Below are 115,343 nucleotides of genomic sequence, written 5' to 3' on the forward strand. Positions count from 1 at the left end.
TGACCTGAACAACGGCATCCAGATTACCGACGCCATCCGGATGGAGGTATCGGTCAGTGCCGACAGCCTTGACCTGAGTCTGATCCCGGAGGATTTCAGCGCCGCCCTGCAACCGGTGGTGAACGCCCTGGAAGCCGATAATGCCTTCACCGACAACAATCCCCGGCCCCGGGCAGTGGTGTCTGCCAGTGACGCGGCAGAGCACTTTGCCCGCTCCACCAGCCCGCGGCAGGTGGTGGAGACCGCCAGCGGTGAGGTGCGCGGTTTCGAGTCCAGTGCTGATACCTGGCAGTTCCTCGGCATACCCTATGCCCAGCCCCCGGTTGGTGACCTTCGCTGGCGCCCGCCCCAGCCCCTGGAACCCTGGGAAGGGGTGCGTGAGGCGGTGTCCTGGAGCGACCAGTCGGCCCAGAATCCCGCCCTGCAGCAGTTCGGGGAAGGGGGCATGAGCGAGGACTCCCTCTACCTGAACGTCACCACCCCCAAGGAAGCCGACGGGCTGCCGGTGATGGTGTGGTTCCATGGCGGTGGTTTTACCTCCCTGACCGGCAACACCAAACCCTTCAACAACCCGGAGGCCCTGGTGACCAGGGGGGTGGTACAGGTGTCGGTGAACCATCGCCTGGGGCCCTTTGGCTATATCGCGCATCCGGACCTGACAGCGGAAAGCGGTTATGGCGGCTCCGGAAATTACGGCCAGATGGACCTGGTGGCCGCTCTGGAGTGGGTACAGGCCAATATTGAGGCGTTCGGGGGCAACCCGGACAACGTCACCATCTTCGGGGAGTCCGGTGGTGGCCGTAAGGTACTGTCATTGATGGCTTCGCCGCAGGGCGCAGGGTTGTTCCACCGGGCCATCAGCCAGAGCGGGACCCTCTATCCTGATACCCGTAGCCTGGAAGACGCCGAGGCCATCGGCGATCAGCTACAGGCCAACCTGGGCGCCTTATCACTGGCGGAAATGCGCGACGCAAGCTGGAGTGAAGTGGTGGCCGCGTCTGCGGAACTGCAGCCCTATACCAACGTCGATAACCACTACCAGCCCTATACCGAGAGGGCGAGCTTCGAGAACGGCAACCAGAACGACGTGCCGTTCATGTTCTCCATCAACACCAACGACACCCCGGATCCGACGGCCACCGCCATCGATGTCTTCCCGTGGATGGCGCCACTGAATACCTCCAACATGTACGCCACCCTGTTCAGCCACCAGCCCGCCGGCTGGCGGGCCCGGGGCGTGGAGGCCTACCACGCGGCGGAGCTGGCCTATGTGTTCAACATGCCCCAGAGCGTGGTCACCCATTACCTGCTGGGCCTGGTGATTGATCCGGCCACCGGTGAGTCCCTGGACATCGGAGACATTAACGGTAACGGAGTATCCGGCTCCGACGGCGATCCGGCGGACATCCTGGTCTCCGCCGGGTTCGATGAGACCGATGCGGTGGTGATCGACCGGATGCTCACCATCTGGACCAACTTCGCCAAGACCGGCGATCCCGGCATACCGGGCGAGATCGAGTACCCGGTTTACGACGCTGCCACCGAGTCCTATGTGGACATCGGCGTGGAGGCGGAAGTGAACAGCGGCCTGGGGGAGGTGCTTGACGATGAATAAGACCAGAAACCGTATCGCGGGGCCAATGATGAACGTTCCAACCAGGACCTGGGCGTGGCGGACCTTCCTGATGACCGTGGTGGTGTCGCCAATAGCCATTACTGGCTGTGGTGGCGGTGGTGGTAGTTCTTCGGACGACGCCCGTACCGGCACCTTCGTGGACAGCCCGGTGGCCGGGCTGGATTATACCGGCCCGGATACGCCCTCCGGGCGTACCAACGACAACGGCGAATTCCAGTACCAGCCGGGGGAGACCATCACCTTCGCCATCGGCGAACTGGAACTGGGGTCGACTGAAGGGGCAGAGGTAGTGACGCCCCTGACGATCACCGCCGGTGCCGGGTCTGCCGACGATCCGGGGGTCACCAACCGGCTGGTCCTGTTGCAGAGCCTGGACGCCGACGGCGACCTGAACAACGGCATCCAGATCACTGAAGCTATCCGCGATCAGGTATCGACTGATGCAGGCGTGATTGACTTTGGCCAGGCGCCGGAGGATTTCCGCACCAGCCTGGAGCCAGTCCTGAGCGCGATTGAGGACAGCGGTGCCTTCACCGACCTGGACCCCCGTCCGCGGGAGGCCCGTGAAGTGGCGGATGCGACGCAGCATTTCCAGCGCGGTCGTAGTGACGGCGTTACCGTGGCCACCACAGGGGGTGACCTGCGAGGCTTTGAGTCCAGCGAGAACACCTGGCAGTTTCTCGGGGTGCCTTACGGGAAACCTCCGGTCGGGGATCTTCGCTGGCGTCCGCCAGAGCCGGCGGAGCCCTGGGATGGTATCCGTCAGGCGACGTCCTGGGCGGACCAGTCGGCCCAGAACCCGACCCTGGAATCCGTGAATGAGGGTGGTATGAGCGAAGATTCCCTCTACCTGAACGTCACCACGCCGAAAGATGCCGAGAATCTGCCGGTGATGGTCTGGTTCCATGGTGGGTCTTTCTCGATCCTCTCCGGTAATTCCATGCAGTACAACAACCCGGACAGCCTGCCCACCAGGGGCGTGGTCCTGGTGACCGTTAACCATCGCCTGGGGCCGTTTGGCTATATCGCCCACCCCCTGCTGACCGAGGAAAGTGGCTATGAGGGCTCCGGAAACTACGGCCAGATGGACCTGGTGCTGGCATTGCAGTGGGTTCAGGACAACATCGAGGCCTTTGGTGGCAACCCCGACAACGTCACCATCTTCGGCCAGTCCGGCGGTGGCGGCAAGGTGTACTCCCTGATGAACTCGCCCCAGGCGACGGGGCTGTTCCACAAGGCCATCGTGCAGAGCGGTTTTGCCCCGATGGATGAGGACAGAACCGCCGAAGATTCACTGGCGGAATCCGAGGCCATTGGAACCGCGTTGTTTGAGCGGCTCGGGGTAAGCACGCTGGAAGAGGCGCGGGCCCTGTCCTGGACCGAGATTACCCAGGCGGACCTGGCCAATAATATCCCTCGACAGACCTACCGGCCCAACGTGGACAACGATTACCAGACCAGGACCTACTACCAGAACGTGCAGGAGGGTATGCCCAGCGATGTGCCTTTGATGGCCGGCGCCACCAATGGTGATTACGATAGCCTGCGTGCGGCCCTGCCGATCTGGCTGGACCAGCGTTCCGCCGACTACCAGTCCGACCAGTTCGTCTATGTGTTCAGCCGGGTGCCCGATGGCTGGGACGAACTGGGGCTGCGAAGCTGCCACGGTTGTGAGTTGCCCTATGTCTTCCATTATCCGGCTGGCATGGTCCAGAACTATTTGTTGGGCCTGGTGCTGACCCCGGACGGGGCACAGCCGGACATCGGCGATCTCAATGGAAACGGGGTGTCAGGCACGGAAGGGGACGCGGCGGATGTCTTTGCGTCGATGCAATACGGTGCGGATGATGTGGCGATTTCCGATCTGACCATGACATTCTGGACGAACTTCGCCAAGAGCGGTGACCCAAGCACGGGTAGTCTGGCGTGGCCAGCCTATACCGGTTTCAATGATGCCTTTATGCACATTGGGCCTGCGAGCGACGCGGTCGCCGAAACCGGTCTGGAGTCGGCGCTGGAATGATGGATGGCCGGGGCCCGGGGCTTTAGCCGGGCCCCTGTGCCGGGCGGTTGACGTTACCAGCCGCCTTTATCCTCCTTGCGGTCCTGTTCCTCGTTCTCTGCCTTCTGCTTCTTGATCCTGGCCATCTTCTCTTTCGAGATGGGCATGTTGGCGCTGTCCCTGAGCATCAGCAGGCCGCCGACAACCAGTGCCAGGGCGAGCAGGAGGAATATCCAGCCGATCATGGGCATATACCGGGTTCCTGATTATCCGTTACGTGTGCATTTATGGTGAACCAGGTTGGGGGGATATGCCAGTATCGGGAGAGGTCGATCGGGAAGGGAAGGACTGATGATTGGACGGCTCCCTGTTATCTCAGGGAGATAGTCAGGCGTCGCAAATCCGGCGGCCGGTCCGGCTAACCGGACCGGCCAGGCTGGCGATCAGTTGGCGTCGACGGTCAGCCCGAGCATTTTGGTGGCGTCGGCGGTGGCGCCCATCATCAGCATCATGCTGATCTGGGTCAGCTCTTCCATGCTGAGGGGCTCTTCCGGCTCGATGGTTATCGAGAGCTGCTTGGGGTCCTCGATAAAGGCACGGATCTCTCCGACCACTTCGGAATCGCCAAGCTGCTGTTCCATACCAGCCAGGATCTGGGCCTTGAACTGGTCCGCGGTAACACCGTTTTCCCTGGCAACCGCTTCCATCATCAGTTCCACCTCACCGTCATTCTCGTAGCGAAGTTGGGTGCGGTTGAAGCGAACACTCTGAAGCTCGGCCTGGATGGCCTGTTGCTGGGCAGGGGTGAAGTCAGTGCTACCGCTGTTTTGTTTATAGGCAGCCTGCAACGCTTCCCAGCCACCGGAGACATCCGACAGGGTCATCTCATGGTTCAGGCTGCTCAGGCCCTCGGTGGACCAGGTCAGGTTGGAGGCCAGCTCGTCCTTGCCGTTGTTAACGTCGTAGCCGAAATGGAAATCCATGGGATGCTCGCGGTAGTCCACCTCGGCAAAGCTGGACATTTCGGTCAGCAGCTTCTCGTTAACGATTAGCAGATTCTTAACGGACAGGCTGAAGTTGTCTGGCAGACGCTCGTTTTCCGTATAGCCCTCCATGACAACAGTAATGTTATCTGCCTTGAAAAGATCGCCTTCCGACTTGCTGCTGATCAGCACACCGTTGAGGGTGGCGGAGCTGGAGAACAGGGAGGAATCGACACTGTCGTAGGTGATGACAGCATCGCCATCGCTTTCCTCTTCAATGGTTTCGATCGCTTCCACGACCTTGGCTTCCGCCTGGGAATTGATGAACCAGGATGCGGCGAAGTAGAGGGCGGCCAGGATCACGATGATCGCAATGGCGATTTTCCCTTTGTTGCTTCCTGACGGGGTTGTGACTGCATCACTCATTGAAACGGTACCTCCTTGATTATTGAGGGGGAGAAGGTTGCAGAAAGTTCATGTGGTGTCAATTAAAAGCCGAATTTCAGATGTAAATTCGATCTGACAGTATCCGGGGATAACATGGTGATCAGAGGTGGTCGGCAGGGGCTGGCGTACCGGGTCGGTTTCCGGAGAAACAGGCGGGATACTGAAAATGGCCCATGAATGGCTGGACCGGTCAGCCCTGGGGCTCCTCCACCGTCGGTGTCGACAGGGCCAGGGCACAGAACCGTTCCATTTCCCCGGCCCAGGATTCCATCCGGGCCACGTCCAGATGCATATGGAGGGCGTAGCGCCGGCCGCCCCACACCGCCAGGTGAAGGGCCTCCACGGTTTCGGCGGATGGCCTGGGGGCGAGGTCATGGCAGGCCGCCAGCGTCCGGTGCCAGATGTCCAGCAGCTCGTCGTAGGCCCGTTGCTGGTGCCTGGGGTCCGCCACAACCGGCTCAAGCCGCATCATGTCCGGAGAGAACCAGGTCCGGTCCGATTCCAGTCCCGCCAGGTGGCGGATCAGCCCGTGCAGCCTCTGCCGCCAGCCCAGGTTGTCCGGGGTGATCACCCGCTCCTCGATCTGCTGAAGCAGTTCTTCGATGCAGTGGCGGACATAGCCGGAGTGCAGCGCCTCCTTGCTGGGGAAATAATCGTAGAGAGTGCCCACCGCGATACCGGTCTCCAGGGCCACCTTGCGGGTGGTGAGCTGGTCCCAGCCGTCGCGCTGCCAAATCCGAACATAGGCATCGTAAATGGCCTGTACCGTGAACCGGGCACGGGCCTGTCTCGGCCGCTTGAGCGGCTTGTTGCGGGGGCTGTCGATAGCCTGGGGCTTGCTCATGGGGATTCCGAACCACCTGTCCTCGGGCGCTGGATACAATGATCCTGAAACAGAACGTTGGCAACCCGGTGGCATCAACAGCCACCCGGAAACATCCATAGTAACCCTTTTACGAGGATCAGGCGCATGACAGACATCACTCGACTGGTGACTGACCAAGAGTCACTGGGCACCTCAAAAGTTATTAACGAGCAGGTTCCGCCGCTGGCGGATGGCCAGGCCCTGATGCGTATTCACCGTCTGGCGGTGACCACCAACAATATTACCTACGCCGCCTTTGGCCACACGCCCCACCTGCGCTACTGGGATTACTATCCGGTGGCGGAGCAGGGCTGGGGGCAGATGCCCGCCTGGGGTTTCGCCGAGGTGGTAGAGTCCACCGTGGAAGGGGTGGAACCGGGAGAGCGTTTCTATGGCTTCTGGCCCATCGCCACCCATGTGGTGGTGGACCCCGTCCGTGTCAGCCAGCGGGGCTTCTACGATGGCCGCGACTATCGCCTGGATCTGGTATCGGCTTACAACCAGTACCAGCGGGTGCATACCGACGCGGCGTATCGTCCGGAGAACGAAGACTACCAGATGCTGCTGCGGCCACTGTTCATCACCTCGTTCATGCTGGCCGACTACCTGGAGGATAACGGGTTCTTCGGGGCCCGCCGGGTAGTGATTTCCAGTGCTTCCAGCAAGACCGCCTACGGCACCGTGTTCTGTCTTCAGCAACGCGACGACCTGGACGTGGTGGGACTGACGTCAGCGTCCAACAGGACCTTCGTGGAAGGTCTGGGCTGTTACGATCAGGTGGTGGACTATGACGGCATCACCGGGCTTGATCCGTCGGTGCCCACGCTATACGTGGACTTCTCGGGCAATGACGGGGTCAGGGCGACGATCCATCACCACCTGGCGGAACAACTGGTCCATAACTGTTATGCCGGTTCCGCCCACAATCACGAACATATCAATGAGGCGGAATGGACGCTTCCAGGGCCTGCGCCCCGGCGTTACTTCGCCCCGGACCAGATTCGCAAACGTAATGCCGACTGGGGACCGGCCGAGGTGACGCGCCGGTTCAACGAGGCCCAACTGGCCTTTATCGACCGTGTACAGCAGCCCGATTCGCCCTGGATCACGGTTGAGGAACACCAGGGTCTGGAGGCTACGCAGACACTGATCCGGTCACTGGTGGATGGTCGCGTCGATCCGGTCAAGGGCCATGTTGTCGTCCTGTAGGTGCCGGTAGGGGAAGGCCCTGCCTGGGCAGGGCCTTCGAGAGGCAACGTCAGTTAAAGATGTTCTGGTGGATAACGCTTTCGCTCTCATTCACCAGGTTCTTGCTGACGCTCTGGATCACCGATTTTTCCAGGGGACCGTTGAGCTTCTGGCGGATAACGCCCAGGAAGTGAGGGCTGGCCACCAGGATCAGGTCGCTGAAGCGGCCTTCCTGTCGGGCCTTGTCCAGGGTCTGGACCAGTTCCCCGGCAAATGCGGCTTCCTCCTGGACGGTGGCGCTGGCTTCCGACATGGCGTGGCCCTGCGCCAGGGATTCCCGGGAGCGTCCGGGCTGGTCCGATACCAGTTCGCTTTCCTTGAGCCGACTCTCGGGGTGCTCCAGTCGGGTAATTTCGGTAGGCATGGCCGTGCGGGCCGTGGTAGCAAGGATTCGTGCATGGGCACTGTCGGCGACCAGAATCCAGATCTTTTCCATTGCATCCTCCACGTCGTTGGTGGGTGAGTTCGGCTCATGACGTGAGTATGGATCAAATCAGCACTATTTGTGATGTTACGAGAAATAGTCTGCTTCCGATACCGTTGGCTGGACTCCGTATTCGGTCACCAGGTGAAGGCCCTCAGTAAAGGGCACGGCTTCGAATAGCTCGCCGGAATGCGCTACCTGCCGGACCCGTTTGCGTGAGTCACCGAGTACGTATACCGGTTTCCCGGCAGCCAGCAGGGTCCTGGCTATCCGCCCGCTGCCAACCTTGTTGACGAAACAGTGGTCATCGTATTGATCCACCCCAAGCCAGGCGGCATCCAGGGATGGGACCAGGCTGGCGATACTTTCGTCGTTCACCAGATCGCAGGCGATTCCGCGATCCGTCAGAAAACGGTGTTGGGTAGCGCCCTCGTCACCGGGCAGGGAACGGGTTTGGCAGAAGCATATGGTCGGCGCGGCCTGGTGCGCCTGCTCGATGGCGGACAGCAACATACCGCTGTGGCTGTGCAACAGGACCCGGGCACCATTCCAGTCGCCCAGGGAAAGCAGTTGGCGGGCCACCCGGGCGGGGATGTCCGACCACCGGTGGACATAGTCGTCCAGCCTGGCCTGGAAATCGTCGCCTGGTTCGGTCCCCAGGGTGTCCAGTAGGTGATGAACCACTACCATGGAACAGTCGATGTTCCTCAGTTCCTTAAGCGCCCATCGCCGCTGGGCCCGGGACGGCGTGTTGTCCCCCCGGTCACCCAGGGCGTCAATGATCCACTGCACGAGGGTGGATGAGCCGTGTTCCCGGTCTGTGATGATGGTATTGATGCGTTCGGTAAAACGATCCATGCAATTCGCCTGGGTTTATCGGAGCTGGGTAGTAAAGGGGGTATTCAGAGGCCCCTGAACCAAGATTACTTCAGTATCAGCCATCGGAGTTCCGGAAATGTTGGCAGGTTCCTGTTTCAGTCGGGTGATTTCGCTATACTTTCGTTAATCTGCAGGCCATGTCGGACGGTGTATGGCGTGGCTGAATATTGATGAGGTGTGGATGCGTTTTTCCGGTAAAGTCCTGACCACCGGTGCCATTTTCTGTCTGTCCCTGATCCTGCCCTGGTCGTCGGCCACGGCGGATTCCGTGCGTCGTATCGTCCACTCGGATGGACGGGTGGAATTCACCAATGCCCCATCGGGCCAGTCGGCCCGGGCCAGTACCGGTAGCGAGACGGTGTACAAGTTCACTGATGAGAACGGTGTGGTCACCTTCAGCGAGGCGAGGCCCGACGGTGCCAAGTACGACGTCATCCGCTTCGAGTGCTATGCCTGCAAGCCAGATTCCACGGTCGACTGGCACCGGACGCCGCTGTTTGCGGGCCGTTACCAGGAAGAGATCGAACAGACCGCGCGGGAATTCGAGGTGGACCCGGCGCTGGTGCAGGCGGTCATCCATGCCGAGAGTGCCTTCAATCCCCAGGCGGTCTCCTCTAAGGGAGCCCAGGGGTTGATGCAATTGATGCCGGCCACGGCCCGGGATGTGGGGGTCAGTGACGCCCTGGATGCGGAGCAGAACATCCGCGGCGGGGTTCACTACCTGGCCCGGATGATTGCCCAGCACGATGGCGACATCAAGCTGGCCACGGCGGCCTACAACGCCGGCCCGGGGGCAGTCAGACGTCATGGTGGCATTCCCCCCTATGCCGAGACCCGCGCCTATGTGAAACGGGTTGGTATCCTGCACGAGCGCTACAGGCTGGCCTCCAACTAATGTCCTATCTACCGGTGCGGTTGGCTCGGTAGAGTAACGAATTACCCGGTTGGGGCACTGGCCCTGAACAGCAGGTCGAATACCTGTGGAAGTGGGCCGTCCCCCTCATCAAACGCTCCCTGGCCGGGGCGCTCTCCCCAGAATGCGCGATAACCATAGGCCCCCAGGGTATCGCACACCGTCCGGTAGCTGTTGGGTGTCCTGTCGGAATCCGGTCCGCGCACCTCGCACCAGATCACGGGCCTGTGGCCCTGGCCCAGGTAGCCGGTCATGCCACGGACCACGGCCCCCTCGAACCCTTCCACATCGATCTTGATCATCCCTATGCCTGCTCCCTGGTCGGGCAGTTCCGACAACAGCGCGTCCAGCCGTCGTACCCGGACATCGATGGTGGCCTGGTACAGGGACGGTTTGCGCTCTTCCCCGGCCGGTTGATTGCCGGGAGCCTCGGACACCAGGGAGTTGCCCCCGGGGTTGGACTCGGACACAAAGAACCGGGCGATGCTTTCAGCGTCACCCACCGCCACCGCAAACACAGTGGGGTAGAGCTCCGGATGCCGCTTCAGGAAGTCGCCGTGGCCGGGCTCCGCTTCCACTAACACGGGATCGAAACCCGCCTCCCGGGCAAGCAGGCTGTACAGGCCCAGGTTGCTGCCCACATCCAGGAAGGTGCCTGGCGGGCCCCGGCGGCTTGCCACGTCGATAATCACCCGGTTCAGGGGGCTGGCGCGGTAATGCCGTAACAGGTTGCCGTAGTAGCAACTGAGCAGGCGCTGGTTGCAGGCACTGAGGTCAACCAGGAACTGGCGGCCATCACTGGTGCTGATCTTTTCCATCTGTGCGCCCGGAGGTGGCGGGTAGAGCCGGTCCATGACGGACAGGCCCAGGTCACGGCGACGTCCGGTGATCTTCATATCAAAAGGCAACAGGCCAAGAATGTTTCGCAGGGCCCTCTTGCTGGCAGGTTCGAGGATGCTGGGCATGGCTGGGATCTCCTCCCTAGGTGAGCGGTACTCCTTGGGTACGGCCTGACTTTTACCCCAGATAAGCTAGCGCAGGGTGGTTGTACAGGAAATGTTCAATTTGTACCCATATACGGTGGGATGCGGTGCTTGCAGCCTGGGCTAGACTTTTCCATATTGGGGCCGTTTACGCACACCAGGAGGAATCATGAGCGCGAATGCCGACCAGAATGTACGACCGGACTACGACGACCTGCTCAAACAGATTGCCGACTACGTACTGGACCATGCGATCGACAGCGACGAAGCCTGGACCACGGCCCGCCACTGCCTGATGGATACACTCGGGTGTGGGCTGCTGGCCCTTAGGTATCCGGAGTGCACCAAGCACCTGGGACCGCTGGTGCCGGGTACGGTGGTCCCCCAGGGTGCCCGGGTGCCGGGTACCTCGTTCGAACTGGACCCGGTCAAGGCGGCCTGGGATATCGGTTGTATCGTGCGCTGGCTCGACTACAACGACACCTGGCTGGCGGCGGAGTGGGGGCATCCATCGGACAACCTGGGGGGAATTTTGGCGGTGGCCGACCACCTGTCTCGCAGGCGAGTGGCCAACGGCCAGCCGCCGCTGACCATGAAAACGGTACTGGAGGCCATGATCAAGGCCCACGAGATCCAGGGCATATTGGCGCTGGAGAATTCCTTCAACCGGGTGGGCCTGGATCATGTGGTACTGGTCAAGGTGGCGTCCACTGCGGTGACCGCCTGGCTGATGGGCGCCAGCCGCGATCAGTTGCTGTCGGCCCTGTCCCATGCCTGGGTCGATGGGCAGTCACTGCGTACCTACCGCCATGCCCCCAACGCCGGCTCCCGCAAGTCCTGGGCGGCCGGGGATGCCACGTCCCGGGCGGTGCGGCTGGCGGACATTGCCATGCGGGGCGAGATGGGCATTCCTGGCGTGCTGACGGCACCGCAATGGGGCTTCTACGACGTGCTGTTCAGCAAGACCAACCGCGACCAGGCCCTGAAGCCGGAAGACCAGCGCCGGTTCACCCTGCCACAGCCCTTTGCCAGCTATGTGATGGAGAACATCCTGTTCAAGATTTCCTTCCCGGCGGAATTCCATGCCCAGACCGCCGCCGAGGCGGCGGTCATTCTCCACCCCCAGGTGAAGGATCGGCTGGACGATATCGACCGGGTCGAACTGACCACCCATGAGTCCGCCATCCGCATCATCTCCAAGCAGGGTCAATTGGCCAACGCCGCCGACCGGGACCACTGCCTGCAGTATATGACGGCAGTGCCGCTGATCTTCGGCGAGTTGACGGCGGATCACTACGAAGATGGATTCCACGAGGCCCATCCGGAGATCGACCGGATCCGGGATCGCATGGTGGTCGTTGAGGATGAACGATACAGCCGCGAGTACCTGGAGCCGGACAAGCGTTCCATCGCCAATGCCATCCAGGTGTTCTTCAAGGACGGCAGCAGCACCGAACGGGTGGCCGTTGAGTATCCCATTGGTCATCGCCGTCGGCGGGAGGAGGGCATCCCCCTGCTGGAGGAGAAATTCCGTAGCAACCTGGCAACCCGGTTCCCGGGGCAAACCTGCCGGCGTATTGACACCCTGTGCGGCGACCAGCCGTCACTGGAGCAGACCCCGGTACCGGCGTTCATGGACCTGTTCGTGATCTGAGGGACGTGGCCCCCGGTACCAATCCGGCGCTTAAGCCTGTGCTGCTTCCGCCGATGTGTCGATGCGGTACTTGTCGGTCAGGTTGTACAGGGTGGGGCGAGTAATTCCCAGCAGGCGGGAGGCCTGGGCCATATTGAAGCCGGTGGTCTTGAGGGCCTGCATGATGGCATTGCGCTCGGCGGTTTCCCGCACCTGGCGGAGATTGAGCTGGTTGTCTCCCGGCTCGGTATCACCGTTCAGTTCCAGGTCGCCGGCGGTGATCCGCTTGCCTTCGGCCATGATGGTGGCCCGTTTGACCTTGTTGATCATTTCGCGGACGTTGCCGGGCCAGGGATAGCCGTTGATGGCCCGCACCGCATCGTCGCTGAACGACAGGGTGGGGCGGTCCATCTGGCGGGACAGGCTTTGCAGCAGGGAGCGGGCGATCAGCAGCGGGTCGCCCTGACGGTCACGCAGGGCGGGCACCTCCAGGGTGATTTCACTGATCCGATAGTACAGGTCTTCCCGGAACTCGCCAGCGTCGATTAACTGCCTGACGTCGCGGTGGGTGGCGCAGACCACCCGTACATCCACTTCCACTGGCTTGACGCTGCCCACCCGGTCCACCGAACGTTCCTGCAGGAAACGCAACAGCTTGGCTTGCAGGGCCATAGGCATATCACCGATCTCGTCCAGAAACAGGGTGCCGCCGTTGGCGCTTTCAATCTTGCCCTTCTTGCTCTGGGTGGCGCCGGTAAAGGCCCCTTTCTCATAGCCGAACAGCTCGCTTTCCAGCAGGTTCTCGGGAATGGCCGCGCAGTTGATGGCGGCGAAGGGCTGCTCGGCCCGGTGGCTGAGGTCATGGAGGGCCCGTGCCAGCAGTTCCTTGCCGGTGCCGGTCTCTCCGGAAATCAGGGTGGTGACGTCCGTGGGAGCGACCTTTTCCAGGGTCCGGCAGACCGTCAGCATCTGTGGGCTGGCGGCGACAATACCCTTGATATTGGCGCCGTTCTGGCGGCTGGCCAGTTCCCGGTTTTCCCTTTCAAGTTCGGCAAGGCGGAAGGCGCGGTTGACCACGAAGGCGAGGATGTCTGGGTCCAGGGGTTTCTGGTAGAAGTCGGACGCGCCCATGCCAATGGCCTTGACGGCGTTCTCCTTGTCCTCGCGACCCGTCACCACGATAACTTTGACCATGGGCGACAGCCGCAGGATATCATCGAGCAGGGCAAAGCCTTCCGAGGCACCGCCGGGGTCCGGGGGCAGGCCCAGGTCCAGTGTGACAACCTGGGGTTCATTGCGGCGGAGGCTGGCCAGTGCCGATGCCCGGTCCGCGGCGACATCCACCTCCAGGTCACTGCTGAAACACCAGCGCATCTGGCTCTGGAGGCCCGGGTCATCTTCTACGATCAGTAAGCGTTTGGTCACAACAGAATAAATCCTTTTCGTTGTTGGGAAAATTCTCCAGACCGGACACCGCGTCTCTTTCAGTTTCGGCCGAAATCAGGAGGAATGCAATCCTCCAGCCCGCCCGGGTAGGGTTTCGGGCTCGTCGGGGAGGGCGGCGGGCGGCTCCCCGGAGGCGACTTCGCGGGTCGGCTGGGTGGCGATCTTCACCGTTGGCAGCAGTACCGAGAAGCATGATCCCATGCCCGGTTCGCTGGTGACATCGATATTACCGCCAATCTGGCGGACGTATTCCCGTGCCTGATAGGCACCGATGCCCATGCCGGTCAGCCCCTTGGTGCTTTCGAACGGCTTGAAGAGCTGCATGCGGATAAACTCCTCACTCATGCCGGTGCCGCTGTCCTGGATGAATAATACCACATGGTCCGCGGAGGCCTTGAGGGTCAGTGTCACCTCTCCGTCTGGAGGTGTGGCGTCCTGGGCGTTCTGGATGAGATGGCCCAGTACGCTCCATAACTGGTCGTGGTCTGCCCGAACCATCACCGTATCGGGCGCTCCGGTGACCCTGGGGCGCGGCTGGTTGCGAGCGTAGTGTGACGCCAGCTCGTTAATCATCTGCTGCAGGTTAAGCGGTGCCTGGGCACCCTGTTCCGAGGCGGGCTTGCGGATATGGTCCACCAGGTTCGACATCTTCTGTACCGCATGCTCCGTGGTACTGATCATGTCATCGATGAACGCCGGGTTGTCCCGATGGTGGTTGGCATTGCGTACCAGCAGCGACAGTTGCGCGATCAGGGTCTTCAGGTCATGGACCATGAAGGCGGAGGCCTTGCTCACCGCCTCGAACTGCATGGCCCTGGAGAGCCGGTTCTGGGCGTCGGCCTGGGCCAGCAGGTTACAGGTCTGGCGGGCCACCACCCGCACCAGGTCAAAGTTCTCCCAGTTCAGCTCAACCCGGGCGTTGGAGCGGCCCACCAGGGTAATGCCGTAGAGTTCATTGCCCAGGTACATGGGAATCAGCAGCCAGCCCCGGTCGAACTTGAGGATGGGGTCCGGTATCTCCAGCAGGTTATAGCGCACCGGGTCGTTACGGTACTCTTCCAGATCGATGATCCACTCCCGGTCGCCGAAGAACTGGGCCAGCTCGCAGTCGCCGTCGATACTGGTGAAGCGGGGCTGGTGGAGGTTGACGGTGCTCTGGAGCATGAAATTGCCGTCCTCGTCCCGGACCCAGAGTGCGCCGGAGGAGCTTTCCACCAGCCCGGCCAGGATCCGCACGATGCGCTCCGGTAGCGGCGGATCGTCGCTGAGGTTGGCCAGCTCCCGGGTCATCTTCAGCCATTCCTCCCGGTAGTCGTACTTGTAGTCGAAGAAGTTCTGGCTGATAAACACCATCAGGCGGGCCCGGAACCGCCGTGAGGTCAGCAGCAACGCCAGGAACGACAGGGCCGCGGTGATGAACAGCATCTGCAGGGCGTCGCCCCATTCGCCACCCAGTACCCGGACGTAGTAGCCACCGGCAGCCGCAAACAGCAGGTAGATACCGGCAAACACCAGGGCGCTCACGTGGAACATGGCGTTGCGGGAGAGCTGGAACTCCACCGGCTGTTTGCGGGTGTTCATCATGGTGATGCCCAGCAGCGGGACAATCACTGTGTTAACCGCTCCCCTGGCGTCCCAGAAGCCGCTGGAAACCTGGCCAAACAGCAGGGCATCGGTATACATGAAGAAGTCATAGGCGAACAGCGTCAGGATGCCGATGCACAGGTAACGGATGCTGGAACGGCTGGACTGCACGGAGTTGCGCCAGATCTGTTCCACCAGGCAGATGCCCAGCAGGGACAGGGAAATCTGGCCCACGATCTTGAGCTTGCCGCTGACCAGCGGGATATTGAGCAGGGACTCCAGCGCCGCCAGGGTGAACAGCACGAAGATCACCGAGAAGGTCAGGAAGCCCAGCAGTCGCCGGGTCTGGTGGGCCTCCATCCGGTGGCGGTCGGCGGAACGCAGCAGGGCCAGAAGGACGATGACCCAGCCGGCGTCCCGCAGCAGTTCCAGCAGGTAGCGGATGATAAAGGACGGTTCGCCCCAGAGTTGCTGGGTGACCAGCGAGCTCGCCCAGAAGAAGGACAGTATGGCCGCCAGCAGCAGCACCCGGTCCGATGTACGGCGGAGGTAACGGGTCACGATCAGCCCGCCCAGCAGCAGGAAGGCCAGGGAGGCGGCAGCGTAGCTGATCAGTCCGAATTCATTGAACATCGACGGCACATCCTGTGATCTTGGTGGCCCCCGGCTTCAGGGCCCCTACACCGGGTGTTTGTTCTCCCGATAATAATGGAATATATCATCCAGGGTGCGTTTTGGGCGAAAACCGAACTCCTTTGAAAAATGCCGACCGTCGATGATGACCGGGTACTTGAAGAAATCCATCAGGTAGGGGGGGAACCGTTTCAGGTTCAGCAGCCGAAGTATGGTGCGTGGCAGGATCGGCGGAATCGACGGAATGGGTACCTGCTGGCAGCCGCAAAGCTCCAGTGCCCGCTGGTAGGCGACCCAGTCGTCGGGTGCCACGTTGTAGATGCCTTTCTTTTTCCGGTGCCAGGCCCGCACGATGGCGTCGGCCATGTCGTCGATATGGATAAACTGCATCATGGGCGAGAAACCGGCCAGCACCGGCGCCCGTTCCCCGGACAGCAGGGTACTGATGGCGTTGCGCACGCCGGGGCCGACGATGTTGCAGGGCCGCAGGATGGTGATGTTCAGGTCCGGGTAGCGCCACAGGTAGATGTTGGCCAGGTTCTCCAGTTCCACTGAATCCACCAGGTCCATGGTCAGGCCGGCGGCCTTGAGGGGGGCTTCCTCGTCAATCAGCGCCGGGTTGAAAGGCATGGCGCCGTATACATGGTAGGTGGACAGGATCATGAGCCGGCCAACCCTGTACTTGTGGCTGAGATCCATCAGCTTGTGGGTGCCCAGCACATTGGCGTTGTAGCGTTGCAGGCGGGTTTCCTGGCTCGACATGATGCGGCCCAGGTGGATAACGCCATCAAAGTGGAAGCGCCGGAACAGGTCCTCGAAAACCCGCTTGTTGAAATCGATGCAGTAGCTGGGGATGTCGTCCCCCAGCCAGACCTGTTCCCGGAAATCCACCGCCACGATGTCGCAGGTCTCGCGGAGCTGGCTGATCACTTCCTGGGCGAGGGTGCCGGCGGCGCCGGTCACCAGGATCTGTGGCCGTTTGCTGGATGGCATCAGAATATCCTTCTCCGCTGGTTCAGTCCCCTCTTGATCATCTCGCCGACGGCGGCCTTGACCAGTTCCACCCGTGCCGTGACCTGCTCCTCGGGAATGTCGTCGTTGTCGAAGAACATGGGCTCCCCGACGCAAATGTGCACCTTGGCCGGAAGCACTATCGGCGCCGCCAGGGGAAAATAGGGCAGGCCCAGCAGTCTGGCCAGGGGCTTGATGTTGGCCAGGGCGGGAATGGTTTCCTCGCAACCGACAACCCCGACGGGCACCACCGTGGCATTGTATTTCATGGCCAGGTGCATGAAACCGTTGCCGAAGCGCTTGAGCTGGTACCGGTCACGGTAGAGTTTGCCGGAGCCCCGGATACCCTCCGGAAAGACGATCACCGCCTCGTCGTTGGCCAGGATCTTGGCGCAGTTCACCGGGTCCCCCAGCACGGCGCCGAACTGGTTCAGCAGGTTGCCGAGGTAGGGAACCGTGGGGAAGAAGCGTTCAATCATCGCCCGGGGAATGCGCGGTCTGTCCTTGCGGGAGGCCAGTGCGAAACCGATCAGCAGACCGTCGATGGGCAACTGGCCACTGTGGTTGGCGATGATCAGTACCGGGCCCTCCGCCGGAATCCGGTCAATGCCATCCACCTCCACCCGGAAGTACTTTTCGTAGATTTCCCGGGTGATGGCGTAACCGATCTTGAGGGTGTCGTTGTTGTAGCCCCATGGATCATACCCCAATGACCCAATGGGTTTACCGATCCGGTCGATCTGCTCGTCCAGTTGGCTGGAAACAAGACGGCGCTTGAGAAACTCTGCCAGGCTCATCGGTCATCCTTTCCTGTTCTATTCCCGCAGTATAGGCAATGGGTTCCGGTCGTCAGCCCGCAGGCCGATGTTTTCGACGATTACCTGACCGGCGTCAGCTCCTGGCCAGGGTCATCATCAGGGTATCGCCGGTTCCGGGGGGCACCTGTCGCCCGTCATCGGCGGCGTTGGCGGTTTCCACACACAGCATGCCGGTCCAGGCATCGTCCGGAAAATCCGACAGCCGGCCCGCCTTTTCCGGCCCCGGGTTCCAGACCACGGTGGACTCGCTGCCCTTCGCTGTCAGCCGGTAGCGGTGGGGCGGCGAATGGATATCCAGATCCGGTGCGCCCTGATAGATCCGGTCCGTTTCCCCGTCAAAGGTTACCCTGCCTGTCTGGGATCTCCGCTGCCAGCCATCCAGTGTGTCCAGGTAATGGCAGCCGTCAAACCCATAGAGGTGAGTGCCCCGGATGTCGTCCGTCGGCAGGTATGTGTGCAATGCCTGGGTGATGCTCAGGGGCTCCCGGCCGGTGTTGAGGGTTGTCAGTTGCAGCGACAGGGTATCCGGGCGGAAACAGAAGGTCAGGGTGGCCCGGGCCTGGCCTGTCCAGGGAAATCCGGTGGTGGCATCCAGGGTAAGCGTGATGGCGACCTGATCGCCGGACTCTTCGATGGCGTCCACTGACCACGGGGCGGTGCGGGCAAAACCGTGGGCCTTCCCCGTTTGTACACGTTCCTTCACGGTATCCGGATTGCGGTCCGGGTCGCCGAACCAGGGCCAGCACACAGGAATGCCGCCACGGACGGCGACGCCTGGCTGGAAGCGGGCCGTGGGGCTCATCCACAGCCAGTTGCTGTCACCGGTCGGGGCGAAATGCACCAGGTGGCCCCCCTGGAGCGCCAGGGTGGCCTCAAATCCGGGGTGGTGAACATGGAGGGCGTTGAGGCCGCCCAGTGTTGTCCGTTGGGTGTAGCGGGTCTGTGTCCAGTCGACCATGGGTATCCTGTGGTAATTGCCTACCGGAAATTGTAGGCAGGGGCTTCCGGTTCTCTGCAGAAGTTCTAGAATGCACGTTTTTACCTGCGGGGAAAACTCCCTATGACCATTGTTTCCATCCTCCAGTCAGACGCCGACGCTGCTTCCCCGGAATCCGCGTCCACATGCCCCGATGAAGGCTGGCTGGATACCATCGCCGGCCAGCTGTCGGAATGGGGGTGGCTGACACTGGACGTATCGCCACAACTGGGGCCAGGCCTGCTGACCGGACTGCGCCGTGAGGTGAATATCCTGGAGAAGACAGCTGCCATGGAGCGTGCCGGTGTTGGGCGTGGCGCGGACTTTACCCAGGATCGTTCGGTCCGCCGTGATCGTATTGCCTGGCTCGATGGCGAAACCGCCGACCAGCAGCGCCTGTTCAACTTCCTGGAGGACATCCGGGTGGGGCTGAACCGTCGGCTGTTCCTGGGGCTGCAGCGTTTTGAGGCTCACTATGCCAGCTACCAGCCCGGGGATTTCTATCGTCGCCACCTGGATAGTTTCCGTGGCCGTGCCTCCCGGGTGGTCAGCCTGGTGCTGTACCTCAACCAGGGCTGGGATTCCGGCGATGGCGGTGAGCTGCAGGTGTTCAACCGGGAGAACCCGGGGGAAATCTGTGGTCGTGTATCGCCGGAGGCGGGCAGGGTGGCCATCTTCATGAGTGAAGAGGTGCCCCATGAGGTGTTGCCGGCGAGTCGTCCCAGGCACAGTATCGCGTGCTGGTTCCGCCAGGACGTGGTACCAGTCCCCCTGACGGGTGTTTGATTGGATAGCTCTGACCGGATAGAAACAGGTGACTTATGGGGATTGATACCATCCCCACCTGCTGCTACTATGCGCGCCGCGCTCGGGTAATCCGGGCCATCGTTATGGTGGTCCTGCTGGTGCCCCCGCAACGATAAACCGTGAACCCGGTCAGGCCCGGAAGGGAGCAGCCGCAGCGGTGGATTCGTGTGCCGGGGTGTCGCTGGTGGGGCCACCCCCAGTTTCTTCCCGCTTTTCTAATCAGCCTTCACGCCGTCAACGTCCTGTTGCCCGCTGACCTTCACAGGGTCGCCATCAGCCGGTGCGCTGAATACCACCACCTTATTCCGCCCCTGTTCCTTGGCCCGATAGAGTGCTGCATCGGCTTCCCGGATGATATCGCCCCACTCGATCCGTCGGTTGGCGGAAAAGATCGGCGCCAGTCCGGCGGTCAGGGTATGGCGGATAAAGTGGCCGTCATACTGGGTGGGATACTGCTCAAAGGCCTGGCGGATGCGTTCGGCAATGCGCAGGGCCTGGCGCTCTTCCCGCACCTGGACCAGCATGGCGAATTCCTCTCCTCCGTAGCGAAGGCATGTGTCCCCGGGGCGGCAGTGGGTGCGCAGCAGGCGCCCGAATGCCCGCAGGACGCAGTCGCCGGCATCGTGGCCGTACTGGTCGTTCAGCTCCTTGAAATGATCCAGGTCGATCATGATCAGATAGACAGGGTCTCCGGTTTGCCGGAACCGGGCCTGGTAGTGTTCCAGCGCCTGGGGGAAAACTCGCCGGTTGTTGAGCCCGGTCAGGGCGTCCTGCCGGGCCAGGGTGAGCGCCTGTCGCCGGTCCCTGTCCCAGGCAATCAGGCGTTCCCCCAGGGCGACCAGCAGCAGGCAGGATTCCAGTACCGCACTGATCTGGGTGAACACGAGTGGGTCCATGCCCCAGTTGAACAGCGGAGTGCCGGCACTGAGCACGCTGATCAGGAGTCCGATGCCGTACACGGCCCAGGCAAGGGCGTACCAGCGGGCGTAGCGCTGACCACGACGCCAGGCCAGGTAACCGATCATCGGCAATAATGCCAGTAACGCCAGCGACGCGAAGGACAGTGCCAGAACCGGCTCATATACCCCCAGGAGCCGGAGGCCGATGCCTGCCGCCATGATTACCTGGAGAATGATTGCGCCCCGGTTGAACAGTGGGAACTTGTCCCTTGCCTTTAGGAAATGCCGGGAGAACTGCAGGGCAGTGATTGATGTGGCCAGGAACAGGACATGAAAGCCCTCGTTATGCAGGAATACCGACGAGGGCCACAGATACTGGTAGGCAAAGCCGTTCAGCGCTGCCCACATCAGCGTGCTGAAGGTGAGGAACAGGGCGTAGTGGAGGTAGACCACCTGACGAAGCAGGGCCGCGCCCAGCAGGGCGATCAACAGCAGGGTCCCCATGACGCCGAAGAAGACGCCGTAGGCCATGTACTCTCCACGGCTCCGTTCCGCGAAGTGGGACGTTTCGGACAGGTGAATATTCAGGCTGACGGAATCAGCCTTGTTCGGGGCGTAGGCCATCTTTACGTACAGGTCGGTGTATCCGCCGGCTGCGGTTGCATGGGGGAAAGCCAGGGTGCGATAGGCCAGGGGGCGGTCATCGAACGGAACCCGGTCGCTGAGGGAGACCTTCCTGAGGATGTCATCGCCGTCCGAGTAATAAAGGGTGATGTGGTCCAGGTAGCTGGTTTCGTGATGCAGCACCCAGGGTATGCTGTCGGTACCCCCGGTATTGTCCAGTCGGAATCGCACCCAGAACGTTTTGCCGGTAATGCCCTGGTTGACGCTGGCGGCGGTAAGGGGCTGGAAATCCTTGTCCTGAACGTCCTCCAGGGTGCTGTCTGAAGTCGTGCTCAGATACTCCGCCGGTGCCCGGATCAGCTCGTGTTGCAACCCGCTGATATCTAGGGCGGGAATGGATGCTCCCGCGGGCACTGCCAGGGTAAGGAGCGCGATCAGTGCAACGATGGTCAGGGGAGGGGCAAATGTTCGCAAGGGCGGGACCATACTGGACGACAATCTCAGGACGCAATTCAAGCATAGAGCAATGGCGGCCCGGTAGGAATAGCTTGCCTGGTAACTGCATGTTACCGGTTGTGAGCCGGTTTCCGAAGACGATATTTTTCACCTTCTTATGATACCGGGTCCGTGCTAAGGTTAGCGCCATTAACCAGCCGTAGTTGATGGATCATGAGTTACCAGGTACTAGCCCGCAAATGGCGCCCCCGCACGTTCAGCGACATGGTCGGTCAGGAGCATGTGCTCCAGGCCCTGGTCCATGCCCTGGAACACAATCGCCTGCATCACGCCTACCTGTTTACCGGAACCCGTGGCGTGGGCAAGACCACCATTGGTCGCCTGCTGGCCCGTTGCCTGAACTGTGAGACTGGCATTACCGCCAACCCCTGTGGCGAATGCAGCAGTTGCCAGGAAATCCTCGACGGCCGTTTTGTCGACCTGATCGAAATCGACGCCGCCTCCCGCACCGGGGTGGATGACATGCGGGAACTGACCGACAACGTCCAGTATTCCCCCACCCGCGGACGCTACAAGGTGTACCTCATTGACGAGGTGCACATGCTCACCAACCAGTCCTTCAACGCCTTCCTGAAGACGCTGGAGGAACCCCCGGAACACGTCAAGTTCCTGCTGGCCACCACCGATCCGCAGAAGCTGCCGGTGACCGTGCTGTCCCGGTGCCTGCAGTTCAACCTCAAGCGCATGACGCCGGAGCATATCGTTAGCCACCTGCGTTACATCCTGGGTGAGGAAACGGTGCCCTTCGAGGAACCGGCGTTGTGGCAGCTTGCCCGGGCGGCGGACGGCAGCATGCGGGATGCCCTGAGCCTGACCGACCAGGCCATCGCCTTCGGTAACCAGAAACTGGCGGCCAGTGATGTCAGCAGCATGCTCGGCACCATCGACCAGCGGGATGTGGAGAAACTGGTGGATGCCCTGGTCAGCAGTAACGGGCCCGAGCTGCTGGCGGAGATCGACCGGATCTCGGACTTCGCGCCGGATTTCAGCGCCATCCTGGCGGACCTGCTGTCCCTGTTTCACCGCATCACCATGGAACAGGTGGTGCCCGGCAGCGCCGACAACGCCATGGGCGATGCCCACCGGGTTCAGGAACTGGCCCGCCAGTTGAGCGCCGAGGATGCCCAGTTGTTCTACCAGGCGGCCCTGGTGGGGCGGAAGGATCTTGAGATTACGCCGGATGCGCGCATGGGCTTCGAGATGACCCTGCTGCGTATGCTGGCTTTCCGGCCGGGGGCCGACCGTCGCGACCCGCCGCTGGTGGGTAGTGGTACGCCAGACCGGAACCGTGCCCGGGAGGGATCCACCGACGGTGGTTCGGGCGATCGGGAATCCGGTGAAGAACCCGCCCCTGCGGCAGTGGAAGCCGGGGCGCACCGCTCCGCGTCGGAGACATCGGTTGCCCCCACCCCGGAACCATCAGCGCCTACACCACAGCCGGAACCCGAGATTGCGGCACCAGCGGGTACGGAGACGCCAACCGGTGCCGAAGCAGGGGAGAGTCACGGACAGACCCGGGTGGATAACCCTCAGCCGGCGCCTGTTGACAATCCGGGATCTGCCCCCATGGACAGTCCCGGGCAGGACGCTCCGTCCCGGTCAACGGACGAGGTGATGGAGGCTGCGCCGGCGGATAATCCGTCGCCACAACAGCCGCAGCCGGTGCAGGAATCGGCACCATCGCCAATGGCCGAAGCCCCGTTGGAAGACGACAGCCTGATGGCCATGGCAGACCAGATGGCCGCCGGTGCCGAAGCGATGGATGACGTGCCCTGGGATACGCCGGAGGCGGAGCCGACGCCCGCCATGGACGAGCCGGAAACCACACCGGAGCCGGCCACGCCTGCGCCGGAACCGCAGGCACCGGTACCCTCGGAGCCGGCTGAACTGCTCAATGCGGAGGGGTTTGTCTGGTCCCGGGATTTCCGGCAGCTCGGTATCGTGGGCATGCCCGGCAACCTGGCCAGCCAGGCCTCCTGTGAGCGGGATGGTGATCGCTTCCTGCTGACTATGGATGAGGGGCACTACCGGCTGCTCACCGATCGCCACCGGGAAAAGATCCTGGAGGGGCTGCGCGGGGCCTTTGGCGATGGGGTCACGCTGGAAGTCGTCCAGGGTGATGCCGGCGACCAGACGCCCATTGGCTGGGAAACCCGGGAGAAGGTCCGGCGTCAGCAACAGGCCGAGCAGGCCATTGACCAGGATCCGAACGTGAACGCCATTGTGGAACGGTTTGAGGGGCGGGTCGTCAAAGAGAGTATCCGGCCCCTTCAGAAGTCAGCCGGCTAGGTGCTATTAAGAGGCTCCCCAGGCACACAACATTGTGAGGTAGACGACATGATGAATGGTATGGGCGATATGATGAAAAAGGCCCAGCAGATGCAGGAAGAAATGCAGAAGGCCCAGGAGGAAGCGGCCAAGTCGGAAGTGACGGGTGAGGCCGGAGCCGGGCTGGTCAAGGTGATCATGAACGGTCGCCACGATGTCCGCAAGGTGGATATTGACGATTCCCTGCTGTCGGAAGACAAGGAAGTGCTGGAAGACCTGCTGGCGGCCGCGATCAACGACGCGGTAAGACGCGTGGAGGCAGACCAGAAGGAGCGCATGTCCGGGTTGATGTCGGGCATGGGGCTGCCGTCGAACTTCAAGATGCCGTTCTGACGGCCGATAGTTAACTGACGGCGCTCTGAGAAGGGCGCTGACTGATCCAACATTGTCATTGCAGGAGTACGGATGGCTTTCAGCCCACTGGTGGATGAACTGGTTGAATCCCTGAGATGTCTGCCGGGGGTAGGGCAAAAGACCGCCCAGCGCATGGCCTTTCACCTACTGGAAAAGGGGCGTGCCGGTGGCGAACGGCTATCGGAAGCCCTGTCCTCGGCCATGACCGGGGTGCGCCGCTGTGAAAGCTGCCAGAATTTCTCCGACACTCCCATCTGTCCCATCTGCGAAAACCCCGAACGTCGCGGTGGCACCATCTGTGTGGTGGAAAGCCCCTCGGACTTGCTGGCCATTGAGCAGGCCGGTGACTACCAGGGCGGTTATTTCGTGCTGATGGGGCACCTGTCGCCTATTGATGGCATCGGCCCCGAGGACATCGGTGTGGAACGGCTGCTGCGTCGGGTGCGGGAGGAGGGCGTTACGGAGCTGATCCTGGCCACCAACCCGACCGTGGAAGGTGAGGCCACCGCCCATTACATTGCCGACCGCCTGGATGGCTCCGGTGTGCTGACCACGCGGCTGGCCCATGGCATCCCCGTTGGCGGGGAACTGGGTTATGTGGACGGCTTTACCCTGACCCATGCCTTCCGTGGCCGCAAGCCACTGGCGGAATGATCCATGGCTGACCGGGAGTTTACATGAACCAGGCCCTGCCGACCGTGCCGCCGATACCCGACGTGTCCCGCTGGCTCACCACTGTTGACGAGCTGGACGCCTGGCTGTCCGGGCACCGGGACCAGCCCCTCGCGCTGGATACCGAATTCGAGCGGGTATCCACCTTCTTTCCCATCCCCGGACTGGTGCAACTGGGTGCTGGCGGCTCCCTGAAGCTGGTGGATCCGTCCGTGGCCGAACAGTGCACCCGTTTCCGGGAAACCCTGGCGGACAGTGAGCGCCCCAAACTGCTGTACGCCATGGGCGAAGACCTGGAGCTTTTCCGGCACTGGCTGGACCTGGAGCCCCGGGGCCTGCTGGATCTGCAGCTTGGGTCGGCACTGGCGGGTGCGGGCTTCTCTGTGGGCTATGCCCGCCTGGTGGAATCCCTGTTTGGTGAAGCCCTGGACAAGTCCGCCACCCGTTCCGACTGGCTGGCCCGGCCGCTGACCCCGGCGCAGGAGGAGTACGCCCTGGACGATGTGCGTTTCCTGGAGCCACTGTACCGGTGGGTCACCGAAAGACTGGCAGAGCGGGGCCTGGAGAGCGCCCTGGCGGAGGAGTCCGACCGCTTCGCCGCGGACCTGCTGGCTCAGTCGGAACCCGCCGATGCCTACCTCAAACTGAAAGGGGGCTGGCAGCTCCCACCGGAAAAGCAGCAGGTGCTCCGGGCGCTGGTGGTATGGCGTGAGCAGGAATGTCGCCGCCGTGACCGGCCCCGGAACCGGGTGCTGGCGGACCCCGCGCTGATCGGTATTGCCGACCGACTGCCGGACAATGCCGGTGCCCTGGCCGCGGTCGACGGCGTGCCCCCGGTGGTGGTGCGCCGCTTCGGCGACCAGCTCCTGGCAGTGGTCCGGGAGGCGAGACAGTCCGGTGAGGTGCCCGGGGTACTGATCGACCGACCGCTGACACGGCCCCAGCAGGACCTCTACCGTCGCATAAAGAAAAGTATGGTCCGTGCCGCCGAACAGGCAGATGTACCGGTGGAATTGCTGGCCCCCCGCAAGCGCCTGGAGGCCCTGTTGCGGGAGGGGAACCCGGCCAAAGGCGACCTGGGATTTTTCGATGCGGGATGGCGGGCCCAGGTGCTGGCCAGTGAGCGTGCCGGCATCGTGGCGTTACTTGAACAACAGGAAAACTATGACTGACAAGACCTTTGTGTCCGTCTTTCGCAGCAGTGCGAGGGAGGATACCTATCTTTACGTAAAGCGGGGGCAGGACTGGAACGAACTGCCTGAATCGCTACGGGAAATTTTCGGACAGCCGGTCCACGCTCTGGACCTGGTGCTGACCCCGGATCGCAAACTGGCCCGCACCACCGGCCGGGAGGTGCTGGAGGCCATCCGGGACAAGAACTACTATCTGCAGCTTCCGGAGAAAGCGGACAGCTATATCGTGGCGTTCAAGGAAAAACTCAGGGACTTCGGTGCGTGATTGCGGAAATTCCCTTCTGGCAGCGTAAACGCCTCGAGGACATGACGCCCTCGGAATGGGAATCCCTGTGCGACGGCTGCGGCAAGTGCTGCCTGGAGAAGCTGGAGGATGACGAGACCGGCGACGTGTATTATACCGACCTGGCCTGCAGCCAGATGGACACCGCCACCTGCCAGTGCCGGAGCTACCAGAATCGCCAGCAGGTGGTTCCCGGGTGCACGGTGCTGACGCCGGACAACATTCACCAGTTCCACTGGTTGCCAACCACCTGTGCCTACCGGACCCTTGCCGAGGACCGTCCGTTGCCGGACTGGCACCCGCTGCGCTCCGGCGACCCGGACACGGTCCACGAGGCCGGCGTCTCGGTCGCCCACCGGGTGATGCCGGCCAGCGAAGTGCCCGAGCAGGACTGGGAAGAACACATAATTCATTGGGTATTGTAAAGGATCCACTAAGACCTATGACTGACTCTCTGCCTATCGCCGCGCTGGATACCGACTCCCAGACCGCCTACGCTTTGTTCTGGAGCATCTATGCGGCAGGCTTCGCCCTGTTCTACTGGGCCATGGCCAGGCTGATCCGCTGGCTGCCCCTGTACGGTGTCCGCACCTTTGTGAAGGCGGCCCTGATCGTGCTCATCGCCACCCCGGTCCAGTCCGCCATGGTGGACGGCTGGTGGGTGCCGGCCTGGCTCTATGGAGGCTACGAGACCTTCCTGGGGGACCCGTCGGAAGCGGCTCGTGCCTTCTTTAACATGGGAGCCGCCGCCATGGTCATGCTGCTGGTGTGGATACTGGACCTGGTGCGGTACCGGTTCACCCGTCGCTGAACCGGGCCTGATAGCGTTTCCAGGCCATCGTCTCCCGCGGTTTCGTGGTGTGCCGTGCGGTGAATTCGCTGACCTACTGTGCCACTGAGAGCCTTGAGAGCAAGGCGCGGTGGCGAAGGTTTGGTGGTTCCAAATCGAGCCGGCGCAACACGGCTATCAAGGCTCTCAGTGGCTCCCGAAGGGCGCGACGCTGGGGCTTCTGGCCGGTGTTGCCAGCCCTTGATGTGGAACCACCACACCGGCGGACTGGCGCCTTGGCCAGAAGCCCCAGCGTCACGCAGTAGGTCAGCGAATTCACCGCACGGCACACTAGCCCGATAACAACAAGAGGACCTGTTCATGGCGATGCGAAAGCTGCTTTTCACGTTGATTTTCCTGTCGACGTTGACGCTTTCACCCGTACAGGCCCAGGAAGGGCAAACCCCGCCCGCCCGTGATGTGCGGGTGGTGGTGGATATTTCCGGCAGCATGAAGGTTAACGACCCGGACAACCTCCGGCGCCCCGCCGTCAGGCTGATTGCCCGGCTGCTTCCCGAAGGCACCCAGGTGGGGCTGTGGACCTTTGGCCGGATGGTCAACATGCTGGTGCCCCACGATGCCCTGGACGACGAACTGCGGAACACGCTGGTGTCGGACTCCGACAAGATCAATTCCGTGGCCCAACGTACCAATATTGGCGGCGCTATCGAGGAGGCCGCCGACAACTGGTACGCCCCGGACCGCTCCCTGACCAATACCCACCTCATCCTGCTCAGTGATGGCAAGGTGGATATCTCCCCGAACCAGGCCAGCAACGACCGGGAGCGTAACCGCATCCTGGAGGAACTGGTGCCGGCCCTGGCGGAGCAGGGGCTCACCATCCATACCATCGCCCTTTCCGGAGAGGCCGATCTGGACCTGCTGGGTGCGATCGCCGATATGACTGGGGGCGTCGCCCGGGTGGCGGACTCGGCGGACGAACTTAGCCGACTCTTCGCCGACACCATGGGGCAGGCGGTTCCGGCCAACGAAGTGCCACTGGAGGACAAGGGCTTCACGGTGGATGGCGGCGTCGAGGAGTTCACCGCCCTGATCTTCAGTGCCACACCGGCGGGCCAGCGGGAACTCGCGCTGGTAAACCCCGAAGGCGAGCGCTATGGGCCTGACGTTGAAGAGGAAACCGTGCGCTGGGCCCGGGAGGCGGGTTATGACCTGATCACCGTAACCCGACCCGAAGCCGGGGACTGGCAGATGGAAGGTACCCCGGGGGAGGGTAGCCGCGTTACCGTGGTGAGCGACCTGCGGCTGGAGGTGGAACCCATACCGGCCCGCTTCCGGTTGGGGGAAGAGGTAGACCTCCGGGCCTTCTTTACCGAGGAAGGGGAACGGATCACCGACCCGGATTTCCTGGGCGTGATTACGGTCACCCTCAGCATGACCACGGAGGACGGTCGTCAGGGCAGTCGCGTACTCAATGAAGGCCAGCCGCCGGCGGATGGCATCTACCAGGACACCATAGCCAGACTGCCCGAGCCGGGGCAATATCTGCTGGAACTGGAGGCCGATGGCAGTACTTTCTCCCGTAAGTTCCGCAAGACCCTGGTGCTGGAAGCTCCGGAAGGGGCAGGCCCTGTCCCGGCGGATGGGGACAGCGTGCCGCTGGCCCCCGAAACCGGGGACGATGCCGACCAGGCAGGGACAGACTCCGCGTACCAGCCGGAATCGGACGGCCCCATCGATCTGTCCCAGCTCGAGGAACCGGCGCCTGAACCTCCGGCGGAGCCCGAACCCACGCCCCAACCGGAAGAGCCGTCCGAGACCGATGCCTCGCCACAGGCGTCGGACGCGGAGCCATCACTGACTGACCGCCTGCTGGCCTGGTGGCCCTGGGCCGCCGGGGGGCTGGGGGCGTTGGTCCTGGCTGGTGGAATCCTCCTGCTGCTGAAGCGCCGCCGTGGGGCCGGTGACGAAGACGCCTTGGCCGGCGCAGCCGACGATGCTCCGGAAGACGTTGGGCCGGACGCGACCGACGACTCGGACATGACCTCGTCGGAACAGGCCGCTGCAGTTGACGACAACCTGTCAGGGGAAGTGGAAGAAGACGCCGTTGATCCTGACCAGGAAGAGGCACCCGGGGACGCGCTTGTTGACGATTCCACAGAGGATTCGGCCGCCAGTGACTCCAGGGATGGTCAGGAGGAAGTCCCCGAACCAGCCGCTGTCGATGATGGCGATGCCGGGGAACCCGAGGCACCGAAGGAGGGGGAAGGCAGCCCCCGGCCGGAACCTGAGGCTGAGCAAACCGAGCCAGCCACCGAACCGCAGGGCGAGGAGCCCCCCACCGCAACCGTGCCGGAGGACGCCGATTCGCCGGAGGACGAACCAGCGGAGGACGACGACGAGGAGTTCGGGCTGGAGGATTTCGACCTCTCGGACATCGACGACCTGCCTGATCTGGAGACGGATGAGGACGAAAACGAGCGCGAGAAACCGTCCGAAGAGGACAAGAAGCCGAAAGAGTAACGCCGCTGGCGCTTATCACTGACGGGTAAAAAAATTATACTCTTGCACCATTACCGATTACCGGGGTGTGATCTGGTTGTTTTCTACCATGATCCCCGGCGCACATTTACCCGTTACATCGAACACAGGATCCAATGTCATGAAGTTCACCGGTACCGATAAATACGTCGCAACAGAAGATCTGCAAATGGCGGTTAACGCCGCCGTCGCCCTGCAACGCCCACTGCTGATCAAGGGCGAGCCCGGTACCGGCAAGACCCTGCTGGCGGAAGAAATGGCCGAGGGACTTGGCCTGAGGCTGATCCCGTGGCACATCAAGTCCACCACCAAGGCCCAGCAGGGGCTCTATGAGTACGACGCCGTCTCCCGCCTGAGGGACTCCCAGCTTGGCGATGAAAAGGTCAAGGACATCCGCAACTACATCGTCAAGGGCAAGCTTTGGGAGGCTTTCGAGGCGGACGAGCAGGTGGTGCTGCTGATCGACGAGATCGACAAGGCGGACATCGAGTTCCCCAACGACCTGCTGCTGGAACTGGACCGCATGGAGTTCTTCGTCTACGAAACCCAGCAGTTCGTCAAGGCCAAACAGCGTCCTATCGTGGTGATCACCAGTAACAACGAGAAGGAACTGCCGGACGCTTTCCTGCGCCGCTGCTTTTTCCACTACATCAATTTCCCGGAGCACGACACAATGCAGCACATTGTAGACGTGCACTTCCCCGGTATTCAGCAGGATATTGTCCGGGACGCCCTCGAGGTCTTCTTCGACGTTCGCAAGGTGCCGGGACTGAAAAAGAAACCGTCCACCTCCGAGCTGATCGACTGGCTCAAGCTGCTGATGGCGGACGACCTGTCCCGCAAGATGCTGCAGGAGAAAGACACCAGCAGTGCCCTGCCGCCGCTCTACGGCGCCCTGGTCAAGAACGAGCAGGATGTGCACCTGCTGCAGAAGCTGGCCTTCATGGCCCGCCGCAAGAAGTGATGCAGGGCGTCCGGGGCAGGGGGCTGCCCCGGCGGACATTTGATTCAACGGCCTCTTCTGGGAGGACGCCATGCTGATAGATTTTTTCATGGAAGTTCGTGCAGCCAGGGTGCCCGCCAGCCTGCGCGAATACCTTGACCTGCTGGAGGCCCTGCAAAAGCGGCTCGCCTTCGCGGATATGGAGGAGTTCTACTACCTGGCACGCCTGTGCCTGGTCAAGGACGAACGCCACTTCGACAAGTTCGACCGGGCCTTCGACGCCTATTTCAAGGGCATCGAGAACCTGGATGAACTGATGGAGGCGCTGATACCGGACGACTGGCTGCGGGCCGAGTTCGAGAAGCAGCTTTCCGAGGAGGAAAAGGCGCAGATCGAGTCCCTGGGTGGCCTGGAGGAACTGATCGATACCTTCAAGAAGCGCATGGAGGAGCAGAAGGAGCGCCACCAGGGCGGGAGCAAGTGGGTTGGTACCGGGGGCACCTCGCCGTTCGGTGCCAATGGCTATAACCCGGAGGGCTTCCGCATCGGCCAGAACGAGGGCCGCCATGGCCGTGCCGTGAAAGTCTGGGAGAAGCGTCAGTTCCGGGATCTGGACGACAGCATCACCCTGGGCATCCGCAACATCAAGGTGGCCCTGCGCCGGCTCCGCAAGTTTGCCCGCCAGGGCGCCGCCGACCAGTTGGATATGGACGACACCATTCGCTCCACCGCCCGCAATGCGGGCTACCTGGATCTGAAGATGGTGCCGGAGCGCCATAACGCCGTGAAGGTGCTGCTGTTCTTCGACGTGGGCGGCTCCATGGACCCCCATGTGCGGGTCTGCGAGGAGCTATTCTCCGCCGCCCGGATGGAGTTCAAGCACATGGAGTACTTCTACTTCCACAACTTCATCTACGAGTCGGTGTGGAAGAAGAATGTGCGCCGTCTTAACGAGACCACGCCGTTGTGGGATGTGCTTCACAAATACAGCTCTGACTACAAGGTGATCTTTATTGGTGACGCCACCATGGCCCCCTATGAGATTACCCATCCCGGCGGTTCCATCGAACACTGGAACGAGGAAGCCGGTGCGGTCTGGTTCCAGCGCGTGTACGAGCATTTCCGCAAGGTGGTGTGGATCAATCCGCTTCCGGAGAGCTACTGGGGGCGGGGCGGCTCACTGGGCATTACCCGCCAGTTGGTGGGTGATCACATGTACCCGCTCACCATTGAAGGCCTGGAATCGGCCATGCGTTACCTGAGTAAGTAAGCCTGGTCGGGTGACTCCCGTCACAGGGAGCCGATAGCACTGTAACACCAGATTCAGCCCGGCCCTTGTGCCGGGCTTTTTGGTATCTGATAAAAAATAAGACATTTTCAGTTAACGTCTCACTGTGCTTCAATTCGCCCTGAGTCTCAAAGGTCAGAGGCTCTCTGTTATGCCCTGGTTTGCCGAGATGGAACCTCGCGCCGTATTCCGGGGCTCCCTAACTCATTTTAAGTCAGGAAGGAACCTGTTCTATGAACAAGAAACTGTTTGCTGTCAGCGTACTGGTTGCCGGAATGGGCATGAGCTCCATGGCCATGGCCAGCCCCGTCTGTGAAGCGCAAAAGGCCGCCGCGCCGGACCTGGTGGGTGCGCGGGATAGTGATACCGCCATTGAGGAGGTTTACTCTGCCATTGACGAGAACGCCAGCAGCGAAGCTTCCGCCACTGTGCTGAAGGAATCTGTTGCCCAGATCTACGCCGACGAGAACATGGGCCTGGATGCCGCCTCCGAACTGATCCTTTCCAATTGTGAGTCAAAACTGGGCGCCTGATGCCGCCCCGGTGCCGGTTCCGGCAGTGCCGGCACCAAACGCCGACCGATGTCCGGCCTGTCCTATTATCCCACCTGTAACCTGTTAACCAGGCATGCCTTGTCCGGCTGATGAATCGGTATAAAAAAAGCCGATACACGGTTGAGAGTGTATCGGCCAAGCTCGGCATTTAACGTCAGGTACCTCCAGTAAGCACCTGCGTCAGCGTTCCTTAAGCACGATCGTTGCCATGATTGAAAAGTTCCAAATAAACAGGAAGGTAAGTCTGTTTAATGTGCCTGTTCAATACCGTCAGGTACGTGACTGTAAAATAGGCTGACATAAATACGCGATGATCGTCACAATCACCGTCAGGATTCCATGTCCAGGGGGCGTCGCATCTACCTGAATGCGGCCAAAACTGGTATTCTCGCCTTCTTTATAAGGCTGATACTTTAGTCTGCTTGTTTTTTCGCCGGAAGTTGTTCCGGGAAAAGCTGGCTGGATGGATAGTATCCCGACATGCTGCGGCAGTCCGGGCCGGGCAGGGAAGCAGGGTTGGCAGGACTGCGACACTATAATCATAAAGTGATAACAGGAGATGGTGCGATGGACTTAGAACAGTTCTATCAGGACAAGTATCCACCCGGTATTCCCCGCGAGATTGACCTGAACAAATACCAGAGCATGGTGGATGTGTTTGAGCAGGCAGCGAAAAAGTACGCTGACCGGCCCGCATTCAGCGCCGTTGGCGTGACCCTGACCTATGGTGATCTTGATGTCCAGAGCCGGAACTTTGCCGCCTGGCTGCAGAACAAGACCAACCTGAAACCGGGTGATCGGATTGCCGTCCAGATGCCCAACGTGACCCAGTATCCTGTTGTTGTTTTCGGCGCCATGCGGGCCGGTCTGGTGGTCGTTAATACCAACCCTCTGTACACCACCCGCGAAATGGAGCACCAGTTCAACGATTCCGGTGCCAAGGCCCTGGTTGTGCTGGCGAATATGGCATCCAACGCGGAAAAGGTGTTGCCGCAGACCGGCATCGAGCATGTCATCGTGACCGAACTGGCGGACATGCACTCCCCCCTGAAACGCACCCTGATGAACGCGGCAGTGAAGTACCTGAAGAAGATGGTACCTCCCTTCAACCTGCCCCAGGCCCACAAGCTGCCGGCGGTGCTGGCTGCGGGTGCCAAGGAAAAGCTGGACCAGGCCAAACCCACCCAGGATGACCTGGCGGTCCTGCAGTACACCGGTGGCACCACCGGTGTTGCCAAGGGCGCCATGCTGACCCATGGCAACCTGGTGGCCAACCTGCTGCAGACCCGGGCGATGCTCGAGGACAAGATCGACGAGGGCCAGGAGGTGATTATCGCGCCGCTGCCCCTGTACCACATCTACTCGTTTACCCTGAACTGCGGCATCATGCTGGAGGCCGGTGGCCATAACGTGCTGATCCCCAACCCGCGGGATATTCCGGGCTTCATCAATGAGCTCAAGAAATTCAAGTTCACCTCCTTCCTGGGTCTGAACACCCTGTTCAACGGCCTGATGGCCCACGAGGACTTCAAGGACCTGGACTTCAGCCACATGAAGATGACCTCTTCCGGTGGTATGGCCCTGACCAGTGCCACGGCGAAGAAGTGGCATGACGTGACCGGCGTGGAAATCGGCGAAGGTTACGGCATGACGGAGACCTCCCCGGTGGTGACCCTGAACCCGCCCAGTGCCATCCAGCTTGGAACCATCGGCCTGCCCATCTGTAATACCCTGTGCAAGATCATTGACGAAGACGGTAACGACCAGCCCCTGGGCGAGCCAGGTGAGCTCTGCGTCAAGGGTCCGCAGGTAATGCGCGGCTACTGGCAGCGGCCGGAGGAAACCCAGAAGTCCTTCACCGAGGACGGTTTCCTGCGTACCGGCGATATTGCGGTGATCCAGGAGGATGGCTACATCCGCATTGTTGATCGCAAGAAGGACATGATCATCGTGTCCGGCTTCAACGTCTACCCGAACGAAGTGGAGGACGTGGTAAGCGGCCATCCGAAGGTGCTGGAGTGCGCCGCGGTGGGTATTCCGGACGAGAAGACCGGCGAAGCGGTCAAGATGTTCCTGGTGCCGTCTGATCCGAGCCTCAAGGAGGATGAGCTCAAGGAGTTCTGCCGTGAGCGCCTGACCGCCTACAAGGTGCCCAAGAGTTTCGAGTTCCGCGACGAACTGCCCAAGACCAACGTGGGCAAGATCCTGCGTCGCGAACTGCGTGACGAGGAGATGAAGAAGCACCAGTAACCTGGCCTGCTGATCATCCCGAAAAGCCCTGCTCCGGCAGGGCTTTTTCGTTTATAAAACGGCTTCCGTTACAATAGCGGCCTCATTCACCAACTGAGCGATCCATGAGCCAGACCCCGCCCGGTAATCACGCCCCTGATACTCAGACCCTGCAGGGCGCCGACCAGATCCGGCGTCAGCTTGGCGACTGCAACCAGCGGGAAACCGCCCGCATCCTGCGGCTGCTGGCGCGCACCCGTAACCAGCCTGACGAGCCGGAGTTGCGGCGGATGAATCGCTGGCTGGAAGAGGGGCTGGCAAAGGTGGAAGCACGCCGCCAGTCGCACCGGCCCGCCAGCTACCCGGAAGGGCTGCCGGTGTCCGACCGGGTGGAGGACATTACCCGGGCGCTGGAGCAGCATCAGGTGATCATAGTGGCCGGGGAGACCGGCTCCGGCAAGACCACCCAGTTGCCCAAGATCTGCCTCAATGCCGGGCGGGGCACCCGGGGGCTGGTGGGCCACACCCAGCCCCGGCGAATCGCCGCCCGTACCGTGGCCAGTCGTATCGCCGAGGAGCTGGGGCCACAGCAGGGTGACCAGGTGGGCTACCAGGTGCGTTTTACCGACACCACTTCGAACACCACCCGGCTCAAGGTGATGACCGACGGTATCCTGCTGGCGGAGGTCCAGCATGACCGCTTCCTGGACGCCTACGACACCATCATTATCGATGAGGCCCATGAGCGCAGCCTCAATATCGACTTCCTGCTGGGCTATCTGAAGCAGCTACTGCCGAAACGGCCAGACCTGAAGGTGATCATCACCTCCGCCACCATTGAGGTGGAGCGTTTCAGCGAATACTTCCACCAGGCGCCGGTGATCGAGGTATCGGGCCGTACCTATCCCGTGGAAGTCCGTTACCGGCCCCTGGCCGGCGATGCCGACGAACGGGACCAGGGTTGGGGCGACGCCGTGGTGTCGGCCGTGGAGGAAATCGAGGACCACGAGCGCAGTGAGAGCAAGCCACCGGGGGATATCCTGGTGTTCCTGCCGGGGGAGGGGGAAATCCGGGCCCTCAGCAAGCAGTTGCGCCATGCGGACCTGCGTCATACTGAGGTGCTTCCGCTGTACTCCCGGCTCAGTGCCCGGGAGCAGAACCGGGTGTTTCAGTCCCATCCGGGGCGACGCATTGTGCTGGCCACCAACGTGGCGGAAACCTCGCTTACGGTGCCGGGTATCCGCTACGTTATTGATACCGGCGTGGCCCGTATCAGTCGTTATTCAGTGCGCTCCAAGATCCAGCGGCTGCCGGTGGAGGCCATTTCCCAGGCCAGCGCCAACCAGCGGGCAGGGCGCTGTGGCCGGGTGGCGCCGGGCATCTGCTTTCGCCTGTTCGACGAACAGGATTTCGTCAGCCGCGACGAGTTCACCGACCCGGAGATCCTGCGCACCAACCTGGCGTCCGTTATCCTGCAGATGGTTACCCTGGGTCTGGGGGATATCAAACAGTTCCCGTTCCTGGAGCCCCCCGACAACCGCCAGGTGAACGATGGCTACAAGCTGCTGGAGGAATTGGGGGCGGTGTCCGGCAAGCGTCGGATTACACGCCTGGGTCGTACCATGGCGCGGCTGCCCCTGGACCCGAGGCTGGCCCGCATGCTGGTGGCCGCCGATGAGCTGGGCAGCCTGTCGGAACTGCTGGTGGTCATCGCCGGCCTGAGTGTGCAGGACCCCCGGGAGCGCCCCCAGGACAAGCAGCAGGCGGCGGACCAGGCCCACAGCCAGTGGAACGACAAGGAGTCGGACTTTGTCACCCTGCTGAACCTCTGGAATCACTTTGAGGAGCAGCGGCAGGAGCTGTCCGGCAACCAGTTGAGCCGGTACTGCAAGAAACAGTTCCTGTCCTGGATGCGCATGCGCGAGTGGCGGGATACCCACCGGCAACTGACCCTGCTGTGCCGGGAGCAGAAATTTACCGTCAATCGCAACACCGCCAGTTATGAGGCCGTCCACAAGGCTATCCTGTCGGGCCTGCTTGGGCAGGTGGCCACCAAACTAGAAAAGAAGGAATACCTGGCTACCCGCAACCGTAAGGTGTTCATCTTCCCCGGCTCCAAGGTGGCAAAGTCTTCCCCCAAATGGATCATGGCGGCGGAGATCGTGGAAACCAGCCGCGTGTTTGCCCGCATGGTGGCCAAGATTGAGCCGGAGTGGGTGGAGCCGCTGGGTGAGCATGTCGTCAAGCGGCATTACTCCGAGCCCCACTGGGAACAGAAGCGGGCCCAGGTGATGGCCTTCGAGCGGGTCAGCCTGTACGGGCTGGACGTGGTTAGCCAGCGCCGGGTGCCCTATGCGTCAATCAACGCGGCGGAATCCCGGGAGCTGTTTATCCGCCGGGCGCTGGTGGAAGGGGACTACCGCACCAAGGCGCCGTTTATCGCCCGCAACCGGGAACTGCTGGATACCGTCGAGAACCTGGAGAACAAGACCCGCCGTCGGGACCTGCTGGTGGATGACGAACAACTGGTGGCGTTCTACGACCAGCGGCTGCCGGCGGATATCGTCAGTGGCCGGCATTTCGAGAGCTGGTGGAAGTCCCTGTCCGCGGAAGATCTCAAGGGCATGGAGCTGACCGAGAAGGACATCCTGCAGCGGGACCTGGACTACGATGAACTGGAGCAGTATCCGGACGAGCTGGAGTGGGAGGGAGCGAAGTACCCCCTGAGCTATAACTTCGAGCCCACCGGTGAGGACGATGGTGTCACCATCCAGGTGCCGTTAATGGCCCTCAAACAGTTGCCGGGGCATCGGCTGGAATGGCTGGTGCCGGGGCTGGTCCGGGAGAAGTGCATTGCCCTGGTGAAGGGGCTGCCCAAGTCGGTCCGGCGCAACTTTGTGCCGGTGCCGGATTTTGTCGATGCCGCCCTCGAGAAGATGACCCCGTCCAACGAGCCGCTGACCGATGCCCTCGCGGATCAGCTCCGTCGCATGACCGGTGTGCGCATCGCGCCGGAGGACTGGCCCCGTGAGGCATTGCCCCGGCATCTGCGGATGAATCTCAAGGTCCTGGGAGAGGGTGGCAAGGTCCTGGCCCGGGGGCGGGATCCCGACGAGTTGCAGACGAAGCTGGAAAAACAGGCCGAGCAGGCCCTCAGCCAGGTGGAAAAGGAGGAAGGTAAGGGCCCGGGCCGTCAGGCTTCCGACTGGCAGTTCGGTACCTTGCCAGCCTCGGTCCATACCGATCGCGGAGGCATGCAGGTCACCGTGTACCCGGCGCTGGAGGACCTGGGCGGCGAGGTACGGGAGACCCGTTTCCTGGACCCGCTGACGGCAGCGGACGCCCATCGCCGGGCGGTGGCCCGTCTGGTCCTCAACCGCCTGGGCAATACGCTGGAGAAGATCGACAGCCGGCTGCGCCATTTTCGGGATTCAGCGCTGATGTTCGCCCCGGTGGGTCAGGCCCGGACATTGCTGGACGACTTCCTGCTGGCGGCTGCCGCCAACCATTTCCTGGGCGGGCCGGACCGGTCGGCGGAAAGCCTCCCCCGCAGTGCCGGTGACCTGGACGCCGTCTACGAGTCGGGCAGGGGAGATTTCCTGCCGGCGCTGGAGGAAGCTGATGCGCAGCTCCATCAGGTGATGCGGGGCCACCACCGGGTCATGAAGCAGCTCAAGGGCAAGATCAGCCTGGCCATGGCCAACAGCATGGCGGACCTGAAGTTCCAGATGGAACACCTGGTGTACCCCGGCTTCCTGACGGCCACCCCCCCGGACTGGCTGGCCTGTTTTCCCCGCTACTTCGAGGCGGCGGACATCCGGCTGGAGAAAATGCCCCGGGAAATGGGGCGGGAACGGGAGTTCCTGCATGCCATCGAGCCGCTGTGGAGCCGGTACCAGAACAAGGCCGAACAGCACCGGCGACAGGGGATCCTGGATCCGGAACTCACCCTCTACCGATGGATGCTGGAAGAGTTCCGGGTGTCGTTCTTCGCCCAGCAACTCGGTACCGCCATGCCGGTGTCGGTCAAGCGGCTCGACAGGCAGTGGGCCCTGGTGCACTGAACGGCTTCGTGGAGCAACCGTAAAATCCTCTACATCCAGGCTCGTTGGACTATCTTTGTGATAGTATTCACGGTCAGACCATGAGCCTGCAGGATGCGCTCCGCCAACACGCATCCGGCTCGACCAGATAGTAGTCCACAATAATGTCCAGAAAAGTCGGGGTCCTTTGTGAGCATCACCGCCATCATTACCGGTACCGGGTTGTATACACCACCCGCCTCCATCAGCAACGAAGAACTGGTAGCCTCGTTCAACCAGTACGTTGAGTTACATAACGAGCGCCATGCGGCGGAGATCGCCAATGGCGATGTCGAGGCGCTCCAGCCTTCCTCGGTTGAGTTCATCGAGAAGGCATCCGGCATCAAGAGTCGCCACGTGATGGACAAGGACGGCATCCTCGACCCCGAACGGATGTGCCCGCGACTCCCGGACCGCAGTAACGATGAATACTCGATCCAGTGCGACATGTCTGTGATTGCCGCCCGACAGGCCCTGGAGCAGGCCGGCCGTGACGCCAGCGAGGTGGACGCGGTGATCGTCGCCTGCTCCAACCTGCAGCGGGCCTACCCGGCGGTGGCCATCGAGGTCCAGGATGCCCTGGGCATTGACGGGTTTGCCTACGACATGAACGTGGCCTGCAGCTCGGCCACCTTCGGTATCCAGGCAGCGGCCAATGCCGTGGAAAACGGCACCGCCAACGCGGTGCTGGTAGTGAGCCCGGAGATCTGTTCCGGGCACCTGAACTTCCGTGACCGGGACAGCCACTTTATCTTCGGCGACGCCTGCACCGCGGTGCTGGTGGAGCGGGATGACCGGGTAGCGGACGGCCAGGGCTTCGAGATTCTGGGAACCCGCCTGAAGACAAAGTTCTCCAACAACATCCGCAATAACTTCGGCTTCCTCAACCGGGGTGACGAATCCGGTGTCGGCAAGCCCGACAAGCTGTTCGTGCAGCAGGGCCGCAAGGTCTTCAAGGAGGTTTCCCCGATGGTGGCGGAACTGATCGTCAGTCACCTGGAGAGCCTCTCCCTGGGAGCGGACGACCTGCGCCGGATGTGGCTCCACCAGGCCAACCTCAATATGAACCAGTTGATTTCCAAACGCGTACTCGGCCGCGAGGCCACCGTCGAGGAAGCGCCCGTTATCCTGGACGAGTACGCCAATACCAGCTCTGCCGGTTCGATTATTGCCTATCACCTGCACAAGGACGACTTCGGTGCCGGTGACCTGGGTGTGATCTGTTCCTTCGGTGCCGGGTATTCCATTGGCAGCGTCGTGATACGCAAACGCTGACCGGAGTGCCAGGGACAGGGCAGGGCCACGACCTGACGAATAGCCAACCAGGAACCTCCATTACCATGTTTCGCGATCTCTCCCGAGCGCTGACAATACTCATGTTCGGTGCACTGGCGCTTGCCGGCTGCGCTTCCTCCCCCGATGACCGTGAGCCGGAGTCGCCCCCGGAAGCGGTGTCTTCCGGCAATCCAGCCGATCCCTGGGAATCCTGGAACCGCAGGGTCTATGCCTTCAACGAAGGGGTCGACGACTGGGTGTTGCGACCGGTGGCCGAAGGCTACCAGTGGGTCATGCCGGACATTGCCGATCGGGCGGTGACCAACTTCTTCAACAACCTGGGAGAAGTGCACAATTTCATCAACAGCGTGCTCCAGCTCAAGGGCGAGCATGCCGTGGTGGCGGCAGGCCGGTTCACCTATAACTCGGTGTTCGGTATTGGCGGTCTGTTCGATGTGGCCACCGCCTTCGACCTGCCGGAGCGGCCCGAGGATTTCGGGCAGACCCTGGGGTACTGGGGCGTGGGCCCCGGGCCTTACCTGGTACTGCCGTTCATGGGGCCATCCACGCCCCGGGACTTCACCGGTACCGTGACCGACAGTTTCGTGTTCCCGTCGGCCTGGGACTATGTGGAGAGTCCGGAGCAGTGGTACCTGCTCGGCCTGTTCGTGGTGGATACGCGGGCAGATCTGCTGGCTGCCGAAGGGTTCATGTCCGGAGACAGCTACACCTTTATACGCAACGCCTACCTACAACGTCGGGAATACCTGATCAATGATGGCAAGATGACTTCAGATCCCTTCACCGGGAGTGATGAAGATGACCTGATGCTGGATGACTTCTAGGCGTCAGGAGTCCGGCGGAAAGTTCTATGTCGCAATCTAGAATATGTGTCGCAAACGGTGAAGCGGTTGGCCCGTGATGGTGACAGTTGTCGACTGCGGGCGGTATCATGGCTGCCATTACAACGCGGACCTTCTATTGAAAGGGACAGGTCCGGATAACCCGGCCGCAAGCTGACTGGAATACCATGTACTACGATTTCTTCGGGTTTCGGGAGCCGCCGTTCTCCATTGCGCCGGACCCCCGATACCTGTATCTCAGTGAACGTCACAAGGAAGCCCTGGCCCACCTGATGTATGGTGTTCAGGGGCAGGGTGGCTTCATTGTGATCACCGGCGAGGTGGGCACCGGCAAGACCACGATCAGCCGCTGCTTCATTGAGAACGTGCCGGAGCACGTGGACATCGCGTTGATCCTCAATCCGCGTCTGTCGGCGAGGGAACTGCTGGCCTCCATCTGTGATGAACTGGGTATTGCCTACCCGGACAACGCCACCATCAAGAAGCTCATCGATCGCATCAACCAGCACCTGCTGGAGGCCCACGCCCGTGGGCGTCACCAGGTGCTGCTAATCGATGAGGCCCAGAACCTGTCCGCCGAAGTTCTGGAACAACTGCGCCTGCTGACCAACCTGGAAACCGCAGAAAAGAAACTGCTCCAGATTGTTCTGCTGGGGCAGCCGGAGCTGAAGGATATCCTGGACCGCCCGGAGTTGCGTCAGCTCAACCAGCGGGTAACCGCCCGTTACCACCTGGATGCCCTGGAGCGGGACGAACTGCCAGCCTACATCCACTATCGTCTTGGGGTAGCCGGGGTCAAGGTGGAACTCTTTACGCCGTCGGCAATTCGCACCCTGTTCCGGAAAAGCAACGGTGTGCCCCGGCTGATCAACCTGATCAGTGACCGGGCCCTGCTGGGGGCCTATAGCGAAGGCGTCCAGCAGATCGAACCCCACCACGTGAAGGCTGCGGCGAGGGAGGTGGGCGGCGTGCCCGGGCGTACCGCCCCGGGCGGGGTGTCTCCCATGCTGCGCATGGTGACGGCGGTCGCCGCGTTGATGGCGATTGCGGTTGTTGGCTGGGCCTTCATCGAGAGCCGGCAGGATGCCCCGGTGGCCGCCATGGAGAATGCCGACGCCTCTGGAGCTTCAGCCGATCACAGCACGCCCGGTAACGAGACCGCTGGCGAAAACGGTGCCGCCGGTTCCGATACTGCCGGGCCGGACCTCACCGACGATGAGCTACTGACCGGTGCCGTTGAGCGAAGTGACGAGCCCGGGCCGGTCGTGATCGAAGAGCCGGAACTGACAGCTTTCGATATCCGGAAGCATGGCCTGACCACGGCCCAGGCCTACGACGGCCTGTTCCAGTTGTGGGGCTATGACTGGGACCGCTCCAGCTATCCCTTCGCCTGTGATTACGCCGATGCTGCCGGCCTCCGCTGTCTGCACCGACAGGGCAGCCGTCGCAGCATGGAGGATATCAATCGTCCGGCGGTATTGACCCTCAAGGGCACCGAAGGCACGGACACCCATGTCACCCTGGTACGCCTCGAGGGAGACGTGGCAACCCTGAAAACGGCAGAAGGCACCCTGGAAGTGTCCTTCCGGGAAGTGCAGGACCACTGGTACGGGGAGTTCTCCGTGCTCTGGCAGGTTCCCCCCTATATGGCGTGGAACGGTGACCCCTCCGAGCTGCCCCGGCAGAACCGGGAGGGCGTCTGGCTAAGCGCACGCATGATGCAACTGGTGGGGCTGCATGCGGACAACAGCGATGAAATCGATCGTGTAAGCCGCATGATCCGGGATGAACAGATACGCTGGTACCAGCGGGTCAAGGGGTTGCAGCAGGATGGGGTCGTTGGCGCCATGACCCTGATCCAGATGAGCAACGATCTCGATGCCGGTGTGCCGCGGCTGGTACCCACCAGTAGTACCGTGATTGCCCCCGCCGGTCCGGGGCAGCCGGTCCAGCCACGGTCCGGATGATGCCGTCATGAGCTATATCCTGGAAGCACTGAAAAAATCCGAGTCCGAGCGTAACCAGGGTCGGGTGCCGAACCTGGGCCAGCAGATACGTATGGTCCACCGTAAGCGCAAGCGGGGAATTCCCGCCCTGGCCTGGCTCGCCATTGCTCTGACCCTGAATGCCGTAATACTGGCGGCCCTGTTCTGGCCAGGTGCCGGCCTGTGGTGGGACCACTCACAGACCGCCGGGGCACTGGCCCGGTCAACGGAGCAGGCGGCTGGTGCGACCGCGCCGACGACCGCGGCCGGCAGTGAGGAGACACCATCCGCCGCCAGCGGCGAGGTGGCCAGGGCCGAGGAGCCGGTACCGGAACCGGCGGAAATCACCGCCGCCACCGGCGAGCTGGAAAGCCAGGGGGCCGTGATACTGGATACCGTGAAGGAAGCCCCCACGGTGATCGTCCCCACCGTACGCCAGCCCGGCACGGCCGGCGGCAGTGAGTACACCCCGGAGCCCTGGGAGGGCCGTGTACCCCACCTGGTGGAGCTGCCCATGGCGTTCCAACGCCAGGTGCCGGACCTGGTCTTCAACAGTCATGTCTATTCATCCCGGCCATCGGCACGGAGTGTGATGATCAATAACCGTTATCTGCGTATGGGCGACTCCTTCGGACCACTCCGGGTGGAGCGTATTACCGAAGAAGGGGTGGAACTGAGTATGGACGGCCAGCGCTTCCGGGTTGGTGTCGTCCGTGACTGGAGCAGCCCCCGCTGATGCCCCTGAGCGACGCCGTCAAGGCCGAAATCCAGCAAGCCTATCGTGATGTTCTCGCGGGCAAGGGCATTCGCGCCCGCTATGGCCAGCGTCTGATGATTGCCGAGATCGCCCGTTACATGGGCGATATCACCGAGAACGATGGCCAGCGTACGTCCTCGCCCGCGGCCTGTGTGGTGGAGGCCGGCACCGGCACCGGCAAGACCCTGGGTTACCTGATTGCCGCCATCCCCGTGGCCCGGGCCCTGGGCAAGACCCTGGTGATCTCCACTGCCACGGTGGCGTTGCAGGACCAGATCATCTCCAAGGATCTGCCGGACCTGAAACAGCACAGCAAGCTGTCGTTCGAGTGGACCCTGGCCAAGGGGCGTGGTCGTTACCTGTGCATGTCGCGCCTGGAAACCAGGCTCCACGACGAGGGCAATGGCGACAGCGACACCATGCCCCTGTTCCTGCTGGACGAGGGCAGGGAACAGGAGCCGGGGTCCCGGGAGTTCTTCGAGGAGATGCTCGGCCGGTATGGCTCCCGGGAGTGGGACGGCGACCGGGACCACTGGCCCACCACCATTCCCGACGAGGTCTGGCGGCAGGTCACCACCGACCATCGCCAGTGCACCAACCGGCATTGTGCCTACTTCGATAACTGCGCCTTCTTCGACGCCCGCAAGGGACTGGAAACCGCCGATGTGGTGGTGGCCAACCACGACCTGGTACTGGCGGACCTGGCGCTGGGCGGCGGTGCCATCCTGCCGGAGCCCGAGAATGCCCTGTACGTCTTCGACGAGGCCCACCACCTGCCGGACAAGGCCCTGAATCACTTTGCCGCCTCGGTACCCCTGAACAGTACCCGCCAGTGGCTAAAGCAGCTTTCCCAGGCGCTGGCGAAGATCCAGCCGTGGCTGCCTCCCGTGACCGTGGCGGGGCGCACCGTGGAGAAAATCTCCGGGGCGTCAAGGGAGCTGGACGACTGGCTTACCCGGGTCCACGATCACCTGTTGGAGAGCATCCAGTGGGAGTTCTCGGAGGAGCGTCGCACCGCCCAGTGGCGGTTCCCTGAAGGCCAGCTGCCGGAAGACATGCTGGCGCTGGCTACCGAGACCCGGGCCGCGACTGCCACCCTGGTGCGCCACCTGGGCACCGTGGCCGATGAATTGCAGAAGGGGTTCGATGAGCGTAAGGACCATGAGCTGGATCGGGACACGGCCGAAGCCTGGTACCCGGTGATCGGCAGCTTCCACGCCCGGGCAGAGGATCAGTCGCGGCTGTGGGCGGCCTGGTGCGATGTGCCGGCGCCGTCGTCGGAAGACGCTGAAAAGGCCCCTGTCCGGACCCCACCGCCGGCCCGGTGGGCCATCCGCCAGCGCTGGGAGCATGCGGAGGAGGTCACCCTGTACAGCAGCCCGGTACTGGCGGACAACCTGCTGTTCTCCCGCCTGTGGTCCCGGGCCCACGGCGCCGTGCTGACCAGCGCCACGCTGACCGCCCTGGGACGCTTTGACCGGCTCCGCTCCCGGGCCGGGTTGCCGGCGGACAGCCGTTACCTGGTGGTGCCCAGCTCCTTCCGCTATGCCGACATGGCCACGGTAGAGGTGCCGCCCATGGAAGCCCTGCCTACGGACACGGAAGGCTTTACCAACGCCCTGGTACGCTGCCTGCCGGAACGGTGGGCCACGGAAAAGGCCACACTGGTGCTGTTCACCTCCCGCCGCCAGATGAACGCGGTACGTGACCGCCTGGCCCCGGATCACCCGGGTCTGATCACCACCCAGGACGACATGGCCAAGGGCGAGGTGCTGCGACACCACCGGGAGCGGGTGGATGCCGGCAAGCCATCGGTGTTGTTTGGGGTGGCCAGCTTTGCCGAGGGCATCGACCTGCCGGGACGCTACCTGGACCATGTAGTCATCACCCGACTGCCGTTCTCGGTACCGGATGATCCCATCGAGGCGAGCCTGGCGGAGTGGGTTACCAGCCGCGGTGGCAATCCGTTCATGGAGATCACGGTGCCGGATGCCTCGATCAAGCTGGTGCAGGCGGTGGGCCGTCTGTTGCGCACGGAAGAGGACACCGGCCGCGTGTCCATCCTGGATCGCCGGATCGTCAGCCGTCGCTACGGTCAGTTGCTACTGGATGCCCTGCCGCCATTCCGCCGGATTATCCAGTAGGCCGGCGAGTTCCCCAAGCGGCATGCCATGGACGATGTCGGGGAACGTCTCACACTGTTATACCCCGATTTTATGAAAACCGACTTGTATACCCCGGTTTTGGTCTACACTGATTATCGAACACTCTCTATTCGATAAAAGAATGAAAACAACCATCTTTATGCGTATTCTGGTGATGGCTCAGGCACGAGCCTGCCAGTGGCAGGGTGCAATATCCTGCGTCCGCTATGGGGAGAGAAAGCAACAATGAAATTACAACAACTGCGCTATATCTGGGAGGTTGCCCATCACGACCTGAATGTCTCCGCAACGGCCCAGAGCCTGTTTACCTCCCAGCCCGGTATTTCCAAGCAGATCCGGTTGCTGGAGGACGAACTGGGAATCGAGGTGTTCGCGCGCAGCGGCAAGCACCTGACCCGGATTACCCCGGGCGGGGAAACCATTATCCGGGAGGCGGGGGAGATCCTGCGCCGGGTGGAGGGCATCAAGAAGATTGCCCAGGAGTTCAGCAACCAGCGCAAGGGTGACCTCAGTATCGCCACCACCCACACCCAGGCACGCTACGCACTACCGCCGGTGATCCAGGGTTTTATCGAGACCTATCCGGACGTGTCCCTGCACATGCATCAGGGCACCCCCATGCAGATCTCGGAAATGGCCGCCAATGGTGCCGTGGACTTTGCCATCGCCACCGAGGCCATGGAGCTGTTCAACGACCTGATCATGATGCCCTGCTACCGCTGGAACCGCTGCGTGATCGTGCCCCGCAACCATCCCCTGGCGCAGCTCCCGGAGCTGACCCTGCCGGAACTGGCCAAGCACCCGATTGTCACCTACGTGTTCGGGTTCACCGGGCGTTCCAAGCTGGATGAAGCGTTCCAGGCGGAGGGGCTGGAACCCAAGGTGGTGTTCACCGCCGCCGATGCCGATGTCATCAAGACCTATGTCCGGCTGGGGCTGGGTGTGGGGATCATTGCCTCCATGGCCTACGACCCGGAGGCGGACTCCGACCTGGTGGCCCTGGATGCCAGCAAGCTGTTCCGACCCAGTGTGACCCGCATCGGTTTCCGCAAGGGTACCTTCCTGCGAGGCTATATGTACGACTTCATTGAGAGGTTTGCGCCGCACCTGACCCGCGACACCGTCAACGAGGTAGTGTCGCACCAGGGCAGCCGGCAGGAAATCGAGGACCTGTTCCGGGACGTGGAACTGCCCCTCTACTGAGGCGCGTCATCCCGGGATGCCGGGAGAGTGGCGGGCAGTTACCCGCTACGTCCCCGCAACACCCCGGGTGTTTGTCCAGACGGTCAGGCGTCGCTGGCAATCAGGTTGCCGGCGTGCAGCCCGCACTCCTTCTGGGTGGCTTCCTCCCACCACCAGCGGCCTTCCCGCTCATGCTGGCCGGGCAGTACCGGACGGGTACAGGGTTCGCAGCCGATGCTGACAAACCCCCGTTCATGGAGCTTGTTGTAGGGCGCTTCAGAGATACGGATGTAGTCCCACACCTCTTTTGACGTCCAGTTGGCCAGTGGATTGAACTTCACCAGTTCGCCACTGCGGCCCTCGAAGGCGTCGTCCAGTTGCACCACGGGCACTTCATTCCGGGTGCCGGGGCTCTGATCCTTACGCTGGCCGGTGATCCAGGCATCCAGGGTCTTCAGCTTGCGGCGCAGTGGCTCTACCTTGCGAATCCCGCAGCATTCACCGTGGCCATCCTCATAGAAGCTGAACATGCCTTTTTCCGTGACCAGGGCCTGGACCGCTTCGGCATCCGGGAACTGGAATTCGATGTCGATGCCGTAGTGCTTGCGCACACGCTCGAAGAACTCGTAGGTTTCCGGGTGCAGGCGACCGGTATCCAGGGAAAATACCCGCAGCCGGTCTGTCAGTTTGTGGGCCATCTCGATCAGGGCCACGTCTTCCGCGCCGCTGAAGGAAATGGCGATCTCGTCGTAGCGGGCCAGTGCCGCCTTGAGGATCGCCCTCGGGCTCTGGCCGTCCAACTCTCTCTGAAGCTGCTCAATGTCAGTCATCGAATTATCGTTATCCTGTGAAATGGTGACGCCAATTTATCACCAGATCGAAGGTTCATGAAGTAATCTGCAATCATAAGGTTATAGCAGGCCCATGTTCCGGCCAATATCCGTGTCCCCTGACAACGATGCAATTGGTGTCGGATTTTTCTATCATAGCGGGCCCATCGATCAACAAGCGGGCCATGCCCGGCCGGTAACAGGAGAATAGTGTGGAACTTGCGTGCCTTGACCTTGAGGGAGTGCTGATCCCGGAAATCTGGATCGCGTTTGCGGAGAAAACCGGGATTGAAGAGCTCAAGGCCACCACCCGGGACATCCCCGACTACGACGTGCTGATGAAGCAGCGGCTGCGACTGCTGGACGAGCATGGCTACGGCCTGCCGGCCATCCAGGAGGTGATCGGTGAGCTGGACCCGCTGCCCGGGGCCCCGGAGTTCCTGGACTGGCTGCGTGAGCGCTTCCAGGTGGTGATCCTGTCCGATACCTTCTACGAGTTCGCCATGCCGCTGATGAAGAAGCTCGGTTATCCCACGCTGCTGTGCCACAAGCTGGAGGTGAACGACGAGGGTCGCATCACCAACTACCTGCTGCGCCAGCGTGATCCTAAGCGTCAGTCGGTGCGGGCCTTCCAGTTGCTGAACTACCGGGTAATTGCCGCCGGTGACTCCTATAACGACACCACCATGCTGACCCAGGCCGAGGGCGGCATTCTGTTCCATGCACCCCGGAACGTGATTAAGGAATTTCCCCAGTTCCCGGCGGTGCAGGACTTCGAGGCCCTGAAGAAGACCTTCCTGGAGCTCAGCAACCGGTTCTGAGCCCACCCGGTGCCCGCGGCAATGCCGCGGGCTCCTTACTCCTTCCCCAACGCCTCCAGAGTGGAGAGCAAGCGCTGGATCTTGGTCAGGGATTCCTGGTATTCATCCTCCGGATCGGAGTCCGCCACGATACCGCAACCCGCCCAGCCGCGGATGCGGCCGTCCGCCAGGGTCTGCAGGCTGCGGATGGCGATGTTGCTTTCCAGCCGATTGTCCGCCCCCCACCAGAACAGGCTGCCGCAGTAGGGCTCCCGGGGGTGGGACTCCAGCTCATCGATGATCTCCATGGCACGGCGTTTGGGGGCTCCGGTAATGGAGCCGCCGGGAAAGGCGCCCAGCATGGCCTCGAAGGGCGTGGTGTCCGCTTCCAGGGTGCCGGTGACCGTACTCACCAGCTGGTGCACATTGCGGTAGCTTTCCACCTCGAAGAGCTGGGGAACCCGCACTGAGAAAGGTTTGCAGAAGTGGGACAGGTCGTTGCGGATCAGGTCCACAATCATCAGGTTCTCGGCCCGGTCCTTGGGGTTGGTGGCCAGTGCCCGGGCCAGGGCGCGGTCCTGCTCCGGGTCGCTCCCCCGGGGGCGGGTGCCCTTGATGGGCTTGCTGGTCACGCGGTCGCCATGGATTTCCAGGAACAGCTCCGGTGACACGCTCAGCAACTGCCAGTCGCCGGCGTTGAGGTAGCCGCCGTGGGGTACGGGGATAGCCTCGGTAAGGGCGTTCCAGGCCAGCCAGGGATCACCGTCGAAGCGTCCCTCGAACATCTGGGACAGATTGGCCTGGTAACAGTCCCCGGCCAGGATGTAGTCCAGTATGCGACGTACACCGGCCTGGTAGTCCGCCGCCGATGCCAGCGACCGGAACGGGGCAGTGAGCCGGAAGTCATGCCGGGCCGGCGTTTCCAGGCTGTTGGTGGTATACCCCAGGATGCGGGCTGCCAGGTCCGACGGACAGGATTCATGGAACAGGAGCCGGGCATCCCCCGACTCGGGGATCACCAGTTCCCAGGGGTAGGCGCCGGCCCAGCCGACACTGTCCAGGGCGTCACCCCGGCTGCGGAAACCGGGAACTGTCTGTCTTCCGGCTTCGTAGAACAGGCTGCCGGCGATGCCGCCACAGGTGTCCCCGCTGACCAGTCGCCGGTGTTCCCCGAGGATGTCGGAGACGGTAGCGGCGAACCGCTGCGGGTCGTCCGGAAAGCGCCATTCCCGGACCGGCAGGGCGCTGATCCGCCGGCAATTGCCCCGGTCCGTGTCCAGGCAGATAAAACCCTCAAGCCCGGAGAGGGCATCAACGATACCGTCGAGTCGGGAACGGGAGACTGTGTAGCGGGTCAACATCCGGAAACCTGATCGGGTCGTGGGGCTGAATAGGCCGCACATGATACCCTATTATTCATCGGGGGACCTCCGGATAAGCCCGGATCACCGGTTCCTCAAGAAGGGTCCAGAAGTAAGGAAGTAGCGTTGCCAGCCATCAGACTCAAGGCCAATCGCCGCTGGCGGGCGTGGGTGAACCGCCGGATTCCGCGGCAGGATCAGCGCCACCTGGACCGGCGTTCCATCTTCATCCTGCCCACCGGTGCTGGTGTGGTGTTCGGCGTGTTGCTGGTGGTCATGCTGCTCACCGGCATCAATTACCAGAACAGCCTGATCTACCTGCTCACCTTCCTGCTGGGGGCCCTGTTCGTGGCGGCCATGCACCAGACCCACAACAACCTCAGTGGCCTGGATATCGCCATGGTGAAAGCCGGCGAGGGCTTTGCCGGTGAGCCGATTGCCTTCCAGGTCCGCTTGCAGGCGGCCCACGACGCGACCGCTATCGATCTGCTCAACGACGACGGCCCGGGCGCAAGCCTGTCGGTTCCCGGTGGTACGCTGGTGGACGGGGCCATTGAGGTGCCCAGTCGCGAGCGGGGTTACCTGCTGCCCGACCGGGTGCGGGTGGAAACCCGCTTTCCCTTTGGTTTATTGGTGGCCTGGTCCTGGCTGCGACCGGCTACGCCAGCCATTGTCTACCCCCGTCCGATCACGCCGCCCCAGGCGCCGGAAGGCACCACCGACGGAGAGAACATGGAGGCGGATCAGCGCAGCCAGGGGCAGGACCAGGTGGAACTACGACCCTGGCGGGAAGGGGACCTCAGTGCCCGGGTGGACTGGAAGCGTTACTCCCGGAATGGCGAAATGGTGGTGGCGGACTGGCAGGGGGAACTGGGCAGTCCCCAGTGGCTGGACTTCGAGGGATTTCCCGGTGCCGATCACGAACTGCGCCTGAGCTACCTGACGGCCCTGGTCCAGGAGCGTTCCCAGGCCGGAGAGGTCTGGGGCCTGCGTCTGCCCGGGCTGACCATTGAGCCGGACCAGGGCGACCAGCACCGCAAGCAGTGCCTCCGGGCTCTGGCCACCTGGCGACAGACACCGCCGCAGGGGGAGGGCGATCGATGAGTACCCGCGCCCCCATGCTGCCCAGCGGCGCACTGCTCTGGTTGCTGTGCGGATTCCTGGTACTGCTGTTGCCCCAGTGGGACCGCCTGCCCCTGTGGCTGTTGGCAGCGTGCCTGTTGCTGGCCGGCTGGCGCTGGGCGGTCCAGCAGGGCCGAGTACGACTGCCCGGGCGATGGCTGCGGCTGGGGGTAATGGGCACTCTGGTTGCCGCCTATGTGGCCACGGTCAGCGGTCATTTCAGTGTCGATACCGCAGCGTCGTTCTTTGTCCTCGCCGTCGGCTTGAAATGGCTAGAGACCCGGACCCGGCGGGATTTCTTCGTGCTGTTCTTCATCCTGACCTACCTCGCCGCGGTGAACTTCCTGTTTCAGCAGGGGATTGGCTGGACGCTGGTCACCCTGGCCGGGATTGTCCTGCTGCTGGTGGCCCTGCAGATGCTCCATACCCCCGGTGCCTCTCACAGTCCGGCCAGGGGATTACGGCGGCTGGGGGGCATGATGCTCAAGACCCTGCCGGTGGTACTGGCACTGTTTATCTTTTTTCCCCGTATGGCGCCCCTGTGGAGTGTGCCACTGGTGTCCGGTGAAGCCCGCACCGGGCTGTCGGACTCCATGACTCCGGGGGACATCTCCAGCCTGGCCCAGAACAGCGACCGGGCCTTCCGGGTCACCTTTGGGGGCGCCATACCCGCCCACCGGGACCGGTACTGGCGGACCCTGATCCTGGACCGGTTCGACGGCAATACCTGGAGCCAGTGGCAGGACGAACCACCATCGCCGCTGGGGCGTGTCGACCTGGATGCCGGCATCGGCGACCTGGCCGACAACCAGTACGACGTGCTGATGGAAGCCTCCGGCGAGCGCTGGGTCTACGCCCTGGACAACTCCCGGGCGGTGTCTGGCAATGTCAGCCCGGTGCCGGGCAATCTGTTCCGGCTGGACCGACCGGCAGATACCTCGGTGCGCTATCGAATGGCCCTGGAGCCTGCCGCCGAGGATCCGCGTCCGCTGAATCCTTCGGAACGACGCCGATACCTGCAATTGCCGGAACAGGGCAATGAACGCAGCCGCCGGCTGGCCCGGGAACTGTCCGCCGCCACCGACTCCGACATGGAGCTGGCGCAGTCGATCCTGACGCGCTTCCGGCAACAGGAATATTTCTACACCCTGCGACCGCCCACCATGCCCGACAACCCGGTGGACGCCCTGTTATTTGATACCAAGCGGGGATTCTGCGCCCACTACGCCAGTGCCACCACTTTCCTGCTGCGGTCCGCCGGCATCCCGTCCCGTATCGTGGCGGGTTACCAGGGCGGTTCCACCGGCGCCGATGATGCCTACCTGATCGTACGCCAGTACGATGCCCATGCCTGGGTGGAGGCCTGGGTGGCGGGCCGTGGCTGGGTCAGGCTGGACCCCACCGCCGCCATCGCACCGGAGCGTATCGAGTCCGGCTTGCGGGACGCCGTGGCGGAGGAAGGCTCGTTCCTGGAGGACAACTGGACCTCGCCCCAGCGGTATGGGGATGTGGCGGTGGTGGAATGGCTGAGCTTGCAGATGGATCGGGTCAACTATCAATGGCAGCGTTGGGTAGTGGGTTACCAGGGGCAGTCCCAGATGGACCTGATGAGTCGCCTGCCGGGCAACATCGGCCTCAAGGAACTGGGTTACATCACCGCGTCCCTGGTGGGACTGGCCCTGCTGGTGGCGGCGGTGATCACCGCCCTGCGTCACACTGGTGGTCGCCAGGCGGATCCGGTCGCCCTGCTGGTGGATCGCTGGGTGCGGGCCCTCCGGCAGCAGGGTGTCACCGTACCGGCAGGAGTGACTCCCGAGCAGCTGGCCCATATCACAGCCGGCCAGGCGCCGTCCGCCGGCCGCCTGGCCCTGGCCTTTGCCCGCGACCTGAACAACCATTACTATGGCCCCAGTCCCCGTCGGTCGAGGACCGACAACCGGCAGGAGGCTCTCGGCCCGAGGGTCATGCGGCGCCGGCTGTCGGCCATCCGGCGGGCCCTCAGGGAACGCCCCAAACCATCGCCAAGCAGGAACCGCCCGTGACCCGAATGCCCTGGCTGACGCCAGCACTGGAACCCTTTGCGCAGGCCCTGGACCAGGGGCGGCTGCCCCATGCAACCCTGATCCACGGGGAACGGGGCGTGGGCAAGCGGCAACTGGCGGAGTCGATTGCCGCCTTGCTGGTGTGTGACCAGCGAACCGGAGGCAGCCGCGAGGCCTGTGGCCAGTGCCGCCAGTGTCTGCTGGTGGCGGGGGAGTCCCACCCCGATATCCGGGTCTACCAGCCGGAGAAATCCCGCATGATCCGTATCGACCAGGTGAGGGCGTTGTCCCAGTTTGCCGTGGCCTCGCCCCAGGTGGCCGGCCTCAAGGTGGCCGTGGTGGACCGGGCGGACCAGCTCAACATCAACGCCGCCAACGCGCTGCTCAAGACCCTGGAGGAACCGGCATCGGATGTGGTGCTGCTGTTGCTGCAGGAAACCGGTCGACCGGTGTTGCCCACCATCCGGTCCCGCTGTCGCATCATGCCGGTGGCGACGCCACCGGCCGCAGAGGCCGCCAGTTGGCTTTTTGCCCGGCTGGGTGAGCGGGACGATGCCCCGGAGACGGACCAACAGGCCCTGGCCCTGCATCTGGCCGGCGGGGCGCCCAGACTGGCACTGGAGTTGCTGGACACCGGTTTCCTGGAACAGCGTGAGGCGGCACTGGAGGCGTTCCGGCAGTTCATGAAGGGCGCGGTATCGGTGGCGACCGCCGCCAGGGCCTTCCGGGGTCTGGGCCACGAGGCCACCCTCAACCTGATGGAAGGCTGGGCCAATGACCTGGCCCGTGCCATGGCCGGTGGCGAGCCCCGGGACCCCGGTATCGCGGAAGTGGTACGATACCTGGCGTCGGGCAATCCGCCATGGCGGGCCCAGGAACTTGTGGACGCCATCCGCGAATCCCGACGCGCCCTGGTGAATAATGTGAACCCCGAGCTGGAGACCGACCGCCTGCTGATCCAGTGGCGAAGCCTGATGCCCCGGCGTAAGCGGGCAGGGTAGGTCTGCTAGACTAACGATACATTCAGCCTGCGGAACTGTTGCCGCGGCGACACAAATACAAAAGCTGGAGGAAAGCCATGGGTCCTGGTTTTGGCGCACGCAGTGGTATCCTGACCCTGACCATCAAGGACAAGGCGGTGCTGTATGCCGCCTACATGCCCTACATCCGCCAGGGTGGGCTGTTTATTCCCACCCAGAAGCAGTACCAGTTGGGGGATGAGGTCTTCCTGCTGCTCAACCTGATGGATGAACCCGAGAAGATCCCGGTGGCCGGCAAGGTGGTCTGGATCACGCCACGGGGGGCACAGGGCAACCGTGCCGCCGGCATTGGTGTGCAGTTCAACGGTGAGGACGAAACCGCGCGGACCAAGATCGAATCCTACCTGGCGGGCTCCCTGAGTTCCGACCGGCCCACCCATACCATGTAACGTCCGGGCGCGGCTGCCCGTTGTTCTGTTTTAAGGAAAGTCTGCTTTCATGAACCAGTCCCTGTCCCCGGACCTGCCCCCTGATTCCGAATCCGACTTCAGGGAGGTGCGCTGGCCCCTGAAACACCTGACCCTGGCGGGGCTGCACTGGCCGGCCAGCGACGCCGATCCGGGGGCCACTCCGGTACTGATGCTCCATGGCTGGCTGGATAACAGCCTGACCTTCTACCGGTTGGCGCCGACCCTGCGGTCCATGGGAGATATCTGGGCCCTGGACCATGCCGGCCACGGTTACTCCGACCATCGACCAGAGGGCCAGAGCTACCTCCTGGCGGACTACGTGGCCGATCTGGCGGAACTGATCGAGACGCACTTTGCCGATCACGATCAGGTGGACCTGGTGGGCCATTCCCTGGGCGGCATTGTTTCCATGCTGTATGCGGCGGCGTTTCCCGAGAAGGTTCGCCGGCTGGTGATGATCGACAGCCTGGGCCCCATCTCCAAGGCACCGGAGGAATCGGTCAGCCAGCTTCGCCGGGGCATCCGCAAGCGCCTGTCCGGTTCCGGTGCCAGTACCGGCTATCCGTCTCTGGACGACGCTGCGAAGTTGCGGACCCGGGGGCGCAATCCGCTGTCTGTGGAGGTGGCCAGGGTAATGCTCTCCCGCAACCTGGAGCAGGGGCCTGAGGGCTGGCTCTGGCGCACCGATCCCCGGCTGCGTCACCCGTCCACCATGGTATTCTCGGAGGAACAGGTGATGAGCTTCGTGCGCTCGGTGTCGGCGCCGATCCTGCTGATCCGGGCGGAACAGGGTCTGCTGGCGTCCTTCGAGCGCTGGCAGCAACGCTTCGACGCCCTGGCCAATGTCCGTTGCCTGGATATCGACGGCGGACACCACTGCCACCTGGACGGTGATATCACGCCGGTGGAGCAGGGAATCCGGGCGTTCCTGGCTGGGGAGTAGTAGCCATGTCGATACCTGCTTTCATCCAACTCCGGGCCCTGCTGGTGCTGACGGTGCTGTTGGTTCCGTTCGCCGCACAGGCCAGCCTGCTCCCTGACTTTCCGTTGTCCACCCTGGAGGAGGAGCGGTCAATCACCGCGGCCAGCCACCGGGTCATGCTCAGCGCCATTCGTGAGGTGGGGGATGAGGTCCGTGCCGAACGTTCGGTCCGGCTGGAGGTGGATGGTACCGGCCACCTCTACCTGCTGGATCGGGATGCCAATCGCCAGGATGCCCGGGCCTGGTATCTTAAACAGTTGCAGGCGCGCAACGCGACCATCCTGTTCCAGTGCGAGGGCCGCCAGTGCGGTCGGAGCAATGTATGGGCCAACCAGGTCTTTGACCAGGCCAGTCTCTATGGTCGTGATACCAACCAGGACTACCTGGTGGCGGGCTGGCAGGATGAGGCGGGCCAGCGCTGGCTGGTGCTCCTTTACACGGTTACCCGGGGCAACCAGCGGGACCACCTGTGGGTGGAACAACTCAGGCTGGCCGACGGGGCGGAAATCCCGGGGTTCCAGGGCATCGGCAGTCGTGTTGTCGGGCCGGTGATCGTGCCCTGGGAAGGGGATATGTCCGTCCGTTTCGACTGGGACGTGGAGACCCGTCGCCGCATAGAGTCCATGGCCAAAACCGAAGGCAGCCGGGTGGCAATAGCCGCCTTTACCGGCCTGGAGGACGACGAAAGGGTCGAGGACGCCATCGAACGGGCGGAACGGGCCGCAGGAACGATGTCCGACCTGCTGGACCGTTCGGGCATCTCCCGCTCCCGTCACCTGATACAGGGCATTGGCCCGCTGGTTGACGTGGCATCACCGGGGCGCCCCGAAAACCGCATCGAGATCCTGGTCATCGCACCACCGGCAGGAGGATCGACGGATGACTAGCCGGAAAAAATCAGCGTCCGGGCCATCCGGAGGGAGCAGGACGCCCGCGATCGAAACTTCTGCAGCCGGACCGCAGCCGGCGGCAACTGAAGCCCGCGGGATTGATGCCCCGCCAGAGCAGCGGAAGCGGGTGGCGCTGGCCCTCGGGTCCGGGGGCGCCCGGGGGTATGCCCATATCGGCGCCATCGAGGTACTGGAGGAGCGAGGTTACGAGATCGTGGCCATTTCCGGCTGTTCCATGGGGGCTCTGATCGGCGGGGTGTATGCCGCCGGCAAGATGCAGGCCTACAAGGACTGGGTCACCGGGCTGGGTCAGTTCGACGTGCTCAAGTTGCTGGATGTGACCCTGAACTCGGTGGGTGCGATCCGGGGGGAGAAGGTTTTCTCCGTGGTCCGGGACATGCTGGGGGACACCCGCATCGAGACCCTGCCGATTGCCTACACCGCCGTGGCCACGGACCTGCTGGGGCACCGGGAGATCTGGTTCCAGGAAGGGCCGCTGGACCAGGCGATCCGTTCCTCTATCGCCATTCCCGGACTGATCACTCCGGTAATATTGAATGGCCGGGTGCTGGTGGACGGTGCGCTTCTCAACCCGCTGCCCATCATGCCTACCATTTCCGCCCACGCCGACATGGTGTTTGCGGTTAACCTCAGTGGCGAGAACGACCGGGATAGCCGTATTCCCGATGCCGCCTTCCATCCCCTGGACGACGACAGCGAGCTGGACGAATGGATCGGCAAGATCCGCGACAAGGCCTCGCGCTGGCTCGACTGGGAGGCTCTGAAATCCTTCGGGGGCCGCCGGGATATGGGGAGCCCGGTAAAAGGTGACTCCCCGGAGGAGAAACTCGAGGACGAAGTCCGGGAGCAGAGTGAAGAGAAGCCGTCGGCGGATCGCGACCCCTGGCAGGAGACGGGTACCATCAACTGGGACAAGCTGGGCATCGGCAAGTTCGACATCATGAACCTGACCATCGAGACCATGCAGAGCGCCCTGGTGCAGTACAAACTGGCCGGCTATCCGCCGGACCTGCTGGTGAACGTGCCCAAAAATTCCTGCCGTACCTACGATTATCACAAGGCACCGGAGCTGATTCAGATTGGCCGCGAACGCATGCACGCCGCCCTGGACCGGTTCGAGAAGAACCGCAACAGCTCAGGGCCGCTGGCGCTCTGACAGCGGGGCTGCCCGGCACGACGAATCCGCGTATAATCCGCCCACAACATTCATTGCCCGCCGCCATGGCGGAGCTGGCAGAAGGAACCGGCAGTGACCCGTCCCATCGACGAACTGATTACCGTACGGGATTACCTGCGCTACGCGGCGTCCCGTTTCAGCGAAGCCGGCCTCTACTTTGGCCACGGCACCGACAACGTCTGGGACGAGGCGGTGTTGCTGGTGATGCGCAGCCTGCACCTGCCGCTGGAGAACAACACCCTGTTCCTGGACGCGCGGCTGACCCGTGACGAACGCCAGGTCATCCTGGAGCGTATCGACCGGCGTGTCCATGATCGCAAGCCGGTGGCCTACCTGATTGGTGAGGCCTGGTTCATGGGGTTGCCGTTCAAGGTGGATGAACGGGTACTGGTACCCCGGTCCCCCATGGCGGAATTGCTGGAGGCGGGCCTGCAGCCCTGGCTGGCGGACCATCCGGTGGAGCGGGTGCTGGACCTGTGCACCGGCAGCGGTTGCATCGGGATTGCTGCCGCGAGCGTATTCACCGATGCACGGGTGGACCTGTCCGACGTATCGGATGATGCCCTTGAAGTGGCCCGCACCAACATCCAGCTCCACGGGCTTGAAGACCGGGTGAGGGCGGTACGGTCCGATGTGTTCGACGGAATCGAGGGCCGTTACGACGTTATCCTGAGCAACCCGCCCTACGTGGATGCCGAGGACATGGCGGACATGCCTGACGAATACCACCATGAGCCCAGGCTCGGCCTGGAAGCGGGCCAGGACGGCCTGGCTATTGCCCATCGCATACTGGACCAGGCCGCCGACCACCTGAACCCGGGCGGGCTGCTGATTGTGGAGGTGGGTAATAGCTGGGGCGCGCTGGACGATGCCTACCCGGAACTCCCGTTTACATGGCTGGAGTTCGAGAACGGGGGCGATGGCGTATTCCTGCTGACCCGTGAAACCCTGGTGGAAGGCCTCGACAGAACCTGATTCGGATTTTAACTTTCAACCACAAGATACTGAATTATGTCCGGAAACACCTTTGGAAAACTGTTCACCGTCACCTCCTTCGGTGAGAGCCACGGCCTGGCCCTGGGCTGCATCATCGATGGTTGCCCTCCGGGTCTGGAGCTGAGCGAGGCCGACCTGCAGGCGGACCTGGACCGCCGCAAGCCGGGCACGTCCCGTCATACCACCCAGCGCCGGGAGGCGGACGAGGTGAAGATCCTGTCCGGGGTGTTCGAGGGTCGGACAACCGGCACCCCCATCGGCCTGGTGATCGAGAATACCGACCAGCGCTCCAAGGATTACTCGAAAATCGCCAACCAGTTCCGACCGGCCCATGCCGACTACACCTACATGCACAAGTACGGTGTACGGGACTACCGTGGCGGCGGTCGCTCCTCCGCCCGGGAGACCGCCATGCGGGTGGCCGCCGGCGGGGTGGCGCGCAAGTACCTGGAGCAGCGTCTGGGCATCCGCATCCGCGGTTACCTGTCCCAGCTTGGCCCCATCAAGGCGGAAACCTTCGACTGGGAGCAGGTGCACCAGAACCCGTTCTTCTGCCCGGATGCCAGCAAGGTGCCGGAGATGGAAGCGTACATGGATGCCCTGCGCAAGGAGGGTAACTCCATTGGCGCGCGCATCAATGTGGTGGCCGATGGGGTGCCACCCGGCCTGGGCGAGCCCATCTTCGACCGGCTGGACGCGGACCTGGCCCACGCCCTGATGAGCATCAACGCCGTCAAGGGCGTGGAGATCGGCGCCGGCTTCGACTCGATCACCCAGAAGGGAACCGAGCACCGGGACGAAATGACCCCGGAAGGCTTCCTGTCCAACAATGCCGGTGGTGTGCTCGGGGGCATTTCCTCCGGCCAGCCCATTGTCGCGAGCATCGCCCTGAAGCCCACCTCCAGCCTGCGACTGCCGGGGCAGAGCATCGATGTGGACGGCAACCCGGTGGAAGTGGTTACCACCGGTCGCCATGACCCCTGCGTCGGCATCCGGGCAACGCCCATTGCCGAGGCCATGATGGCCATCGTGCTGATGGATCACTACCTGCGCCATCGGGGGCAGAACGGCGATGTCGAGGTTACCACCCCGAATATCGGGCAGCGTTGACAGCGGGGGCGTAGCGCCCCCGTAACGGCTTTACCGGACGACCTGAATCTCAAGGAAAACCGTTATTTACTGGCGACTCTCAAACCTCTACTTCTGGTTCTTCGCCCTGCTGGGCTCGCTGCTGCCCTACTGGTCCCTGTACCTGGAAGGGCGGGGATTCTCCTACCTGCAGATCGCCACCCTGATGGCGACCATCCAGCTCACCAAGATCGTGGCCCCCAGCATATGGGGCTGGATCGGCGACCAGACCGGCCTGCGGGTCCGGCTGGTACGCTTCGGTGCCGTGGTGGGCTCACTGTGCTTTGCCGGCGTGTTCCTGGAGCCTGGTTTTTATGGGCTGCTGTTGGTGATGCTGCTGTTCACCTTCTTCTGGAACGCCATCCTGCCGCTGTACGAGGTCATCACCCTGCGGGTGCTGGGCTCAAAGAAAGAGAAGTACGGTCGCATCCGCCTGTGGGGGTCGGTGGGCTTTATCGGCGGTGTCGCCATCATTGGCGCCATACTGGAGTTTATCCCGATCACCATGCTGCCATGGTTGCTGTTACCGGTGTTTGCGGGTATCGCCGTATCCACCTTCCTGGTGCCCTCGGAACGGGGCGCCCAGAAAACCAGTGCCCCCAACGGTAGCCTGAAAGCCATCGTCGGTCACCCGGCGGTGATTGCCTTCTTCGGCATGAACTTCCTGCTCCAGGTCTCCCACGGCGCCTATTACACCTTCTTCAGCATCCACCTGGAACAGCACGGTTACGGCAAACTCCCCATCGGCCTGCTGTGGTCCCTGGGCGTAATTGCCGAAATCGGACTGTTCGTGGTCATGCACCGACTCACACGGTATTTCAGCGTCCGCCAGATTGCCATCGGCGCCCTGGTGCTCACCATGGTGCGCTGGATCCTGATTGCCGAAGTCACCGATGTGGTGCCGGTACTGATCTTCGCCCAGCTACTGCACGCCGCCTCCTACGGGGCCCTCCACGTGATCTCCGTACAGTACGTGCAGGGTTTCTTCGGCCAGCACCACCACGGGCAGGGCCAGGCCCTATACAGCGGCCTGACCTTCGGCGCCGGCGGCGCCGTGGGTGCCTGGCTATCCGGCTTCCTGGTGGACGGCTTCAGCACGTCCGCCGCCTTCTGGGGTGGTGCAGTGGCCATGGTCTTCGCCATCTTTATCACCTGGCGCTGGTTACAGCCGCCGCCAGACGCCGCCGCTACCTGATCTCACCGGCGATCGTTAGCAGGGCCCGGGACTGGGGACTGAGTGACCGCCCCCGCAACCCGATGGCGCCCAGGAAACGACTGACCCGGTGCTTGATCGGCAGCACCGTCAGCGAATCATCCACCATGCTAACCGGCAATACACTCCAGCCCAGGCCGACACCGGCCATCACCTTCAGGGTTTCCATATAGTTCGTGGGCATGGGCAGGTTCAGGGACAGATCCGCATCCAGGAACAACCGGCTCACCGTCCGGTAGGTGGCCGTCCCCGCTTCGGGCAACAAGGCGTCATAGCCCGACAGTGCGGCCAGATCCGGCGCCGCCATACCGGCCAGCGGATGCTCCGGCGACACTACAAACACCATCTCATCCTCCCACCGGGCGTGCACCTCGAACGACTGGTCCATACTCTCGCTCAGCGTCACGAACGCCAGCTCCGCCGACCGCCGCCGCATGCGGTCATAGGCCCCTTCCGAATCCATGAACTGCAGACCCAGCGTCACATCCGGATACTCCCGGTTCAGCCGCTGGAGCCAGGCGGGCAGGTGATGCAGACCAATATGGTGACTGGCAATCAGCGACAGGTGACCGGCCACCTCGCCATCCCGGTCCTGCAGGGCCAGCCGGGCGTTATGGACCTCATCCAGAATGCGCCGGGCATGGGGCAGCAACCGGGCACCGGCGTCCGTCAGGCGGATTTGTCGATGGCTGCGTTCAAGCAGTGGGGTGCCAAGCTGGTTCTCCAGTGCGGCCAATCGTTTGCTGATGGCGGGCTGGGTTAGATGGAGGGTTTCGGCGGCTTCTGAAAAAGAGCCTTGGTCGATAATGGTTATAAACGCTTTGAGGGCATTGGAATCCATGCGGTTACTCCAAGAGCGACTGGCACCTGGTCAGAAAGACGGGGAGGGGGATGGCTTTTCCGGACCGTCGAGCGCCATGGACGGCGCTCGTCGAGCCCTACAGGGATGTACTTGCGGGGCGTGTCCGGAAAAGCCATACCGCTCACCGGCCATGCCACCATGGGTCTCAGGCTACCCAGGTCAGTCGAGCAGGTTTGGTTCTCTCACTATAGCATTCCAAACTGGAATGAAGAGAATGAAAAACATGAATTGAGGTTATTCGCCACAGGGGAGTAAAATTCCCCACATAGCAGTCAAAACCAAGACCCGAATAACCGAGAGAGACCAAACCATGGCGGGCAAGACCTTATACGACAAATTGTGGGACGACCACCTGGTCAAACAGCGGGAAGATGGCTCCGCACTGATCTACATCGACCGGCACTTGCTCCACGAAGTCACCTCACCACAGGCCTTCGAAGGCCTGCGCCTGGCCAACCGCAAACCCTGGCGCATCGACGCCAACATCGCCACGCCGGACCACAACGTGCCCACAACCGACCGCGAACGTGGCGTGGAAGGCATCGTTGACCCCGTGTCCCGCATCCAGGTGGAAACCCTCGACAGGAACTGCGACGAGTTTGGCATCCTCGAATTCAAGATCAAGGACCAGCGCCAGGGCATCGTCCATGTCATTGGGCCGGAGCAGGGCGCCACACTGCCGGGCATGAGCATCGTCTGCGGTGACTCCCACACCTCCACCCACGGCGCCTTCGGCTGCCTCGCCCACGGCATCGGCACCTCCGAAGTGGAACATGTACTGGCCACCCAGTGTCTGGTCCAGCAGAAAATGAAGAACATGCTGGTCAAAGTGAACGGCAAGCTCGGCCCCGGGGTTACCGGCAAAGACGTGGTACTGGCCATCATCGGCAAAATCGGCACCGCCGGTGGCACCGGCTACGCCATCGAATTCGGTGGCGACGCCATCCACGACCTGAGCATGGAAGCCCGCATGACCATCTGCAACATGTCCATTGAAGCGGGCGCGCGGGTAGGCATGGTCAGCGTTGACGACACCACCATCGATTACGTCAAGGGACGCCCCTTCTCGCCCAAGGGCGACCAGTGGGACGAGGCGGTAGAGTACTGGCGCACCCTGCATAGCGACGCCGACGCCGAGTTTGACAAGGTCATCGAACTGGAAGGCTCGGAGATCCAGCCGCAGGTAAGCTGGGGCACCTCGCCGGAAATGGTGGCAGGCGTTGGCAGCAACGTGCCCGACCCGGCAGCCGAGGAAGATCCGATCAAACGGGAAGGCATCGTGCGGGCGCTCAAGTACATGGGCCTCGACGCCAACATGAAGATTACCGACATCAAGCTGGACCGGGTGTTTATCGGGTCCTGCACCAACAGCCGTATCGAGGACCTGCGCGAGGCGGCCAAGGTTGTGAAGGGCCGGAAGGTCTCCCCGATCCTCAAGCAGGCTATGGTGGTTCCCGGCTCAGGTCTGGTAAAAGCCCAGGCCGAACAGGAAGGCCTGGACAGGATCTTCATCGAAGCCGGCCTGGAATGGCGCGACCCGGGCTGCTCCATGTGCCTGGCTATGAACGCCGACAAGCTGGGGCAGGGGGAGCATTGCGCGTCCACCTCCAACCGCAACTTCGAGGGCCGTCAGGGCTTTGGTGGCCGCACCCACCTGGTCAGCCCGGCCATGGCTGCGGCAGCCGCCATCAACGGCCATTTCGTTGATGTCCGCGAGATGATGAACTGATCCACAGGAGACAGACCATGAGAGCATTGCAGCAACACAAGGGCATCGTCGCCCCCATGGACCGGTCCAATGTGGATACGGACATGATCATCCCCAAGCAGTTTCTCAAGTCCATCAAACGGACCGGCTTCGGCCCCAACCTGTTTGATGAGCTGCGCTATATGGACGAAGGCAAGCCGGACCAGGACTGCTCCCAGCGGCCCATCAACCCGGATTTCTTCCTGAACCAGGAACGGTATCGCAACGCCAGCGTGCTGCTGGCCCGCCGCAACTTCGGTTGTGGGTCCAGCAGGGAGCATGCGCCCTGGGCCCTCGACGATTTCGGTTTCCGGGTGATCATTGCCCCGAGCTTTGCCGATATTTTTTACAACAACTGCTTTAAGAATGGACTGTTACCTATTGTTCTTCCTGAAGAAACTGTCGACCAGCTGTTCCAGGAAATCGAGGCCAATGAGGGCTACGAGCTGTCCGTGGATCTGGAGAGCCAGACCGTGACCACGCCATCCGGCGAGTCCTTCAGCTTCGAGGTGGACGACTTCCGCCGCCACTGCCTGCTCAACGGCCTGGATGATATCGGTGTCACCCTTGAGGATGCCGACCTGATCCGTGAATACGAGAACAGCCGTCGTGAAACAGCCCCCTGGCTGTTCAATGCCGGCCACTGAAAACGCTGACGCTATTCGCTGAATCAACGCTGAATCAACAAGGAAAACACACATGTCCAGAACCGTACTCATGCTACCTGGTGACGGAATCGGCCCCGAGATTGTCACCGAGGCGGAAAAGGTCCTGCGCAAGATAAACGACCAGTTCAACCTGCAGTTGCACTTCGAGCAGGCCCTGGTGGGCGGTGCCGCCATCGACGAAACCGGCGAACCGCTACCGAATAAAACCCTGGATCAGGCAAAGAAGGCCGATGCGATTCTGCTCGGTGCTGTGGGCGGCCCCAAGTGGGATGGCCTGGAAATGGCCAAGCGGCCCGAAAAGGGCCTGCTGGGTCTGCGCTCCAACCTGGAGCTGTTTGCCAACCTGCGTCCGGCCATCCTGTATCCGCAACTGGCCTCGGCTTCGTCCCTCAAGCCCGAGGTGGTCTCCGGGCTGGATATCATGATTGTCCGGGAACTCACCGGCGGCATTTACTTCGGTCAGCCCCGGGGCGTCCGAAAACTGGAAGGCGGGGAGCGTCAGGGTTATAACACCTATGTCTACAGCGAATCCGAGATCCGCCGCATCGGCCGGGTGGCCTTTGAAGCCGCTCAGCAGCGCGACGGCAAGCTGTGCTCCGTGGACAAGGCCAATGTGCTGGAAGTGACCGTGCTGTGGCGGGAAATCATGGACGACCTGGCGAAGGAATACCCGGACGTGGAGCTGTCCCACATGTACGTGGATAACGCCGCGATGCAGTTGGTCAGGGCGCCCAAGCAGTTCGACGTGATTGTGACCGGTAACATGTTTGGTGATATCCTTTCGGATGAAGCGGCAATGCTCACCGGCTCCATTGGCATGTTGCCATCCGCTTCCCTGAACTCTGAAAAACAGGGCATGTACGAGCCCTGTCATGGTTCAGCGCCGGATATTGCCGGTCAGGGCATTGCCAATCCGCTGGCCACCATTCTCAGTGGTGCCATGATGCTGCGTTACAGCCTCGGTGAGGAAAAAGCCGCCGAGGCCATTGAGGCGGCGGTCAGCAAGGTGCTGGACCAGGGGCTGCGTACCGCGGACATCATGTCCGAGGGCGCGACGCAGGTGTCCACCCGGGAAATGGGTGAGGCTGTCCTCACGGCCCTGTAACGGTCAGCCCATCGGCCGGCACCCACGAAACCCGACGGTAGCAGGATGCCGCTGCCGCGGGATCATCCATCCGGTCCCTGCCAGCGATAACGGCAGTGGGCGGGCATAGAGTCACAAAGGTCGCACATGAAGCGAGTTGGACTTGTAGGTTGGCGTGGCATGGTGGGCTCGGTCCTCATGCAGCGCATGCGTGAAGAAAACGATTTTGCCGATATCGATCCGGTGTTCTTTTCCACTTCCCAGACCGGGAAGCCGGCCCCGGACGTTGGCAAGGAAGGCGTCCCGCCACTCCAGGACGCCTTTGACGTTGGCACCCTGAAAACCATGGATGTCATTGTCACCTGCCAGGGTGGTGATTACACCACCGCGGTATACCAGAAACTCCGTGATGCGGGCTGGGATGGCTACTGGATTGATGCCGCCTCCACCCTGCGCATGGTGGACCACTCCGTGATCGTACTGGATCCGGTGAACCGTAACGTCATTGACGAAGCCCTGGGTAAGGGCGTCAAGGACTATATCGGCGGTAACTGCACCGTCAGCCTGATGATGCTGGCGCTGGGTGGCCTGCTGGAGCAGGACCTGATCGAGTGGGTGTCCCCCATGACCTATCAGGCGGCCTCCGGCTCCGGTGCCCAGAACATGCGGGAACTGCTCAACCAGATGGGTTCACTCAACGGTGCCGTGAAGTCCGAGCTTGAAGACCCGTCGTCAGCCATCCTGGAAATCGACCGCAAGGTTACTGACACCATGCGTTCCGGGAACTTTCCCACCGAGCATTTCCAGGTGCCCCTGGCGGGCAGCCTGATTCCGTTTATCGACAAGCAGCTCGATAACGGCATGAGCAAGGAAGAATGGAAAGCCGGCGTGGAGACCAACAAGATCCTGGGTCGCAGCGATAACCCGATCCCCATTGATGGTATCTGCGTGCGGATTGGTGCCATGCGCTCCCACAGTCAGGCCCTGACCATCAAACTGAAGAAGGATCTGCCGATCGACGAGATCGAGTCGATCCTGGCGAAGGCCAACGATTGGGTGAAGGTGGTTCCGAATGAGAAGGAAGCCACCATGGCGGAGCTGACCCCGGCCAAGGTGACCGGCACGCTGAGTGTGCCCATTGGCCGGATTCGCAAGCTGACCATGGGACCGGAGTACATTTCCGCCTTCACGGTCGGGGACCAGTTGCTCTGGGGGGCGGCTGAACCTCTGCGCCGGATGCTGCGCATCCTCCAGGAGCGTTGAAAAACTGACGATTGCAAAGTCGTATAATGCCAACTGTGTACCGTTTCAGGTAACACGTCAGGGGCGCCGGCTGAAATCAGCCGCCGCCCCTGTTATTTTTTCGGGATCTTTTCTCAGTTTGTTCCAAAAATGAGACGGAATAAGCCATCGAATGCTGGAAATGGCGTATCGTGTCCTGAAAGTCTCGACTCAGGCCGATGGTCACCGACCTGTTTTCAGAGGGTTTCTAAACTTGGAGTCACAACTGTTTCCGTGAAATACATCAGGAAGTGGTGCAAAGATGCGGTGTGATTGATTGATAAAGCTGGCATTATCAACAATACTCTCTTCACTCTAAAATTAAAAAAGTGAAAGTCATCCAACCTCGTCCGATTCTGTATTCATCTAGCGGTAACGAATAACGGAGACTGGTAAGGAAAAAGCATGAAAGTACGCAAGCTTGCGGTTGCTCTGGCTCTGGCGGGAGGGCTTGGTTCCGGTGTCGCACAGGCACTGGGGCTCGGGGAGATAGAAATACAGTCCTATCTGAACCAGCCAATGAATGCAGAGATCGACGTTAACAGGCTGGACGGTGTCAGCCCCGACGACATCATTGTTAATCTGGCATCAGAGCAGGATTTTGAACGCGTTGGCTTGCGCCGCGACTTCTTCCTTACGCGCCTGAATTTTGAAGTGACCACCGCGCCCAATGGCGAGCTGGTTATCACGGTGACGTCCAGCGAGCCGGTGCGCGAACCCTACCTGAACTTCCTGGTGGAAGTGACCTGGCCCAGCGGTCGCGTCATGAGGGAATACTCGGTACTGGTGGACCCCCCGGTCTATGCCGAGGATTCCGGGGTCTCCGAGCCCGTGCAGAGCACACAGACCCGGCAGACCACCAGCCAGCCCCGCGACACCGCCGGCCAGGACACTCAGCCGGCTTCCGGTGATGCGACCACCACAACCCGTTCCGCCGTCAGTGGCAGCCTGGAGGTACAGGCATCCGACACGCTCTGGGAAATTGCCGAGCGAGTTCGGCCAGACACCAGTGTGTCCATGGAACAGGTTATGCTGGCCATCCAGGACCTGAATCCCGATGCGTTTATAGACGGCAATATCAACCGGATCAAGCGCGGCGAAATACTCCGGGTGCCGGAGTTGGACGACATGACCTCCCGTACCCGGGCCCAGGCCAGTCGTGAAGTGGCAGCCCAGCACCGGGCCTTCGCCCAGCCTGAGCCCGAAGTGGACGCCACCCAGGGTAATGTCGCTGCGTCGGGCAGCGGTGATGGCGCCGGTCAGGCGTCGCCCGACGAACTCAGGCTGGTAGTGCCTGAGGACGGTGGCGACGCTCGCAGCGACGGTTCTGCCGGTGGTGACGGTCGCCAGGGCGGTACCGCGGATGCGGGTGAGGCCGTCGCGTTGGAGGAACTGGACCGCGTACAACGGGAGAACGACGAACTCAACAGTCGGGTCGAAGACCTGCAGGATCAGGTGGAAACCCTGCAGCGGCTGATCGAGTTGAAGGATACCCAGCTTGCCGAAATCCAGGGTGGCATGGCCGGGGATGGTGAACCCGCGGATGGCTCCGGCGAAGAGCCGGGCGTGACCACAGCGGAGCCCGGTACTGAGGATGCCGCTGATGAAACTGCGACCGCGGAAGGTGACGCCGGGGAAATGGCGGACGATACCATGGCGCAGGATGGTGAGGCCGTGGATGAGGCGGCCGATACTGGCATGCCGGGGGATCAGGCCGAACCGGCGGGCGATGCCATGTCCGGTATGGATGAACCGGCCATGACCGATGAGGACATGGCCGCGGGTGATGACACTACTACCATGCAGTCGCAGGACGACGGGCAGCCGACCGATGCCGCTGCCGATGGCCCCGTGTCTGCCACCGGTGAGCAGCCGGAAGCCGAGCAACCGCAGCCGTCCCGCCCCGGGCAGGACAAGGGCTTCCTGGCCACCGCCATTGACCTGATTGCTGGCAACTTCCTGTACCAGATCGCCCTCGGCGGTTTCCTGGTTCTGCTGTTGCTGGTGGTGCTTCTGATTTCCCGTCGTCGCTCTAACAAGGAGGATGAGTTCTATCAGCAGTTGGATGAAGGCGAAGAAGATGATGGCTTCGAGCTCACCCTGGGAGAGGAAGAAGCAGCGGAATCCGCCGGCGCCATGGAAGAGGCGGACCGGTATGTTTCCTACGGTCAGCATGAAGCCGCCGCTGAAGTGCTGGAAAACGCCATCTCCCGGGAGCCGAGCCGTTCCGACTTGCGCCTGAAGCTGCTGGCGGTCTACGCGGATACCGGCAACCGTGCCGCGTTCGACAAGCAGTACGCGGAGCTGGAAGCCATGGAGCTCGATGACGCCCAGCCGGAAGCGGAAGCCCTTCGTGCCCGCCTGGAAGAAGCAGAATCCACCCCCAGTATCGACGAGCTGGAATCCCAGCTCCGTGGCGGCGACGCTCTGGGTGGCTCCCGGGGGGGTGAGGAAGCCTCCGATAACATGGCCAGCACCCCCATGGATGAGGAAACCAGTGAACTGATGACCTCGTTCGAGGAGCTGGACCTGCCGGAAGAGAACGCAGGAGAATCGGAGGAGGAGGAAGATAGGGACGCACCCATTGAGTATGACTTCTCCGGGCTGGATACCTCCGATGCGACCGAGGAAGAAGCGAAGGGGCCGGAAGCGGAATCCACCCTGGAAGAGGCCGATGACGGCCTTGGCGATATTGACTTCGAACTGCCGGAAGAGCAGGGCAGCGAGGCGGACGTCAGCGACCGGAGCGAAGAGGAGTCCCTGGAACTGGATGACGACTTCGGTTCCCTGGATCTTGAAGATGCCGGCGTTGACAGTGAACCGGCTGCCGAGGACGTGGAAGGCGCGGCAGAGCCCTCCGAAGAGGACAACCTTGATTTCGGTGACCTGGAGCTGGAAGGCGAGGGTGAAGAACCCGTTGACCAGTCCGCCAATCCGGAGGACGAGGCGGACATGGACGAATCCTTCCTCGACGAGCTCGATGCCGAACTGGACAAGGTTACGTCCGGAGAAAGCAGTGATGACGACGGGCTTGAGGATCTGGAGCTGGATGTGTCCGACGAAGACCTGGAGCTGATGGACCAGGCCTCCGAGTCCGAGCCGGAAGACGAAAGCCAGCTCGACCTGGGCGACCTGGACGACCTGGACCTGGAAGAACCGGAGTCCGCGTCTGAGGCCACCGGCGCGGAGCCGACGGGGGACGATCTGTCCGACCTGGAGATTCCCGAGCTCGACAATGAATCGGCGAATGAGGAGGCCGGTACGCCCGTGGAAGAATCTGAACCCCGTTCCGGCGACAAATCCAGCATCGACGAGATCGACGAAGCCTCCCTGGGCGATGATGATGATTTCGATTTCCTGTCCGGCACGGACGAGGTGGCGACCAAGCTGGACCTGGCCCGCGCCTATGTGGATATGGGCGACAGCGAAGGTGCCCGGGAGATCCTGGAGGAGGTGATCCTGGAGGGAAGCGACGGGCAGAAGACCGAAGCGCAATCACTGCTCAAAAAGCTGCCCTGATCCGTTATAATAGTGACCTGAACCAGAACGCCGGCCCATGCGCCGGCGTTCTTTATTGACGCACCCCATCTATCTACCCGGTAACACCTTGTTCCAGACACCCATTCCGCTAACCACTGACAATGCCATCGGCGATGGCCGGGTCGCCCTCGCTCTGGAATACGACGGCGCCGCCTATCATGGCTGGCAGCTTCAGAAAAGCGGCGTGCCATCGGTGGAAGAGACGTTGACCCGGGCGGTCAGCAAGGTTGCGGATGAACCCGTGGGCCTGGTCTGTGCGGGACGCACCGATGCCGGCGTCCATGGCAGCTACCAGGTGGTGCATTTCGATACGCGGGCGGTGCGCAACCTGCGGTCCTGGGTCATGGGGATCAACACGGCACTGCCGCGCAGCATTGCGGTACACTGGGCCGGTAACGCCCCGGAACCCTTCCATGCCCGATTTTCGGCGGTGTACCGCCGCTACCGTTATGTTATCTTCAATGGTCCGGTAAGGCCGGCACTGCTGGCATCACAAGTGTCCTGGACATTCCGTCCGCTGGATGCGGAAGCCATGCAGGAGGCAGCACAGCTGCTGCAGGGGGAGCACGATTTCAGCGCCTTCCGGGCGGCTGGCTGTCAGTCCCGCTCACCCTGGCGTTTCGTGGAGTTCGTCCGGGTCCACCGCCGGGGTGACTATGTGGTGATCGATGTCCAGGCCAACGCCTTCCTGCACCATATGGTGCGGAATTTTGCCGGCACGCTGATGGCCGTTGGCCAGGGTAAATACCCCCCGGCCTGGGTCGCGGAGGTGCTGGCGACCGGTGACCGCCGAAAGGCGGCCGTCACCGCACCGGCGGAAGGGCTTTACCTGGTGGATGTGGGTTACCCGGAGGCGTTTGCCATCCCCGGTGCGCAATGCGGCCCGGCCTTCGTCCGTCCCTGGTTTGATGACGGGTTGAATGCCCCGGCGGCACCGAGCTGGATCCACCGCAAGCCACGAACCCGTTCCTGATGAGGTCAGTTGTGTCTCCAGTACGCACACGCTCCAAAATCTGCGGCATCACCCGACCGGAAGACGCCCTGGCCGCTGCCGAGGCGGGCGCCGACGCCATCGGGCTGGTATTCTACGAGGCCAGTCCGAGGGCCGTGACCCTCGAACAGGCCACGGCCATTGCCGGGGCGTTGCCGGCCTTTGTCACCCTGACCGGGCTTTTCGTCAATCCGACACGCATGGAAGTGGAGCAGGTGCTGGCCCGGGTGCCCCTGGATCTGCTGCAGTTCCATGGCGACGAATCTCAGGATTTCTGTAGCCAGTTCCATCGTCGCTGGATAAAGGCGGTCCGGGTCCGCCATCGAGAAGATATTGAAAAGGCCTTCCGGGACTGGAATCGGGCATCGGGATTGCTGGTGGATGCGTATGATCCACAGCGGTATGGCGGGACCGGCCATAGTTTTGACTGGTCCGTCATCCCGGAACAGCGTCCGTTACCCCTGATATTGGCCGGTGGTCTCAACTCTGCTAACGTTGCCACCGCCACCCGGCAGGTTCGGCCCTGGGGTGTGGACGTCAGTGGCGGCGTGGAAGCGTCCGACGGCACACCTGAAGGCACCCGCAAGGGCATCAAGGACGCCGCCAAAATTACCGAGTTTCTGAGCGAGGTTAATCGTGCCAACCAAACTGACTGAAGAAATGCTGAGCCAGCTGCCGGACGCCCGGGGGCATTTCGGGGCCTACGGCGGTCGTTTCGTGTCCGAGACACTGATGGATTCGCTGATGACCCTGGAACGGGAATACCTCCGGCTGAAGACGGATCCGGAATTCCAGGCGGCGTTCGACAAGGATCTGGCCCACTATGTCGGCCGCCCCAGTCCGCTCTACTTTGCCGAGCGACTGACCCGGGAAACCGGCGGCGCCCAGATCTGGCTCAAACGCGAAGACCTCAACCACACCGGTGCCCACAAGGTGAACAACACCATCGGTCAGGCCCTGCTGGCGTCGTTCCTTGGCAAGACACGCGTTATCGCCGAAACCGGCGCTGGCCAGCACGGTGTTGCCACGGCGACGGTCTGCGCCCGGCTGGGGCTGGAATGCCACGTGTTCATGGGCGCCGAGGACGTACAGCGACAGTCCCTCAACGTCTATCGCATGAAACTGTTGGGGGCGGAAGTCCATGCCGTCGAAAGTGGCACCCGCACCCTGAAGGACGCCATGAACGACGCCATGCGTGACTGGGTGGCCAACGTTGACGACACCTTCTACATCATTGGTACTGTGGCCGGTCCCCATCCCTATCCGTTGCTGGTGCGTGACTTCCAGGCGGTTATCGGTCGCGAGACCCGGCAACAGGCACTGGAGCAGGCCGGAAAACTCCCGGATGCCCTGGTGGCCTGTGTGGGTGGCGGTTCCAATGCCATCGGCATGTTCTATCCGTTCCTGACCGACGAGTCCGTCAAGCTCTATGGGGTCGAGGCGGGTGGCCTGGGCCTGGAAACCGGCCAGCACGCCGCGCCCCTGGCGGCGGGTCGCCCCGGTGTCCTTCATGGCAACCGCACCTACCTGATGGAAGACGAGAATGGTCAGATTGCCGCAACCCACTCCGTGTCCGCCGGGCTTGATTACCCGGGGGTAGGACCGGAGCACAGCTGGCTCAAGGACATCGGCCGCGCGGAGTACGTGTCGGTAACGGATGATGAAGCCCTGGCGGCGTTCCGCCGGCTGACCCGGGTCGAGGGCATCATGCCTGCACTGGAAACCGCCCATGCCGTGGCCTACGCCATCAAACTGGCCGCCGACATGGATCCGGAGCAGATGGTGGTGATCAACATTTCCGGTCGCGGCGACAAGGATATCCACACCATTGCCCAGCTTGACGGCATCGAGGTCTGAGCCCGGTGCCGGACCAGGATCCACTGATACAGGAGCACGCATACGCATGAGTCGAATTGCAGGGGTGCTGGACACTCTCCGGGAGCAGGGCCGCAAGGCGCTGATTCCCTATATTACCGCCGGTGATCCACACCCGGACCAGACCGTTGAACTGATGCACACCCTGGTGGCAGCGGGGGCGGACATTATCGAGCTGGGCGTACCCTTTTCCGACCCCATGGCCGATGGCCCGGTGATCGCGCTGGCCTGCGAGCGGGCGCTGAAACACGGCACCTCACTGCGTCAGGTGACGGCCATGGTGAAGACCTTCCGCGAGAAGGATCCCCATACGCCCGTGGTGCTGATGGGTTACCTGAACCCGATGGAAGCCATGGGTTACGAGGCCTTTGCCGATGCCGCAGCGGATGCCGGTGTGGACGGCATCCTCACGGTGGACCTGCCGCCGGAGGAAGCCGACGAAGTGGCGCCACTGTTCACTCAGCGCCGGATGGACTCCATTTTCCTGCTGTCGCCCACCACCACCGATGAGCGCATACGTGCAATCAGTGAACACTCTTCGGGCTATGTGTACTATGTTTCCATAAAAGGTGTGACCGGTGCCGCCTCCATTGATGTGGAGGAAGTGGGTCGCAAGGTGGCCAATGTCCAGCGCATTGCCGCGTTGCCGGTGGGTGTCGGTTTCGGGATCCGTGACGCGGAAACCGCCGCCGCCGTGGGTAAGGTATCCGATGGTGTAATAGTCGGCAGCGTGCTGGTGGATACAATAGCTCGCCATCAATCGGATCCGGCCGGGCTGAAAAAGGCGCTTACGGATCTGCTGCACCCAATGCGAGAAGCGCTGGACGGGCTGGCCTCCTGACGGCGTCGCGTTCAGCCTCCATGGAATGACAGGATGACAAAATGAGCAACTGGCTAGACAAGATCATGCCGAGCAAGATCCGCTCGGAATCCAAACAGCGAACCGGTGTGCCCGAGGGGCTCTGGAAGAAGTGCCCCAAGTGTGGCGCATTCCTCTATAAGCCGGAGCTGGACAAGAACCTTGATGTCTGCCCCAAGTGCAACCATCACTTGCGGGTGAGTGCGCGTCGTCGCCTGGAAATCTTCCTGGACGACGATGGTCGCGAGGAAGTGGCCAACGAACTGGAGCCGTGGGATCGCCTGAAGTTCAAGGATACCCGGCGCTACAAGGAGCGCTTGGCCCAGAACCAGAAGGCTACCGGTGAAAAGGATGCCCTGGTGGTCATGCGTGGCCGCACCCTGGGCATTCCCCTGGTGGCCTGTGCCTTCGAGTTCAACTTCCTGGGTGGCTCCATGGGGCAGGTGGTAGGCGAAAAGTTCGTCCGCGCCGCCAACATCTGCCTGGAGGAGCGAATCCCTCTGGTCTGCTTCTCGGCGTCCGGCGGCGCCCGCATGCAGGAAGCCATCCTGTCCCTGATGCAGATGTCCAAGACCGCTGCCGTGCTGGAACGGATGAAGCAGGAGGGCATTCCCTACATCTCCGTGATGACCGATCCGGTGTTCGGTGGTGTCTCGGCCAGCCTGGCCATGCTGGGTGACCTGAATATCGCCGAGCCCTATGCTCTGATCGGCTTTGCCGGTCCCCGGGTCATCGAGCAGACCGTGCGGGAAAAACTGCCGGAAGGCTTCCAGCGCAGTGAGTTCCTGCTGGAGCACGGTGCCATCGACATGATCCTCCATCGCCACAAGATGCGCGAACGTATTGCGTCCATTCTGGCCAAGTTCACCGACCTGGACCGGCCGGAAAAAGAAGAGCCCATCGAATTCGAGGTGACGGAACGCCCGGACTCACCTGACGCGGCCAATGCCGAGCAGTGATCGGATGGTGCCCGCCTCTCCGGGGGCGGGCGCCGGGCTGTCCGACTGGCTCTCGTATCTCGAATCCATTCATCCGGTGGAGATGGACCTGGGCCTGGACCGGGTCCTGCTGGTGCTGCGCAAGCTGATGCCGTCGGGGCCGCAGGGTCGCGTGATTACAGTGGGGGGCACCAACGGCAAGGGCAGTACCGTGGCTGCCCTGGAAGCCCTGTTGCTGGCCGCCGGGAAGACCGTCGGCTGCTATACTTCACCCCATCTGCTGGTCTATAACGAACGGGTGCGACTCAATGGCCATGATGCCAGTGACGAGGCGCTGATCCGGGCGTTCGAGCAGGTGGAGAAGGCCCGGGGCCGTACCTCACTCACCTATTTCGAATTCGGCACACTGGCGGCCTTCCTGGTGATGGCGGAAGCTGGCGTGGACAACCTGGTGCTGGAAGTGGGGCTGGGTGGTCGCCTGGATGCGGTCAATGTTCTCGATGCCGACCTGGCGATTATTACCTCGGTTGACCTTGATCACACCGCCTGGCTCGGTAACGATCGCAACACCATCGGTTATGAAAAGGCCGGTATCCTGCGTCCCGGACAGACGGCCATCTACGGAGATGACGATCCTCCACCCTCCATCCTGCAGCAGGCCAGTGCCCAGAACGTTCGCCTGCTCCGGCCCGGACAGGGCTATGACATCCGCACGTCGGGGACCGGGGCACAACTGGTGACTGCCGATGGCCACGGGATCGACCTGCCTGGGAACAGCCTGCCATTGAACAGTCTGGCGGCTGCGGCCATGGCCTGCCTGGCGCTGGATGTGGGCCTGGATGACGCGGCGATAGCCCGGGTGCTGGCCAGCGTTGCCCTGCCGGGGCGTTTTGAGCGGGTGGCCCGGTCGCCGGATGTGTTCCTGGATGTGGGGCACAATCCCCACGCCGCACTCTGGCTCGCCCGTCGGCTCGACACTCTGCGTGACTACCATGGTTATCGGCGGGTGCTGGCCGTCTATGCGGGCCTCGCAGACAAGGATTCGGTGGGTGTGGCCCGGGCCCTGGTGCCGCAGGTGGATCACTGGTTTCTGGCGGGGCTTGACGTGCCCCGCAGCCTGTCCGGAGAGTCACTGGCCGTGCGTCTTGAACCGGAACTCCCGGACGGCAGGACCACCGTCCACGATCATGTGGCTGGGGCCATTGCCGATGCGGTGCAGTCGGCGGGGGAGAGCGACCTGGTGCTGGTGTTCGGCTCCTTCTTTACCGTGGTGGAAGGCAAGCGGTATTTTGCAGGCGGGGTATCAGAAAAAGCGGAGTAACGCCTTACGGTTCCGTCATGGACCAGACGACGCTTTGAGTTGGCGGTCTGTGGCGGTTATATTCACACTCATGACGTCGACGTATCCGGTCACCCGTGACCGGTCACGCTACCATGGCCTGTAACAGGGAGCCGAAGTAAGGTGAATGGACTGAAGCAGCGTATTATCGGAGCATTGGTGCTGATTTCACTGGCGGTGATCTTCGTGCCGATGATGTTTGACGAACCCCACGACGAACGCGCCGTCCGTTCCCTGGATATCCCCGAAGAGCCACCGTTCCCGGAAGTGTCCGTGCCCGAGCAGGATGAGTCCCTGAGCGGCGTGCCGGACTATCGTGTGGAGGAAGCGGACCCGGCACCCACCCCGGAGATTGTCGAGGACCCGGCCATGGGCACCCAGCCGGGACAGGCTTCTGGCGAAAGCGACGATGTCGCCCCCGTCGAGCAGCCGCTGGTGGGTGAGGAAGAGCCTTCCGAGTCAGAAACCACCGCATCGGCGGAAAACGCCGACAATGCCGGCGAGACATCAGCCGATCAACAGGCATCCGCCCCCTCCGAACCGGATACCTCCGGGGAAGGGGATTTCGAGCGCACCCTGGAGGGCGCCTGGGTACTGCAGCTCGGCAGCTTTGGCGATGAGTCGAACGCCCGCCGACTGCGGGACAATGTGCGGGAGCGCGGCTATGGCGCCCATCTGCAGGAAGTGGTCCGTGATGACCAGCGCCTGGTCCGGGTATTCTCCGGTCCGTTTGCCGAAAAGGCCGAGGCCGAGAAAGCCAAGGAAGTGCTGGACAAGGCGTTCGGCGTCAAGTCCCTGGTGACCGAGGGCGGTGGTTGATCATAACCGTCGCCCATGGATTGTCCTGAAATGCCCCCTGAGGTTCCGGGTGCCCCCGTTTGCTCCTCGTCCTGTAGGCATAACCACAAGTGCCCGGATGGTTTGGGTTGCCGGTGATTCCTGATAGAATTCGCGTTTCCTGTTCATCACCGGGTTACTCATGAACGCGCTGATCTGGATCGACTGGGTCATTATCGCCCTGCTGACAATTTCCACCCTGATCAGCCTGAAACGGGGCTTCGTCAGGGAAGCGCTGTCGCTTGTCACCTGGGTGGCGGCGTTCATCATTGCCCGGACCTTCCATCCGCAGATGCAGTCGCTGCTGGCCAGTACCGTGGAAACCCCGCTGGTTCGCCTGATTGCCGCCTTTGCCATTCTGTTTGTCGCCACGTTGATTGTCGGCGCCATCGTCAACAACCTGATTGGCCATCTGGTCCGGGTGACCGGGTTGAGTGCCACTGACCGGGTGCTGGGCATGATCTTCGGGCTGTTGCGGGGTGTGGTCGTGGTGGTAGTGGCCATTGCCTTCACTCGGTACACGCCACTGGCGGAGGATACCTGGTGGCGGCAGTCCCTGATGATTGAACGCCTGGGCGTGGTGGAAGACTGGTCCCGGCGGACCTTTGGTGATGAATTCGAACGTTTCCTGGGACCCGCACCGTCGGGCGAGGCCGTGCAGGAGAAGGTATCCGAGGCAGTCAGGAACCGGGCCCTGGAGTCCGGTGCCGAGAACCTCTGATTACCGCCTGAATGCAGTTGATCTAATGTTCTGGAGAACACAGCACTCATGTGTGGAATTGTAGGCATTGTCAGTACACAGTACGTGAATCAGGCGTTGTATGACGCCCTGACCGTACTCCAGCACCGGGGCCAGGATGCGGCCGGTATCGTGACCTTTCAGGATGAGCGGTTTTTCCTGCGCAAGGACAACGGCCTGGTGCGGGATGTGTTCCTGACCTCGCACATGCGTCGGCTGGTGGGCAACGTGGGTATCGGCCATGTCCGTTACCCCACCGCTGGCAGCTCCAGTTCCGCCGAGGCCCAGCCGTTCTACGTTAACAGCCCCTACGGCATTACCCTGGCCCATAACGGCAACCTGACCAATGCCGACGACCTGGCACGGGATCTGTTCCGCACCGACCTGCGTCATATCAATACCAATTCCGACTCGGAAGTGCTGTTGAACGTGTTTGCCCACGAACTGCAGAAACTGGGCAAGCTCAACCCCACCAAAGATGAAATCTTCGCGGCGGTGAGGGCAGTGCACAAGCGCTGTCGTGGCGCCTATGCGGTAATCGCCATGATCACGGGTTACGGCATCGTCGGCTTCCGCGACCCCAACGGTATTCGCCCAGCCTGTTATGGCGTGCGCGAAACCGACGAAGGCAAGGAGTATATGATTGCCTCCGAGAGCGTGGCCCTCAATGCCGCCGGCTTCCGTCTGGTTCGGGACATCGCCCCGGGTGAGGCGGTGTACATTGAAACCGACGGCACCCTGTACACCGAGCAGTGCGCGGAGGCCCCGAGCCTGCACCCGTGTATCTTCGAGCATGTATACTTTGCCCGTCCTGATTCCATCATGGACAAGGTGTCGGTCTACAAGGCCCGCCTGCGCATGGGCGAAACCCTGGCGGACAAGGTGCTGCGGGAGCGGCCCGACCATGACATCGACGTGGTGATGCCCATTCCCGACACCAGCCGGACCTCCGCCCTGCAGATGGCGCACCGGCTGGGGGTGAAGTTCCGGGAAGGCTTTATCAAGAACCGCTACATTGGCCGCACATTCATCATGCCCGGCCAGACCATGCGCAAGAAATCCGTGCGCCAGAAACTGAACCCCATCGATCTGGAGTTCCGGGGCAAGAACGTGATGCTGGTGGATGACTCCATCGTGCGTGGCACCACCTGCCACGAGATCATCCAGATGGCCCGGGATGCCGGGGCCCGCAAGGTGTATTTCGCCTCCGCCGCGCCCCCGGTGCGTTATCCCAATGTGTACGGCATCGATATGCCGTCGCCCCAGGAACTGATTGCCCATAACCGCACCGTGGAGGATATCCAGAAGCTGATTGGTGCCGACTGGCTGGTCTACCAGGACCTGGATGACCTGATTTCCTGTGTCAATGATGTGAACCCGGACATTGAGGGCTGGGAGTGTTCGGTCTTCAATGGCAATTATATTACAGGCGATGTGGACGATGCCTACCTGGCGCGGCTTGATGCCCTGCGCCGGGACGAGGTCAGGGAAGCGGCCAGGGCCGGCCTTCCCGAAGACAACGGTATCATCGACCTGCATAACGACGAAGACTGAGGAAAGCATGACCCATCGCCGCGAAGAGCATACCTTCATACCGGAGCCGGACCTGGAAGGGGTGTCCGTGGATACCCTCGCGGTGCGTGCGGGACAGCACCGCACCAGCGAGCTTGAGCACAGCGATGCCATCTTCCCGACATCCAGTTTTGTCTATGGCAGCGCCGCCCAGGCCGCCGCCCGCTTCGGCGGTGACGAGCCCGGCAACATCTACTCCCGCTTCACCAATCCGACGGTGAAGGCATTCGAGGAGCGCATTGCGGCCATGGAGGGTGGCGATCGTGCGGTGGCCACGGCATCCGGCATGGCGGCCATCCTGGCCACCTGCATGGCATTGCTGCAGCAGGGAGATCATGTGGTGTGCTCCCGGGGCGTTTTCGGAACCACCAATGTGCTGTTCCAGAAATACCTGGCACGGTTTGGGGTATCCACTACCTTTGTCGGCCTGACCGATATGGAAGGTTGGCGGGCGGCGGTCACCGACCGTACGCGCCTGCTGTTTATCGAGACCCCGTCCAACCCCCTGTGCGAGGTGGCGGACATGACGGCGCTGGCCGAGCTGGCCCACGCCAACGACGCCCTGTTCGTGGTGGACAACTGTTTCTGCACGCCGGTGCTGCAGCGCCCGTTCGAGTATGGCGCGGATATTGTGATCCATTCCGCCACCAAGTACCTGGACGGCCAGGGGCGCTGCCTGGGTGGCGTTGTGGTGGGCAACAATCAACTGATGGAAGAAGTATTCGGCTTCCTGCGGTCGGCAGGCCCCACCATGAGCCCGTTCAATGCCTGGATCTTCCATAAAGGCCTGGAAACCTTACCAATCCGTATGCGTGCCCACTGTGAGAATGCGCTACAGTTGGCCCGTTGGCTGGAACAGCAGCCTGCGGTTGAAAAGGTCTACTACGCCGGGCTGGAGAGCCATCCCCAGCACGAGCTGGCGAGCCGGCAGCAGGATGGCTATGGCGGTGTGTTGTCGTTCACCGTCCGTGGCGGTCAGCCGGAGGCCTGGGCCTTTATCGATGCCACCCGCATGGTGTCCATCACTGCCAACCTGGGTGACGTGAAAACCACGATCACCCACCCGGGAACCACCACCCATGGCCGGTTGTCCCCGGAAGACAAGGCGCTGGCCGGCATCAGCGATAACCTGATCCGGCTGTCAGTGGGTGTTGAAGCCCTTGAAGACCTGAAGAACGACATGCGCCGGGGCCTGCAGGCCCTGGAGACTTGATGCCGGCGGTATCATCGTTTTCGCCATTTCATCAGCAGAGGATCGTTTCCGGACTTCATGGCTAAGACTGGCAAGCAAGAAGCGGCCCCAGCGGCGCTCACGGAAAAACAGCAGCGGTTTCGCCGTCTGGTCGCCCAGGGTGCCAGGGAAGGTCTGGTCATTGCGCTGATCGCATTGACCATCTTCCTGGCCATGGCCCTCGCCACTTACAGCCCGGCCGATCCCGGCTGGGCGTCCATCGGCCATCAGATTAATGTGGACAATGCCGCCGGTCGCTTTGGTGCCTGGCTGGCCAGCCTGATGATGGATGTATTCGGGCAGGTCTCCTACCTGTTTCCCCTCATGGTGGCGGGATACGCACTGCTGCTGATCCGCCTGCGTCATGATCCCCTGGAGATGCACTGGCCCCTGCTGCTGGTCAGGGCGGGGGGCTTCCTGCTGATCCTGTTGTCCGCCTGCAGCCTGCTGGCCCTGTATTCCCTGTTCGGCCTGGGGGCAACCTCCGGTGGTGTGCTGGGGCAGGCGGTGTCCTCCGCCATGGTCCGCTTCTTCAATCTGCCCGCCACCACCCTGATCCTGGTGGCCATCTTCCTGTTCGCATTGACCGTGACCACGGGGCTGTCCTGGTTCCGGTTGATGGACGCGGTGGGCGGCTACACGCTCAAGGGGCTGCTCTGGCTCAAGGACCTGTTCACCCCCGGTGAGTCCTCCGACGACGAAGACGCCAGGCCGGAATCTGCCCGCAAGGTGAATCCCGCACCGGAGCCGCCCGTGCTGACCGCTACCGGGGCAGGGGAGGAGACATCCGGCAAGCCCCGGTGGCGTTGGTTGTGGCCATTTGGCGGGAAAAAGGATGATGATAACGATGAGGTCTCCCGGCCCAAGGCGGATCCCATGTCCGCGCGGCGTGGGCTGGACGACGATGAGCCGGTGATCCTGGAAAGTTTCAGTTCCCGGGACGACGAGGCACCGGCACCGAATCCGAAAAAGTCCAATGGCAGGAAGACGGATGCGGCCAATAACAGCAAGGTGAAAATCTCGCCGTTCAAGCGGGACGACGTCAGTGAGTCGGAGAAGGCGGAGACCCGTAAACAGGCGTCCCTGTTTGAGGACCTGGAAAGTCCGATACCGCCACTGACGCTGCTGGACCCGCCGGAGGAACACAAGGGCCAGGGCTACTCCGAGGAATCCCTGGAACACATGTCGCGGATGCTGGAAGAGAAACTGGCGGATTTCGGTGTCTCCGTGGAGGTGGTCGAGGTTAATCCTGGCCCGGTGATCACCCGCTTCGAGATCAAGCCGGCGCCGGGTGTGAAAGTCAGCAAGATCTCCAACCTGGCCAAGGACCTGGCCCGGTCCCTGGCGGTGCTCAGCGTACGGGTGGTGGAGGTGATTCCCGGCAAGTCCGTGGTGGGTATTGAGATTCCCAACGAGAAGCGGGACATGGTGCGCCTGAGCGAGGTGCTCGGGGCGAAAGTGTTCACCGAATCCTCATCGGCACTGACCCTGGCGCTGGGTAACGATATCGGCGGCAACCCCATGGTGGCCAACCTGTCGAAGATGCCTCACCTGCTGGTGGCCGGGACCACCGGCTCTGGTAAATCCGTGGGCGTGAACGCCATGCTGATCAGTATGCTGCTGAAGGCGACGCCGGAGGATGTGCGCTTCATCATGGTGGATCCGAAGATGCTGGAACTGAGCATCTATGAAGGGATCCCGCACCTTCTGTCGCCTGTGGTGACGGACATGAAGGACGCCGCCAATGCGCTGCGCTGGTGTGTGGCCGAGATGGAGCGCCGCTACAAACTGATGGCCAATCTCGGGGTCAGGAATGTGGCCGGCTACAACCGCAAGGTGAAGGACGCGCGGGCTGCCGGCGAACCACTCCTCGACCCCTTCTGGAAGCCGGACGAGTACCTGGACAACGACGAACAGCAGCGGCCTGAGCTGGAAACCCTGCCGTTTATCGTGGTGGTGATTGACGAGTTCGCCGACATGATGATGATCGTCGGCAAGAAGGTGGAAGAGCTGATCGCCCGCATCGCCCAGAAGGCGAGGGCAGCTGGTATCCACCTGATCCTGGCCACCCAGCGTCCGTCGGTGGACGTGATCACCGGCCTGATCAAGGCCAACATCCCCACCCGGATTTCCTTCCAGGTGTCCTCCAAGATCGACTCCCGCACGGTACTGGACCAGGGTGGCGCCGAGCAGTTGCTGGGTCATGGCGATATGCTTTACCTGCCGCCGGGTTCCGGCCTGCCGGTGCGGGTCCACGGCGCCTTCGTGGATGACGACGAGGTGCATCGTATCGTCAATGCCTGGAAGGCCCGTGGGGAACCGGAATACGTGGACGATGTCCTTAATGGAGCAGAGGGCGAGAGCCTGCCCGGTGTGCCCACCCTGTCCGAGGGTGGGGGCGACAGTGAAGGCGACGCGCTCTTTGATGAAGCGGTGGCGTTTGTCACCGAGGGGCGGCGGGTGTCCATCTCTTCGGTTCAGCGCAAGTTCAAGATCGGCTACAACCGGGCCGCAAACCTGGTGGACGCCATGGAAGCCGCCGGTGTGGTCAGCCCCGCCGGCCATAATGGCGCCAGGGAAGTCCTTGCGCCGCCACCCCCGAAACCCTGAGTTCTCAGGAGGTACTGAATGATCAAAGCGGGTCGAACAATTCTGGCCGCGGCAGCACTGGTGCTGTTCTCCTCGTTCACCTGGGCGCAGGAGCAGGCCGCCGAACGCCTGGCCGACACCCTGAGCAGCTATGCCACCTTCCAGGCCGGCTTCACCCAGACCGTGGCGGATGACCAGGGCCGGGTGATCCAGGAAACCAGCGGCACCCTCAAGGCCAAGCGGCCGGGGCTGTTCTACTGGGAAACCGAGCCTCCCACCAACCAGTTCATTGTCAGCAACGGCGAGACCGTTGAGCTGTACGACCCGGACCTGGAACAGGTCACCATCCAGGACCTTGATGAGCAGGTCAGTACCACCCCGGCCCTGCTGCTCAGTGGCGAGACCGACGGCCTGGCGGAAACCTACGAGATCACCGAGGCCCGCTACGGCGACCACACCCGGGAATATACCCTGGTGCCCCGCAGCGAGGATTCGCTGTTCCTGTCGCTGACACTGACGTTCTACGACGATGAGCTTCAGGCCATGCGTCTGGAGGACTCCCTGGGCCAGCGTACGGAGCTCGAGTTCGGTAACATCCGTATCAACCAGCCGGTGCCGGACATGGCGTTCAAGCTGGACTACCCGGAGTCGGTGGATGTGATCCAGGGTATGCAGTAATGCAGGACAGCCTGTTCGGGGACCAGCGCGGGTTCGAGCCGCTGGCGGCACGCATGCGGCCCCGCAACCTGGATGAGTACGTGGGCCAGGCCCACCTGGTGGGGCCCGGCAAACCGCTGCGCCAGGCGGTGGAGCAGGGGCAGCTCCACTCGATGATCCTGTGGGGGCCGCCCGGCGTGGGCAAGACCACCTTCGCCCGCCTGCTGGCCAGTGTCGGCGATATGGGGTACGAAACCCTGTCGGCGGTGCTGTCCGGGGTCAAGGATATCCGCGCCGCCGTGGAGCGGGCCCGCAGCCGCAAGCAGGCGGAAGGGCGGGACACCCTGCTGTTCGTGGACGAGGTGCACCGCTTCAACAAGAGCCAGCAGGATGCTTTCCTGCCCCACATCGAGGATGGCACCTTCATCTTTGTGGGGGCCACCACCGAGAACCCGTCGTTTGAACTCAACAGTGCCCTGCTGTCCCGCACCCGGGTGTACGTGCTCAAGAATATCGAGGAGCCGGACCTGATCGGGCTGCTGAAACGGGCCCTGCACGCCGAGGAGGGCCTGGCGGACCGGGTCACCGTCAGTGATCCGGTGCTGGCAATGATGGCCGCTGCCGGCAGTGGTGATGCCCGCCGGGCCCTGAACGTGCTGGAGGTGGCCTCCGACCTGGCGGAACCGGGTGCCGATGGCCGCCCGGAGATCACCGAGGCGGTGCTGGAGCAGGTCCTTCAGAGCAGCCTGCGCCGCTTCGACAAGGGCGGCGACGTGTTCTACGACCAGATCTCCGCCCTCCATAAGGCGGTGCGGGGGTCGGACCCGGACGGCTCCCTGTACTGGATGTGCCGCATGCTGGATGGTGGCGCCGATCCGCTCTATGTGGCACGCCGGCTGGTCAGGATCGCCTCCGAGGATATCGGCAACGCCGACCCCCGGGCCCTGCGCATGTGCCTCGACGCCTGGGAGGTGCAGGAGCGCCTGGGTTCCCCTGAAGGTGAACTGGCCATGGCCCAGGCGGTTACTTACATGGCCCTGGCTCCCAAGAGCAATGCGGTCTACAGCGCCTACAACCAGTGTATGGCCGATATCCGCCAGGACCCGGATTACCAGGTGCCCGTCCACATCCGCAACGCGCCCACCTCGCTGATGAAGGACCTGGGCTATGGTGAGGAATACCGTTACGCTCATGACGAACCCGAGGCCTTTGCCGCCGGTGAAGCCTACCTGCCCGAGGAGATCCACCAACGCCGTTATTACGAGCCGGTGCCCCGGGGGCTGGAGATCAAACTCGGGGAGAAGCGCCAGCGCCTGGATACCATGAACAGCGCCAGCCAACGGCAGCGTTATCCGTCCGGCAAGTCCTGACACGGGGTCACCCACGGGTCGCCTGTATCCGGTGGATCCGCCCCTTCTTCCCATACCCCTTCCGCAATTGCCTGTCATACCTTAACGGGGGACACGGCGAACGGTTATAATCTCCCGCTATTGCTATCAATCACACCCAGTCAAACAGGGATTGCCATGCTCGACCCGAAACGTGTCCGCGCTGAAACCGACGACATTGCCCGCCGCCTGGCGGTCAAGCACTTTACCTTTGATCGCGACCAGTTCAACGAGCTGGAAGAGAAGCGTCGATCCATCCAGGTGCGGACCGAAACCCTCCAGAGCGAGCAGAACCGCCGGTCCAAGTCCATCGGCAAGGCCAAGGCCGCGGGTGAGGATATCCAGCCCCTGCTGCAGGAAGTGGAAGACCTGAAGCGTCAGAAGGCGGAAGCGGAGGATGAACTCCGCGCTGTCCAGGAAACCCTGGCCGCTTTCCTGGACGGCATCCCGAACGTGCCGGACGACACCGTGCCGGAGGGGGAGAGCGAGGACGAGAATGTAGAGGTGCGCCAATGGGGCACGCCCCGTTCCTTCGATTTCGAGGTGAAGGACCATGTCAGTCTGGGCGAGGCCCTGGGCGGCATGGATTTCGAGGCCGGCACCCGTCTGGCCCACAGCCGGTTCGTGGCCATGCGGGGCGGCATTGCCCGCCTGCACCGGGCGCTGACCCAGTTCATGCTGGATCAGCACACCCTGGAGCATGGTTACGAGGAAACCTATGTTCCTTATCTGGTGAACAAGGATACCCTGTACGGAACCGGTCAGTTGCCGAAGTTCGAGGAGGACCTGTTCCGTATTGACGGCGAACAGCCCCTGTACCTGATTCCCACCGCCGAGGTGCCGGTGACCAACCTGGTGGGAGACAGCATTCTGGACGACGCCAGCCTGCCGCTGAAGTTTGTCGCCCATACGCCGTGCTTCCGCAGTGAGGCAGGCTCCTACGGTCGTGATACCCGGGGCATGATCCGGCAGCACCAGTTCGACAAGGTGGAGCTGATCCATATCGTGCGCCCCGGGGAATCCGAGGCGGCGCTGGAGGAACTCACCGGCAATGCGGAAAAGATCCTGCAGCTCCTCGACCTGCCGTACCGGGTGGTGGAACTGTGCGGTGGCGACATCGGCTTCGCCGCCGCGCGCACCTATGACCTGGAGGTCTGGTTGCCGGGGCAGGGCAAGTACCGTGAGATTTCCTCCTGTTCCAACACCCGGGACTTCCAGGCACGCCGCATGCATGCCCGGTGGCGTAACCCGGAAACCGGTAAGCCCGAGCCCGTCCATACCTTGAATGGCTCAGGGCTCGCTGTTGGCCGCACCTTGATTGCGGTTGTGGAGAACTACCAGCAGGCGGACGGCAGCATCGAGGTGCCGGAAGCGCTGCGCCCCTATATGAGAGGTCTGGACAGGATTCAATGACAGGAAAGGAAAAGACGGACGTTCGCCCGGAACAGGGTGGTGCACCCCGATCCGTGGACGCACCATTAAAGGGCGGTTCGGGGGTTCGGCTCCCGTCCCGCTACCGGGTGAACCCGGTCACGCGGAACCCCAATTCTTCGGAAGGCGAGGTGTTCCTGGTCGGCGCCGGTCCCGGAGACCCGGAACTGCTGACCCTGAAAGCCTGGCGGATCCTGCAGCAGGCGGACATCGTGCTCTACGATCGGCTGGTGTCTCAGCCCATCATGGAGTTGATCCCCGAGGGCACTGAGCTGGTGCATGTGGGCAAGAAGCGCGCCGATCACACGCTTCCCCAGGACCAGATCAACCAGAAGCTGGTGGACCTGGCCCGGGAAGGCCGTCGGGTGGTGCGCCTGAAGGGCGGCGACCCCTTTATCTTCGGTCGGGGTGGTGAAGAGATCGAAACCCTGGCGGAAGCCGGCGTCCGCTTCCAGGTGGTTCCCGGTATCACGGCGGCCTCCGGTTGTGCCGCCTACGCTGGTATTCCGCTGACTCACCGTGACTACGCCCAGTCCGTGCGCTTTGTCACCGGTCACCTGAAGAATGACACCTGCGACCTGCCGTGGACCGACTTTGTCCAGACCAACCAGACCCTGGTGTTCTACATGGGGCTGGTGGGGTTGCCCATTATCGTGCGCGAGCTCACCGCCCATGGCATGTCGCCATCTATGCCGGTGGCCCTGGTGTCCCGGGGAACGACGCCGGAGCAGGAAGTGGTGAGCGGGACCCTGGAGGATATAGTTGACAAGGTGCGGCAGAGTGCGGTGCAGGCCCCGACGCTGGTGATCATCGGCGAAGTGGTGGGGCTCAGGGGAAAACTGGACTGGATAGCCGCCGTACAGGTCGGCGAGACGGGGCAGGACTGAACGGACCAGGTAGGAGTCTGCGCGATTTCTACCGCGCAGACTCCCAGGCCGGTCCGTCCGTCTCAGGGAGCTCAGCTCAGGCGACCGGGCAGCACATCCTTGAGTTTGTTGCGCATATCCCGCAGGGCCTTCTCGGTGGTTTCCCAGTCGATGCAGGCATCGGTCACCGAGACACCGTACTTCAGGTCGTCCAGGTTGTCCGGAATTGACTGGTTGCCCCAGTTGATGTTGCTCTCCACCATCAGGCTCTGGATCGACCGGTTACCTTCCAGGATCTGGTGGGCCACATCCTGCATGACCAGCGGCTGGATGGCCGGATCCTTGTTGGAGTTGGCGTGGCTGCAATCCACCATGATGGACTTGCGCAGGCCGGCCTTCTCCAGGGCCTGCTCGCACAAGGCCACACTTACCGAATCGTAGTTGGGCTTGCCGCCGCCACCACGCAGTACCGCGTGGCCGTACTGGTTGCCCCGTGTACGGACAATGGCCACCTGGCCCTGCTGATCGATGCCCAGGAAGGAGTGGGGGTGGGACACTGACTTCATGGCGTTGATGGCCACATCCAGGCTGCCGTCGGTACCGTTCTTGAAGCCGATGGCCATGGACAGGCCACTGCTCATTTCACGGTGGGTCTGGGATTCGGTGGTGCGGGCGCCGATGGCGGACCAGGAGATACTGTCCTGCAGGTACTGGGGCGAGATGGGGTCCAGCGCCTCGGTGGCGGTGGGCAGCCCCAGTTCCGCGATATCCAGCAGCAGGCGACGGCCCATGTGCAGACCCTGCTCGATGTCGAAGGAGTCGTTCAGGTGCGGGTCGTTGATCAACCCCTTCCAGCCGACGGTGGTACGGGGTTTTTCGAAATAGACCCGCATCACGATGTAGAGGGTGTCACTCAGTTCATCCGCCAGTGCCTTCAGGCGCCGGGCGTAATCCCGGGCCGCTTCCACATCGTGGACGGAACAGGGCCCGACCACCACGAAGAGCCGATGGTCCTTGCCATCTAGGATGTCATAGATGGTCTGGCGCCCTTCGGTGACGGTGGTCGCGGCCTTCTCCGTCAGGGGCATTTCCCGTTTGAGGGCTTCCGGTGTGATCAGCGGCTCCTGACTGGCCACGTTGAGGTTCTCGAGTTGCTTGCCGGACATACTGTTGTGCTTCCTGATGTTCTCTCGTCAAAACCCTCCGGACGCTGATGCGCGGGGGCTTTGGTGGTTATTTTGATGGACCGATATACTGCGCCATTTGACAGGTCAATGCAACGGAGCAGGGCCGCATTCCGGGCGTTGCGGGCTGGACCTGAGGAGACTGGCGTGCTGCAATGTGGCAGGTGTCCCCAAACGGGATAATCAGGTGCCCGATGGGGCTGATGTCTGAAGCCAAATGGTCAACATGCCCGATTCCTCTCTTACCGATTCCCTGTCCGAACAGATCCTCGGCGTTATCCGCGAGATCCGGGTACCGGACCTGCCGTACCCTGTCGGACAGCCGGAGCGCTTCCAGGACTGGTCCGGGCTCCTGCGGGAGCACTGGACCCTGCAGACCGACCAGCGGGTGTCGGAGGTACTGCAGAACCTGGAAGGCCCCTGGTCTGTGCAGCAGGTCAACGGTGCCTACCTGGCCGACCGTATCATGGACGTGTTCCTGCGTTCGTCCGGATTGCATCCGGTGCTGGTCGCCCGTCTAGCCCGCCTGCGTTACCCCCTGGCCTGGCGGCTGGTGGCGGAAGAGCATCCGGTGTTCACCGGCCTGCTGGTGGAGTGGCTGGACAGCTTCGCGGACTGGCGCGGGTGGAGCGATTCCGGGGGGCGGTCGTCCCGTGCACTGCTGGATCAGCTTGACCGGTTGGTGGCGGTGCTGGACCAGTGCTTCGAGAATAATGACCTGGCGCCATTCGAGGCCTTCTGTGACAAGTGGCAGCGGGATGCTGAGCGTCGGCACCAGCACTCCAGCCGCCTGCACCAGCGACTGATGGAAACGGAAACCGGGGCTGCGCGCCAGCGCCGGGCGGACCAGGTGGCCAGGGCCGTGACCGGACGGGCGCTGGACGGCCGGCAACTGCCGGTGGCAACACAGGACTTCCTGGTCGATCACTGGCTGCCGCTACTGCGACAGGTGGCCTGGCAGGAGGGTGTTGAGGGGGAGAACTGGCGCCACGGCACACGCCTGCTGGAGTGGATGGTATGGGCCGGTGATCCACAGCTCTCCGGCCAGAACATGGACCGCCTGTACCAGGTGGGCGAACAGCTATCCGACCGGATTACCGAGGTCTGGCAGCGGGTCCGACGGGAAACCCCACCCCGTGGGCCCCTGTCTGCGGTGGAAGCGGTGTTGGTGGACCGCCTGCGGGGAGGCGATCCCGAGGCGGAATCCACCCGGGAAAGGCTGGCCCGCCTGGACCATGATCCGACCTGGATTGATCTGCCGGAGGTGTCCGCCGGGACCCTGGAGCAATACTGCGGAAGCTGGTTCGTGGAAGGCAGCGGTGCCCGGGAACAGCGCCGTTTCTTCCTGGCTTACCTGGAAGAGACGGGGGAAGTGCTCTGGAGCAATGGCTATGGTGTACGGCTGGGGCTGACACCCTGGCATGAATTCCGTCAGTCCCTGGATGAGGGTCGTATGCGTCCGCTACCGCCGCTGACCCGGTTTGGCGATGTGCTGGGCGATACCGTATCGGCCCTGGACCGGGTGCTCTCATCCCAGCGTGGCCAGCGCCAGGAAGCGGCCCGCAAGGCCCGGGAGCGGGCGGAGCAGATCAGGCAGAAGAAAGAGACTGAAGCCAGGCAAAAGGCGCAGGCCGAGGCGGCCCGCCAGGCGGAGGCTGAGAAACAGGAACGACTGGCCCGGGAACAGGCGGAGGAGGAAGAGGTCGCCAGGCTCGAAGCCGCCCGTGCGGCGGCCCTGGAGCAGGCGGTGGCGGAAGTGGATCGTCTCAACCTGGGAGGCTGGATCGCCCTCCGGAAGCAACCCGATGCCGAAGACGAACAACGCCTGAAACTGGCGGTGCGGATCAACGCCAGTCGCAAACTGGTCTTTGTTGACCGTCTTGGGCTCAATCGCACGGAGCTGACCACCGATACCCTGGTGGAGCGGTTGCTGGCCGGTACCGCCCGCATACTGGGGGCGACCGCCGAGTTCGACGAAACCCTCAGCCGGGTGGTGGGCCGTATTCGTGTCGGCCGCTAGCCCCGTGGTCCCCTGATGAAAGTGGCAGAACAATGAACAATAACGACCCCTACGCATTTGGCAGTGATGAGCTGGACCCGGACCGGGAACAGCGGGATGAGTTCCGGCTGGTGGGACGCGCCAGCGTCGCCCTGGAGCTGGAATCGCCGGAGCCCGGCGAAGCTGGGCAGGCGCGGGTCGCCCCGGCGGAAAGTTCGGACGTGTCTCCGGGCGGACTGAAGGTAATCACCCGAGAACCGCTGACCCCGGGGGCGTTGTTGCCCGCAGGCATCCGCCTGCACGGTACCGATGAGGCCTGTTCACTGACGGTGGAGGTGGTCTGGTGCCGCCCGGTGGACGATGGTCGCTGGCAGTCCGGGCTGAAGATCCTGGAAACCGGAAACAGTGATTACCTGGCCTGGATGGATGCCGTGGCCCGGGCCATGGAAGGAGAATAGGTGGTGTGCCGTTTGGCCAACTCGCAGTAGATCAGCGAGTTGACCCAACGGCACACCAGGGGGCCAGGGGGGTGAGGGTCACCCCCGGCCGGAACAGATCACTCTTCCAGGGTGCCCATACCGGTAATATTGAAGCCACAATCCACGTACATGACTTCGCCGGTAACGCCGCTGGCCAGATCGGACCCCAGGAAGGCCGCAGCGTTGCCCACTTCCTTCTGGGTGACGTTACGCTTGAGGGGCGCGCGACCGGCGTTCTCGTTGAGCATGCGTCGGAACGCCTTGATGCCGGACGCGGCCAGGGTCTTGATGGGGCCGGCGGAGATGGCGTTGACCCGAACCCCGTCACCACCCAGCGATACCGCCATGTAGCGCACGCTGGCTTCCAGGGAGGCCTTGGCCAGACCCATGACGTTGTAGTTCGGCAGGACCTTCTCGGACCCCAGGTAGGACAGGGTCATCAGGGAACTGTGCTCGTTCAGCAGGCCCTGCTGACGGGCACCCTTGGCCAGGGCCACGAAGCTGTAGGAACTGATGTCGTGGGCAATCCGGAAACCTTCCCGGGTGGTAACGTCCACATAGTTGCCGTCCAGTTCATGGCCCGGGGCGAAACCTACCGCATGGACGATGATGTCGATGCTGTCCCAGTGTTTTTTCAGTTCCGTGAAGACATTGTCGATCTCCTCGTCGCTGGCGACATCGCAGGGGAACGTGAGCTGGCTGCCCCAGTTTTCTGCGAAACCCACCACGCGGGATTTCAGCTTGTCGTTCTGATAGGTAAAGGCCAGTTCGGCGCCTTGCTCATGAAAGGCCTCGGCAATGCCGTAGGCAATGGAATGTTTGCTGGCAACGCCAACAATCAGTGCGCGTTTACCGCTGAGGATTCCCATGTGTGTTCTCCCTATGATGAATTTTGGGGGCATTATCCCTGAAGGAGGTGGCCCTGCCTAACGGTCCATTGGTCGTAGGTCTGCCTCCGACCCATTGGACGGCGGTCGGTAAAACAGTGCGGCCGCCAGAAGTTCCCGGGTGTACTCGGATTCCGGGTTCCGGAATATGGTCTCTGCTGGTCCGCTTTCGACTACCTGGCCGGAGCGCAAGACCAGCAACTGGTGACTCAGCGCCCGGACCACGGCCAGGTCGTGACTGATGAAAAGATAGCTTAGCCCGTAACGGGACTGCAATTCCTGCAGTAATTCAATGACCTGTTTCTGGACCGTACGGTCCAGAGCCGATGTGGGCTCGTCCAGCACGATCACGTCCGGTTGCAGCACCAGGGCCCGGGCAATGGCGATGCGTTGTCGCTGCCCCCCGGAGAATTCGTGAGGGTACCGGTGGCGGGCATCCGGATCCAGTCCCACGTCCAGCAACGCCCGGATTACCTGCTGCTCCTGCTCCTCCGGGCTGGCGTCGCTGTGGATGCCGAGGCCTTCCCCGACGATGTCGCCCACCGACATTCGTGGGCTCAGGCTGCCAAAGGGGTCCTGGAAGACCAGCTGCATTCGCCGTCGCCAGGGCCGGAAACCCTTCTGGTTGAGGTGGTCGATACGGTCGCCAAGGAAGAACACCCGCCCCTGGCCGCTGGTCAGCTTCAGCAGGGTATGGCCGATGGTGGTCTTGCCGCTGCCGCTCTCACCGACAATGCCCAGGGTTTCCCCCCGGCGCAGGGTGAAACTGACGTCCTGGACCGCGTGGAGCCATCGGCGGGGCTTGCCGAACAGGGACCTGCCCACCGGGAAGCGGACGTTCAGGCCTTCCACCCGGAGCAATTCATCCTGGCTGTCATCCATGGGCCGGGGTTGCTCCGGGGGCTCCGAGTCCAGCAGTTTGCGGGTGTACGGATGTGACGGGCTTTTGAAGACCTGATCGGTGTCGCCTTCCTCCACCTTGAGCCCGTTCTCCATCACCACCACCCGCTGGGCGTAGTGGCGTACGATGGTCAGGTCATGGGTGATCAGCAGGACTGCCATGCCCAGCTTTGCCTGCAGTGACTGAAGCAGTTCCAGCACCTGTTTCTGTACCGTGACATCCAGTGCGGTGGTGGGCTCATCGGCGATCAGCAGGTCGGGATCGTTGGCCAGGGCCATGGCGATCATCACCCGTTGTTTCTGGCCGCCGGAGAGCTGGTGCGGGTAGCTGTCCAGCCGGTCCTCCGGTTGCGGGATGCCCACCAGTTCCAGCAGTTCCAGCACCCGCTTACGTGCCTGTGGACCCCGGAGCCCGCGGTGTATGGCAAGTACCTCGGCCACCTGCTTTTCCACGGTATGCAGCGGGTTCAGGGAGGTCATGGGTTCCTGGAAGATCATGCTGATGGAGCGACCACGGACCTGCCGCAGTCGCCGTTCACCGGCGCTGAGCAGATCTTCTCCCCGATAGCGGATGGCGCCCTCAGGGTAGTTCACCAGGCGTTCGTCCAACAGCCCCAGCGCCGACAACGCCGACACGGACTTGCCGGAGCCGCTTTCCCCCACCAGGGCCAGGATCTCGCCCTCCCGCACCTGGAAGGTCAGGCCCCGGACGGCGGGTTCGTTGTCACCGAACCTGAGGGTGAGGTTGTCGAATTCCAGCACGCTGGCCATATCAGTTCTTCCTCGGATCAAAGGCATCGCGCACCGCTTCGCCCACGAATACCAGCAGGGTCAGCATCAGGGCCAGGCTGACGAAGGCGGAGATACCCAGCCAGGGGGCATGCAGGTTCTCCTTGCCCTGGGAAATCAGCTCGCCCAGGGACGGGGAGCCTGGAGGCAGGCCAAAGCCCAGGAAGTCCAGGGAGGTCAGCATGGTAATGGCGCTGGTCAGGATGAACGGCAGGAAGGTGAGAGTGGCCACCATGGCATTGGGCAGGATGTGCCGGAACATGATCTTACGATTCCCGAGCCCCAGGGCCCGGGCGGCCTTGACGTACTCCAGGTTACGGGCCCGCAGGAACTCCGCGCGCACCACGTCCACCAGGGCAATCCAGCTGAACAGCAGCATGATGCCCAACAGCCACCAGAAATTGGGTTTGATAAAGGCCGACAGGATGATCAGCACAAACAGGACCGGTAACCCCGACCAGATCTCCACGAAGCGCTGGCCCAACAGGTCCACCTTGCCGCCGTAATAACCCTGCAGGGCGCCCACGGCAACACCAACGATACAACTCAGGATGGTGAGGATCAGACCGAACAGGACAGAAATACGGAACCCGTAGATCACCCGGGCGGCGACATCCCGGGCCTGGTCATCGGTGCCCAGCCAGTTGTCGGCGGACGGTGGTGCCGGCGAGGGCTGATCCAGGTTGTAGTTCACGGTGTCGTAGCTGAACCGGATGGGGGGCCACAGTATCCAGCCCTTGCTGTTGATTTCCTCAAGGATAAAGTCGTCCCGGTAATCGGTTTCCGTGGGCAGGAAGCCGCCGAAGGTTTCCTCGGGGATCTTCTCGATCATTGGCAGGTACAGCTCACCCTCATAGGACACCAGCAGCGGTTTGTCATTGGCGATGAGCTCGGCGCACAGGGACACGGCGAACAGGATGAGGAACAGCCACAACGACCAGTAGCCCCGTCGATTGCGGCGGAAGTTCTCGAAACGGCGGCGCTGTATGGGTGACAACGTCATCATTACCTAGCCCTCCCTGCTTTCGAAATCGATGCGGGGATCCACCGCCACGTAGGTGAGGTCGCTGATCAGTTTCAGAATCAGCCCCATCAACGTGAAGATGTACAGGGTGCCGAATATCACCGGGTAGTCACGGTTCAGGGCCGCCTCAAAGCCCAGCAGGCCCAGACCATCCAGGGAGAAGATTACCTCGATCAGCAGTGAGCCGGTAAAGAACAGCGACACCAGCACACCGGGCATGCTGGCGATGACAATCAGCATGGCGTTGCGGAAGACGTGGCCATAGAGCACCTGACGCTGGTTCAGACCCTTGGCCCTGGCGGTCACCACATAATGCTTGCCGATCTCATCCAGGAAGGAATTCTTGGTGAGCATGGTCAGGGTGGCAAAGCCGCCGATGACGTTGGCCGTAACCGGGAGCACCAGGTGCCAGAAGTAGTCCTGGATTTTCTCCGACCAGGACAGTTCGTTGAAGTTGGGAGAGGTCAGCCCGCTGAGGGGAAAGATGTCGAAATAGCTGCCGCCGGCAAACAGGACGATCAGCAGGATGGCGAACAGGAAGCCCGGGATGGCGTAGCCCACCACGATCACGGAGCTGGTCCACACATCGAAGCGGGTGCCGTCGTGGACGGCCTTGCGGATGCCCAGTGGGATCGAGACCAGGTAGATCACCAGTGTCGACCACAGGCCCAGGGAAATGGACACGGGCAGCTTGTCGACAATAAGCTCGACCACGGTTCGGTCCCGGTAGAAGGAATCCCCGAAATCGAAGCGGGCGTAGTCAGCCACCATCTGGAAAAAACGCTCGTGGGCGGGCTTGTCGAAACCGTACATGGCCTCGATCTCTTCCAGCAGTTCCGGATGGATGCCCCGGGAGCTGCGACTGTCACCACCCGCGGATATCTCGCCGCCGCCACCGCCGCTGGCGCGGGTCAGCGCACTGCCGCCGTGGCCCTGCATCTCGGCGATAAGCTGCTCAACCGGGCCGCCGGGTGCGGCCTGGACGATGATGAAATTGAGCAGCAGGATCCCGAACAGGGTCGGGATAATCAGTGCAAGACGCCGGAGAATATAGCTGCCCATGGTAACTGTCAGCTCCGGTGGTCAGGCATGTAGGTGGAATCAGGCATGGAATCAGTTGCCATACCACCAGTTGTCGACGTCCACCCCGTTCTTGGGAGTGGTGGAGGGGCGCTCCAGGAACGACCAATAGGCTATCCGGTCTACGGCAAGGTACCACTGGGGCACCACGTAGTGCCCATGGAGGAGTACCCGGTCCAGAGCATGGGTGCGGGTGACCAGGGATTCCCGGTCCGGCGCCTGGATCACCAGCTTCACCAGTTCATCCACCACCGGGTCCTGGATGCCCGCGTAGTTGCCGGAACCCTTCACATCCGCCACCGAGGAATGCCAGTAGTTCCACTGCTCATTGCCGGGAGAGTCGGATTGCGGAATCCTCATGGTGACGATGTCGAAATCGAAACTCTGGACCCGTTCCACGTATTGATTGGTATCCACCAGCCTCACATCCACCTCCATGCCCAGGCGCTCCAGGTTGTTCTTGAACGGCAGCACGATCCGCTCAAAGGCCTTCTGGTGCAATAGGAACTCGAACGAGAGGGGCTCCCCGGTTTCCCGGTGGACCATGGTGCCGCCGCGAATCTGGTAGCCTGCCTCTTGGAGCAGGGCCATGGCCTTCCTAAGGTTGTCCCTCAGGGTGCGGTCGCCCTCTGTGGAGGGGGGCGCGTAGCGTTCCGTGAATACGTCGTCCGGCAATTGATCCCGGTAGCGTTCGAGGATCTCCAGCTCGCGCCCCTCGGGCAGCCCGGATGATGCCAGTTCGCTGTTCTCGAAGAAACTGGTGCTGCGCTCGTACTGGTCATGGAACAGGTTGCGGTTGGCCCAGTCGAAGTCAAAGGCATAGCCGATGGCCTCCCGCACCCGGGGGTCCGAGAACTTGTCGCGGCGGGTGTTGAAGACAAAAGCCTGCATGCCGGCGGGACGCTGGTGCTCAATGGCCTCGGTGATGATCTGGCCGCTGGCGAAGCGGTCGCCACTGTAGGCGGTGGCCCAGTTCTTGGCAGACGTCTCCATGCGGTAGTCGTATTCACCGGCCTTGAAGGCCTCCAGGATGACCGTCTCGTCGGTATAGTAATCAATGCGGATCAGATCGAAGTTGAAGCGCCCCTGGCGCACCGGCAGGTCGGCGGCCCAGTAGTCCTTGGCCCGCTCGTAGGTGACAAAGCGGCCGGCCTCAAACTCCCCGATACGGTATGGGCCGCTGCCCAGGGGTGGGGTCAGGCCCTGTTTACCAAATTCCCGGTCCTGCCAGTAGTGCTGGGGCAGGATTTCCATCTGCCCAAGGATCAGGGGAAGTTCCCGGTTGCTGGTTTCCCCGAAGTCGAATCGTACCCGGTGTTCCGAGAGGACGGTTACTTCCTCCACCTCGGCGTAGTAGTTCTTGATACCCGGGTGACCCTCTTCCATCAGCAGATTGAAGGTGAAGGCCACATCGTCTGCCGTGATCGGGTGGCCATCGTGGAACCGGGCCTCTGGGCGCAGGTTGTAGATGACATAGCTGCGGTCTTCCGGTGTCTCGATGGATTCCGCGATCAGGCCGTAGGCTGAGAAGGGTTCATCGGCAGAGGATGCCAGCAGGGTGTCATAGAGGTAGGTGCGGATGCCTGCGGCGTAGATGCCGCGCACGATAAAGGGGTTGAAGGTGTCATAGCCGTTGGAGCGCACCGCCAGTCGAAGGCGCCCGCCCTTCGGGGCTTCGGGGTTGACGTAGTCAAAGTGAGGGAAATCCGGTCCGTAGGCCGGCTCGCCATGCATTGCCAGGGCATGTACGGGTTCAACCGTTGCTTCGATGTTCTGAGTGGTGTTGTCGTCGGCTGAGAGGGTGGTGGACAGGAAGAGGGCGCCTGTCAGTGCAAATAGGGAAGAGAACCGAGATATCCTTGGTCTGGCCATAGACATTCTTATACCCGTTATTGTTGCCTGGGCGACCGAAGCCGCCCACTGGAATTGTTCAGAGGCTCCCTTTGACCGGAAAAATCAAGGGCTGTTCCGCACGTCCACGTAGAGTACCAGACTCTGACCGGGTTGCAGATAACGGGAGGTGTTCAGATCGTTCCAGGCGGCGATGTCGCTGACATTAACCGCGAATCGGTTGGCAATGGTCGACAGGGAGTCGCCCCGGCGAACCCGGTACCCCACTTTGCGTACCATGCCGGAACGGTTGTTACTGGCCACCTGGGTGGCGGATGCCGCATCGGCATTCTTGGACCAGATCACCAGCTTGCGGCCAGGCACCAGCGGGTCTCCCGGTGCCATGCCATTCCAGGCGGCCACCTGCCGCACGCTGACGCCGTGCTCCCGGGCGATATCCCAGAAGGTGTCCCCCCGGGTTACCTTGTACTCCACCCGCTGGCCGTCGTTGTTGCGGCCACCCTGTGCCTGTTTACGGGCGATGCGCTGGCTTTCGCTGTGGCTGTAGGTGTCTTTGCCGGCCCGGGCGGAAGGGATCAGTAGTTGCTGGCCAACGCGGATGATGTCGCTGTTGAGGTTGTTCACCTCACGCAACACCGCCACCGTTGTGCCATGGCGGCGGGAGATGGCGCCAAGGTTGTCGCCGGAGCGGACCTGGTAGTGGTCCCAGGATACCCGTGAGTCCGGATCGAGCGCGGCAATGCCCTGGCGGAAACGGTCGGCACTGGCTACCGGCACCAGAAGGCGGTGGGGGCCATCCGGGCGAGTGGCCCAGCGGTTGAACGATGGGTTCAGCAGGTAGATCTCGTCCACGTCCACACCGGCCAGTTCCGCCGCGTGGGCCAGGTCGATCTGACCGCCGGTCTCCACCACCTCGAAGTAGGGCTCATCCTCAAGGGGGGGCAGTTCAATGCCGTAGGCCTCGGGGTCGTCGAAGATCTTGGCCAGGGCGATCAGCTTGGGGACGTAATGTCGGGTTTCCCGGGGCAGATCCAGGGACCAGTAGTCCGTGGGCTCACCCTTGCGGTTGTTGCGGCGGATGGCGCTGGATACCGTGCCGCCTCCACTGTTATAGGCTGCCAGTGCCAGGGTCGGGTCGCCGTCGAAACGCTGGGCCAGTTGATCCAGGTAGGTCAGGGCGGCATTGGTGGATGCGAGGACATCACGACGGTCATCGTGCCACCAGCTCTGGTCCAGCCCGAAGTGGCGACCCGTGCCCGGAATGAACTGCCACAGGCCGGACGCCCGACCGTGGGAATAGGCAAACGGATCGAACGCGCTTTCCACCACCGGCAGCAGGGCGTACTCCATGGGCAGCCCGCGGTGTTCGATTTCCTCGACAATGTAGTAGAGGTAGCGACGCCCCCGTTCCACCACACGCTTCACGTAGGCCGGGTGCTTCTGGTACCAGTCCAGTTGTTGTTGCATGCGCTCGTCGCCCTGGTCGTGGTCCATGGCGAAACCGGCGCGAATCCGCATCCAGAGGTCCCGGTCCTCCTCGGCCACCTCGCCGTCCGCCACTTCACCGGAATCAAGCCGGTCCCGGGCCTTTTCGGCGGTTTCCTTGAGGGAGGGCTCTATGGACTCGTCCAGTTCGGTGGTGCCGTCTTTTGTCTGGTCCTCGACAGAGCGCTTCAGGGCATCGTCGCCGGCGGCAACGGTCTGCTGGTGGGAGTCGAGGACGGTATCATCCTCCTTGCCGTACCAGGCCGAATTGGAGGTGCAACCGGCCAGGAAAAAGGTGAGGAGGGTCAGTGTGGTGGTACGTTTTGCCATCATATCGGACATTCCAGAGCTCGGACGGATTCCAGCCTTTTCCCTGGCTGCCGAGCGGGTCAACGGGTTCGTAAAACGTTCGCGATTTTATGTAACCCCCGTATGCGGGTCAATCACGGTCGCGTTACGGGTTCGCAACGCCGGCCCCCATGATGGGCCCGGCATCAGTGGCTGAATCGGTAAAAGACAGCTGGATGGGAGCAGTGTAGCGAATCAGAAATGATCCTTGCCGTGACGCACTGCCGCAAACACGCCGCTGTCACTATCTGTTACAAGATTGTGCTCGCGGCCATAACGTTCGGCGACGCGGATGACCGCCGGGTCGTCCCAGCGCAGGAACGGGTTGCGCTGCTTCTCGTCACCAAGCACCACCGGCACGGTGGGGCGGTCTTCATCGCGCAGTGCCCGGCAGTGATCCTCGAAGGCGGACAGGGCAGGATCATCCGGCAGCCAGCTGCGGGCGAAGCGCAGATTGGCAAGGGTGTACTCATGGGCGCAGAAAACGTGGGTGTCATCCGGCAGGCCGCGCAGGCCGGCCAGGGATTCCACCATCTGTCCCGGCGTGCCCTCGAACAGGCGGCCGCAGCCGCAGGCAAACAGGGTGTCGCCGCAGAACAGGACCGGATGGCCGGCCACCGGCGTATCGCAGAAATAGGCGATATGGTCGAGGGTGTGGCCAGGCGTGGCCATTACCTGGAAGGTAAGGCTCTGCCAGACCACCTCGTCGCCGGGGTGGACCGTATCCGTTCCGCCGGTGTACGGGGAGCCGGCCGGCGCAACGATCCGTTGCGGGTCCAGTTGCTCACGCAGTTGTGCGATACCCCCGGTGTGGTCAGGGTGGTGATGGGTCACCAGGATGGTGTCCAGGGTGAGCCGGTGACGCTCCAGGTGGTCCACCACCGGCGATGCCTGTCCCGGATCGACGACCAGCGCCTTGCCGGAATCCGTGTCTGCCAGGCACCAGATATAATTGTCTGAGAATGCCGGAATCGGTGTAATGGTCAGCATGGGCGCCTCATTTCAGGTGGTGGCCTCATTTCGGGCGGTGGAGTGTCACTGCTATGATAAAGCATCGGGTTGCGCGTGCCCAAGAGCAACCCTCATCACCGACGGGGTAACGGATGGCAAACATGCGTGGCTTGGAGTGGCAGCGGTTAATCCGTCGCCGGCGCCGTCAACAGCCCGATTACCGGGCCTCTCACCGCAGCCTGGAGGCCTGGTTCCAGTCTTCCCTGGGCCAGGCCCTGCTGGCGGACCAGCATGCCTGCGTGAACACCCACGTGGCGGAACTGGGCGGCGCGCGCCAGCTTCATGTTGCCCTCAGCCATCGCCTGCCCCTGGCAACGGATACTGATTACACCCAGCACATTATCGCCACCCCCTACTGGCGCAAGGACCTGCCCGACGGGGTGGTGGTCTGCGATCCCGACGAGCTGCCGTTTCCTTCGGGGTCGGTGGACCTGGTGATCCTGCACCACACGGCGGACTTCTCGGCATGGCCCCACCAGGTCCTGCGCGAGTCGACCCGGGTGCTGCGAGGTGGCGGGCAGTTGCTGCTGCTGGGTTTCAATCCGATCAGTTCCTGGGGCGTCCGGCGTCTGCTCAGCCAGCGTCGCCGGGGGCCCTGGGGTGGGCGCTTCCTGCTGCGGTCGAGGATGGAGGACTGGCTGAATCTGCTGGAATGCACGGTGGAGCGATCCGGCAGCTATTTCTTTCGTCTGCCTGTGCAGAGCGATTCGCTGATAGAGCGGCCCAGTCTGCTGGAGTACGTGGGTAATCAGGGAATGTTGCCGTTGGGCGCCTACTACTGCGTGCTGGCTACCAAGCACGTCTGTGCTCCCATTGCCCGGCGTCGGGCATGGCGGCCCGGTAAGGTGATTCCGCTGCCCAGTCCCGGTACACTCGGCGTTTCACGACAGGGTCGCGCCCAGGGCAGGGCGCGGCATGATGCCGAGGGACACGCAATCCGGAATCTTTGATGAGCGAACGAGTAACGCTGTATACCGATGGCGCCTGTAAGGGCAACCCCGGCCGCGGGGGATGGGGCGCACTGTTGAGCTATGGTGGCCACACCCGGGAACTGTCGGGGGGTGAGCGGGAAACCACTAATAACCGCATGGAGTTGATGGCCGCCATCGAGGGGCTCCGGGCCCTGAAGCGATCCTGCAAGGTGGATCTGTATACCGATTCCCAGTACGTGCGCAAGGGCATCACCGAGTGGATGACCGGCTGGAAGAAGAATGGCTGGAAAACGGCTGCCCGCAAGCCGGTGAAAAATGAGGACCTGTGGCGCGCCCTGGATGAGGAAGTGGCCCGCCACGACATCCGGTGGCACTGGGTTCGGGGGCATTCCGGTGTGCCGGGGAACGAGCGGGCCGACGCCCTGGCCAACCTGGGCATTGAACAGCTTGATCGCGCCAAAGTGGAGTAGTAACGAGCATGAGACAGATCGTCCTGGATACGGAAACCACCGGCATCGATCCGGCGGAAGGTCACCGCATCATCGAGATCGGCTGTGTGGAGGTGATGGAGCGGCAACTGACCGGTCGCCATTACCATGTCTATATCAACCCGGACCGGGAGGTGGAAGAGGAAGCTATCTCGGTGCACGGGATCACCAACGAGTTCCTGGCGGACAAGCCCCGGTTTGCCGAGGTTGCCGAGGAATTCTTTGAGTTCATCAAGGGCGCGGAGCTGGTCATCCACAACGCGGCCTTCGACGTGGGCTTCATGGACGCCGAATTCGCGCGGCTCAAGCCGGTGCGCAAGGTGGCGGACCACTGCGGCGTGCTGGACACCCTGGCCATCGCCCGCCGTAAGCACCCGGGTCAGAAGAACAACCTGGATGCGCTATGTAAGCGCTATGGCGTTGACAACAGTAACCGGGAACTTCACGGCGCCCTGCTGGATGCCGAGATCCTGGCGGATGTCTTCCTGCTGCTTACCGGCGGCCAGACGGCGCTGTCGCTGGATGCCGGTAGCGACGGCGATGAAGGTGTCCAGTCGATCCGGAGACTGCCGGCAGACCGACCGCCCCTGGCCGTAGTGCGGGCCAGCGATGACGAACTGGCCGCCCACGAAGCTTTCCTTGATACGGTGGAAAAGGCGGCCGGAGAAGTTCTCTGGCGGTCGTCAACATGAATGGCAGGGTGATGAAAAGGGTTTCGTAGGGATATGCGACAGAACTGAGAACTGTTTAGGAGTTCTTGAAAGTGATAGCCGCACTCGCTTGAGCGGGCTAACTTTTGTGTTATAAGTAATGGACAGTCCTTGTATTACGGCGATTTGCCCGGGTAACCCGCGAAACTCCTGCGCTGTACCAGAAAGGTCGTGTGGTGCCCGGCCAGGCAGTACCGGTTGAATCCGGGGCGGGCCTGACCCGCGACCGTCGGGAGACCCCTGTTCAGGCCAGGCCTGTGCAGGAGGTACCTGAAGAAGTGAAACGGTACCTGCGCAGGCCATGCTGAGACAGGAAGCGTCAGTTTATGATTCAGTCGTCACTAGCGACGAAGTCACAGTCGTTCGATCTGGTCAAGAAAGAGATAGAGCAGACCATCCGCAATGCGGAAACCAGCCTAGAGCGCTTCCAGGAGAACCGCGAAAGCGGTGAAGACCTGCAGAACTGTGTGGATTACCTGAACCAGCTCCGGGGTATCTTCGTGCTGGTGGAGCTGCGCGGCGGTACCCTCCTGTGCAAGGAGGCGGTCACTGTGGCCAACGATGTGCCCGTTGGTGCCAGTGACGACAAGAACATCCTCCTCACCACCCTCAACAGCTCGCTTTTTATCCTCCGCCGTTATGTAGAGTACTACCACCAGCAGCGGGAGGACCACCCGGAACTGTTGCTGCCTATCATCAACGAACTGCGGGTGGCGCGGGGTGAGCAGCCACACCCGGAATCCCACTTCTTTGAGCTGGACACCGAGAAGCGCCCGGATTTCTGCACCGGCACCTCCACCGAGCCCCTGGACCTTTCGGACGACGAGTTCGAGACCTACGCCCGGCGGATGCGACTGATGTTCCAGGTGGCATTGATCGGCGTGATCCGGGAGCGTAACGAGGTGGTCAGCAAGAAGCTTCTGTCCCGGGCGTCGCGGGGATTTGCGCGCCTGTGCGGGGAAGGGCAGTTGAAGCAGCTCTGGTGCCTGCTGATGGTGGTGGCGGATACCATGACCGACCGCGCCATGGGGTTCAATAAGGCTCGCAAGCGTTTGTTGATGCGTGTCGAGAAGTACAGCCGTGACATGGTCTATGTGGGCCGCACGGCGGCACGGCGGACCCTGGACGAATCCATTATCCGCGAAATGGTCTACCTGCTCTATCGGAGCGGTTCCGGTAACCAGGAGGTACAGCGCATACTGTCCGCCTGGAACCTGGCACCATCGGACTATCCGGAATCCATGATGGAGGCCCACCGCAAAAGACTGTATGGCCCCGGGGCGGATGTGCTCAAGTCCCTGTCCGAGGCCCTGCAGGACGAACTCAACCAGCTCAAGGACCGCCTTGATATTATCGAGCGTGGTATCGAACCGGACCTGAGCGAGCTGTCCACCATTGCCGATTCCCTCAACCGGCTGTCCAACACCCTGAACATGCTCGACCTCAGCCAGCTTGGGGAGATCGCCCAGGGCGAGGCCGAAAGGCTGCGCACCTGGGAGCATGCCGGATCGCTGCCGGCCGAGGATGAACTCTACTCCCTGGCGGATGCCGTGCTGGGTATCGAGAATGCGGTGCAGCAAATGGTATCGCGAGGCATTACCTCCGAGACTGATGCCCTGGCCATGGCCCGTCCGGAAGCCCGCGAGGAATCCCTCTACCTGCGGGAGGCCAGCATTGTGGTGGGGGACGAGGCCCGCAGTGCGCTGACCCTCGCCAAGCGTGCCATCACCGCGTTTGTGGAATCCGATTACGACAAGCTTCACCTGGCGAACCTGCCCCATACCCTGCACAGTATCTGGGGCGGTCTGCTGATGACCGGCGACCCGGACGCGGCGGATGTGATGGAACGGGTGGCCAGGTCCATCCAGGAGCGGTTGCTGGACGTGAAGGAACCGCCGGGCAGCGCCGTGCTGGAGTCCCTGGCCGATGCCCTGACGTCCCTGGAGTACTACATCGAGACCATCGGCACCCGTGACAACCGCAATCCGGATCTCCTGAAGCTGGCGGAGTCCTCCCTGGACGACGGGGGACTGTAATCAATGTCCTATCCGATGGCGATGCTGGTACTGGCCGGTCTTGGCGGCATTCTGGTGCTCATGGGACTGGCGTTCTTCCTGCGGCCCCGGTGGCTGCTGGGGTGGATCAAGGGCATGTTCGTCATTGTGCTGGTGGGCGGCGGTCTCTACGGCATTGCCGTGGCCATGCAGTTGCGCCACTACCAGGCGCTCTCCCATATGGAGACCATTGGCTCGCTCCGTATCGAGGCGATTGGTGACCAGACCTGGCGGGTCCGGCTGGACCAGCCCGGGGAGCCGGCGGAGAACTGGACCCTCAGTGGTGATGAGTGGCAGCTCGATGCCCGCATCATCCGTTTTGGCGGGCCGTTCGGCTGGCTTGGCGTCTCCCCCGGCTATCGTCTGGAGCGGATCAGTGGGCGCTACCATTCCCTGGAGCAGGAACGCAATGATGCGCGCACGGTTGAGGCAGTCGGCGAACAGGGCTGGCCGGACCTGTGGGAGATGGACCAGGCCTGGAACCTGCCTTTCATGGAGGGGATCTACGGTAGTGCCACCTATATGCCGTTCCGGGATGGCGCCCTGTACGATGTCCGGCTTTCGTCCAGCGGGCTGGTGACGGTGCCGGTGAATGAAGAGGCCAGGTCGGCGGTGCGGCTCTGGGACGAAGAATAGTTCAGGCAGGATAGTAAAAGAAAAGGGCATCCCGAGGGATGCCCTTTCTCGTTTCGTGAACGGTGGATCAGTTCAGCGAGAACAGCTGTCCGAGCTTGGTAGCCAGCATCATGTCACCTTCAGCGCGGAGCTGGCCGGACATGAACGCCTGCATGCCATCGGTCTCGCCCGAGACAATGCCATTCAGGGTGGCGGAATCCATGATCAGGGTAACGGAGGGATCGTCGTGATCGCCCTGGACCATCTTGCAGGTGCGGTCCTTGATGATCAGGTGGTAGTTCTGGTCGTCCTCGATGTTGAACTGGAACACCAGATCCATGCCTTCAGCGGCATCGGGGTTGAAGTTCTGTTCGAATTTTTCGAATACCTGGGCTACGGACATTGTTTTTCCCTTTTGTGTAACAAACTCCGCGAACGAGCGGTTCGCATCGTGCTGGGCGGACCGGCTGGCGATACACCAACGGGGACTGCCGGGTCTCCCGGCCAGCCGGCTCAGTCCGACTTTAGGGGCGCGCAGGGGGAGTGTCAAGAAAAAATCAAACGATCGTTTGACGAATTTCCGTCCCCGCTGTGCAACTTTCGTCCCCGGATGGTTGTACCCGCTATGGCCTCGGTTACAATCAGGACTCTCATTTGCAGTCGATCATGGAGCGTGCCTTGGAATTCCTTTCTGACTACGGTCTCTTTCTCGCGAAAGTCGTGACCTTTGTGATTGCGGTAGTGGTGGTCATCGTGGTGGCGGCTACGTCCATCCAGAAAAGCCGGGGGGAGGGTGACGATGAAGGCGAACTCACCGTTCGCCGACTCAATGAAAAGTACCGCAAGCTGCGGGAAGCCATTGAGAGCCGGATGCTGTCACCGGAACAGCGTAAGCTGTGGAAGAAAGCAAAACAGAAAGCGGAGAAGGCAAAGAAAAAGGCTGGCAAGTCCGCCGACAGGAAAGACAAGGAAGAGGAGACCCGGCCGAAGACCTTTGTGATCGACTTTGACGGTGACATCAAGGCCAGCGATACCGAGACCCTGCGGAAATCCGTAACGGCGGTGCTCTCTGTGGCCGAGCCAGGGCGTGACGAGGTGGTGGTGCGCCTGGAAAGCGGGGGCGGCCTGGTCCACGCCTATGGCCTGGCGGCGGCGCAGCTCGACCGTATCCGGGGCAAGGGTATCCACCTGACCGCCTGTGTCGACAAGGTGGCCGCCAGCGGCGGTTATATGATGGCCTGCGTGGCGGACCGTATCGTGGCGTCCCCCTTTGCGGTGCTCGGTTCCATTGGCGTGGTGGCCCAGTTGCCGAACTTCCACCGGGTGCTGAAGAAACACGACGTGGACTATGAGATTCTCACGGCCGGCGAGCACAAGCGGACGCTGACGATCTTCGGTGAGAATACCGACAAGGGGCGCCGCAAATTCCTGGAAGACCTGGAGGACACCCATCACCTGTTCAAGGACTACGTCCGTGAGCGCCGGCCCGACCTGGATGTGGACAAGGTGTCCACCGGTGATATCTGGTTTGGCACGCGGGCACTGGAGGTGAAGCTGGTGGATGAGATCCGTACCTCCGACGAGTACCTGATCGATGCCTGTGATCGCTCGGATGTGGTGTCGGTCAGTTTCCAGCGCAAGCGTACATTGCCGGAGAAACTGGGGCTGGCCACCAGCGCCGCCCTGGAAGCAACGGTCTGGCGCGTGCTGAGTGCCTTCCGCAACCAGAACATCCAGTAACAGACCATTCCTCAACCCCAGGAGACAGGCAATGAGCAACGATACCGAGTACCAGGCATGGCGTGTCCACGAGCAGGATGGTGACTACGTTGGTGCCGAGGAAACCTGCAATACTGCTGATCTTCCGGACAACGAGGTGCTGATCCGTGTCAGCCATTCCTCCCTGAACTACAAGGACGCCCTGTCCGCATCCGGCAACAAGGGCGTGACCCGCAACTTTCCCCATACCCCCGGCATCGATGCCGCCGGCGAGGTGGTGGCCTCCGGTGGCAGTCCCGCTGTCGGGGCCGAGGTGATCGTGACCGGCTACGACCTGGGCATGAACACCCCGGGCGGCTTTGGCGAGTATATCCGTGTGCCGGCGCAGTGGTGCGTGGCCATGCCCGATGGCTGGGACGCCCGCAAGGCCATGATTTATGGCACTGCCGGCCTGACCGCGGGCCTGTGCGTGGGTAAATTGCTGCGCATGGGGGCCACCCCCGAGCAGGGGCCGGTGCTGGTGTCCGGCGCCAGCGGGGCGGTGGGTACCGTGGCCGTTGAGATCCTGGCGGGTCTTGGTTTCCAGGTGACCGCTGTCTCCGGTAAGTCCGATCATGCGGACGCCCTCAAGGCGCTCGGTGCGGCGGAAGTGCTGGGCCGGGATGCCCTGGAGGCTTCTCCCAAGCCGATGCTGAAGCCGGCATTCGCCAACGCCGTCGATACCGTGGGCGGCAGTCCGCTGGCGGAAATCCTCAAGCAGGTCCAGCCGGGTGGCTCGGTTTCCTGCTGTGGCCTGGTGGCCGGCCCCAAGGTGGAAACCACGGTGATGCCGTTTATCCTCCGGGGCGTGAATCTGCTGGGTGTGGACTCCGTGGAGATTCCCCTGGCGGAGAAGGAGGCGGTCTGGAAGAAGCTGTCCTCGGAATGGGCCTGCCCGAAGACCGAGGCGTCCGCCCGGGATATCGGCCGCAAGGATCTGGATTCAGCCCTCAAGGCGTTTCTTGCTGGCCAGTCCAGCGGCAAGATCGTGCTGGATCATGGCCTCTGAGGCATGGATGTGATCGGTGTCAGGATCGGGCGCCGGTCACATACAGACGGGCATAAAAAAACGCTGGCCGAGGCCAGCGTTTTTTGTTTCCGGATCAGGCGGTTTCCGCTACCGGGAATTCCCCGCGCCGGCGGAACAGCGGCTCATCGTTGTCCGTGGCCGCCTGGTAGGCGTTGCTGAAGAAGTTCAGGCACCGCGGCGCCTTGTTGATGTCCTTGTCCGCCCGCAGGGCGTAACTGTCGAAGCCACAGCGCTTCATGAACTGGAGCTGGTCCAGCAGCACATCGCCAATGGCCCGGAGTTCGCCCCGGTAGCTGAAACGCTCCCGCAGCAGGCGGGCGGTGGAATAACCGCGACCGTCGCTGAACTTGGGAAAGTTCACCGCAATCAGGGGCAGCTCGTGCACGTGATCGGCGATGAGTTCCGGTTCCTCGTGGCTGTCCAGCCAGAGGCCCACCTGGTCGTTACCGGCATAGTGTTCACGGCCGGCCAGCCAGAGTTCCGCCGGCACCAGGCAGGGGCCTTCCGGCAGCGTCAGGGTCTCGCCTTCGGCGGGATGCTCCAGCACCTGCCAGTGGTCGGCAACGATACTGCCGTCGTGGCGAACGATATCAGGCATAGACGCGCTCCTTGAACGGGGTGATGCCGATCCGGCGATAGGTATCGAGGAACTCTTCCTCCTCGGTGCGGTTGTCCACGTAGACGTTGATGATCTTCTCGATCACCTCCGGCATGTGCTCGCGGGCGAAGGAAGGGCCCAGGATCTTGCCGATGGAGGCATCGTGCTGGGACGCGCCGCCAAGGCTGATCTGGTAGTACTCCTCGCCCTTCTTGTCGACACCGAGTACGCCGATATGACCCACATGGTGGTGCCCGCAGGCGTTCATGCAGCCGGAAATGTTCAGGTCGATGTTGCCCAGGTCGTAGAGGAAGTCCAGGTTGTCGAACCGGCGCTGGATGGACTCGGCCACCGGGATTGACTTGGCGTTGGCCAGGGCGCAGTAGTCGCCGCCGGGGCAGCAGATCACGTCCGTCAGGGTGTTCAGGTTGGCGGTGGCAAAGCCCATGGGGCGGATGGCCTGCCACAGGTCGTAGAGCTGGTCCTGACGCACATCCGCCAGTACCACATTCTGCTCGTGGGTCACCCGTACCTCGCCCAGGCTGTACTGCTCGGCCAGGTCGGCAATCTGCTCAAGCTGGCGGTCCGACACATTGCCCGGGGGCGTGCCGGTCTTCTTCATGGTCAGGGTGACAATGGCGTAGCCGGGCTTTTTGTGCTCGTTGACGTTGCGGTTCACCCAGTTGTCGAAAGGCCTGCTCTCGGCACGGGCGGACACCAGGGATTCGGGGTTATCCTGCAGGGCCTTATAGTCCGGCTCGGTGAAGTAGCCCTTCATCCGCTCGATGGCATCGTGGGTGAGGCGGGTGGGGGAATCCTTGATATGGGCCCATTCCGCCTCCACGCGCTCGGCAAAACCCTCCGGCGTCAGCGCCTTGACCAGGATCTTTATCCGCGCCTTGTACTTGTTGTCCCGGCGACCATAGCGGTTGTACACCCGCAGGATGGCTTCCAGGTAAGTCAGCAGATCCAGCTCCGGCAGGAAGTCGCGGATTGCCGGGCCGACCATGGGCGTGCGGCCGAGGCCGCCACCGACATGGACCCGGAAGCCAAGCTCACCGGCGTCGTTGCGCACCATCTGCAGACCGATATCGTGGACCTGGATGGCGGCGCGGTCGGTATGCTCGGAGGCGTTGACCGCCACCTTGAACTTCCGGGGCAGGAAGGCGAACTCCGGATGGTAGGTGGACCACTGACGGATGATCTCGCAGTAAGGGCGCGGGTCTGCGATCTCGTCGGACTGGACCCCGGAGAACTGGTCCGTGGTGGTGTTACGGATGCAGTTGCCGCTGGTCTGGTTGGCGTGCATCTCCACTTCCGCCAGTTCCGCCAGGATATCCGGCACATCTTCCAGTGCCGGCCAGTTCAGTTGCACGTTCTGACGGGTGGTGAAGTGGGCGTAGCCCTTGTCGTAGTCACGGGTGATGCTGGCCAGCCGCCGCAACTGCTCGGCACGCAGCATGCCATAGGGAATGCAGATCCGCAGCATGGGTGCGAGGCGCTGAACATAGAGCCCGTTCTGCAGGCGCAGGGGGAGGAATTCGTCCTCGGCCAGTTCACCGGCCAGGGCACGATCGGTCTGGTCCCGGAACTGGGCTACCCGTTCCGAGAGAATCTGCCGGTCGTGTTCATCATAAACGTACATAATCGGATAGTCCTGAATCGTCCTGTTGCACTCTCTCCGGTGGCTGGCCTCGTTGGTCGGGCTGCCTGCCGGGAGATGACATGTGTCAATGGGTGCTGATGCGGGGCAGGATAGCACCACGTCCTTATTCTTAAAATGATTATTTCAAAATATGGTAATCGATTCTGGTGATAAGAGGAGCCGCCAAACGTGCGGTCAATAACGGATCAGGCGGGCTGTACCGGTTTCAGCCAGATTGGCTTGCAGCGGCGTCCCGCCTGCATTAAGGTAAATCCCGGACGTGGTAAACGGACGTCACGAGACCAGACCAGAACAATATCAAAAAACGTCAATCGGAGAACCGGATATGAAGAAAAGCACACTCAATGACAGCCAGGTCGACGCTATCGCCTTTACAGCGCTGGTAGTGCTGGTGGTTGCTTTTGCCGTTAGCTGGGTATCGTTTCAGTAAGCGGACCCTGGCGGCAGGTCATACCCGGTGGTGTGCCTGCCCCGATCGCTTGATTTTTCAGCGCCCGGCCAGCACCCAGCTGACGATCAGGGCCAGTACCACCACAAACCCCACCGTAAACAGGATACCGGCAATAATGTAGGGCCATGGGCTGTGACTGCTGAAGTCCTCCTGATGACGCTTGCCGGACTGTACCCCGAAGGCGCCTGCCAGCACACTCTGCAGAACCTTGAGGACACCAGGGCCTTTCTTGCGTCCCCGGGTGCTGTCAGGGGCTGACCTGTCCTGTCTGTCGTTGTCTGCCATGGCTACTCCTGTCGTTTTCTTGTTGTATCGGGTCGGTCGGTGTGGGGGCAGGCAGGAATGCCCGCCCGTTCCCGCTCACTCCGCCGGATCGTAGGCCAGGCTGGGGGCGAGCCAGCGTTCGGCCTCGGCCCGGCTGATACCCTTGCGGTCGGCATAGTCGGTGACCTGGTCCTTGCCAATCTTGCCCACGGCAAAATACTTCGACTCCGGGTGGGCAAAGTACCAGCCTGACACCGCTGCCGTGGGGAACATGGCGAAGTGCTCGGTCAGTTCGATACCGGTGTTCTCCGGCGCCTTCAGCAGGTCGAACAGGATTTCCTTCTCGGTGTGGTCCGGGCAGGCCGGGTAACCCGGGGCAGGGCGGATGCCCTGGTACTTTTCCCGGATCAGGTCGTCGTTGTCCAGGTGTTCCTGCGGCTGGTACCCCCAGAATTCCTTCCGCACCCGCTCGTGCATGCGCTCGGCAAAGGCTTCCGCCAACCGGTCTGCCAGGGCCTTGACCATGATGGCATTGTAGTCATCATTGGCGTCCTTAAACTCCTGGGAGAATTCCTCGGCGCCGACGCCGGCGGTCACCGCGAAGCCGCCCACATAGTCGCACTGGTCCGACCCTTCCGGCATCACGAAATCCGACAGCGCCCGCATGGCCTGGCCCGAGGCCTTGTCATCCTGCTGGCGCAGGTGATGGAGGACTGTCAGCTCCTCGCGACAGCTCTCGTCCCGGTAGACCACGATATCGTCACCACGGCGGTGGGCCGGCCAGAACCCGATAACGCCCCGGGCCTGCACCCGCTTCTCGTCGATCATCCGCCGCAGGATCTGTTGCGCGTCATCGAACAGGGTGCGTGCGGCTTCACCGCGCTTGGGGTCATCGAACACGGCGGGATACTTGCCGGCAATATCCCAGGAAATAAAGAACGGCGTCCAGTCGATGTAGTCCAGCAGTTCGTTGAGGTCGTAGTCATCGAAGGCGCGAACGCCGGTGAAAGCGGGCTTCACCGGTGTGAATCCGTCGAAGCCGATCTCCGGCGCGCGCTCCCGGGCTTCCGACAGGGATACCAGCTTGGTGCGTTCCCCCCGGTTCTTGCGGCGTTCGCGGATTGCGTCGTATTCCTTCCGGGTTTTCTCCACGTAGTCGGGCTTGCCGTTGCGGCTGAGCAGGGTGGATGCCACGTTCACACAACGGGAGGCGTCCGATACGTACAGTGCCAGGTCATTCTTGTACTGTGGCTCGATCTTGACCGCGGTATGGGCCTTGGACGTGGTGGCGCCGCCGATCATCAGCGGAACCTGGAAGTCCAGGCGCTGCATCTCCCGGGCCACATGGACCATTTCATCCAGGGATGGGGTAATCAGCCCGGAGAGACCGATAATATCCACGTTTTCGGCTTTGGCTGTTTCCAGGATCTTCTCGCAGGGCACCATCACGCCCAGGTCAATGACCTCGTAATTGTTACATTGCAGTACCACGCCGACGATGTTCTTGCCGATATCGTGGACATCACCCTTTACCGTGGCCATGAGAATCTTGCCCTTGGCCTTCTGGCCCTCGGACTTTTCGGCCTCGATGTAGGGGATCAGGTGAGCTACTGCCTGCTTCATGACGCGGGCACTCTTGACCACCTGGGGCAGGAACATCTTGCCGTCGCCGAACAGGTCGCCCACTACGTTCATGCCATCCATCAACGGACCTTCGATAACCTCGATGGGGTGCTCCGCCCGCTGACGGCACTCTTCCGTATCGTCAACAATGTAGGTGGTCACGCCCTTGACCAGGGCATGCTCCACCCGCTTCTCCACCGGCCATTCCCGCCAGGCCAGGTCTTCCTCACGGGTCTTGCCGCCCTGGCCCTTGTAGCGCTCGGCAATCTCCAGCAGGCGATCGGTGCCATCGTCCCGGCGGTTGAGGACCACGTCCTCCACCAGTTCCTTCAGCTCCGGGTCGATCTCGTCGTAGACCACCAACTGGCCGGGATTGACGATGCCCATGTTCATGCCCGCCTTGATGGCGTGGTACAGGAAGACGGAGTGGATGGCCTCGCGCACCACGTCGTTGCCCCGGAAGGAGAAGGACACGTTGCTCACACCGCCGGAAATGGAGGCGTGGGGCAGGTTGTCACGGATCCAGCGGGTGGCGTTGATGAAATCCACCGCGTAGTTGTTGTGCTCCTCAATGCCGGTGGCGATGGCGAAGATGTTGGGGTCGAAGATGATGTCGCCGGGGTTGAAGCCGATGCCCACCAGCAGGTCATAGGAGCGCTTGCAGATCTCGGTCTTGCGCTCGAAGGTATCCGCCTGGCCGTCCTCGTCAAAGGCCATAACCACCACGGCGGCGCCATAGCGCATGCAGTCCCGGGCCCGTTTGAGGAATTCCTCTTCGCCTTCCTTGAGGGAGATGGAGTTGACCACCGACTTGCCCTGGACACAGCGCAGACCTGCCTCAATCACCTCCCACTTGGAGGAATCCAGCATGATGGGCACCCGGGAAATATCCGGCTCGGAGGCCACCAGATTCAGGAACGTTACCATGACGTCCTTCGAATCCAGCATGCCCTCGTCCATGTTGATATCGATGATCTGGGCGCCGTTCTCTACCTGGTCCCGGGCCACGCTGAGGGCTTCCTCGTACTGCTCCTCCTTGATCAGGCGCAGGAATCGCTTGGAACCGGTAACGTTGGTGCGTTCACCCACGTTGATGAAGAGTGTGTTCTCGTCGCCGGTAAAGGGCTCCAGGCCGGACAGGCGCAGGGCCTTGGGGCGCTCGGGAATCTGCCGGGGCGGATACTTGGCGACGGCGTTGGCAACCGCCTCGATATGATCCGGGCGTGAGCCGCAACAACCGCCGATGATGTTCAGGAAGCCGTCCCGGGCGAAGCCTTCAATAATGTCCGCCATTTCCTCCGGGGTCTGGTCGTATTCACCAAACTCGTTGGGCAGGCCGGCGTTGGGATGGGCGCTGACGTAGGTTTCCGCCTTGGCGGACAGCTCCTCCACATAGGGGCGCAGGGCGTCGGCGCCCAGGGCGCAGTTCAAGCCGACAGTCAGTGGCCTGGCGTGGGCGATGGAATTCCAGAAGGCCTCGGTGGTCTGGCCGGACAGGGTGCGGCCGGAGGCATCGGTAATGGTGCCGGAGATCATCAGCGGGAGTTCGATACCGGAATCCTCGAAATACTGCTGCACCGCGTAGATGGCGGCCTTCGCATTGAGGGTGTCGAAGATGGTCTCGATCAGCAGCAGGTCACACCCCCCTTCGGTGAGGGTCTGTGCCGCTTCGTAGTAGTTATCCACCAGGGTCTGGAAGTCCACGTTCCGGTAGCCCGGGTTGTTGACGTCCGGGGAAATGGAAGCCGTGCGGGAGGTGGGGCCAATGGCGCCCGCCACAAAACGGGGTTTGTGGGGCTCGCGGGCGGTGAACTCATCGGCGATTTGCCGGGCCAGGCGGGCGGATTCCCGGTTAAGTTCCGGCACCAGCTCTTCCATGCCGTAGTCCGCCTGGGACAGACGGGTGGAATTGAAGGTGTTGGTCTCGATGATATCCGCGCCCGCGGCCAGATAGTCGCCGTGGATACGAGTCAGCAGGTCGGGCTGGGTCAGGCAGAGCAGGTCGTTATTGCCCTTGACCTCCCGCTCATAATCCCGGAAGCGCTCGCCGCGAAAGGCGGCTTCATCCAGTTGCTGATTCTGGATCATGGTACCCATGCCGCCATCAAGGACAACAATACGTTCCTTGAGGGCCTGGTGGAGCTGGGCAAGTCGGGTCGCGCGATCGGTCATGTTCTGGGTTGTCCGGGCATAATGAGTGTACGGTTTCGAGCCGCGCATAATACCAGAATTGACCGATCGAGTCCTGCCGGGCGCGACCGGGGTCATTCGATCCCGGGCCTTGAAAATCACAGGCCGGGGCCTTATTGACTTAAAATCCGACCAAAATACTTGGTCTTTCAGGAACCCGGGTTCTCCGTTAAAATGGACCCACACTTACTGACAGGTTGAAGAAATGGCATTGGTAACCGTTACCGACTCCGCAAGAGACTATCTTGCCGAACTGATCAACAAGCAGGATGTGGAAGGCATGGGCGTGCGCATCTTCGTGACGCAGCCGGGTACCAAGCATGCCGAAACCTGCCTGGCCTACTGTCCGCCCAATGAAGTGGTCCCCACCGATGAGCAACTCGACCTGGGCAAGTTCACCCTGTATCTGGATCAGAATTCTGTCCCGTTCCTGGAAGAGGCCCATGTGGACTACGCCAAGGACCAGATGGGGGGGCAGTTGACCATCAAGGCACCCAACGCCAAGGTGCCCAACATTGACGAGGATGCGCCGCTGCCGGATCGCGTGAATTATGTGCTGGCGTCGGAGATCAACCCCGGGCTGGCGTCCCATGGTGGTGATGTTCAACTG

Annotated in this window: 92 protein-coding genes, 1 other RNA gene and 3 pseudogenes (2 of these 96 running past the window's edge); 68 read left to right on the forward strand and 28 right to left on the reverse strand. The window is 62.3% G+C overall.

Annotation, left to right across the window (positions count from 1 at the left end):
• A protein-coding gene (locus tag ACJO3T_RS13775; RefSeq protein WP_406978819.1) for a carboxylesterase/lipase family protein crosses the window boundary here: on the forward strand, nt 1-1,615 show its 3' portion. 380 nt of this gene lie to the left of the window's left edge; 1,615 of the gene's 1,995 nt are visible here — the last part of the coding sequence; its start codon lies beyond the left edge, outside the window; it ends in the stop codon at nt 1,613-1,615.
• Entirely contained in the window at nt 1,608-3,659 is a 2,052-nt protein-coding gene (locus ACJO3T_RS13780) for a carboxylesterase/lipase family protein (RefSeq protein ID WP_406963374.1), read from the forward strand. The genes ACJO3T_RS13775 and ACJO3T_RS13780 overlap by 8 nt, the downstream gene beginning before the upstream one ends.
• Before the next feature lie 53 nt (nt 3,660-3,712).
• On the opposite strand, the gene ACJO3T_RS13785 is transcribed toward ACJO3T_RS13780, so the two are convergent.
• The 3 genes from ACJO3T_RS13785 to ACJO3T_RS13795 form a co-directional block, all read right to left on the reverse strand.
• Nucleotides 3,713-3,889, reverse strand: a complete 177-nt coding sequence (locus ACJO3T_RS13785) for a DUF2897 family protein (protein WP_406963373.1) — start codon at nt 3,887-3,889, stop codon at nt 3,713-3,715.
• Nucleotides 3,890-4,081: 192 nt separating this feature from the next.
• Complete coding sequence (locus ACJO3T_RS13790) at nt 4,082-5,047, reverse strand: DUF945 family protein (protein WP_406963372.1); 966 nt, start codon at nt 5,045-5,047, stop codon at nt 4,082-4,084.
• 211 nt (nt 5,048-5,258) lie between these two features.
• Entirely contained in the window at nt 5,259-5,912 is a 654-nt protein-coding gene (locus ACJO3T_RS13795; protein WP_406963371.1) for a TetR/AcrR family transcriptional regulator, read from the reverse strand.
• A 126-nt stretch (nt 5,913-6,038) separates the two neighbouring features.
• Here ACJO3T_RS13795 and ACJO3T_RS13800 point away from each other — a divergent pair, with 126 nt between their 5' ends.
• Nucleotides 6,039-7,142 (forward strand): DUF2855 family protein, encoded by a 1,104-nt coding sequence (locus tag ACJO3T_RS13800; protein ID WP_406963370.1) that lies wholly within the window; start codon nt 6,039-6,041, stop codon nt 7,140-7,142.
• Nucleotides 7,143-7,191: 49 nt separating this feature from the next.
• Here the strand turns inward: ACJO3T_RS13800 and ACJO3T_RS13805 are convergent, their stop codons facing one another.
• A complete protein-coding gene (locus ACJO3T_RS13805; RefSeq protein WP_406963369.1) occupies nt 7,192-7,617 on the reverse strand; it encodes a host attachment protein in 426 nt (141 codons plus the stop codon).
• Between the two features lie 75 nt (nt 7,618-7,692).
• On the reverse strand, nt 7,693-8,463 hold the full coding sequence (locus ACJO3T_RS13810) for an eIF2B alpha/beta/delta subunit family protein (RefSeq protein WP_406978820.1): 771 nt from the start codon (nt 8,461-8,463) through the stop codon (nt 7,693-7,695).
• Nucleotides 8,464-8,665: 202 nt separating this feature from the next.
• On the opposite strand from ACJO3T_RS13810, the gene ACJO3T_RS13815 reads away from it, so the two are divergent.
• A complete protein-coding gene (locus ACJO3T_RS13815; RefSeq protein ID WP_406963595.1) occupies nt 8,666-9,379 on the forward strand; it encodes a transglycosylase SLT domain-containing protein in 714 nt (237 codons plus the stop codon).
• 41 nt (nt 9,380-9,420) lie between these two features.
• Here the strand turns inward: ACJO3T_RS13815 and ACJO3T_RS13820 are convergent, their stop codons facing one another.
• On the reverse strand, nt 9,421-10,362 hold the full coding sequence (locus ACJO3T_RS13820; protein WP_406963367.1) for an FkbM family methyltransferase: 942 nt from the start codon (nt 10,360-10,362) through the stop codon (nt 9,421-9,423).
• Nucleotides 10,363-10,549: 187 nt separating this feature from the next.
• Between ACJO3T_RS13820 and ACJO3T_RS13825 the strand changes: the two genes are divergently transcribed.
• Nucleotides 10,550-12,034, forward strand: coding sequence for a bifunctional 2-methylcitrate dehydratase/aconitate hydratase (locus ACJO3T_RS13825; RefSeq protein ID WP_406978821.1), 1,485 nt, complete (start codon nt 10,550-10,552; stop codon nt 12,032-12,034).
• A gap of 30 nt (nt 12,035-12,064) precedes the next feature.
• Here the strand turns inward: ACJO3T_RS13825 and prsR are convergent, their stop codons facing one another.
• The 5 genes from prsR to ACJO3T_RS13850 all read right to left on the reverse strand — a co-directional run bounded on the left by prsR (nt 12,065) and on the right by ACJO3T_RS13850 (nt 18,463).
• Entirely contained in the window at nt 12,065-13,438 is a 1,374-nt protein-coding gene (gene prsR, locus ACJO3T_RS13830) for a PEP-CTERM-box response regulator transcription factor (RefSeq protein WP_406963365.1), read from the reverse strand.
• Between the two features lie 75 nt (nt 13,439-13,513).
• Nucleotides 13,514-15,676 (reverse strand): XrtA/PEP-CTERM system histidine kinase PrsK, encoded by a 2,163-nt coding sequence (gene prsK / locus ACJO3T_RS13835; protein ID WP_406978822.1) that lies wholly within the window; start codon nt 15,674-15,676, stop codon nt 13,514-13,516.
• A gap of 45 nt (nt 15,677-15,721) precedes the next feature.
• Nucleotides 15,722-16,669: an SDR family oxidoreductase gene (locus ACJO3T_RS13840; protein ID WP_406978823.1), complete on the reverse strand. Its 948-nt coding sequence runs from the start codon at nt 16,667-16,669 to the stop codon at nt 15,722-15,724.
• Complete coding sequence (locus tag ACJO3T_RS13845) at nt 16,669-17,484, reverse strand: lysophospholipid acyltransferase family protein (RefSeq protein WP_406963362.1); 816 nt, start codon at nt 17,482-17,484, stop codon at nt 16,669-16,671. Before ACJO3T_RS13845 ends, ACJO3T_RS13840 begins: the two co-directional genes overlap by 1 nt.
• A gap of 94 nt (nt 17,485-17,578) precedes the next feature.
• Nucleotides 17,579-18,463: a D-hexose-6-phosphate mutarotase gene (locus ACJO3T_RS13850; protein WP_406978824.1), complete on the reverse strand. Its 885-nt coding sequence runs from the start codon at nt 18,461-18,463 to the stop codon at nt 17,579-17,581.
• A 102-nt stretch (nt 18,464-18,565) separates the two neighbouring features.
• On the opposite strand from ACJO3T_RS13850, the gene ACJO3T_RS13855 reads away from it, so the two are divergent.
• Together ACJO3T_RS13855 and ffs are read left to right on the forward strand one after the other, a co-directional pair.
• Nucleotides 18,566-19,267 (forward strand): 2OG-Fe(II) oxygenase, encoded by a 702-nt coding sequence (locus ACJO3T_RS13855; protein ID WP_406963360.1) that lies wholly within the window; start codon nt 18,566-18,568, stop codon nt 19,265-19,267.
• 114 nt (nt 19,268-19,381) lie between these two features.
• Nucleotides 19,382-19,478: signal recognition particle sRNA small type (gene ffs, locus ACJO3T_RS13860), an RNA gene on the forward strand.
• Between the two features lie 25 nt (nt 19,479-19,503).
• Here ffs and ACJO3T_RS13865 read toward each other — a convergent pair.
• Nucleotides 19,504-21,285, reverse strand: a complete 1,782-nt coding sequence (locus tag ACJO3T_RS13865; RefSeq protein ID WP_406978826.1) for a sensor domain-containing diguanylate cyclase — start codon at nt 21,283-21,285, stop codon at nt 19,504-19,506.
• Between the two features lie 195 nt (nt 21,286-21,480).
• Here ACJO3T_RS13865 and dnaX point away from each other — a divergent pair, with 195 nt between their 5' ends.
• The 19 genes from dnaX to cysB all read left to right on the forward strand — a co-directional run bounded on the left by dnaX (nt 21,481) and on the right by cysB (nt 46,832).
• Nucleotides 21,481-23,616: a DNA polymerase III subunit gamma/tau gene (gene dnaX, locus ACJO3T_RS13870; protein WP_406978827.1), complete on the forward strand. Its 2,136-nt coding sequence runs from the start codon at nt 21,481-21,483 to the stop codon at nt 23,614-23,616.
• Between the two features lie 48 nt (nt 23,617-23,664).
• Nucleotides 23,665-23,988, forward strand: a complete 324-nt coding sequence (locus ACJO3T_RS13875) for a YbaB/EbfC family nucleoid-associated protein (RefSeq protein ID WP_406978829.1) — start codon at nt 23,665-23,667, stop codon at nt 23,986-23,988.
• A 72-nt stretch (nt 23,989-24,060) separates the two neighbouring features.
• Nucleotides 24,061-24,663, forward strand: a complete 603-nt coding sequence (recR, locus tag ACJO3T_RS13880) for a recombination mediator RecR (RefSeq protein WP_406963356.1) — start codon at nt 24,061-24,063, stop codon at nt 24,661-24,663.
• A gap of 23 nt (nt 24,664-24,686) precedes the next feature.
• Nucleotides 24,687-25,853: a ribonuclease D gene (locus ACJO3T_RS13885; protein ID WP_406978830.1), complete on the forward strand. Its 1,167-nt coding sequence runs from the start codon at nt 24,687-24,689 to the stop codon at nt 25,851-25,853.
• Nucleotides 25,846-26,139, forward strand: coding sequence for a YcgL domain-containing protein (locus ACJO3T_RS13890; protein ID WP_406963354.1), 294 nt, complete (start codon nt 25,846-25,848; stop codon nt 26,137-26,139). Before ACJO3T_RS13885 ends, ACJO3T_RS13890 begins: the two co-directional genes overlap by 8 nt.
• Complete coding sequence (locus tag ACJO3T_RS13895; RefSeq protein ID WP_406963353.1) at nt 26,136-26,582, forward strand: YcgN family cysteine cluster protein; 447 nt, start codon at nt 26,136-26,138, stop codon at nt 26,580-26,582. The genes ACJO3T_RS13890 and ACJO3T_RS13895 overlap by 4 nt, the downstream gene beginning before the upstream one ends.
• A gap of 17 nt (nt 26,583-26,599) precedes the next feature.
• Nucleotides 26,600-26,968: a hypothetical protein gene (locus ACJO3T_RS13900; protein WP_406963352.1), complete on the forward strand. Its 369-nt coding sequence runs from the start codon at nt 26,600-26,602 to the stop codon at nt 26,966-26,968.
• A 339-nt stretch (nt 26,969-27,307) separates the two neighbouring features.
• A complete protein-coding gene (locus tag ACJO3T_RS13905; protein WP_406978831.1) occupies nt 27,308-29,470 on the forward strand; it encodes a VWA domain-containing protein in 2,163 nt (720 codons plus the stop codon).
• A gap of 139 nt (nt 29,471-29,609) precedes the next feature.
• Nucleotides 29,610-30,452: an AAA family ATPase gene (locus tag ACJO3T_RS13910; RefSeq protein ID WP_328184443.1), complete on the forward strand. Its 843-nt coding sequence runs from the start codon at nt 29,610-29,612 to the stop codon at nt 30,450-30,452.
• A gap of 70 nt (nt 30,453-30,522) precedes the next feature.
• Nucleotides 30,523-31,701 (forward strand): vWA domain-containing protein, encoded by a 1,179-nt coding sequence (locus tag ACJO3T_RS13915; RefSeq protein WP_406978833.1) that lies wholly within the window; start codon nt 30,523-30,525, stop codon nt 31,699-31,701.
• 251 nt (nt 31,702-31,952) lie between these two features.
• Entirely contained in the window at nt 31,953-32,252 is a 300-nt protein-coding gene (locus ACJO3T_RS13920; protein ID WP_406978835.1) for a hypothetical protein, read from the forward strand.
• 588 nt (nt 32,253-32,840) lie between these two features.
• On the forward strand, nt 32,841-34,523 hold the full coding sequence (locus ACJO3T_RS13925; RefSeq protein ID WP_406963348.1) for an AMP-binding protein: 1,683 nt from the start codon (nt 32,841-32,843) through the stop codon (nt 34,521-34,523).
• A gap of 104 nt (nt 34,524-34,627) precedes the next feature.
• Nucleotides 34,628-38,566, forward strand: a complete 3,939-nt coding sequence (hrpA, locus tag ACJO3T_RS13930; RefSeq protein ID WP_406978837.1) for an ATP-dependent RNA helicase HrpA — start codon at nt 34,628-34,630, stop codon at nt 38,564-38,566.
• Between the two features lie 174 nt (nt 38,567-38,740).
• Entirely contained in the window at nt 38,741-39,859 is a 1,119-nt protein-coding gene (locus ACJO3T_RS13935) for a beta-ketoacyl-ACP synthase III (protein ID WP_406963594.1), read from the forward strand.
• Nucleotides 39,860-39,924: 65 nt separating this feature from the next.
• Complete coding sequence (locus ACJO3T_RS13940; RefSeq protein ID WP_406963346.1) at nt 39,925-40,704, forward strand: MlaA family lipoprotein; 780 nt, start codon at nt 39,925-39,927, stop codon at nt 40,702-40,704.
• Between the two features lie 185 nt (nt 40,705-40,889).
• Entirely contained in the window at nt 40,890-42,689 is a 1,800-nt protein-coding gene (locus ACJO3T_RS13945) for an ExeA family protein (protein ID WP_406978838.1), read from the forward strand.
• A 7-nt stretch (nt 42,690-42,696) separates the two neighbouring features.
• On the forward strand, nt 42,697-43,443 hold the full coding sequence (locus tag ACJO3T_RS13950) for a general secretion pathway protein GspB (RefSeq protein ID WP_406978840.1): 747 nt from the start codon (nt 42,697-42,699) through the stop codon (nt 43,441-43,443).
• Entirely contained in the window at nt 43,443-45,608 is a 2,166-nt protein-coding gene (gene dinG / locus ACJO3T_RS13955; RefSeq protein WP_406963343.1) for an ATP-dependent DNA helicase DinG, read from the forward strand. The genes ACJO3T_RS13950 and dinG overlap by 1 nt, the downstream gene beginning before the upstream one ends.
• A 246-nt stretch (nt 45,609-45,854) precedes the next feature.
• Nucleotides 45,855-46,832, forward strand: coding sequence for an HTH-type transcriptional regulator CysB (gene cysB / locus ACJO3T_RS13960; RefSeq protein WP_406963342.1), 978 nt, complete (start codon nt 45,855-45,857; stop codon nt 46,830-46,832).
• 83 nt (nt 46,833-46,915) lie between these two features.
• Here the strand turns inward: cysB and ACJO3T_RS13965 are convergent, their stop codons facing one another.
• Nucleotides 46,916-47,665: a phosphoadenylyl-sulfate reductase gene (locus ACJO3T_RS13965; RefSeq protein WP_406963593.1), complete on the reverse strand. Its 750-nt coding sequence runs from the start codon at nt 47,663-47,665 to the stop codon at nt 46,916-46,918.
• Between the two features lie 188 nt (nt 47,666-47,853).
• On the opposite strand from ACJO3T_RS13965, the gene thrH reads away from it, so the two are divergent.
• A complete protein-coding gene (gene thrH / locus ACJO3T_RS13970) occupies nt 47,854-48,462 on the forward strand; it encodes a bifunctional phosphoserine phosphatase/homoserine phosphotransferase ThrH (RefSeq protein ID WP_406978841.1) in 609 nt (202 codons plus the stop codon).
• A 35-nt stretch (nt 48,463-48,497) separates the two neighbouring features.
• Here thrH and pabB read toward each other — a convergent pair whose 3' ends face one another.
• Nucleotides 48,498-49,802 (reverse strand): aminodeoxychorismate synthase component I, encoded by a 1,305-nt coding sequence (gene pabB / locus ACJO3T_RS13975; RefSeq protein WP_406978842.1) that lies wholly within the window; start codon nt 49,800-49,802, stop codon nt 48,498-48,500.
• 126 nt (nt 49,803-49,928) lie between these two features.
• Between pabB and ACJO3T_RS13980 the strand changes: the two genes are divergently transcribed.
• The 10 genes from ACJO3T_RS13980 to ACJO3T_RS14025 all read left to right on the forward strand — a co-directional run bounded on the left by ACJO3T_RS13980 (nt 49,929) and on the right by ACJO3T_RS14025 (nt 60,805).
• Nucleotides 49,929-50,906 (forward strand): DUF58 domain-containing protein, encoded by a 978-nt coding sequence (locus ACJO3T_RS13980; RefSeq protein WP_406978843.1) that lies wholly within the window; start codon nt 49,929-49,931, stop codon nt 50,904-50,906.
• Nucleotides 50,903-52,966 (forward strand): transglutaminase TgpA family protein, encoded by a 2,064-nt coding sequence (locus ACJO3T_RS13985; RefSeq protein ID WP_406978844.1) that lies wholly within the window; start codon nt 50,903-50,905, stop codon nt 52,964-52,966. Before ACJO3T_RS13980 ends, ACJO3T_RS13985 begins: the two co-directional genes overlap by 4 nt.
• 5 nt (nt 52,967-52,971) lie before the next feature.
• Nucleotides 52,972-53,967 (forward strand): DNA polymerase III subunit delta', encoded by a 996-nt coding sequence (gene holB, locus ACJO3T_RS13990; RefSeq protein WP_406963592.1) that lies wholly within the window; start codon nt 52,972-52,974, stop codon nt 53,965-53,967.
• A gap of 77 nt (nt 53,968-54,044) precedes the next feature.
• Nucleotides 54,045-54,395: a PilZ domain-containing protein gene (locus tag ACJO3T_RS13995; RefSeq protein WP_189577885.1), complete on the forward strand. Its 351-nt coding sequence runs from the start codon at nt 54,045-54,047 to the stop codon at nt 54,393-54,395.
• 49 nt (nt 54,396-54,444) lie between these two features.
• Nucleotides 54,445-55,359: an alpha/beta fold hydrolase gene (locus ACJO3T_RS14000; protein WP_406978845.1), complete on the forward strand. Its 915-nt coding sequence runs from the start codon at nt 54,445-54,447 to the stop codon at nt 55,357-55,359.
• 5 nt (nt 55,360-55,364) lie between these two features.
• Nucleotides 55,365-56,285 (forward strand): DUF4892 domain-containing protein, encoded by a 921-nt coding sequence (locus tag ACJO3T_RS14005; RefSeq protein ID WP_406978846.1) that lies wholly within the window; start codon nt 55,365-55,367, stop codon nt 56,283-56,285.
• Nucleotides 56,278-57,465, forward strand: a complete 1,188-nt coding sequence (locus ACJO3T_RS14010; protein WP_406978847.1) for a patatin-like phospholipase family protein — start codon at nt 56,278-56,280, stop codon at nt 57,463-57,465. The genes ACJO3T_RS14005 and ACJO3T_RS14010 overlap by 8 nt, the downstream gene beginning before the upstream one ends.
• Before the next feature lie 93 nt (nt 57,466-57,558).
• Nucleotides 57,559-58,461 (forward strand): 50S ribosomal protein L3 N(5)-glutamine methyltransferase, encoded by a 903-nt coding sequence (gene prmB / locus ACJO3T_RS14015; RefSeq protein ID WP_406978848.1) that lies wholly within the window; start codon nt 57,559-57,561, stop codon nt 58,459-58,461.
• A gap of 36 nt (nt 58,462-58,497) precedes the next feature.
• Nucleotides 58,498-59,592 (forward strand): chorismate synthase, encoded by a 1,095-nt coding sequence (gene aroC / locus ACJO3T_RS14020; protein WP_406963333.1) that lies wholly within the window; start codon nt 58,498-58,500, stop codon nt 59,590-59,592.
• Nucleotides 59,593-59,656: 64 nt separating this feature from the next.
• The gene (locus ACJO3T_RS14025; protein WP_406978933.1) at nt 59,657-60,805 is read left to right on the forward strand and encodes an MFS transporter; all 1,149 of its coding nucleotides are present in this window, start codon (nt 59,657-59,659) and stop codon (nt 60,803-60,805) included.
• On the opposite strand, the gene ACJO3T_RS14030 is transcribed toward ACJO3T_RS14025, so the two are convergent.
• Nucleotides 60,798-61,664 (reverse strand): LysR family transcriptional regulator, encoded by an 867-nt coding sequence (locus ACJO3T_RS14030; protein WP_406963332.1) that lies wholly within the window; start codon nt 61,662-61,664, stop codon nt 60,798-60,800. The genes ACJO3T_RS14025 and ACJO3T_RS14030 overlap by 8 nt on opposite strands.
• Nucleotides 61,665-61,995: 331 nt before the next feature.
• Between ACJO3T_RS14030 and leuC the strand changes: the two genes are divergently transcribed.
• From leuC to cobA, 21 genes and pseudogenes are all read left to right on the forward strand, one after another.
• Nucleotides 61,996-63,414 (forward strand): 3-isopropylmalate dehydratase large subunit, encoded by a 1,419-nt coding sequence (gene leuC, locus ACJO3T_RS14035; protein ID WP_406963331.1) that lies wholly within the window; start codon nt 61,996-61,998, stop codon nt 63,412-63,414.
• Between the two features lie 17 nt (nt 63,415-63,431).
• A complete protein-coding gene (gene leuD, locus ACJO3T_RS14040) occupies nt 63,432-64,079 on the forward strand; it encodes a 3-isopropylmalate dehydratase small subunit (protein WP_406963330.1) in 648 nt (215 codons plus the stop codon).
• A gap of 52 nt (nt 64,080-64,131) precedes the next feature.
• The gene (leuB, locus tag ACJO3T_RS14045; protein ID WP_406963329.1) at nt 64,132-65,205 is read left to right on the forward strand and encodes a 3-isopropylmalate dehydrogenase; all 1,074 of its coding nucleotides are present in this window, start codon (nt 64,132-64,134) and stop codon (nt 65,203-65,205) included.
• A gap of 126 nt (nt 65,206-65,331) precedes the next feature.
• Nucleotides 65,332-66,447, forward strand: coding sequence for an aspartate-semialdehyde dehydrogenase (gene asd / locus ACJO3T_RS14050; protein WP_406978849.1), 1,116 nt, complete (start codon nt 65,332-65,334; stop codon nt 66,445-66,447).
• Between the two features lie 423 nt (nt 66,448-66,870).
• Nucleotides 66,871-69,984 (forward strand): FimV/HubP family polar landmark protein, encoded by a 3,114-nt coding sequence (locus ACJO3T_RS14055; RefSeq protein WP_406978850.1) that lies wholly within the window; start codon nt 66,871-66,873, stop codon nt 69,982-69,984.
• A gap of 88 nt (nt 69,985-70,072) precedes the next feature.
• The gene (gene truA, locus ACJO3T_RS14060; protein ID WP_406978851.1) at nt 70,073-70,978 is read left to right on the forward strand and encodes a tRNA pseudouridine(38-40) synthase TruA; all 906 of its coding nucleotides are present in this window, start codon (nt 70,073-70,075) and stop codon (nt 70,976-70,978) included.
• An 11-nt stretch (nt 70,979-70,989) separates the two neighbouring features.
• On the forward strand, nt 70,990-71,652 hold the full coding sequence (locus tag ACJO3T_RS14065; protein WP_406978852.1) for a phosphoribosylanthranilate isomerase: 663 nt from the start codon (nt 70,990-70,992) through the stop codon (nt 71,650-71,652).
• Nucleotides 71,645-72,853, forward strand: a complete 1,209-nt coding sequence (gene trpB, locus ACJO3T_RS14070; protein WP_406963590.1) for a tryptophan synthase subunit beta — start codon at nt 71,645-71,647, stop codon at nt 72,851-72,853. The genes ACJO3T_RS14065 and trpB overlap by 8 nt, the downstream gene beginning before the upstream one ends.
• A 46-nt stretch (nt 72,854-72,899) precedes the next feature.
• Nucleotides 72,900-73,712 carry a tryptophan synthase subunit alpha gene (gene trpA / locus ACJO3T_RS14075; protein ID WP_406978853.1) on the forward strand — a complete coding sequence of 271 codons (813 nt, stop codon included), beginning with the start codon at nt 72,900-72,902 and terminating at the stop codon, nt 73,710-73,712.
• 41 nt (nt 73,713-73,753) lie between these two features.
• Nucleotides 73,754-74,689: an acetyl-CoA carboxylase, carboxyltransferase subunit beta gene (gene accD, locus ACJO3T_RS14080; RefSeq protein WP_406978854.1), complete on the forward strand. Its 936-nt coding sequence runs from the start codon at nt 73,754-73,756 to the stop codon at nt 74,687-74,689.
• Nucleotides 74,676-75,989, forward strand: a complete 1,314-nt coding sequence (gene folC / locus ACJO3T_RS14085) for a bifunctional tetrahydrofolate synthase/dihydrofolate synthase (RefSeq protein WP_406978855.1) — start codon at nt 74,676-74,678, stop codon at nt 75,987-75,989. The genes accD and folC overlap by 14 nt, the downstream gene beginning before the upstream one ends.
• Nucleotides 75,990-76,130: 141 nt before the next feature.
• Nucleotides 76,131-76,826: an SPOR domain-containing protein gene (locus tag ACJO3T_RS14090; RefSeq protein ID WP_406963321.1), complete on the forward strand. Its 696-nt coding sequence runs from the start codon at nt 76,131-76,133 to the stop codon at nt 76,824-76,826.
• Between the two features lie 160 nt (nt 76,827-76,986).
• On the forward strand, nt 76,987-77,565 hold the full coding sequence (locus ACJO3T_RS14095) for a CvpA family protein (protein WP_406978857.1): 579 nt from the start codon (nt 76,987-76,989) through the stop codon (nt 77,563-77,565).
• Nucleotides 77,566-77,613: 48 nt separating this feature from the next.
• Nucleotides 77,614-79,137, forward strand: coding sequence for an amidophosphoribosyltransferase (purF, locus tag ACJO3T_RS14100; RefSeq protein WP_406978858.1), 1,524 nt, complete (start codon nt 77,614-77,616; stop codon nt 79,135-79,137).
• A gap of 7 nt (nt 79,138-79,144) precedes the next feature.
• On the forward strand, nt 79,145-80,368 hold the full coding sequence (locus ACJO3T_RS14105) for an O-succinylhomoserine sulfhydrylase (protein WP_406963318.1): 1,224 nt from the start codon (nt 79,145-79,147) through the stop codon (nt 80,366-80,368).
• A gap of 57 nt (nt 80,369-80,425) precedes the next feature.
• Nucleotides 80,426-81,044: pseudogene (locus tag ACJO3T_RS14110) on the forward strand (DNA translocase FtsK 4TM domain-containing protein); the annotation flags it as partial.
• 392 nt (nt 81,045-81,436) lie between these two features.
• Nucleotides 81,437-82,996: pseudogene (locus ACJO3T_RS14115) on the forward strand (DNA translocase FtsK); the annotation flags it as partial.
• A gap of 18 nt (nt 82,997-83,014) precedes the next feature.
• Nucleotides 83,015-83,653, forward strand: coding sequence for an outer membrane lipoprotein periplasmic chaperone LolA (gene lolA / locus ACJO3T_RS14120; RefSeq protein ID WP_406978859.1), 639 nt, complete (start codon nt 83,015-83,017; stop codon nt 83,651-83,653).
• Nucleotides 83,653-85,002, forward strand: a complete 1,350-nt coding sequence (locus ACJO3T_RS14125) for a replication-associated recombination protein A (protein WP_406963315.1) — start codon at nt 83,653-83,655, stop codon at nt 85,000-85,002. Before lolA ends, ACJO3T_RS14125 begins: the two co-directional genes overlap by 1 nt.
• Nucleotides 85,003-85,158: 156 nt before the next feature.
• Entirely contained in the window at nt 85,159-86,433 is a 1,275-nt protein-coding gene (gene serS, locus ACJO3T_RS14130; RefSeq protein WP_406978860.1) for a serine--tRNA ligase, read from the forward strand.
• 143 nt (nt 86,434-86,576) lie between these two features.
• Nucleotides 86,577-87,338, forward strand: a pseudogene (cobA, locus tag ACJO3T_RS14135) (uroporphyrinogen-III C-methyltransferase); the annotation flags it as partial.
• Nucleotides 87,339-87,409: 71 nt separating this feature from the next.
• Here cobA and ACJO3T_RS14140 read toward each other — a convergent pair.
• Nucleotides 87,410-88,483: a 3-deoxy-7-phosphoheptulonate synthase gene (locus ACJO3T_RS14140; protein WP_406963313.1), complete on the reverse strand. Its 1,074-nt coding sequence runs from the start codon at nt 88,481-88,483 to the stop codon at nt 87,410-87,412.
• 244 nt (nt 88,484-88,727) lie between these two features.
• Between ACJO3T_RS14140 and ACJO3T_RS14145 the strand changes: the two genes are divergently transcribed.
• Together ACJO3T_RS14145 and ACJO3T_RS14150 are read left to right on the forward strand one after the other, a co-directional pair.
• A complete protein-coding gene (locus ACJO3T_RS14145) occupies nt 88,728-90,521 on the forward strand; it encodes a DUF1631 family protein (RefSeq protein ID WP_406978862.1) in 1,794 nt (597 codons plus the stop codon).
• 32 nt (nt 90,522-90,553) lie between these two features.
• Nucleotides 90,554-90,958: a PilZ domain-containing protein gene (locus ACJO3T_RS14150; protein WP_406963311.1), complete on the forward strand. Its 405-nt coding sequence runs from the start codon at nt 90,554-90,556 to the stop codon at nt 90,956-90,958.
• Nucleotides 90,959-91,056: 98 nt separating this feature from the next.
• On the opposite strand, the gene ACJO3T_RS14155 is transcribed toward ACJO3T_RS14150, so the two are convergent.
• From ACJO3T_RS14155 to gloB, 7 genes are all read right to left on the reverse strand, one after another.
• Complete coding sequence (locus ACJO3T_RS14155; RefSeq protein ID WP_406963310.1) at nt 91,057-91,848, reverse strand: enoyl-ACP reductase FabI; 792 nt, start codon at nt 91,846-91,848, stop codon at nt 91,057-91,059.
• A 57-nt stretch (nt 91,849-91,905) separates the two neighbouring features.
• Complete coding sequence (locus ACJO3T_RS14160; RefSeq protein ID WP_406978863.1) at nt 91,906-93,537, reverse strand: ABC transporter ATP-binding protein; 1,632 nt, start codon at nt 93,535-93,537, stop codon at nt 91,906-91,908.
• A gap of 1 nt (nt 93,538) precedes the next feature.
• Nucleotides 93,539-94,558 (reverse strand): ABC transporter permease, encoded by a 1,020-nt coding sequence (locus ACJO3T_RS14165; RefSeq protein ID WP_406963589.1) that lies wholly within the window; start codon nt 94,556-94,558, stop codon nt 93,539-93,541.
• Nucleotides 94,559-94,564: 6 nt separating this feature from the next.
• Nucleotides 94,565-95,641, reverse strand: coding sequence for a microcin C ABC transporter permease YejB (locus ACJO3T_RS14170; protein WP_406978864.1), 1,077 nt, complete (start codon nt 95,639-95,641; stop codon nt 94,565-94,567).
• A 51-nt stretch (nt 95,642-95,692) separates the two neighbouring features.
• Entirely contained in the window at nt 95,693-97,531 is a 1,839-nt protein-coding gene (locus ACJO3T_RS14175) for an extracellular solute-binding protein (RefSeq protein WP_406978865.1), read from the reverse strand.
• A gap of 84 nt (nt 97,532-97,615) precedes the next feature.
• The gene (locus ACJO3T_RS14180; protein ID WP_406963306.1) at nt 97,616-99,328 is read right to left on the reverse strand and encodes a lytic transglycosylase; all 1,713 of its coding nucleotides are present in this window, start codon (nt 99,326-99,328) and stop codon (nt 97,616-97,618) included.
• A gap of 210 nt (nt 99,329-99,538) precedes the next feature.
• Nucleotides 99,539-100,333: a hydroxyacylglutathione hydrolase gene (gene gloB, locus ACJO3T_RS14185; protein ID WP_406963305.1), complete on the reverse strand. Its 795-nt coding sequence runs from the start codon at nt 100,331-100,333 to the stop codon at nt 99,539-99,541.
• A gap of 122 nt (nt 100,334-100,455) precedes the next feature.
• On the opposite strand from gloB, the gene ACJO3T_RS14190 reads away from it, so the two are divergent.
• The 5 genes from ACJO3T_RS14190 to ACJO3T_RS14210 all read left to right on the forward strand — a co-directional run bounded on the left by ACJO3T_RS14190 (nt 100,456) and on the right by ACJO3T_RS14210 (nt 105,174).
• Nucleotides 100,456-101,304 carry a methyltransferase domain-containing protein gene (locus tag ACJO3T_RS14190; protein ID WP_406963304.1) on the forward strand — a complete coding sequence of 283 codons (849 nt, stop codon included), beginning with the start codon at nt 100,456-100,458 and terminating at the stop codon, nt 101,302-101,304.
• Complete coding sequence (gene rnhA, locus ACJO3T_RS14195; protein ID WP_406963303.1) at nt 101,304-101,756, forward strand: ribonuclease HI; 453 nt, start codon at nt 101,304-101,306, stop codon at nt 101,754-101,756. Before ACJO3T_RS14190 ends, rnhA begins: the two co-directional genes overlap by 1 nt.
• 8 nt (nt 101,757-101,764) lie before the next feature.
• The gene (gene dnaQ / locus ACJO3T_RS14200) at nt 101,765-102,466 is read left to right on the forward strand and encodes a DNA polymerase III subunit epsilon (protein ID WP_406978866.1); all 702 of its coding nucleotides are present in this window, start codon (nt 101,765-101,767) and stop codon (nt 102,464-102,466) included.
• Between the two features lie 344 nt (nt 102,467-102,810).
• Nucleotides 102,811-104,520 carry a FimL-related protein gene (locus tag ACJO3T_RS14205; RefSeq protein ID WP_406978867.1) on the forward strand — a complete coding sequence of 570 codons (1,710 nt, stop codon included), beginning with the start codon at nt 102,811-102,813 and terminating at the stop codon, nt 104,518-104,520.
• 3 nt (nt 104,521-104,523) lie between these two features.
• The gene (locus ACJO3T_RS14210) at nt 104,524-105,174 is read left to right on the forward strand and encodes a multidrug transporter (protein WP_406978868.1); all 651 of its coding nucleotides are present in this window, start codon (nt 104,524-104,526) and stop codon (nt 105,172-105,174) included.
• A gap of 67 nt (nt 105,175-105,241) precedes the next feature.
• Here ACJO3T_RS14210 and ACJO3T_RS14215 read toward each other — a convergent pair whose 3' ends face one another.
• On the reverse strand, nt 105,242-105,556 hold the full coding sequence (locus tag ACJO3T_RS14215; RefSeq protein WP_328189908.1) for an SCP2 sterol-binding domain-containing protein: 315 nt from the start codon (nt 105,554-105,556) through the stop codon (nt 105,242-105,244).
• A gap of 275 nt (nt 105,557-105,831) precedes the next feature.
• Here ACJO3T_RS14215 and sohB point away from each other — a divergent pair, with 275 nt between their 5' ends.
• Both sohB and ACJO3T_RS14225 read left to right on the forward strand, forming a co-directional pair.
• The gene (gene sohB, locus ACJO3T_RS14220) at nt 105,832-106,893 is read left to right on the forward strand and encodes a protease SohB (RefSeq protein ID WP_406963299.1); all 1,062 of its coding nucleotides are present in this window, start codon (nt 105,832-105,834) and stop codon (nt 106,891-106,893) included.
• A 31-nt stretch (nt 106,894-106,924) separates the two neighbouring features.
• Entirely contained in the window at nt 106,925-107,920 is a 996-nt protein-coding gene (locus tag ACJO3T_RS14225; protein WP_406963298.1) for a YhdH/YhfP family quinone oxidoreductase, read from the forward strand.
• Nucleotides 107,921-108,014: 94 nt separating this feature from the next.
• Here the strand turns inward: ACJO3T_RS14225 and ACJO3T_RS14230 are convergent, their stop codons facing one another.
• The 4 genes from ACJO3T_RS14230 to metH all read right to left on the reverse strand — a co-directional run bounded on the left by ACJO3T_RS14230 (nt 108,015) and on the right by metH (nt 114,715).
• On the reverse strand, nt 108,015-108,539 hold the full coding sequence (locus ACJO3T_RS14230; RefSeq protein WP_406978870.1) for a DUF934 domain-containing protein: 525 nt from the start codon (nt 108,537-108,539) through the stop codon (nt 108,015-108,017).
• A complete protein-coding gene (locus tag ACJO3T_RS14235) occupies nt 108,532-110,184 on the reverse strand; it encodes a nitrite/sulfite reductase (protein ID WP_406963296.1) in 1,653 nt (550 codons plus the stop codon). The genes ACJO3T_RS14230 and ACJO3T_RS14235 overlap by 8 nt, the downstream gene beginning before the upstream one ends.
• 508 nt (nt 110,185-110,692) lie before the next feature.
• Nucleotides 110,693-110,941, reverse strand: a complete 249-nt coding sequence (locus ACJO3T_RS14240; protein WP_406963295.1) for a DUF2970 domain-containing protein — start codon at nt 110,939-110,941, stop codon at nt 110,693-110,695.
• Nucleotides 110,942-111,016: 75 nt separating this feature from the next.
• A complete protein-coding gene (metH, locus tag ACJO3T_RS14245; RefSeq protein WP_406978871.1) occupies nt 111,017-114,715 on the reverse strand; it encodes a methionine synthase in 3,699 nt (1,232 codons plus the stop codon).
• Between the two features lie 223 nt (nt 114,716-114,938).
• Here metH and nfuA point away from each other — a divergent pair, with 223 nt between their 5' ends.
• Nucleotides 114,939-115,343 carry the 5' portion of a Fe-S biogenesis protein NfuA gene (gene nfuA / locus ACJO3T_RS14250; protein ID WP_406963293.1) on the forward strand. It continues 183 nt past the right edge of the window, so only the first 405 of its 588 coding nucleotides appear in the window; it begins with the start codon at nt 114,939-114,941; its stop codon lies beyond the right edge, outside the window.

It is taken from the genome of Marinobacter shunpengi (assembly GCF_045449715.1).
Classification (GTDB): Bacteria; Pseudomonadota; Gammaproteobacteria; order Pseudomonadales; family Oleiphilaceae; genus Marinobacter.

Coding starts and splice junctions, on each gene's coding strand:
- ACJO3T_RS13780 (WP_406963374.1), top strand. CDS start 1,608: ATGAATAAGACCAGAAACCGTATCGCGGGGCCAATGATGAACGTTCCA.
- ACJO3T_RS13785 (WP_406963373.1), bottom strand. CDS start 3,889: ATGCCCATGATCGGCTGGATATTCCTCCTGCTCGCCCTGGCACTGGTT.
- ACJO3T_RS13790 (WP_406963372.1), bottom strand. CDS start 5,047: ATGAGTGATGCAGTCACAACCCCGTCAGGAAGCAACAAAGGGAAAATC.
- ACJO3T_RS13795 (WP_406963371.1), bottom strand. CDS start 5,912: ATGAGCAAGCCCCAGGCTATCGACAGCCCCCGCAACAAGCCGCTCAAG.
- ACJO3T_RS13800 (WP_406963370.1), top strand. CDS start 6,039: ATGACAGACATCACTCGACTGGTGACTGACCAAGAGTCACTGGGCACC.
- ACJO3T_RS13805 (WP_406963369.1), bottom strand. CDS start 7,617: ATGGAAAAGATCTGGATTCTGGTCGCCGACAGTGCCCATGCACGAATC.
- ACJO3T_RS13810 (WP_406978820.1), bottom strand. CDS start 8,463: ATGGATCGTTTTACCGAACGCATCAATACCATCATCACAGACCGGGAA.
- ACJO3T_RS13815 (WP_406963595.1), top strand. CDS start 8,666: ATGCGTTTTTCCGGTAAAGTCCTGACCACCGGTGCCATTTTCTGTCTG.
- ACJO3T_RS13820 (WP_406963367.1), bottom strand. CDS start 10,362: ATGCCCAGCATCCTCGAACCTGCCAGCAAGAGGGCCCTGCGAAACATT.
- ACJO3T_RS13825 (WP_406978821.1), top strand. CDS start 10,550: ATGAGCGCGAATGCCGACCAGAATGTACGACCGGACTACGACGACCTG.
- prsK (WP_406978822.1), bottom strand. CDS start 15,676: ATGTTCAATGAATTCGGACTGATCAGCTACGCTGCCGCCTCCCTGGCC.
- ACJO3T_RS13840 (WP_406978823.1), bottom strand. CDS start 16,669: ATGCCATCCAGCAAACGGCCACAGATCCTGGTGACCGGCGCCGCCGGC.
- ACJO3T_RS13845 (WP_406963362.1), bottom strand. CDS start 17,484: ATGAGCCTGGCAGAGTTTCTCAAGCGCCGTCTTGTTTCCAGCCAACTG.
- ACJO3T_RS13850 (WP_406978824.1), bottom strand. CDS start 18,463: ATGGTCGACTGGACACAGACCCGCTACACCCAACGGACAACACTGGGC.
- ACJO3T_RS13855 (WP_406963360.1), top strand. CDS start 18,566: ATGACCATTGTTTCCATCCTCCAGTCAGACGCCGACGCTGCTTCCCCG.
- dnaX (WP_406978827.1), top strand. CDS start 21,481: ATGAGTTACCAGGTACTAGCCCGCAAATGGCGCCCCCGCACGTTCAGC.
- ACJO3T_RS13875 (WP_406978829.1), top strand. CDS start 23,665: ATGATGAATGGTATGGGCGATATGATGAAAAAGGCCCAGCAGATGCAG.
- recR (WP_406963356.1), top strand. CDS start 24,061: ATGGCTTTCAGCCCACTGGTGGATGAACTGGTTGAATCCCTGAGATGT.
- ACJO3T_RS13885 (WP_406978830.1), top strand. CDS start 24,687: ATGAACCAGGCCCTGCCGACCGTGCCGCCGATACCCGACGTGTCCCGC.
- ACJO3T_RS13890 (WP_406963354.1), top strand. CDS start 25,846: ATGACTGACAAGACCTTTGTGTCCGTCTTTCGCAGCAGTGCGAGGGAG.
- ACJO3T_RS13900 (WP_406963352.1), top strand. CDS start 26,600: ATGACTGACTCTCTGCCTATCGCCGCGCTGGATACCGACTCCCAGACC.
- ACJO3T_RS13905 (WP_406978831.1), top strand. CDS start 27,308: ATGGCGATGCGAAAGCTGCTTTTCACGTTGATTTTCCTGTCGACGTTG.
- ACJO3T_RS13910 (WP_328184443.1), top strand. CDS start 29,610: ATGAAGTTCACCGGTACCGATAAATACGTCGCAACAGAAGATCTGCAA.
- ACJO3T_RS13915 (WP_406978833.1), top strand. CDS start 30,523: ATGCTGATAGATTTTTTCATGGAAGTTCGTGCAGCCAGGGTGCCCGCC.
- ACJO3T_RS13920 (WP_406978835.1), top strand. CDS start 31,953: ATGAACAAGAAACTGTTTGCTGTCAGCGTACTGGTTGCCGGAATGGGC.
- ACJO3T_RS13925 (WP_406963348.1), top strand. CDS start 32,841: ATGGACTTAGAACAGTTCTATCAGGACAAGTATCCACCCGGTATTCCC.
- hrpA (WP_406978837.1), top strand. CDS start 34,628: ATGAGCCAGACCCCGCCCGGTAATCACGCCCCTGATACTCAGACCCTG.
- ACJO3T_RS13940 (WP_406963346.1), top strand. CDS start 39,925: ATGTTTCGCGATCTCTCCCGAGCGCTGACAATACTCATGTTCGGTGCA.
- ACJO3T_RS13945 (WP_406978838.1), top strand. CDS start 40,890: ATGTACTACGATTTCTTCGGGTTTCGGGAGCCGCCGTTCTCCATTGCG.
- ACJO3T_RS13950 (WP_406978840.1), top strand. CDS start 42,697: ATGAGCTATATCCTGGAAGCACTGAAAAAATCCGAGTCCGAGCGTAAC.
- dinG (WP_406963343.1), top strand. CDS start 43,443: ATGCCCCTGAGCGACGCCGTCAAGGCCGAAATCCAGCAAGCCTATCGT.
- cysB (WP_406963342.1), top strand. CDS start 45,855: ATGAAATTACAACAACTGCGCTATATCTGGGAGGTTGCCCATCACGAC.
- pabB (WP_406978842.1), bottom strand. CDS start 49,802: ATGTTGACCCGCTACACAGTCTCCCGTTCCCGACTCGACGGTATCGTT.
- ACJO3T_RS13985 (WP_406978844.1), top strand. CDS start 50,903: ATGAGTACCCGCGCCCCCATGCTGCCCAGCGGCGCACTGCTCTGGTTG.
- holB (WP_406963592.1), top strand. CDS start 52,972: ATGCCCTGGCTGACGCCAGCACTGGAACCCTTTGCGCAGGCCCTGGAC.
- ACJO3T_RS13995 (WP_189577885.1), top strand. CDS start 54,045: ATGGGTCCTGGTTTTGGCGCACGCAGTGGTATCCTGACCCTGACCATC.
- ACJO3T_RS14000 (WP_406978845.1), top strand. CDS start 54,445: ATGAACCAGTCCCTGTCCCCGGACCTGCCCCCTGATTCCGAATCCGAC.
- ACJO3T_RS14005 (WP_406978846.1), top strand. CDS start 55,365: ATGTCGATACCTGCTTTCATCCAACTCCGGGCCCTGCTGGTGCTGACG.
- ACJO3T_RS14010 (WP_406978847.1), top strand. CDS start 56,278: ATGACTAGCCGGAAAAAATCAGCGTCCGGGCCATCCGGAGGGAGCAGG.
- aroC (WP_406963333.1), top strand. CDS start 58,498: ATGTCCGGAAACACCTTTGGAAAACTGTTCACCGTCACCTCCTTCGGT.
- ACJO3T_RS14030 (WP_406963332.1), bottom strand. CDS start 61,664: ATGGATTCCAATGCCCTCAAAGCGTTTATAACCATTATCGACCAAGGC.
- leuC (WP_406963331.1), top strand. CDS start 61,996: ATGGCGGGCAAGACCTTATACGACAAATTGTGGGACGACCACCTGGTC.
- leuD (WP_406963330.1), top strand. CDS start 63,432: ATGAGAGCATTGCAGCAACACAAGGGCATCGTCGCCCCCATGGACCGG.
- leuB (WP_406963329.1), top strand. CDS start 64,132: ATGTCCAGAACCGTACTCATGCTACCTGGTGACGGAATCGGCCCCGAG.
- asd (WP_406978849.1), top strand. CDS start 65,332: ATGAAGCGAGTTGGACTTGTAGGTTGGCGTGGCATGGTGGGCTCGGTC.
- ACJO3T_RS14055 (WP_406978850.1), top strand. CDS start 66,871: ATGAAAGTACGCAAGCTTGCGGTTGCTCTGGCTCTGGCGGGAGGGCTT.
- trpA (WP_406978853.1), top strand. CDS start 72,900: ATGAGTCGAATTGCAGGGGTGCTGGACACTCTCCGGGAGCAGGGCCGC.
- accD (WP_406978854.1), top strand. CDS start 73,754: ATGAGCAACTGGCTAGACAAGATCATGCCGAGCAAGATCCGCTCGGAA.
- folC (WP_406978855.1), top strand. CDS start 74,676: ATGCCGAGCAGTGATCGGATGGTGCCCGCCTCTCCGGGGGCGGGCGCC.
- ACJO3T_RS14095 (WP_406978857.1), top strand. CDS start 76,987: ATGAACGCGCTGATCTGGATCGACTGGGTCATTATCGCCCTGCTGACA.
- purF (WP_406978858.1), top strand. CDS start 77,614: ATGTGTGGAATTGTAGGCATTGTCAGTACACAGTACGTGAATCAGGCG.
- ACJO3T_RS14105 (WP_406963318.1), top strand. CDS start 79,145: ATGACCCATCGCCGCGAAGAGCATACCTTCATACCGGAGCCGGACCTG.
- lolA (WP_406978859.1), top strand. CDS start 83,015: ATGATCAAAGCGGGTCGAACAATTCTGGCCGCGGCAGCACTGGTGCTG.
- ACJO3T_RS14125 (WP_406963315.1), top strand. CDS start 83,653: ATGCAGGACAGCCTGTTCGGGGACCAGCGCGGGTTCGAGCCGCTGGCG.
- serS (WP_406978860.1), top strand. CDS start 85,159: ATGCTCGACCCGAAACGTGTCCGCGCTGAAACCGACGACATTGCCCGC.
- ACJO3T_RS14140 (WP_406963313.1), bottom strand. CDS start 88,483: ATGTCCGGCAAGCAACTCGAGAACCTCAACGTGGCCAGTCAGGAGCCG.
- ACJO3T_RS14145 (WP_406978862.1), top strand. CDS start 88,728: ATGCCCGATTCCTCTCTTACCGATTCCCTGTCCGAACAGATCCTCGGC.
- ACJO3T_RS14150 (WP_406963311.1), top strand. CDS start 90,554: ATGAACAATAACGACCCCTACGCATTTGGCAGTGATGAGCTGGACCCG.
- ACJO3T_RS14155 (WP_406963310.1), bottom strand. CDS start 91,848: ATGGGAATCCTCAGCGGTAAACGCGCACTGATTGTTGGCGTTGCCAGC.
- ACJO3T_RS14160 (WP_406978863.1), bottom strand. CDS start 93,537: ATGGCCAGCGTGCTGGAATTCGACAACCTCACCCTCAGGTTCGGTGAC.
- ACJO3T_RS14165 (WP_406963589.1), bottom strand. CDS start 94,558: ATGACGTTGTCACCCATACAGCGCCGCCGTTTCGAGAACTTCCGCCGC.
- ACJO3T_RS14170 (WP_406978864.1), bottom strand. CDS start 95,641: ATGGGCAGCTATATTCTCCGGCGTCTTGCACTGATTATCCCGACCCTG.
- ACJO3T_RS14175 (WP_406978865.1), bottom strand. CDS start 97,531: ATGGCCAGACCAAGGATATCTCGGTTCTCTTCCCTATTTGCACTGACA.
- ACJO3T_RS14180 (WP_406963306.1), bottom strand. CDS start 99,328: ATGATGGCAAAACGTACCACCACACTGACCCTCCTCACCTTTTTCCTG.
- gloB (WP_406963305.1), bottom strand. CDS start 100,333: ATGCTGACCATTACACCGATTCCGGCATTCTCAGACAATTATATCTGG.
- ACJO3T_RS14190 (WP_406963304.1), top strand. CDS start 100,456: ATGCGTGGCTTGGAGTGGCAGCGGTTAATCCGTCGCCGGCGCCGTCAA.
- rnhA (WP_406963303.1), top strand. CDS start 101,304: ATGAGCGAACGAGTAACGCTGTATACCGATGGCGCCTGTAAGGGCAAC.
- dnaQ (WP_406978866.1), top strand. CDS start 101,765: ATGAGACAGATCGTCCTGGATACGGAAACCACCGGCATCGATCCGGCG.
- ACJO3T_RS14205 (WP_406978867.1), top strand. CDS start 102,811: ATGATTCAGTCGTCACTAGCGACGAAGTCACAGTCGTTCGATCTGGTC.
- ACJO3T_RS14210 (WP_406978868.1), top strand. CDS start 104,524: ATGTCCTATCCGATGGCGATGCTGGTACTGGCCGGTCTTGGCGGCATT.
- ACJO3T_RS14215 (WP_328189908.1), bottom strand. CDS start 105,556: ATGTCCGTAGCCCAGGTATTCGAAAAATTCGAACAGAACTTCAACCCC.
- ACJO3T_RS14225 (WP_406963298.1), top strand. CDS start 106,925: ATGAGCAACGATACCGAGTACCAGGCATGGCGTGTCCACGAGCAGGAT.
- ACJO3T_RS14230 (WP_406978870.1), bottom strand. CDS start 108,539: ATGCCTGATATCGTTCGCCACGACGGCAGTATCGTTGCCGACCACTGG.
- ACJO3T_RS14235 (WP_406963296.1), bottom strand. CDS start 110,184: ATGTACGTTTATGATGAACACGACCGGCAGATTCTCTCGGAACGGGTA.
- ACJO3T_RS14240 (WP_406963295.1), bottom strand. CDS start 110,941: ATGGCAGACAACGACAGACAGGACAGGTCAGCCCCTGACAGCACCCGG.
- metH (WP_406978871.1), bottom strand. CDS start 114,715: ATGACCGATCGCGCGACCCGACTTGCCCAGCTCCACCAGGCCCTCAAG.